This window comes from Silvibacterium bohemicum (assembly GCF_001006305.1).
Lineage (GTDB): Bacteria > Acidobacteriota > Terriglobia > Terriglobales > Acidobacteriaceae > Silvibacterium > Silvibacterium bohemicum.
This window is the reverse complement of record NZ_LBHJ01000012.1, coordinates 673,552-788,894: the sequence shown is the minus strand read 5'-3', so window position 1 is coordinate 788,894 and position 115,343 is coordinate 673,552. Positions and strand designations below refer to the sequence as shown.

90 protein-coding genes and 1 tRNA gene (2 of these 91 only partly in view) are annotated in these 115,343 nt (G+C 59.9%); 44 read left to right on the top strand and 47 right to left on the bottom strand.

Annotated elements, in window-relative coordinates; translation table 11 throughout:
* A protein-coding gene (locus tag XX99_RS19515; protein ID WP_050061025.1) for a HAMP domain-containing histidine kinase crosses the window boundary here: on the top strand, nucleotides 1-544 show its 3' end. The gene continues 1,844 nt to the left of window position 1, outside the view; 544 of the gene's 2,388 nt are visible here — the last part of the coding sequence; the start codon falls outside the window, past its left edge; it ends in the stop codon at nucleotides 542-544.
* Entirely contained in the window at nucleotides 541-1,896 is a 1,356-nt protein-coding gene (locus XX99_RS19510) for a sigma-54-dependent transcriptional regulator (protein WP_050061024.1), read from the top strand. The genes XX99_RS19515 and XX99_RS19510 overlap by 4 nt, the downstream gene beginning before the upstream one ends.
* 118 nt (nucleotides 1,897-2,014) lie before the next feature.
* Here XX99_RS19510 and era read toward each other — a convergent pair whose 3' ends face one another.
* The 5 genes from era to XX99_RS19485 form a co-directional block, all read right to left on the bottom strand.
* Nucleotides 2,015-3,199 (bottom strand): GTPase Era, encoded by a 1,185-nt coding sequence (era, locus tag XX99_RS19505; protein WP_050061023.1) that lies wholly within the window; start codon nucleotides 3,197-3,199, stop codon nucleotides 2,015-2,017.
* Nucleotides 3,200-4,480 (bottom strand): hemolysin family protein, encoded by a 1,281-nt coding sequence (locus tag XX99_RS19500; protein WP_050061022.1) that lies wholly within the window; start codon nucleotides 4,478-4,480, stop codon nucleotides 3,200-3,202.
* On the bottom strand, nucleotides 4,477-5,016 hold the full coding sequence (ybeY, locus tag XX99_RS19495) for an rRNA maturation RNase YbeY (RefSeq protein WP_082125726.1): 540 nt from the start codon (nucleotides 5,014-5,016) through the stop codon (nucleotides 4,477-4,479). The genes XX99_RS19500 and ybeY overlap by 4 nt, the downstream gene beginning before the upstream one ends.
* A 74-nt stretch (nucleotides 5,017-5,090) precedes the next feature.
* Nucleotides 5,091-6,101 carry a PhoH family protein gene (locus XX99_RS19490; RefSeq protein WP_050061021.1) on the bottom strand — a complete coding sequence of 337 codons (1,011 nt, stop codon included), beginning with the start codon at nucleotides 6,099-6,101 and terminating at the stop codon, nucleotides 5,091-5,093.
* A gap of 348 nt (nucleotides 6,102-6,449) precedes the next feature.
* Nucleotides 6,450-7,799, bottom strand: a complete 1,350-nt coding sequence (locus XX99_RS19485) for a D-arabinono-1,4-lactone oxidase (RefSeq protein ID WP_050061020.1) — start codon at nucleotides 7,797-7,799, stop codon at nucleotides 6,450-6,452.
* Nucleotides 7,800-7,993: 194 nt separating this feature from the next.
* On the opposite strand from XX99_RS19485, the gene XX99_RS19480 reads away from it, so the two are divergent.
* Nucleotides 7,994-10,129, top strand: coding sequence for a S53 family peptidase (locus XX99_RS19480; RefSeq protein ID WP_050061019.1), 2,136 nt, complete (start codon nucleotides 7,994-7,996; stop codon nucleotides 10,127-10,129).
* A gap of 106 nt (nucleotides 10,130-10,235) precedes the next feature.
* Here XX99_RS19480 and XX99_RS19475 read toward each other — a convergent pair whose 3' ends face one another.
* From XX99_RS19475 to XX99_RS19455, 5 genes are all read right to left on the bottom strand, one after another.
* Entirely contained in the window at nucleotides 10,236-12,917 is a 2,682-nt protein-coding gene (locus XX99_RS19475; RefSeq protein WP_050061018.1) for an ABC transporter permease, read from the bottom strand.
* A gap of 10 nt (nucleotides 12,918-12,927) precedes the next feature.
* Nucleotides 12,928-15,639 (bottom strand): ABC transporter permease, encoded by a 2,712-nt coding sequence (locus XX99_RS19470; RefSeq protein ID WP_050061017.1) that lies wholly within the window; start codon nucleotides 15,637-15,639, stop codon nucleotides 12,928-12,930.
* A 23-nt stretch (nucleotides 15,640-15,662) separates the two neighbouring features.
* On the bottom strand, nucleotides 15,663-16,004 hold the full coding sequence (locus XX99_RS19465; protein WP_050061016.1) for a PadR family transcriptional regulator: 342 nt from the start codon (nucleotides 16,002-16,004) through the stop codon (nucleotides 15,663-15,665).
* 134 nt (nucleotides 16,005-16,138) lie between these two features.
* Nucleotides 16,139-16,756, bottom strand: coding sequence for a hypothetical protein (locus XX99_RS27370; RefSeq protein WP_184085103.1), 618 nt, complete (start codon nucleotides 16,754-16,756; stop codon nucleotides 16,139-16,141).
* 300 nt (nucleotides 16,757-17,056) lie between these two features.
* Nucleotides 17,057-18,799, bottom strand: a complete 1,743-nt coding sequence (locus tag XX99_RS19455) for a lytic transglycosylase domain-containing protein (RefSeq protein WP_082125725.1) — start codon at nucleotides 18,797-18,799, stop codon at nucleotides 17,057-17,059.
* Between the two features lie 280 nt (nucleotides 18,800-19,079).
* Between XX99_RS19455 and lepA the strand changes: the two genes are divergently transcribed.
* Nucleotides 19,080-20,891 (top strand): translation elongation factor 4, encoded by a 1,812-nt coding sequence (gene lepA / locus XX99_RS19450; protein WP_050061015.1) that lies wholly within the window; start codon nucleotides 19,080-19,082, stop codon nucleotides 20,889-20,891.
* A 413-nt stretch (nucleotides 20,892-21,304) separates the two neighbouring features.
* Here lepA and XX99_RS19445 read toward each other — a convergent pair whose 3' ends face one another.
* The 3 genes from XX99_RS19445 to XX99_RS26840 all read right to left on the bottom strand — a co-directional run bounded on the left by XX99_RS19445 (nucleotide 21,305) and on the right by XX99_RS26840 (nucleotide 25,429).
* Entirely contained in the window at nucleotides 21,305-21,985 is a 681-nt protein-coding gene (locus tag XX99_RS19445) for an OmpH family outer membrane protein (protein ID WP_050061014.1), read from the bottom strand.
* 246 nt (nucleotides 21,986-22,231) lie between these two features.
* Complete coding sequence (bamA, locus tag XX99_RS19440) at nucleotides 22,232-25,048, bottom strand: outer membrane protein assembly factor BamA (protein WP_231581507.1); 2,817 nt, start codon at nucleotides 25,046-25,048, stop codon at nucleotides 22,232-22,234.
* 198 nt (nucleotides 25,049-25,246) lie between these two features.
* Nucleotides 25,247-25,429, bottom strand: coding sequence for a CPXCG motif-containing cysteine-rich protein (locus tag XX99_RS26840; RefSeq protein ID WP_082125723.1), 183 nt, complete (start codon nucleotides 25,427-25,429; stop codon nucleotides 25,247-25,249).
* 297 nt (nucleotides 25,430-25,726) lie between these two features.
* Here XX99_RS26840 and XX99_RS19430 point away from each other — a divergent pair, with 297 nt between their 5' ends.
* Complete coding sequence (locus XX99_RS19430; RefSeq protein WP_050061178.1) at nucleotides 25,727-26,191, top strand: YybH family protein; 465 nt, start codon at nucleotides 25,727-25,729, stop codon at nucleotides 26,189-26,191.
* Nucleotides 26,192-26,284: 93 nt separating this feature from the next.
* Here the strand turns inward: XX99_RS19430 and infC are convergent, their stop codons facing one another.
* Nucleotides 26,285-26,911: a translation initiation factor IF-3 gene (gene infC / locus XX99_RS19425; protein WP_082125722.1), complete on the bottom strand. Its 627-nt coding sequence runs from the start codon at nucleotides 26,909-26,911 to the stop codon at nucleotides 26,285-26,287.
* Between the two features lie 276 nt (nucleotides 26,912-27,187).
* On the opposite strand from infC, the gene XX99_RS19420 reads away from it, so the two are divergent.
* Complete coding sequence (locus XX99_RS19420; protein ID WP_050061012.1) at nucleotides 27,188-27,664, top strand: response regulator; 477 nt, start codon at nucleotides 27,188-27,190, stop codon at nucleotides 27,662-27,664.
* A gap of 98 nt (nucleotides 27,665-27,762) precedes the next feature.
* Here XX99_RS19420 and XX99_RS26835 read toward each other — a convergent pair whose 3' ends face one another.
* Both XX99_RS26835 and rpsU read right to left on the bottom strand, forming a co-directional pair.
* Complete coding sequence (locus tag XX99_RS26835) at nucleotides 27,763-28,050, bottom strand: zinc-ribbon domain containing protein (protein WP_082125721.1); 288 nt, start codon at nucleotides 28,048-28,050, stop codon at nucleotides 27,763-27,765.
* Between the two features lie 346 nt (nucleotides 28,051-28,396).
* Nucleotides 28,397-28,594 carry a 30S ribosomal protein S21 gene (rpsU, locus tag XX99_RS19415; protein ID WP_050061011.1) on the bottom strand — a complete coding sequence of 66 codons (198 nt, stop codon included), beginning with the start codon at nucleotides 28,592-28,594 and terminating at the stop codon, nucleotides 28,397-28,399.
* 184 nt (nucleotides 28,595-28,778) lie between these two features.
* On the opposite strand from rpsU, the gene XX99_RS19410 reads away from it, so the two are divergent.
* Both XX99_RS19410 and rpsT read left to right on the top strand, forming a co-directional pair.
* Entirely contained in the window at nucleotides 28,779-29,378 is a 600-nt protein-coding gene (locus XX99_RS19410; RefSeq protein WP_050061010.1) for an HAD family hydrolase, read from the top strand.
* A 135-nt stretch (nucleotides 29,379-29,513) separates the two neighbouring features.
* Nucleotides 29,514-29,792 (top strand): 30S ribosomal protein S20, encoded by a 279-nt coding sequence (rpsT, locus tag XX99_RS19405; RefSeq protein ID WP_050061009.1) that lies wholly within the window; start codon nucleotides 29,514-29,516, stop codon nucleotides 29,790-29,792.
* A 78-nt stretch (nucleotides 29,793-29,870) separates the two neighbouring features.
* On the opposite strand, the gene XX99_RS19400 is transcribed toward rpsT, so the two are convergent.
* The 3 genes from XX99_RS19400 to XX99_RS19390 form a co-directional block, all read right to left on the bottom strand.
* Nucleotides 29,871-32,075, bottom strand: a complete 2,205-nt coding sequence (locus tag XX99_RS19400) for a CocE/NonD family hydrolase (RefSeq protein ID WP_231581506.1) — start codon at nucleotides 32,073-32,075, stop codon at nucleotides 29,871-29,873.
* A gap of 71 nt (nucleotides 32,076-32,146) precedes the next feature.
* Nucleotides 32,147-33,970, bottom strand: a complete 1,824-nt coding sequence (locus XX99_RS19395) for a CRTAC1 family protein (RefSeq protein WP_050061176.1) — start codon at nucleotides 33,968-33,970, stop codon at nucleotides 32,147-32,149.
* A gap of 108 nt (nucleotides 33,971-34,078) precedes the next feature.
* Nucleotides 34,079-35,263, bottom strand: a complete 1,185-nt coding sequence (locus XX99_RS19390) for a glycoside hydrolase 5 family protein (protein ID WP_231581504.1) — start codon at nucleotides 35,261-35,263, stop codon at nucleotides 34,079-34,081.
* A gap of 240 nt (nucleotides 35,264-35,503) precedes the next feature.
* Here XX99_RS19390 and XX99_RS19385 point away from each other — a divergent pair, with 240 nt between their 5' ends.
* A complete protein-coding gene (locus tag XX99_RS19385; protein WP_050061007.1) occupies nucleotides 35,504-36,514 on the top strand; it encodes a LacI family DNA-binding transcriptional regulator in 1,011 nt (336 codons plus the stop codon).
* A 112-nt stretch (nucleotides 36,515-36,626) separates the two neighbouring features.
* Here XX99_RS19385 and ilvA read toward each other — a convergent pair whose 3' ends face one another.
* Both ilvA and XX99_RS19375 read right to left on the bottom strand, forming a co-directional pair.
* On the bottom strand, nucleotides 36,627-37,838 hold the full coding sequence (gene ilvA / locus XX99_RS19380) for a threonine ammonia-lyase (protein ID WP_050061006.1): 1,212 nt from the start codon (nucleotides 37,836-37,838) through the stop codon (nucleotides 36,627-36,629).
* Nucleotides 37,839-38,155: 317 nt separating this feature from the next.
* Nucleotides 38,156-38,596 (bottom strand): SRPBCC family protein, encoded by a 441-nt coding sequence (locus XX99_RS19375; RefSeq protein WP_050061005.1) that lies wholly within the window; start codon nucleotides 38,594-38,596, stop codon nucleotides 38,156-38,158.
* Nucleotides 38,597-38,643: 47 nt separating this feature from the next.
* On the opposite strand from XX99_RS19375, the gene XX99_RS19370 reads away from it, so the two are divergent.
* Nucleotides 38,644-39,492 (top strand): AraC family transcriptional regulator, encoded by an 849-nt coding sequence (locus XX99_RS19370; RefSeq protein ID WP_050061004.1) that lies wholly within the window; start codon nucleotides 38,644-38,646, stop codon nucleotides 39,490-39,492.
* Here XX99_RS19370 and hutI read toward each other — a convergent pair.
* Genes hutI through hutH form a run of 3 tightly spaced genes read right to left on the bottom strand, consistent with a single transcriptional unit; the run spans nucleotide 39,489 to nucleotide 43,947 of the window.
* Entirely contained in the window at nucleotides 39,489-40,745 is a 1,257-nt protein-coding gene (gene hutI, locus XX99_RS19365) for an imidazolonepropionase (protein ID WP_050061003.1), read from the bottom strand. The genes XX99_RS19370 and hutI overlap by 4 nt on opposite strands.
* Nucleotides 40,742-42,418 (bottom strand): urocanate hydratase, encoded by a 1,677-nt coding sequence (gene hutU, locus XX99_RS19360; protein WP_197081907.1) that lies wholly within the window; start codon nucleotides 42,416-42,418, stop codon nucleotides 40,742-40,744. Before hutU ends, hutI begins: the two co-directional genes overlap by 4 nt.
* A gap of 5 nt (nucleotides 42,419-42,423) precedes the next feature.
* Nucleotides 42,424-43,947 carry a histidine ammonia-lyase gene (gene hutH / locus XX99_RS19355; protein ID WP_050061002.1) on the bottom strand — a complete coding sequence of 508 codons (1,524 nt, stop codon included), beginning with the start codon at nucleotides 43,945-43,947 and terminating at the stop codon, nucleotides 42,424-42,426.
* A 95-nt stretch (nucleotides 43,948-44,042) separates the two neighbouring features.
* Here hutH and XX99_RS19350 point away from each other — a divergent pair, with 95 nt between their 5' ends.
* The gene (locus XX99_RS19350) at nucleotides 44,043-44,549 is read left to right on the top strand and encodes an Lrp/AsnC family transcriptional regulator (RefSeq protein WP_050061001.1); all 507 of its coding nucleotides are present in this window, start codon (nucleotides 44,043-44,045) and stop codon (nucleotides 44,547-44,549) included.
* A gap of 20 nt (nucleotides 44,550-44,569) precedes the next feature.
* Here the strand turns inward: XX99_RS19350 and XX99_RS19345 are convergent, their stop codons facing one another.
* Nucleotides 44,570-45,871 carry a sugar MFS transporter gene (locus XX99_RS19345; protein ID WP_050061000.1) on the bottom strand — a complete coding sequence of 434 codons (1,302 nt, stop codon included), beginning with the start codon at nucleotides 45,869-45,871 and terminating at the stop codon, nucleotides 44,570-44,572.
* A 322-nt stretch (nucleotides 45,872-46,193) separates the two neighbouring features.
* Here XX99_RS19345 and XX99_RS19340 point away from each other — a divergent pair, with 322 nt between their 5' ends.
* Together XX99_RS19340 and XX99_RS19335 are read left to right on the top strand one after the other, a co-directional pair.
* On the top strand, nucleotides 46,194-47,357 hold the full coding sequence (locus XX99_RS19340) for a pepsin/retropepsin-like aspartic protease family protein (protein ID WP_050060999.1): 1,164 nt from the start codon (nucleotides 46,194-46,196) through the stop codon (nucleotides 47,355-47,357).
* Nucleotides 47,358-47,496: 139 nt separating this feature from the next.
* The gene (locus XX99_RS19335; protein WP_050060998.1) at nucleotides 47,497-50,523 is read left to right on the top strand and encodes a TonB-dependent receptor; all 3,027 of its coding nucleotides are present in this window, start codon (nucleotides 47,497-47,499) and stop codon (nucleotides 50,521-50,523) included.
* 113 nt (nucleotides 50,524-50,636) lie between these two features.
* Here the strand turns inward: XX99_RS19335 and XX99_RS19330 are convergent, their stop codons facing one another.
* The gene (locus tag XX99_RS19330; protein ID WP_050060997.1) at nucleotides 50,637-51,596 is read right to left on the bottom strand and encodes a DUF5996 family protein; all 960 of its coding nucleotides are present in this window, start codon (nucleotides 51,594-51,596) and stop codon (nucleotides 50,637-50,639) included.
* A 281-nt stretch (nucleotides 51,597-51,877) separates the two neighbouring features.
* Between XX99_RS19330 and XX99_RS19325 the strand changes: the two genes are divergently transcribed.
* From XX99_RS19325 to XX99_RS19310, 4 genes are all read left to right on the top strand, one after another.
* A complete protein-coding gene (locus tag XX99_RS19325; RefSeq protein WP_050060996.1) occupies nucleotides 51,878-53,584 on the top strand; it encodes a nitrite/sulfite reductase in 1,707 nt (568 codons plus the stop codon).
* Nucleotides 53,585-53,810: 226 nt separating this feature from the next.
* Nucleotides 53,811-54,455: a precorrin-2 dehydrogenase/sirohydrochlorin ferrochelatase family protein gene (locus XX99_RS19320; protein WP_050060995.1), complete on the top strand. Its 645-nt coding sequence runs from the start codon at nucleotides 53,811-53,813 to the stop codon at nucleotides 54,453-54,455.
* Nucleotides 54,452-55,246: a uroporphyrinogen-III C-methyltransferase gene (gene cobA / locus XX99_RS19315; RefSeq protein WP_050060994.1), complete on the top strand. Its 795-nt coding sequence runs from the start codon at nucleotides 54,452-54,454 to the stop codon at nucleotides 55,244-55,246. The genes XX99_RS19320 and cobA overlap by 4 nt, the downstream gene beginning before the upstream one ends.
* Before the next feature lie 99 nt (nucleotides 55,247-55,345).
* A complete protein-coding gene (locus tag XX99_RS19310; protein WP_050060993.1) occupies nucleotides 55,346-56,032 on the top strand; it encodes a Rossmann-fold NAD(P)-binding domain-containing protein in 687 nt (228 codons plus the stop codon).
* 71 nt (nucleotides 56,033-56,103) lie between these two features.
* Here the strand turns inward: XX99_RS19310 and XX99_RS19305 are convergent, their stop codons facing one another.
* The 3 genes from XX99_RS19305 to XX99_RS19295 form a co-directional block, all read right to left on the bottom strand.
* Nucleotides 56,104-56,556, bottom strand: coding sequence for a YraN family protein (locus XX99_RS19305; protein WP_231581502.1), 453 nt, complete (start codon nucleotides 56,554-56,556; stop codon nucleotides 56,104-56,106).
* Nucleotides 56,557-56,678: 122 nt separating this feature from the next.
* Nucleotides 56,679-59,309, bottom strand: a complete 2,631-nt coding sequence (locus XX99_RS19300; RefSeq protein WP_050060991.1) for an AMP-binding protein — start codon at nucleotides 59,307-59,309, stop codon at nucleotides 56,679-56,681.
* 26 nt (nucleotides 59,310-59,335) lie between these two features.
* A complete protein-coding gene (locus XX99_RS19295) occupies nucleotides 59,336-60,808 on the bottom strand; it encodes an RNB domain-containing ribonuclease (protein WP_050060990.1) in 1,473 nt (490 codons plus the stop codon).
* Between the two features lie 79 nt (nucleotides 60,809-60,887).
* Between XX99_RS19295 and XX99_RS19290 the strand changes: the two genes are divergently transcribed.
* Nucleotides 60,888-61,700: a formate/nitrite transporter family protein gene (locus tag XX99_RS19290; protein WP_050060989.1), complete on the top strand. Its 813-nt coding sequence runs from the start codon at nucleotides 60,888-60,890 to the stop codon at nucleotides 61,698-61,700.
* Nucleotides 61,701-61,808: 108 nt separating this feature from the next.
* Here the strand turns inward: XX99_RS19290 and XX99_RS19285 are convergent, their stop codons facing one another.
* The 5 genes from XX99_RS19285 to XX99_RS19265 all read right to left on the bottom strand — a co-directional run bounded on the left by XX99_RS19285 (nucleotide 61,809) and on the right by XX99_RS19265 (nucleotide 66,243).
* Entirely contained in the window at nucleotides 61,809-62,477 is a 669-nt protein-coding gene (locus XX99_RS19285) for a PspA/IM30 family protein (protein WP_050060988.1), read from the bottom strand.
* Between the two features lie 73 nt (nucleotides 62,478-62,550).
* Complete coding sequence (locus tag XX99_RS19280) at nucleotides 62,551-63,978, bottom strand: flotillin family protein (RefSeq protein ID WP_050060987.1); 1,428 nt, start codon at nucleotides 63,976-63,978, stop codon at nucleotides 62,551-62,553.
* Between the two features lie 136 nt (nucleotides 63,979-64,114).
* Nucleotides 64,115-64,681, bottom strand: a complete 567-nt coding sequence (locus XX99_RS19275; RefSeq protein WP_050060986.1) for a hypothetical protein — start codon at nucleotides 64,679-64,681, stop codon at nucleotides 64,115-64,117.
* Nucleotides 64,678-65,202, bottom strand: coding sequence for a helix-turn-helix domain-containing protein (locus tag XX99_RS19270; protein ID WP_050060985.1), 525 nt, complete (start codon nucleotides 65,200-65,202; stop codon nucleotides 64,678-64,680). Before XX99_RS19270 ends, XX99_RS19275 begins: the two co-directional genes overlap by 4 nt.
* A gap of 117 nt (nucleotides 65,203-65,319) precedes the next feature.
* The gene (locus XX99_RS19265; RefSeq protein WP_050061173.1) at nucleotides 65,320-66,243 is read right to left on the bottom strand and encodes a DUF72 domain-containing protein; all 924 of its coding nucleotides are present in this window, start codon (nucleotides 66,241-66,243) and stop codon (nucleotides 65,320-65,322) included.
* 284 nt (nucleotides 66,244-66,527) lie between these two features.
* On the opposite strand from XX99_RS19265, the gene XX99_RS19260 reads away from it, so the two are divergent.
* The 5 genes from XX99_RS19260 to XX99_RS19240 all read left to right on the top strand — a co-directional run bounded on the left by XX99_RS19260 (nucleotide 66,528) and on the right by XX99_RS19240 (nucleotide 72,579).
* Nucleotides 66,528-66,914 (top strand): hypothetical protein, encoded by a 387-nt coding sequence (locus XX99_RS19260; RefSeq protein WP_050060984.1) that lies wholly within the window; start codon nucleotides 66,528-66,530, stop codon nucleotides 66,912-66,914.
* A 114-nt stretch (nucleotides 66,915-67,028) separates the two neighbouring features.
* On the top strand, nucleotides 67,029-70,145 hold the full coding sequence (locus XX99_RS19255; protein ID WP_050060983.1) for a sensor histidine kinase: 3,117 nt from the start codon (nucleotides 67,029-67,031) through the stop codon (nucleotides 70,143-70,145).
* Nucleotides 70,146-70,167: 22 nt separating this feature from the next.
* Nucleotides 70,168-70,794 carry a response regulator gene (locus tag XX99_RS19250; protein ID WP_050061172.1) on the top strand — a complete coding sequence of 209 codons (627 nt, stop codon included), beginning with the start codon at nucleotides 70,168-70,170 and terminating at the stop codon, nucleotides 70,792-70,794.
* Nucleotides 70,795-70,807: 13 nt separating this feature from the next.
* Entirely contained in the window at nucleotides 70,808-71,350 is a 543-nt protein-coding gene (locus tag XX99_RS19245; protein WP_231581501.1) for a hypothetical protein, read from the top strand.
* Between the two features lie 8 nt (nucleotides 71,351-71,358).
* A complete protein-coding gene (locus tag XX99_RS19240; RefSeq protein ID WP_050060982.1) occupies nucleotides 71,359-72,579 on the top strand; it encodes a VIT1/CCC1 transporter family protein in 1,221 nt (406 codons plus the stop codon).
* 9 nt (nucleotides 72,580-72,588) lie between these two features.
* Here XX99_RS19240 and XX99_RS19235 read toward each other — a convergent pair whose 3' ends face one another.
* The 3 genes from XX99_RS19235 to XX99_RS19225 form a co-directional block, all read right to left on the bottom strand.
* A complete protein-coding gene (locus XX99_RS19235) occupies nucleotides 72,589-74,208 on the bottom strand; it encodes a sialate O-acetylesterase (protein ID WP_050060981.1) in 1,620 nt (539 codons plus the stop codon).
* A gap of 83 nt (nucleotides 74,209-74,291) precedes the next feature.
* Nucleotides 74,292-75,086 carry a carotenoid biosynthesis protein gene (locus tag XX99_RS19230; protein WP_050060980.1) on the bottom strand — a complete coding sequence of 265 codons (795 nt, stop codon included), beginning with the start codon at nucleotides 75,084-75,086 and terminating at the stop codon, nucleotides 74,292-74,294.
* Between the two features lie 157 nt (nucleotides 75,087-75,243).
* The gene (locus tag XX99_RS19225; protein WP_050060979.1) at nucleotides 75,244-75,768 is read right to left on the bottom strand and encodes a bactofilin family protein; all 525 of its coding nucleotides are present in this window, start codon (nucleotides 75,766-75,768) and stop codon (nucleotides 75,244-75,246) included.
* Nucleotides 75,769-76,145: 377 nt separating this feature from the next.
* Between XX99_RS19225 and XX99_RS19220 the strand changes: the two genes are divergently transcribed.
* The 5 genes from XX99_RS19220 to XX99_RS19200 all read left to right on the top strand — a co-directional run bounded on the left by XX99_RS19220 (nucleotide 76,146) and on the right by XX99_RS19200 (nucleotide 82,416).
* Nucleotides 76,146-78,878 carry a ribonuclease R family protein gene (locus XX99_RS19220; RefSeq protein WP_050060978.1) on the top strand — a complete coding sequence of 911 codons (2,733 nt, stop codon included), beginning with the start codon at nucleotides 76,146-76,148 and terminating at the stop codon, nucleotides 78,876-78,878.
* A gap of 102 nt (nucleotides 78,879-78,980) precedes the next feature.
* Complete coding sequence (locus tag XX99_RS19215) at nucleotides 78,981-79,517, top strand: hypothetical protein (protein WP_050060977.1); 537 nt, start codon at nucleotides 78,981-78,983, stop codon at nucleotides 79,515-79,517.
* 25 nt (nucleotides 79,518-79,542) lie between these two features.
* Entirely contained in the window at nucleotides 79,543-80,520 is a 978-nt protein-coding gene (locus XX99_RS19210; RefSeq protein ID WP_050060976.1) for an isoaspartyl peptidase/L-asparaginase, read from the top strand.
* 14 nt (nucleotides 80,521-80,534) lie between these two features.
* Nucleotides 80,535-81,149, top strand: coding sequence for a Maf family protein (locus tag XX99_RS19205; RefSeq protein ID WP_050060975.1), 615 nt, complete (start codon nucleotides 80,535-80,537; stop codon nucleotides 81,147-81,149).
* 127 nt (nucleotides 81,150-81,276) lie between these two features.
* Nucleotides 81,277-82,416, top strand: a complete 1,140-nt coding sequence (locus tag XX99_RS19200; protein ID WP_231581500.1) for a DmpA family aminopeptidase — start codon at nucleotides 81,277-81,279, stop codon at nucleotides 82,414-82,416.
* Nucleotides 82,417-82,468: 52 nt separating this feature from the next.
* Here XX99_RS19200 and XX99_RS19195 read toward each other — a convergent pair whose 3' ends face one another.
* The 3 genes from XX99_RS19195 to XX99_RS19185 all read right to left on the bottom strand — a co-directional run bounded on the left by XX99_RS19195 (nucleotide 82,469) and on the right by XX99_RS19185 (nucleotide 86,676).
* Nucleotides 82,469-83,008 (bottom strand): hypothetical protein, encoded by a 540-nt coding sequence (locus XX99_RS19195; protein ID WP_050060973.1) that lies wholly within the window; start codon nucleotides 83,006-83,008, stop codon nucleotides 82,469-82,471.
* A gap of 403 nt (nucleotides 83,009-83,411) precedes the next feature.
* On the bottom strand, nucleotides 83,412-84,092 hold the full coding sequence (locus XX99_RS19190) for a Fe2+-dependent dioxygenase (protein WP_050060972.1): 681 nt from the start codon (nucleotides 84,090-84,092) through the stop codon (nucleotides 83,412-83,414).
* 109 nt (nucleotides 84,093-84,201) lie between these two features.
* Nucleotides 84,202-86,676: a TonB-dependent siderophore receptor gene (locus XX99_RS19185; RefSeq protein WP_184085100.1), complete on the bottom strand. Its 2,475-nt coding sequence runs from the start codon at nucleotides 86,674-86,676 to the stop codon at nucleotides 84,202-84,204.
* A gap of 397 nt (nucleotides 86,677-87,073) precedes the next feature.
* Between XX99_RS19185 and XX99_RS26830 the strand changes: the two genes are divergently transcribed.
* From XX99_RS26830 to XX99_RS19140, 9 genes are all read left to right on the top strand, one after another.
* Nucleotides 87,074-87,283, top strand: coding sequence for a hypothetical protein (locus XX99_RS26830; RefSeq protein WP_082125718.1), 210 nt, complete (start codon nucleotides 87,074-87,076; stop codon nucleotides 87,281-87,283).
* 69 nt (nucleotides 87,284-87,352) lie between these two features.
* Complete coding sequence (gene trpC / locus XX99_RS19175) at nucleotides 87,353-88,165, top strand: indole-3-glycerol phosphate synthase TrpC (RefSeq protein ID WP_050060970.1); 813 nt, start codon at nucleotides 87,353-87,355, stop codon at nucleotides 88,163-88,165.
* Between the two features lie 3 nt (nucleotides 88,166-88,168).
* Complete coding sequence (locus tag XX99_RS19170) at nucleotides 88,169-88,849, top strand: phosphoribosylanthranilate isomerase (RefSeq protein WP_050060969.1); 681 nt, start codon at nucleotides 88,169-88,171, stop codon at nucleotides 88,847-88,849.
* A 146-nt stretch (nucleotides 88,850-88,995) separates the two neighbouring features.
* Nucleotides 88,996-90,207 (top strand): tryptophan synthase subunit beta, encoded by a 1,212-nt coding sequence (gene trpB / locus XX99_RS19165; RefSeq protein ID WP_050060968.1) that lies wholly within the window; start codon nucleotides 88,996-88,998, stop codon nucleotides 90,205-90,207.
* 8 nt (nucleotides 90,208-90,215) lie between these two features.
* Nucleotides 90,216-91,010, top strand: coding sequence for a tryptophan synthase subunit alpha (gene trpA / locus XX99_RS19160; protein ID WP_050060967.1), 795 nt, complete (start codon nucleotides 90,216-90,218; stop codon nucleotides 91,008-91,010).
* Nucleotides 91,011-91,077: 67 nt separating this feature from the next.
* Entirely contained in the window at nucleotides 91,078-91,380 is a 303-nt protein-coding gene (locus XX99_RS19155; RefSeq protein WP_050060966.1) for a chorismate mutase, read from the top strand.
* A 36-nt stretch (nucleotides 91,381-91,416) separates the two neighbouring features.
* Nucleotides 91,417-92,478, top strand: a complete 1,062-nt coding sequence (aroF, locus tag XX99_RS19150; protein ID WP_050060965.1) for a 3-deoxy-7-phosphoheptulonate synthase — start codon at nucleotides 91,417-91,419, stop codon at nucleotides 92,476-92,478.
* A gap of 3 nt (nucleotides 92,479-92,481) precedes the next feature.
* The gene (locus tag XX99_RS19145; protein WP_050060964.1) at nucleotides 92,482-93,378 is read left to right on the top strand and encodes a prephenate dehydrogenase; all 897 of its coding nucleotides are present in this window, start codon (nucleotides 92,482-92,484) and stop codon (nucleotides 93,376-93,378) included.
* 234 nt (nucleotides 93,379-93,612) lie between these two features.
* Nucleotides 93,613-95,403 carry a glycoside hydrolase family 2 protein gene (locus XX99_RS19140; RefSeq protein ID WP_050061169.1) on the top strand — a complete coding sequence of 597 codons (1,791 nt, stop codon included), beginning with the start codon at nucleotides 93,613-93,615 and terminating at the stop codon, nucleotides 95,401-95,403.
* 384 nt (nucleotides 95,404-95,787) lie between these two features.
* On the opposite strand, the gene murJ is transcribed toward XX99_RS19140, so the two are convergent.
* Nucleotides 95,788-97,413 (bottom strand): murein biosynthesis integral membrane protein MurJ, encoded by a 1,626-nt coding sequence (gene murJ / locus XX99_RS19135; protein WP_050060963.1) that lies wholly within the window; start codon nucleotides 97,411-97,413, stop codon nucleotides 95,788-95,790.
* 151 nt (nucleotides 97,414-97,564) lie between these two features.
* Here murJ and XX99_RS19130 point away from each other — a divergent pair, with 151 nt between their 5' ends.
* Together XX99_RS19130 and XX99_RS19125 are read left to right on the top strand one after the other, a co-directional pair.
* Nucleotides 97,565-99,730 carry a prolyl oligopeptidase family serine peptidase gene (locus XX99_RS19130; RefSeq protein WP_050060962.1) on the top strand — a complete coding sequence of 722 codons (2,166 nt, stop codon included), beginning with the start codon at nucleotides 97,565-97,567 and terminating at the stop codon, nucleotides 99,728-99,730.
* Nucleotides 99,731-99,772: 42 nt separating this feature from the next.
* Nucleotides 99,773-100,270: a nuclear transport factor 2 family protein gene (locus tag XX99_RS19125; RefSeq protein ID WP_050060961.1), complete on the top strand. Its 498-nt coding sequence runs from the start codon at nucleotides 99,773-99,775 to the stop codon at nucleotides 100,268-100,270.
* 59 nt (nucleotides 100,271-100,329) lie between these two features.
* On the opposite strand, the gene XX99_RS19120 is transcribed toward XX99_RS19125, so the two are convergent.
* Nucleotides 100,330-103,869 (bottom strand): TonB-dependent receptor, encoded by a 3,540-nt coding sequence (locus XX99_RS19120; protein WP_050060960.1) that lies wholly within the window; start codon nucleotides 103,867-103,869, stop codon nucleotides 100,330-100,332.
* Nucleotides 103,870-104,278: 409 nt separating this feature from the next.
* Between XX99_RS19120 and XX99_RS19115 the strand changes: the two genes are divergently transcribed.
* Nucleotides 104,279-104,355, top strand: a tRNA-Ile gene (locus XX99_RS19115).
* 207 nt (nucleotides 104,356-104,562) lie between these two features.
* The gene (locus tag XX99_RS19110; RefSeq protein ID WP_050060959.1) at nucleotides 104,563-106,149 is read left to right on the top strand and encodes an alpha-N-arabinofuranosidase; all 1,587 of its coding nucleotides are present in this window, start codon (nucleotides 104,563-104,565) and stop codon (nucleotides 106,147-106,149) included.
* Between the two features lie 155 nt (nucleotides 106,150-106,304).
* On the opposite strand, the gene XX99_RS19105 is transcribed toward XX99_RS19110, so the two are convergent.
* The 4 genes from XX99_RS19105 to XX99_RS19090 all read right to left on the bottom strand — a co-directional run bounded on the left by XX99_RS19105 (nucleotide 106,305) and on the right by XX99_RS19090 (nucleotide 111,081).
* Nucleotides 106,305-107,606 (bottom strand): M23 family metallopeptidase, encoded by a 1,302-nt coding sequence (locus XX99_RS19105; RefSeq protein ID WP_050060958.1) that lies wholly within the window; start codon nucleotides 107,604-107,606, stop codon nucleotides 106,305-106,307.
* Nucleotides 107,607-107,707: 101 nt separating this feature from the next.
* Nucleotides 107,708-108,397 (bottom strand): class I SAM-dependent methyltransferase, encoded by a 690-nt coding sequence (locus XX99_RS19100; RefSeq protein WP_156186076.1) that lies wholly within the window; start codon nucleotides 108,395-108,397, stop codon nucleotides 107,708-107,710.
* The gene (locus XX99_RS19095) at nucleotides 108,375-109,664 is read right to left on the bottom strand and encodes an FG-GAP repeat domain-containing protein (protein ID WP_231581499.1); all 1,290 of its coding nucleotides are present in this window, start codon (nucleotides 109,662-109,664) and stop codon (nucleotides 108,375-108,377) included. Before XX99_RS19095 ends, XX99_RS19100 begins: the two co-directional genes overlap by 23 nt.
* 67 nt (nucleotides 109,665-109,731) lie before the next feature.
* Nucleotides 109,732-111,081, bottom strand: coding sequence for a Gfo/Idh/MocA family protein (locus tag XX99_RS19090; RefSeq protein ID WP_231581498.1), 1,350 nt, complete (start codon nucleotides 111,079-111,081; stop codon nucleotides 109,732-109,734).
* A 345-nt stretch (nucleotides 111,082-111,426) separates the two neighbouring features.
* On the opposite strand from XX99_RS19090, the gene XX99_RS19080 reads away from it, so the two are divergent.
* The 3 genes from XX99_RS19080 (at nucleotide 111,427) to XX99_RS19070 (ending at nucleotide 115,284) form a co-directional block, all read left to right on the top strand.
* The gene (locus XX99_RS19080) at nucleotides 111,427-112,875 is read left to right on the top strand and encodes an FAD/NAD(P)-binding protein (protein ID WP_050060955.1); all 1,449 of its coding nucleotides are present in this window, start codon (nucleotides 111,427-111,429) and stop codon (nucleotides 112,873-112,875) included.
* 26 nt (nucleotides 112,876-112,901) lie between these two features.
* Nucleotides 112,902-114,233, top strand: a complete 1,332-nt coding sequence (locus XX99_RS19075; RefSeq protein WP_184085098.1) for a chloride channel protein — start codon at nucleotides 112,902-112,904, stop codon at nucleotides 114,231-114,233.
* A gap of 109 nt (nucleotides 114,234-114,342) precedes the next feature.
* Complete coding sequence (locus tag XX99_RS19070) at nucleotides 114,343-115,284, top strand: LysR substrate-binding domain-containing protein (protein ID WP_050060953.1); 942 nt, start codon at nucleotides 114,343-114,345, stop codon at nucleotides 115,282-115,284.
* A 53-nt stretch (nucleotides 115,285-115,337) separates the two neighbouring features.
* Here XX99_RS19070 and fabF read toward each other — a convergent pair whose 3' ends face one another.
* A protein-coding gene (fabF, locus tag XX99_RS19065; protein WP_050060952.1) for a beta-ketoacyl-ACP synthase II crosses the window boundary here: on the bottom strand, nucleotides 115,338-115,343 show its final stretch. It continues 1,242 nt past the right edge of the window; the window shows 6 of its 1,248 coding nt (coding positions 1,243-1,248); its start codon lies beyond the right edge, outside the window; its stop codon occupies nucleotides 115,338-115,340.

The window sequence follows — 115,343 nt, the reverse complement described above, 5'->3', positions numbered from 1 at the left end:
CCGCATCGAGCAGCGCCTCGATCGCGCTCTGCCCCTGGTGATGGTCGACGCGCAGTCTCTGCAGCGCGCTCTTGCCAACCTGATCGACAACGCCGCCGAGGCCATGCAGGACAGCCTGCTGCGCGTGCTCTCCATCCAGACCTGTCTCAACGAGAGCCACGGCATGGCCGAGCTGGTGCTGGCCGATACCGGCCACGGGCTTACCGACGAAACCCGCGAGCGCCTCTTTCTGCCATACTTCTCGACCAAGCAGCGGGGCAGCGGCCTGGGGCTGGCTATCGCAGCAAAGATCATTCAGGAGCACCACGGAGCGATCCGGGCCGAGAATAACTCGCCCACCGGGGCACGCTTCATCATCGAGCTGCCGTTTGCTGAATCAAGTGTCACCGATCTGCCTCTCGCGGAGAAGCCGGCGCTCCGCAACGGGGCAAATGGAGCCTCCACCAACGGACAAACGGGCAACGGACATGCGACGAACGGTCACTCAGCAGATGGGCGCGCGTCGGGTAAAACCCTTGCAGAGCCAGCGGAAATCAAAGAATGAACCATATCCTCGTCGTCGATGACGAAAACGAAATTCGCGAATCGCTCGAAGAGATCCTTCGCGAGGAAGGCTACTCCGTCTCGAGCACCCCCAGCGGGGCCGAGGCTATTGTTCTGCTGCGCGACGCAACTTACGACGTCATGCTGCTCGACATCTGGCTGCCGGATCGCGACGGGCTCGATGTGCTGAGCGATGTGCGCTCGCTCGAAACCGAGAACAAGCCCGAGGTCATCGTCATCTCCGGCCACGCCACCATCGAGACGGCGGTGCGCGCCACCAAGCTTGGGGCATTCGATTTTTTGGAGAAGCCGCTCTCGCTCGAGCGCACGCTGATCGTGGTCAAGAACGCCATCGAATCCCGCCGGCTGCGCAACGAAAACCTCGAATTCCGCCGCCAGTTCGCTCTCGAAACCACCATCACCGGCGAAAGCATCCCGGCGAAGGCGCTGCGCCAGCAGATCAAGCTCATGGCCCCCACCAACGGCCGCGTGCTCATCTTCGGAGAATCCGGCTGCGGCAAGGAGCTTATCGCGCGCTCCATCCACGCGGAAAGCGCGCGCAAGGAGCGAGTCTTCATCGAGCTCAACTGCGCGGCCATTCCCGAGGACTTCATCGAGAGCGAGCTCTTCGGCTACCGCAATAGCGCCATCCCCGGCGGGCCGGCCGAAAAGCGTGGCACCTTCGAGCGAGCCAATGGGGGAACACTCTTCCTCGACGAGGTCGGCGACATGAGCCTGAAGACTCAGGCCAAAGTTCTGCGCGCCCTCGACGAGCAGAGCTTCGTGCCGGTAGGCGCGACTCAGCCCATCAGCGTTGACGTGCGCGTGATCGCGGCGACCAATAAGAATCTGGAAGAGGAGATTGCCAAGGGCAACTTCCGCGAAGATCTCTTCTACCGCCTCAACGTGATTCCGTTCTTCGTGCCGCCCCTGCGCGAGCGCAAGGAGGACATCCCTTCGCTCTCCCGCGAATTCCTGCGTAGCTTTGGACGCGAATACGGCAGGCCGCGCATCGAGATCGGCGACGACGCGCTCGACCTGCTCAAGCAATATCACTGGCCGGGAAACGTGCGCGAGCTCAAGAATATTCTCGAGCGCGTGCTCATCCTCAACCCGCAGACCAACCGCATCGAGCGCCGCCATCTGCCCATGCTGGTGCATCGCACCAGCAGCCGACGCAGCGAGGATTTCAGCACGCTGCAGCACGCCAGAGAAGCGTATGAACGTGAGTACATCCTGAAGAAGGTGGACGAGTGCCACGGCAACATGAGCCGTGCGGCCGAGTCATTGGGACTGGAGCGCAGTCATTTGTATCGGAAGATGAAGACGCTGGGGATTGTGGTTCGAGAATAGGACTGCGCGTTCAGCGAATCGCGCTTTCAGCGCCGCGATCCGCCCCGCCGGGTGCCCCACATCTCGCTTTTGAGATGTGGGATAACAGCCCAGGTGCTGGCGATGTACTAAAAAAAATCTACTTTTGTTCTTCCTCTTTCAAGGGCTCCACAGGGGTAAGCTCCTCCACCTGACGACGCCAGTCTAGCGACTCGACGAACCCCTGCGATTCCCGCCAGTTTTCTTTCACGATCACATGTAGCTCCAGAAAAACCCGCGTTCCCAGCAGCGATTCGATCTCTCTGCGCGCCGCCGTGCCGATCGCTTTCAGCTTGCTGCCGCCCTTGCCGATCAGGATCGCCTTCTGCCCCTGCCGCTCGCAGTAGATCGCAGCGGCAATCTTGGTCAGCGGAAGCTTTTCGTCAGGCTTCGGTTTCTTCGAGGGTGGCCGCGGCTCTTCGAAGCGCTCGATCACCACTGCCGATGCGTATGGAACCTCTTCACCGGTCTCGGTGAGGATCTTTTCGCGAATCAATTCCGCTACCAGAAACCGCTCGGGCTGGTCGGTGAACTGTTCCTTCGGAAAATATCGCTGCCCCTCGGGAAGCACCTCGACCAGCTTCTCCATCAACCGCTCCAGCCCGTCATGCTTTCGCGCCGAGATGGGAATCACTTCGGCAAACGAATGCAGCGAGGAAAGCTGCTGAATCAGCGGCAGCAGCTTGGCGCGCTCGATGAGGTCGATCTTGTTGATCAACAGGAAGACCGGGCAATCGAGCTTGCGCAGCAGGTCGAAGACAAACGCATCTTCACTTTCCGCTTTGGTGTCGCGTTTCTTCGATTGCTTCGCGGGCAGCACTAATGTCTCGGGCGTATCTGAGGCGGGCAAATCTCCTTCGGCCACATCTGCTTGGGACAAATCTTTATCGGAAGCATCTTTATCGGACGACTCTTTATCGGAAAAATGCGGGGAGGCTTCCGGCGCCTCTGCACTCGTTCCGGGCAGCTCCAGGCGACGGGTTGCATCGACCAGCAGCAGCACTGCGTCGCGTGTCTCCAGAGCGTCGTGGACCTCCTGCATCATCCGCTTGTCGAGGGTTGAATTGGGCTTGTGCACACCTGGCGTGTCGACGAAAACAATCTGCGCCCCCGGATGCTTGCCTTTGCGCGAAGGCACCTCGAGGATACCGTTGATGCGCGTGCGCGTGGTCTGCGGCTTGGCCGTTACGATGGCCACCTTCTCGCCCACCAGGGCATTCATCAGCGTCGACTTCCCCGCGTTCGGACGCCCGATAATCGATACAAATCCAGATCGAAACTTCATTTATCGCTCACTACTTTCTTCTAACCGTGAAACTCTCAGCCGCTCGATGCGGCGGTCTGTCGAGGCAAGGATCTCGAAGCGCAATCCATACTCCTCGACCACCTCGCCTGCCTGCGGAATACGCCCCGCTGTCTCGCTCACCAATCCTGCCACTGTAGTGGCCTCATAGTCTTCGGGCATTTCGGTCTCTCCGCCGAGCAGTTCTTCCAGCCGCTCGATCTCCAGATTACCCGGCACGGCCCACGAACCATCCGGCTCCCGGAGTACGCCGTCGGCGTCGTCATCGTGCTCATCGCGAATGGTGCCCACCAGCTCTTCGAGCAGATCTTCGATGGTCACCAGGCCGGCCACGCCGCCGTACTCGTCGATCACGATGCGCATGTGCTGCTTCTCGCGTTGCATCTCGCGCAGCAGCTCGTTCACTTTTTTCGTCTCGGGCACAAAGGTCGCCTGTCTCTGGATGCTGGAGACCATCTGCGTGCGCGCGTCAACGTCCCGGATGTGCAAGAGGTCGTGTGCGAAGGCGATGCCTGCGATCTGATCCAGCGTGCCTTCGAAGACCGGAACCCGCGAATAGACTTCGCTCCGCAGCAGGTGCAGAAACTCCTCGATGGTGGTGTTGCCGGGCACGGCGAAGATCTCCGGACGTGGCGTCATCACCTCACGCACCACCTTGTCGCCGAACTCCACTGCGGAGCGCACTAGCTCACGGTCGCTCTCCTCCAGGATGCCTTCTTCTTCGCCTGCCTCGAGCAGCGCTTCCACCGCCTCCGTCGTCGCCTCTTCCTCCTTTTTCGCAGGAGCCTCGGCCAGCGAAGCGACAGAAAGCAGAAAGCCCAGAAACAGCGTGATGGGCATCATGAGATAGAAGAGAAACTGCAGGAACCTGCGCCAGCGGATGATCCAAAGTCCCTGCGTCCGCGTGAAAAAGACGAAGGGCAGAAACTGGTTGAAGAGCAGGATCACCAGGATTACACCTAGCACCACCTGAGCGACTTCCGGAGCTGTCGGCCGGTCCGCAGGAGTGCGGTCGAAGAGCAGCATTCCGAAGAGCAGCGTCAGCCCGGCGAGCGCGAGCTGCGAGAGAATCGCCGCCGACAACGCAACATGATCGCGTTCCAGACGCAGCTTGGGCTCGACATGCTGCTCCCAGGCATCGATATTCTCCTGGAACTCCCGCGCCAGAAACTTGCCCATCTCCGAATACAGCCGGTCCACGTACGAGGCCAGCGTGAGGACAATGAGGAGAATGACGATAGGGATGGCGGCGGTCAGGGTCATCGCGTGCGCCCCCGTTTTGCTGCAGCCTTTAGCGGCACTTTCTTTGCAGCCTTCTTCGCTCGCGTCACACTCTTGACGCCGCTAGCGGCGGCTCTGGCAATCAGTCCTTGCGACAATCCCAGCTTGCGGCGCAGCGTCTCTTCCTTGCGCGCCATCTCTCCGGCATCGGTCTCGTGGTCGTAGCCGGCCAGATGCAGCACGCCATGCAGCACCAGCGTTTCAAGCTCGACCATCAGCTCGTGCCCCCGTGTTTTCGCTTCGCGCGCCGCCGTTTCAACGGAGATGGCCAGGTCGCCGGCTATCTTCGTCCTTCCGCCTATTTCCATGGCCGGAAAAGACAGCACGTCGGTGGATTTGTCTTTGTGGCGAAACTCGCGGTTGAGCCTGCGAATCTCTTCATCGCCGGTAAGCAGCACGGAAACCGAGCCCGATAGCGGAGCGGCCGTTCTGGCCGAGGCGAGAAATTGCGTCAGCCGCCTCTTGCTCAGAGTGGCGCGCCCGAATTGCTCCCCGATGGCAGCTTCGATCATGATCATGATTGAGATTGCGGTACAAAAACAAAGGAGGGCCGACGGCCCTCCTTTTGATCGTATCCCAAATACCGGCCTGATTACTGGGGTTTCGAAGCACCCTTGCCCTCGCTCTCACCCATGCGCAGTGGCAGTTCCGGCTGTTGGCGGCCGAAATTGTCGTAGGCCTGAATGATCCGCTGCACGAGCTGGTGCCGCACCACATCGCCGCTTTCGAAGTGAACAAAGCCGATGCCGTCCACTCCCTCCAGAACGGACATGGCCTCGATCAGCCCCGACTTGCGCGGATTGGGAAGATCGATCTGGGTCACGTCGCCCGTGATTACCGCCTTGGAGTTGTTGCCCAGCCGGGTCAGGAACATCTTCATCTGCTCGCTGGTGGTGTTCTGTGCTTCATCCATGATGACGAAAGCATCGTTCAGCGTGCGGCCGCGCATGAATGCCAGCGGGGCCACCTCGATGATGTTCTTTTCGAGCATCCGGTCGACCTTTTCCGGCTCGAGCAAGTCGTACAGCGCGTCATAGAGAGGCCGCAAGTAGGGATCGACCTTTTCCTGCAGACTACCCGGCAGAAACCCCAGCCGCTCGCCTGCTTCGACCGCCGGACGAACCAGAACGATGCGGCCAGCCTTCTTGGCCAGGAGCGCCGCAGCCGCCATGGCTACAGCCAGATAAGTCTTGCCTGTGCCCGCCGGCCCGATGCCGAAGACCATGTCCATCTGCTCGATGGCTTCGACATAACGCCGTTGATTGAGCGACCGCGGCTGCACCATCCGCTTGATGCCGGCCGAGCGCTGCTTGCCGCTCTCTGCCACCGACCGAAGCGAAACCGCAGGGTCGGCGACCACCAGCCGCAGCATTCCATTCAACTCGCCGTTTTGCGGGCAGCCGCCCGCCTTACGAAGCGCCTCATAATCCGCGAAGATTCGCTCCACCCGCGCGATATTCTGCGGCGAACCTTCCACCAAAACGGCATCTGACTGCAAATCGATGCGCACATGGAGCATGTCTTCCATGAGCCTGAGGTTTTCATCGCGGGTCCCGAAAAGGGGCTCAAGATTCGGCGTGATGTCCAGCGTTTTTTTGGTCAAACTGGGAATATACCTCCGGATAAAGCCCTCGCGGGCCATACCAAATTTGGATGCAGTTGAATGAGAGGGTAGCGGCACGTGACAGGAAAATCGGAAACCGGCCCGGAAAGGCTGGTCGCAGCGGGTGGCCTGCTGCGGTAGTGCTGAATCCCGTCGTTGCGCCGTAGGGTAACGATGGGCTCAGAGTAGTCCCGCCCCGGTCCGGCGTCAATGCCCAATCTGTGAAATATCCGTCAAGCCTGTATCCAATGGGGAACGCGGGTAATAACGGCAAGAAGATGGGCAGATATGCCCATCTTTCCTGGCTTCCTCGTGAAAAAGATTACGAAAGAGAGGTTCAGAGAAACTTCAAGCTCCAAACAAGTTCAAATCCAGAAACTCGTTCCGGAACTTCCCTGCCGGATCGTACTCCTTCATCAGCGCCTGGAACTCTGCCATCTCCGGATATAGCCCTTGAATCCTTGCCGGATCCATGGTGAAGACCTTGGCCCAGTGGGGACGCGCCCCGAACGGGGCCAGCTGCTTTTCGATCAGCGGCAGCACGGCGTGCACCGCTTCCGCCTCCGGCTTCCAGGTGAAGTGGATGGCCATCGACGGCCGCTGATAGGCCATGCTCATCCACAGATCATCGGCAGCGATGGTGCGCAGCTCGGTCACAAAGAGATGCGGCGTGATGCGGTCTTTCAGCTGCTCCACCGCCAGGATGGCCTCGTAGCCTTTGTCGCGCGGAACGAAGTACTCGGTCTGGATCTCGTTCCCGCTGCTTGGCGTGAATGCCATCTTGAAGTGCGGCAGCCGCTCGTACCATGGGCCCGGAATTCCCATCTGCTCGGTGCAGGGAGTTGCGTCGTGGCCGGTAATCGGATGCAGCTTCTCCGTTGCCCGCTTGGCGCCGAAGAACTCGCCGGGGCAGCCGCCTGCCGCGCCGCCCTCGACCTTGCGCTTGATCCACACCTGCGTCGCGCGATGATCTTGCCAGTCGGTGAAGAGGCTCACGCTATATCCAGCCGCGAAGATTTCTTCCAGATGCGTCTCCAGCCGGTCGAAGGAGAGGTCCTGATAGACCACCTGCGCGGCTTGAAATGTAGGCAGCAGGTCGAGGGTCACCTTGGTCTGCACGCCCAGCGCGCCGAGCCCGACGACCATCCCGTCAAACTTCGCTCCATCTTTCTTGCGCGAGAGCGAGACTAGCGATCCATCGGCCCTAACCAGCTCCATCCCTGCAACGGCTGTCGACAGATTGCCGTTCCTGCTCCCCGATCCATGTGTCGCCGTGGCGCACGCTCCGGCCACCGACACGTGCGGCAGCGAGGCCAGATTGTGCAGGGCAAATCCATGGCTGTCGAGGTAAGGAGCAAGCTGGCCATATTTCACGCCAGCGCCGACCGTCACCGTGCGCGCGGCCTGGTCGATCTCCATCGAATCGAGATGCACTGGAGAGATTTGCGCAGCCTTGCTGTCGGCGATCCGATTGAAGGAGTGCCGCGCGCCCAAAGCCTTGATCTTCGCGCAGGCCTTGACGTTCGCCTGCGTCTCCTCGACGGTCGCGGGCAGGTACAGGTGATCGGTGCTGTACTCGAGATTCCCCGCCCAATTGGTCCGATGCGCCGCCAGTGTAAGCTCCGCATTCAGAATACGTGAAAACATCGAACCGGCCGCAACCACTGCCGACGTCTTGATAAACTCCCGCTTATCCATAGGCCGACCATCGTCTCGCGATGCAGAGTATTCCGTCAACGGTCGGCCAAATCAAACCAGGCCAAGAGCGCGATCGAGATAAATATTTATTGCGATTTTAGGAATATGGATTAACAAGCCCTGTTAATTCATCGGAATGTTTCAGTTCCTGAGCTTTCCTCATTCGGCAAGAGTTGCAAGGAGAAGATACCCACGTGAGAAATTGGAAAACATTTCTGCTGCTGCTATCGTCAGTGCCGCTGGCGACAGCCTCAATGCTATTTGCCGCAACTGCGGCCAACGGTTCCATCCAACCCAGAGTGATTGCAGCGATTGATGAATCCAGCCGTGTTACTTTGGCCGGGAACATCCATCCGGCGGCGACTCCTGCACACGATATGGGCGAAGTACCGGACAGCCAGCCGCTCGAACATATGCAGCTGCTGCTAAAGCGATCGGAGGCTCAGGAAAAAGAGCTGAACGAGTATGCCGAGAGTGTGACTGACAAGCGTTCTCCGCACTACCACCAGTGGATGACACTCGAGGATTACGCATTGCATTATGGCGTAGCGGATGAAGACATCGAGAAGGTTTCAGGCTGGCTCGAATTGCATGGATTCAAAGTGAATTCAGTTGCGGCGAACCGGACGACGATCGACTTCTCCGGCACCGAAGCAAGCATCCGTGAAGCATTCCGATGTGAAATTCACTCTTACAAGGTGAAAGGAGTGATGCATATCGCGAACGCGAGCGACCCCAGCATTCCCGCCGCCCTGGAGCCAGTCGTGACCGGCGTGGTATCTATGCATGATTTCTTTCCTCAGCCAGCGAGCGTACCTAAAGCTGCCTTCACCTTCGGCCCTGCAGGCAGCACGACGGAGGCAGTAACACCAGGAGATCTGGCTGAGATCTATAACCTGAACCCGCTGTTTTCCGAGGGCATTACTGGGACAGGCCAGGTTATCGCGATCCTTCAAGACTCCGATGTTTTCTCGACGAAGGACATCTCCACCTTCCGGTCAACATTTGGGCTTTCGAAATTCACCTCGGGCAGCTTCACCCAGGTACACCCGACTCCGGGATCGGGAACGAATAACTGCATCGATCCTGGCGCGACCGGAGACGATGGAGAAGCGACCTTGGACGTGGAGTATGCCAGCGCGGCAGCGCCCAATGCGACCATCGAACTCGTTTCCTGCCAGAATAGCTCGACGTCCTCCGGCACGATGCTTGCACTTCAAAACCTGCTCGATAGGACTTCCACCCGTCCGGCAATCGCAAGCCTCAGCTTTCAAATATGCGAAGCGAATATCGGCGCGGCGGGCAATGCTGCGATCAGCAGCCTTTTTCGCCAGGCAGCCATCGAGGGGGTCTCACTCTTCGTGGCCGCGGGTGATGCGGCGGGAGTGACCTGCGATCTCGGCAGCTCTGCGGCTACGCACGGTATTGCGGTGAACGGCCTGGCGTCGACTCCGTTTAACGTCGCTGTGGGCGGGACGGACTTCGGCGATCTCTTCGCAAACGATGTCAGCACTTTCTGGAACACCACCAACTCATCCACCTTCGAATCGGCGAAGTCCTACGTTCCTGAAATTCCCTGGAACGACTCCTGCGCCGGCCAGTTGTTCACGACGTTTGCCGGGTTCTCCGTGCCCTTCGGTTCCAGCGGATTTTGCAATAGCTCTACCGGCGAGGGCTTTCTCTCGATAACGGGCGGCGGGGGCGGCCCGAGCGGATGCGCAACCGGCACCGCGAGCACTCCCGGCGTGGTGAGCGGCACGTGCAAAGGCTATGCCAAGCCCTCCTGGCAGTCGTTGCTCGGCGTTCCATCCGATGGAGTGCGCGACCTTCCGGATGTCTCTCTCTTCGCCGGCAACGGGTTTTCGTCCCATCTCTACATCTTCTGCTTTAGCGATACGGCTCACGGCGGCACGCCTTGCGTGGGCAATCCGAGCGGCTGGACGGGCGAGGGCGGGACCAGCTTTTCTTCGCCGATCATGGCCGGCATCCAGGCTCTGGTCGATGAGCAACACGGACGCCAAGGAAATCCCGACTCGATTTATTACAAGATTGCCCAATCGGAATATGGAGCGAAGGGCAGCTCTGCGTGCAATTCCACGCTGGGGAACAAGGTGAACGCGGGCTGCATTTTCTACGATGTGACCCGGGGCGATATGTCAGTCAATTGCAAGGGAACGCATAACTGCTTCGATCCGTCTGGAACGAACGGTGTGGTCTCCGTCTCCGACGCCAGCGACCAGCCGGCGTTCAAGGCGGTAACCGGTTGGGATTTCGCTACCGGCATCGGAACCGTCAACGCAACCAACCTGGTGTCAAGCAGCGACTGGTAGTCGTCTGCCAGACAAAAAACGATCAGGCGAGTTGATGCCGGCTCGCCTGATTCAATTTGGGGTGGAGAGAACGAGGCAGAAACCACTTCGCGCCTTCATCATTTTCCTATTCCATTCGTAGAGCCCGCATCGGATCGATCCTCGTCGCCCTCCACGCGGGAACGCAGCAGGCGGCGATGGCTACCAGCAACAGCAGCGCCGTCACCACGCCCATCGTCCAGGGATCGTAGGCGCTCACGCCGTAGAGCAGCGAAGAGTGGGCCATCACTTGAGTCAACGCCAGGGCTGCGGCCAATCCGGCGCACGCGCCCAGGATTGCCAGTCTTCCACCCTGTTCGATCACCCAGCGCAACACCCGGCTCCGGTCGGCACCCAGAGCCATGCGAACGCCGATCTCCTGCGTGCGCTGGCTCACCACGTAGGAGATGACTCCATACATGCCGACGCTCGCCAGCAGGAGCGCCGTCGCAGCAAACACGCTCAACAGGATCATGGAAAAGCGGCGCGAGGCCAGCAAATCCGCGATCATTGCGTCCATAGTCTCAGGGTTGTAGGCAACTTGCTCCCGGCTCATGCGAGCCAAAGATGATTGAATGGCCCGGAAGGTGGAAGCACCATCGGTGCTTGAACGCACGAAGACCTGCATCCCCAGCGGAACCAAACTCAATTGAACCGGCGGCAGCTGCAGTATGGGCTGGTACGTCTCAGCGCGCAGGGAGTTGGTCGCATCGAGGTCGAGTCCCCACTGGTTTACGTGCCCTACAACGCCGACGATCACTGCCGGGGCGTCGAAGTTATCCAAATGAATGCGCTTTCCGATCGGATCTTCGTTGCCGAAGAACTTGTGCGCGAAGACGTCGTCGACGACCACCACGCGCGGCGAATGTTGATCGTCGGCATCCGCGAGAAAGCGCCCGCGCAGCAGCGGCACACCCATGGCCTTGAGATATCCCGACCCGACGATGTAGCGGATCGACCAGTGCATCGCGTTTTCGCTGGTTGGCTTCGGCTCTCCATCGAGCCAGAAAAGAGTTTCATCATCGGATCCCATGGGCACCGCACCCCACGAAAGCGATACGGCTTGCACTCCAGGTGTGGCGGCGATCGTTCGTTCCACTTCGCGCAGGTAAGCGCGCACGCGGTCTTCGCTGCTGCCCACCGAAGGCGGCGCCTGCACACCGAGCGTCAGGACTCCTTCGGGCCGGAAGCCCGGATTGATTTCGGAGAGCTTCATCATGCTGCGGATGACCAGCCCGGCGCCGGCCAGCAGCACCAACGCCAATGCCATCTGCACGATCACCAGTGTGTCCTGCACTCGATGACGACTGCCGCTGGTCCCTCGTCCGCCTTCACGCAGGGTGTCGACCAGATTCTGCCGAAATGTGTTGAGCGCCGGAGCGAGCCCAAAAAAAATCCCCGAAGCCAGCGAGACAAAGAGGGTGAAGCAGAGAACACCTGCGCTGATGTGAATGTCGCCGGCGCGTGGAAGGTCCTGGGGCACCAGCTTCAATGCGGCCTTGGTGCCGAAACCGGCAATCAACAGACCCAGAGCGCCTCCTGCCAGCGAAAGCATTGCGCTCTCCGTCAGCAGCTGCCGGATCAGCCGGCCGCGTCCGGCACCGAGCGCTGAGCGAACTGCGAACTCCGCTGTACGAACGCTGGATCTTGCCAGGAGAAGATTGGCCACATTGACGCAGGCGATCAATAGAACGAATCCCACCGCCCCGAACAGGATGAGCAACAGCGGCTGCACATTGCGCACCATTGCATACCGGAAGGGTACAAGCCTGGCGCGAATCCCCCCATCGTCCTGGGGAAATTCCTTTTCCAACCGCTCGGATAGACGCGCCATATCTTCCTGCGCCTGCTCCAGCGTTACTCCTGACCTCAGCCGGGCGATGCCGTGAATCCCCAATCCGGCAGCACGATCCTTGAGCGCGGGATTCTGAAACTGGCCGATAGGAACGTACAGATCCGTGGGCCGGAAGTTGTTGATGGTGAGATTGAAGCTCTCCGGCAACACGCCCACGATGGTGTAGTCGCGTCCATCGAGGGTCAGCGCCCTGCCCAGAACCTCAGGCCGCGAGCCGAACTTGCGCTTCCATAAACCGGCGCTCAGCAGTACTACTGGCCCACGGCCGATCTCGTCTTCTTTCGGAGCGAATAGCCTGCCGAGCGCCGGCTTGACTCCGAGAAGAGGAAAGAAATCCGAGGACACCAGATCCGCGGCAACCTCTTCTGCGTCTCCCTGGCCGGTCATGTTGTAGCCTGTGGGCCGCGCCACGGCGAGAGCAGACAGCGTCTTGTTATCGCGCTGCCAGTCGCGAAAGTTGAGATAGGAGATCGATCCCTCGCTGAAGTTCTGCTTGCTCTCATGCACTGTCACCAACTCTTCCGGATGCGGATAAGGAAGCGGATTGAGCAGCACGCCGTTCACCACCGAGAAGAGCGCGGTGTTGGCTCCGATCCCCAGCGCCAGGGTGAGCACCGCGACGAGGGTGAATCCGGGATTCTTGAGCAGCATGCGGGCGCCGTAGCCGACATCCTGAACGAGCTTTTCGAGCACTGGAAGCCCGCGACGCTCGCGGTAAGCCTGTTGGGTCTGCGCAATGCCTCCCATCTGGATGAGCACGCGGCGTCGCGCCTCCTCGCGGCTCAGGCCGATGCGGACTCCATCCTCGATGCGCATCGCGATGTCGTTCTCCAGCTCAGTCGCAAACTCTGCTTCGCCGTCATGCGCGCCGAACATCCCCAACAGCCGAAACCATAACGCTCGCAGCTTTCGCATCCTCGTTCTCCTATTCCATCCGTAAAGTGGTCATGGGATCGACCGAAGCCGCGCGCCGGGCAGGCACATACGCGGCCAACGCTGAAACCGCGCTGAGAAAAGCCGCAGCCAGAAGATAAACCAGCGGATCGGTCGAACTCACGCGCAGCAGCTTTGCTCCCGCACCCATCGCCGAGTTGGTGAAGGACACGGCGGCAAGACTGCGCGTCACTCCGAGCGCCACCACAGCGCCAGCCAGCAGCCCGGCCACGGTCAGCCGCATCCCCTGTCTCACCACCAGACTAAGGACATCGACCGGCCGCGCTCCCAATGCCATGCGGATGCCGATCTCCGGCGTACGCTGCGCCACCGAGTAAGCCATGACGCTATACAGTCCGATGGCCGCGAGCAGAACCGAAAGGCCTCCGAGCACCGTAAGCAGGCTTGCCGCCACACGCTGCGGATAGAGCGAGGCTCCGATGAACTCCGACATGGGCACAGCATCGAAGACAGTCACGCTGGGATCGAGTTGCCGCACGCTGGACCGCAGCGCCGCCAGTACGATGCCCGGATCGCCTTGAGAGCGTACGTAAAATGCCAGGTTCATATCTGCGCGATAGATCTGGCGAAACGGAACATAGATATACGGCACAAACGACTCGGCGAGGTAGTGATACTTGCTGTCCTTCACGACGCCGACCACGGTGAACCACTCGCCCCATCCGTGAATGCGTCGCCCGATGGGGTTGCGCCCGGCGAAGAACCGGCGCGCGAAGGTCTGGTTGACGATCATCACCGGCTGCGACTTTTCGTCGTCGTGTTCGGTGAACTGCCGGCCATCCATCATCGGTATTTTGAGAAGCGAGAGATACCCAGGCGAGATTACATTGCGAAACATCTTCATGTTCTCGCCCGCGGATGGAACATATCCCTCGATCTGTAAGTCTTCCCACCAGCTCGGTTCAAAGCCCAGAGGCACACCGTCGGAATACGCCACGTCGACAACGCCGGGCGCAGAGCTCATCTTGTCGGCCAGGCGGCGGCAGAACTCCTTCCGCTGTTCCAGGTCGTAGCCATTCGTCGCCAGAGAGAACTGCGACAGGAGAACGCCGCGCGCATCGAAGCCGGGGTCGATCTGCCGCGTCTGCTCAAAGCTCCGCGCAAACAGACCCGCGCAGACCAGAGCAACCAGCGCCAGAGCTACCTCTGCGGCCACCAGCGCGGAGCCCAGCCGATGCCGTCTGCGGCCGGCAGCTCCACTGCGTCCACCTTCGTTCATCCTTGCACTGAGTTCAGTCCTGCCCGATTGCAGAGCCGGAACGACTCCCGCGGCAACGGTCGCGAGAACGCAGATTCCGGCCGTGAAGAGCACCACGCGCAGATGCAGCCCGGTATCGAGCACCAGCGAAAGTTGCACCGGCGGCATGAAGAGCCGCAATGCGTGGGTCATCCAGTGCGCTGCTACGGCTCCCAGCGTCGCACCCATTGCGGAGAGCAGCAGGCTTTCGGTCAGCACCTGCCGCACCAGTCTCCACCGTCCTGATCCCAACGCAAGGCGCGTGCTGAACTCTTTTTCCCGCACCGTGGCACGCGCCAGCAGCAGATTCGCGACATTCACGCAGACAATCGCCAGCAACAGGACACAGACGCCCATCAAAATCTGCAGCGGTCCGGCCAGCAATCCCTGCGGCCCGTGCGGCGATTTGGATAGCGGCAGCAGCGTGGCGCTCATGCCTTCGTTGGTGTCGGCATCGGCTTTGGCCATGCGCGCGGCCAGCAACGCCAGCTCCTCGCGGGCCTGTTCCACGCTCACGCCTCGCTTCAGCCGGGCAATGCCCAGCACGGCGCGGTCCTGCCGATTCCGGATCATCCACGGCTCGACGCCCTCCAGCACCGGCCGCTGCATATACGGCACCCAAAGATCGAAGGCCAGGGCGGCCATCGATCCATGAAACGCCGGATCGGCTACCCCCGCCACCGTCAGCTCATGCTGATCGACGCGGATGGTCTTTCCGACAATGGAAGGATCGGCTCCGAAGTGAGAGCGCCAGTATCGGTCGCTGATGACGGCGACGGGAAACGCGCCCGGCTTGTCGCCATACTCGTCAGGAGCGAACATGCGCCCGACTTCCGGCTTCACTCCGAGCACGGCAAAGAAGTTCCCCGAGACATACTCGCCCGACACACGCTCGGCATGGTCCTTCTGCCCGATGCTGAACGCCGCGGGACGAGTCACCGCAATGCCGTCGAGCAAGGTGAGATGATCGCGAAAATCCCGGTAGTCGGGATAAGAGTTAGGTACGAAATCGCCGCCCGGGGTCACCGATTCCAGAGCTACTAGCCGTCCCGGATCGCTCACCCCGCGCAAAGGACGAAGCAGCACGTTATCTATCCACGTAAAAGCCGTCGTGCTGGTGCCAATGCCGAGTGCGAGGGTCAGGACGGCAACAGCGGTGAAGGAAGGATTGCGGCTCATCATGCGCAGGCCGTGCTTCACATCGTGCAAAAAATCTTCGAGCACCGGCAGTCCGCGCCGCTCGCGATACGCCTGCCGAGTCTGCTCGATACCGCCCATCTGGATCAGCACGCGGCGTCGCGCCTCCTCGCGGCTCAGACCGATTCGCATTCCATCCTCGATCCGCAGATCGATGTCGTTCTCCAGCTCGGCGGCGAAGTCCGCTTCATCACTGTCCACGCCGAACATCCCCAGCAACCGAAACCATAACGCCCGCAGCTTTCGCATCGCGCTTCTCCTTATGCGTCCCCTTACGCTTCCTCTGCCGGCGAAAGAAAGCGCGCCAGGATGGCAGTCGTCTGCTCCCAGTCAGCGGTCTCTTTCTTTACCTGCTTCTGTCCCGCCCGCGTCAGCTCGTAGAACTTTGCCTTGCGATTGTTCTCGGAGACGCCCCAGCGCGAAGCGATGTAGCCCTCCTGCTCTAGCTTGAGCAGCGCGGGGTAGAGCGTTCCGTAGTTCAGCGAGAGCAGGTCGCCGCTGGTCTGCTCGATGCGCCGCGCGATCCCGTAGCCATGCTGAGGCCCCATCGTCTCCAGGGTCTTGAGCACCATCAGCGCCAGGGTTCCCTGCCAGACATCTTTCTTATCGCCCATGACCCATCTCCTATTGGTTAACCATAGGATCATGGCATGGGCTGATATGGGAAAGCAATAGGAATCGTCCAGACGCAAAAAAGCCCGGCTTTATGCCGGGCTCTTTTGCTTGCCTCTTTACTGCGGGTTAAAAGTTACTTGGTTGCCTTTTTGGTTGCCTTTTTTGCTGCCTTCTTCACGGCCTTCTTTGCAGGGGCCTTCTTTGCTGCCTTCTTGGCCGGAGCCTTCTTTGCTGCCTTTTTTGCTGCTTTCTTGACTGCCAAAGGAATACCTCGTCTAGTTGATTTTTTACTGCTGGCGCTCTTGTTGCCGGCTGTGGATTTCTTCACAGCCTTCCTGCCGCTAGCGCCCTTAGTGCTCTTTTTCGCGGCAGATTTCTTTGCGGCCTTCTTCGCCGGAGCTTTTTTCGCAACCGGCTTCTTGGCGACAGCCTTCTTCGCTGCTTTCTTCGCTGGAGCTTTCTTAGCAGGAGCTTTCTTGGCTGCCTTCTTGACCGAACTTTTCTTTGCCGGAGCCGCCTTCTTGGCGACAGCCGGGGGAGCCGGCTTCGCAGCCGCCTCGCTCGCGATTTCATCCTTGTGCTCTTCGTCGTCGTCTTCGATGTCGTCGTCGTCGGAGGATACCGAGACTAAGATCTCTTCTTCTTCATCGTCATCTTCGCCGAAGCCATCTTCTATCTCCTCGGGAAATTCGTCCGTCTCTGGTTCGTAATCACCGTCGCTGTGTGCGTAAAGCTTACGATCTTCCTGCATCGAATTGGCCCTCCGGCCTTCGGCCCTGACTGTGCGTTTCCAAACTAACTTGCCGCGGCAACGAACAAGTCCCGCGCCGCGAATTATAGCAACAGGATGCAACGCCTTGCGATGGAACGCAAGCGCTTACTTCAGCATGAACCAAATTTCTATCGTCCACTTCACGTATTCTCTCGCACAACGGCCATGTAATACGTCGAACATCTCATGTAAAGAGAGTCGATGTACATCGATTCTCTATCGGCTAAGACGCGAAGAGGTTCCAATCGTCACCGTCGCTGCACACAATCGAGACAAGGCTTAGGATTTTCGCGCGCGATGCTGGGCAGGCTTGGCTTGCGATGCTCGGGCTTTTGCGTTGCCCGTGCTCTTCACGGCATGTCGCGAAGCTTTGCCTGAGGTGCGCGTGGTTGCTCTGCGAGCCGCGCCCGTCGATGCTCTCCCGCGGCTGGAGCGTGAAACCGACGAGGAGATATTCGCCGGCTCAGCCACATAGAGGCCGCGGCCGACTGGCACTGCTTTCGTCTTCAAACGGTTCCAACGCTTCAACTGATCGACTGTCACTCCGAATCGATCCGCCACGGTGACCAGACTGTCGCCGCGTCGCGCGTGATAAAGAGCAGTCCGCAGCGCTGGAGCTGTCGCCGGGGCCACGGGAATCACCAGAGCCTCGAGGTTGGAAACGTCGTCCGTCGAAGTCAATTGATTGGCAGTTGCGATCTCCGCTGCCGAGACATGATAAGCACGCGCCACCTCTTCCAGCGTTTCGCCGGAGGCAAGCTTGTGGAAGCGCCAGTAGCGCCGCTTGTCTTCCGGGATCTCCGCAATCTCTTTCTGGAAGAGATCCAGGGTGCCTGCGGGCAGATGCAGGTCATAGCTCTCATCCGGAGGAGTGGCCATGCGCAGGAGGCTTGGATTCAGACCCGTAATCTCCTGCACCGGCGCGCCGGTGATGTCGGCTACCAGGCGTAGATCGACGCTGTAGTCGGTCTTCACCGTATCCATCAGCAGCGGAGGATCGGGTTGGATGTCTTCCAATCCATACTGCTTCGGGTTCTTGGCGATGAGCGCGACGGCGATGATTTCGGGAACGTAGTTCTTAGTCTGGGCGGGCAGGTTGTTGCGCCGGTATAGCTCCCAGAAATCGGCGTAGCCGGTGCGCTGCACCGCGCGCTGCACCGCGCCGGCCCCCCAGTTATAGGCGGCAATCGCCAGATACCAGTCACCCAGTTGCGCGTAGTTGGCCTTGATCAGCCGCGCATAAGCGCGCGTCGCTTTCTCCGGATCGAAACGCTCGTCATACCAGCCCGTCCGGGAAAGCCCATAGACTCCAAACGGCATGAACTGCCACATGCCGCCGGCGCCCGACCCTGCATTCAACGCCTGCGGACGGAAGCTCGATTCCGCAAAAGCAAGGTAGATGAGATCCTGCGGCAGGCCCTCTTCCTTGAGCACCTTTTCGATCATCTCCCTGTAGCGCCCGGCACGCTGAAGGGAAGCCACAATCGTTCCGTGTCCCACGCGGCTCTTCGTGTAGAAGGTGATAAAGCTGGCGACGTAATCGTTCAGCACAAGGGGGAGATCCGATTGTGTGGTCTTCAGTGCTTCCTGCGCCTGGGCAACTACGGCGGGATCTACGCTGAAGGTCGCCTGCTCGGCTGCCTCGGCCGGGGTTGGTTCTGCGGTCCCGGCGAAGCCATTCCCCTGCTTCAGTGAATCCATCTCCAGCGTGTTCACCGCGTCCACGATGCGGTCGAACTCCGCGCTCAGGTCGGCATCGCTCTTGATAGGAATACCGCTGGTGAGCATCTGGTCTACGGCGTAGTCGAAGTTCGATTTGGCCGCGGACAGATGGCCGTCACGATAGTTGGCGACGCCGTTCTCGTAAGCCTTCTCTACATTCTGGATCAGCTGCTGAACACGCTGATGCTGCGCAGGGTTGCTCTGCGAAGCGGCGGAAGTAGCCTGAGCATGCCCGAGGGGGATCGATGGCAGGAGGACAATGGCAGCGGCGATGGCGACAAAGGATCGAGAAAGAACCATGCGTAGTTATGAGACGAAGGATCGATCAAGTTCTCTCAACCGGCCCCGTTCCAGAGCTATTGTATGGGACGCGACAAAAAGATTAATGGAGAAGAGTGCTCTCGCAAGTGCGTTCACCAACAGAGTGAGTCACAGATGCGCGAAGCGCATCCGCGTGGACGGCAAGTCCAAGCGCGTCCGCGTGGGCGGCGAGTCCCGCAGGATAATCCGTCCCCTGATAAACTCAACCTTTAGGAAAGTTTCTTCCGCGTGCGGTCATCTGGCACGCCTCCTCTTATTCATGGACAGTAAGCACATCCGCAATTTCGCCATCATCGCGCACATCGATCATGGCAAATCCACCCTCTCCGATCGCCTCCTGGAGCTCACCGGCTCGCTCACCGCGCGTGAGATGCAGGCGCAGGTTCTCGATGCCATGGATCTGGAGCGCGAGCGCGGCATCACCATCAAAGCGCACTCCGTCCGCATGAGCTATCCGGCGAAAGACGGACAGATCTATCAGCTAAACCTGATCGACACGCCTGGCCACGTCGACTTCTCCTATGAGGTCTCGCGCTCGCTGGCCTCGTGCGAAGGCGCGCTGCTGGTCGTCGACGCCTCGCAGGGGGTCGAAGCGCAGACTCTGGCCAACGCCTATCTCGCAATCAGCAACGGGCTCGAGATCATCCCTGTCATCAACAAGATCGATCTGCCGAGCGCCGACATTGGACGCACCCAGGAGATGATCGAGCAGGCCGTCGGCATCGACGCCACGGATGCTCTGGCTGTCAGCGCCAAAACCGGCCTGGGCGTGCCGGACATCCTCGAGGCGGTCGTCAATCGCCTGCCGCCGCCGGCCGGAGATATCGACGCTCCGCTGCAAGCTCTCATCTTCGATTCCTGGTTCGACGCGTACCGCGGCGTCATCGTTCTCGCCCGCATCATTCACGGACGTCTGCGCAAGGGCATGAAGATCCGCCTCATGTCGAATGGCAGGGTCTTCGACGTCGAATCCATGGGCGTGCTCACACCCAAGCCCGTCGAGATCGAAGAATTGACTGCCGGCGAAGTAGGCTTCTTCGTGGCGACCATCAAGAACGTGGCTGATACGAAGATCGGCGACACGGTCACCGATGACGCTCGTCCCGCCGCTGAGCCGCTACCCGGCTTTGAAGACATCAAGTCCATGGTTTTCGCCGGACTGTACACGGTCGACTCGCATGAGCACACGCTGCTTCGCGAAGCCCTGGAGAAGCTCCGTCTCAATGACTCTTCGTTCTTCTTCGAACCGGAAAGCTCCGCGGCTCTCGGCTTCGGCTTCCGCTGCGGCTTCCTAGGCCTCCTGCATATGGAGATCATCCAGGAGCGGCTGGAGCGCGAGTTCGATCTGGATCTGATCACAACTGCTCCGGGCGTGCGCTACAAGATCACGATGACCGACGGAACGCTGCTCGAGGTCGACAATCCCTCGCGCTGGCCGGATGTAACCGGCATCGAGAAGATCGAAGAGCCGATCATTACCGCGACCATCCTCACCAACGAGGAATATGTCGGCGGGATTCTCGAGCTGGTGGAAGAAAAGCGCGGGCGTCAGAAAAATTTCGAGTACGTCACACCCACCCGCGTGATGCTCACCTATGAACTTCCGCTGAACGAGATCGTTCTTGATTTCTACGACCGGCTCAAGTCCGTCTCCCGCGGCTATGCGTCGCTCGACTACCACCTGTCGGGAACCTGGGAGTCGCCGATGCAGAAGCTGGACATTTTGGTTTCCGGCGAGCCGGTCGACGCCCTCTCGATCATCGTCCACCGCGACTTTGCCTATGATCGCGGCCGCATGCTCGTCTCCAAGATGCGCGAGCTTATCCCCCGGCAGATGTTCGAGGTGGCTATCCAGGCCGCCATCGGAGCCAAGATCATCGCCCGTGAGACGGTGACCGCGATCCGCAAGAACGTCATCGCGAAATGCTACGGCGGCGACATTTCCCGTAAGCGCAAGCTGCTGGAAAAGCAAAAAGAAGGCAAAAAGCGGATGAAGCGCATCGGCAAAGTGGATATACCGCAGGAAGCCTTCCTCGCAGTGCTGAAAATCGGCGAAGACAGCTCCCGTTGAGTTCGCAAAATTTGCGATTCCAGCGCAGGGCGCGCTCAGTGTTTTGGGGCCCAGTCAGGATGCTGGAATTGGTTGTTCGAGAGGAGCTTTGACGGTCTGATTCAAGCCATGAGTCATCAGCCTGTAATCTGTATTGTGGAAAGCTCTTTCGGCTGCAAAAATAATTTGAGCCACCGAACTTTGGGTTACTTCCCGATATTACCGACTTAACCATCCTGTAATCAGAGGATTGCGAGCTTCCATCCGCAAATGCTTAAAAAAGTGGATCCCTGCGGGCGATTGCCTGATGGGAAGGGCAAAACCTTCCACATTTTTTTCCACAGGGGAAGCGGATACAGTAATGTTCCCAAAATAAGTTGTTGATCAGCGAAAGGACCTCGAAAATTCGAGGCCCTTTCGCTTGGGACAAAAGCCTATTTAGGCGATGCAGTGTGGGGTGCGGTGGTGGGGTGCGCAGCGGGCGCTGAAGGCGCTCCGGCGGCTGGGGCAGGAACGCCCGACTTGGTGTTATAGGCCTGAACGACGGCCATGGTGATGTCCGTGCCCTGGCCGGCCCAAAGTACGGTGGGCGCCTGCTGCTGGGATGCGGACGCGTCCAGAACAACTCCAAATCCGTTGTCTGTGGCGTAGGTGTTCAGGCTGCCGTAAACCTTCTCCGCCAGCTGCTGATAGGTCGAGGCCATTTCCTGCTGGAAGTCGTTCTGCGCGTCCTCGCCAGTGCGCTGGTAGCTCTTTTCCCGTTCGTCGATGGTCTTCAGACGAGTCTGGCGCTCGGCATCGCTGAGCTTATCGCCGGAGGTCTGAAGCTGCTTCTTGAGCCCATCGATTTCATCAGCCTCGGTCTTGAGTTGCGTCTGCTTCGGCTCGAACTTCTTCCGTAGCTCGGCAAAATTGCGCTGACCTTCGTTGGTCTGCATGACGGCAGCCTGGAAGTTGATAACGGCGATCTTGGTCGAGCCGGTGGGAGCGGCTGCAGTGGCATTCGCGGCGGCGGGAGCGGCAGGGGTTGTTCCTGCCTGGGCTAGGGCGCTCAGCCCCAGGCCTGAGACGAGCACGCAAGTGAGTGGCAAAGAACGCGAAATAACACGTTTCATGGAAATCAAAAATTCCTCCGTTTTGAGTGAGATCGCCCGCACGTGCGGAAGCGAACTTCGCTTCCTGATCTACCTGCTGCTTAGTTCGTAGAGGCAGATTCCAGATCATTAGACGATCGGAATGCTATGACGAGACACGGCCAGAAGACATTCTCAGGAACTGAGCCGAATTATAGGTTCCGGCATAGGCAAGGTCAAACCGGCAAATGGGCAAAATTCGGTCAATTCTGCCCATTCCCGTGGTTTTTAGAACGTCGTGCTTACCGTCAGCCTGAAGGTTTTGCGCGGCTCGCGAAGCTGGAGCAGTGCCCCATAGGCCTCTTCGGCCTCGGCAAAGCTGAAGTCGCCGGCCCCACCGGCCGGGAACATGGCACGGGTAATCAGGTTGGTCTGGAAGAAGTTCTTCTCCAGGCGTAACGGGTTGAAGGCATAGTAGATACGGAAAGGCGCGTTGATGATCGGCGCCATGATGTCCAGTTCGCCGCCCAGCGAATCGCGCGGAATGTAGTTGGTCCCGTTGATCGGATTGATGGTTCGGCTGAACGAGATCGGCACACCGCCCTGGCAGGCCCCATTGGAGTAGTTGGGGCAACCATAGAGCGGAGAATTCAGGATGGCCTGGCCTTCGGGACTTTGCCGCAGTTGGCTGTTGTTGGTCGCCATATTGATCCCCAGGTCGTTGAAGATCACGAAGGCGACCGTGCGCGCATAAATGGGGATGGTGTACTGCATGTTGCTGACGAAGTTGAGATCGCCGCCGATCGAAGCAATACCGTAGACCGGAAGCGGAACCTGAATCGCGCCCAGGGACGGATTGGTTGGATCGCGAGGTACGGTGCTTCCGTCCGGATTGGTCAGGTTGAAGTTAACTTTCGTGGGGACGAAGCCATAAGGCGTCGCCGAGCGAATGTCGAAGCCGCGCAGTTCGGCCTCACCGCCGGAGTAGAAGCGGTTGAAGGGCGGTGCCACATCGCCGCTGATGCCTCGAATGTACGAACCCTGCAGCCGGAGGCCGAAGACGTTGCGGCCTTCCTTGTTAAACCTGAGCCCCTTGACGGGGTGGAAGCTGCGGTATTCGATCACCGGGCTGATGTAGCGGACGTTGCCGAAGAGACCGGCCACCTGGAATAGAGCGGAGATCTCATGGCCGTTATGCGGTTGATAGGTCGCGTCCAGCTTGTTCTCCTGGAAGCTGAAGGAGGCCATGCTGCTCACGATGCCGTCCAGCGCATTCTGTCCCTGGATGCCGCTGCGGAAGGCCAGCGTCTGGAAGAAGCTGGAGGAGGCCGCGCTGAAGGTGCTGATCGAAGAACGATCCAGAGTATAGGTGACACCCAGCCGCTTGAAGCTGTGGCGAATGGGATAGCTGCCTGAAACCGAGAAGCCGGTCGATGCCTGGTTGTACTTCTGCAACAGCGACGATGTGGCGGTGGACAAATTGTTCGGATTTCCGCCAGCGAGCTTGTAGTTCTTGCTCGCGTTGTAGTCGTACTTCGTATTGAAGATCTGGAATCCCAGGTTTAGAGGCCGATTGTGCACGTAAGGCTCGTTGAAGCCAAAGCGCACGTTGCGCTGGACCTCGCCGACATTCGCCGCCAGGCTCAGGGTCTCGCCCAGACCGAGGAAGTTGTTGGTCTGGTAATTGAGGCCGAGGAACGAACCGCCCAGTCCGCTGACGCCGCCGTTCAGTCCGATCGAGTTCTTGCCCTTTTCCTTCACTTTCAACAGCAGATCGACGGTGCCGGCTTCGGCGTTCTGGTGGGTTTCGGAATCCTGGTCTACCTTCAACGGATCGAAGTAGTCCAGCTGATTCAGGCGCAGAATGCTGACTTCCCAAAGACGGCTGTTGTAGATCTGGCCTTCTTCGAGAGCCAGCTCGCGGCGAATCACGAAGTCGCGCGTGGTGGTGTTGCCCTGAAACTCGATCCGGGAGACGTAGAAGGGCTTGCCTTCATCGATGTCGATATTCCACGAAACAACCTTGGTTGCTTCATCCACGGTCGGAGTCGGAATGCCGACAAAGTTGATATAACCGAGCTGGCCGTAGGCCTTTTGCAGGTTCTGCAATCCTTTGCCGAAGACGGTGGCGTTGAACCAGTCGCCTTCTTTCTCTGCAAACTGTCCGCGCAATGCCTTGACGTTAGTGACCGCCTTGTTACCCGAGAAGGTGATCTTGCCCAGCCGATAGCGGCCGCCTTCTTCCACCGGCATCACGATATCGATGCGCTTGCCCTGCCTAGGCCGGAAGGTCAGCAGCGAAAGTCCTGTCTCGTTGCGCAGGTGAGTTTTGGGATCGCCGACGCTGGCGCGGAAGTAGCCGCGGTCGCGATAAGCCTGACGGACGCGCTCGGAATCTTCTTCGAGCTTGGAGGCGTCATAGGTCCGGGCAAAGATATTTTCGAGGAAGATCGACTTGGGAATACCGACGGGGCGGAGATTCTTCATCGACTCGCGCAGTACGCGGGCGCTGACGTGCTCATTCCCCGTGAACTCGATCTTGCCGACCTTGACCTTCGGCCCTTCCTTGATGATGAAGTTGACCTGCACCGAGGCGGGAGGAATTCTCTTGATATCGGCCTTGATGGTCGCGAACTGATGGCCGTGCTCGCCGAGCAGCTCCTTGAGCACAGCAATGGCCTGGGCGACCCTCGTCGGGTCGTATTTGCTCTCGACCGAGAAGGGGACCTTTTCCTTCTTGAAACGGTCCAGCACATCGGACTGGGTAACCGAGTTCAGACCCTTGTAATTGATTTCGCGGATCGTGGGCTTTTCGGTCACATACACGTCGAGGACTACGCCCTTGGGGGTGTCTTCCTTCTCGATGTACACGTTCTCGAAATAGCCTGTGTTCCATAGTGAGTTGAAGTCGCGCTCGACCGTCAGCGGGTCGTAGGTGTCATTCACCCGGCTGAACATGCGCGCCAGAACTGTTTCCTTGGGAATCTGGCGGTTGCCGATGACCCGGATCTGACTCACGACAGACTGCTGCGCCCACGCCGAAAGCGTCAAGAGACAGCAAAAGAGCGGAAGAAACTGCAGCGTGCGGCGAATGGTACGGCGCAAACTCTTACTTTGTTGGATTGAGGAGCTTATGCCCCCACGTTCGACGGGAAAAATATGCACACCCTCACTGCAGAAAATCAGGCCAATCTTGAGGAAAAGGCGATTATATGTGACGGAAGGGACAGAACCCAACTCCGCAATGCTCTCCGGAACCCGGTTCTTCATCAGACGATAGCCGAACGCCGCTGGCGGAAGCGGTCAACTTTCCAATTCTGCGAGGATGAGGTATCCCGTGCCGTCCCAATTGATCGCAAGTACATTGGGCTTGCAACAGACCTGACAGTCCTCGACGTAGGACTGCCTGCTGCCGCCTGACTCATCCACAACAGTTTCATTCCACTCTCCACAGCCAGCGCATTGGAACCCAGCCTCTACAGGCATGGCTACCTCTGTCGAAACTCAAATCCGCTCTTAGTCTATCGGAAGGCGCGAGACTTCGCTTCCCTTTAGCCGACTCCTGACGCTGTCTTCCGGTTGGACGTTTCAAGAGAGTTTCCGCACCTCGACCAGAGCGGAATAATACGCGGCGCCCCGGGCAGGCCCGGCGAACCGGATTTGCCGGATGAAATCGCCGGCCGGCGGAAAGACAGCAGGCCGGCATTCGACGAGGCAAAGACGATCTCCGTGGCTTTTCTCCGTGCTCCCTGTGTACCCTGTGGTGAATTCTCTGGAGGAACTGTGCGCCAAAACCGAATCTCCGGCTTGCTGAGTGTCTTTCTCTGCCTCGCCCTATCCACACTCGCCCGGCCGCTCGCGCTGGCGCAAATCAATGAAAAAGCCGCCATCGAGCAGGTGCTGCGCGGCCAGCAGGAGGCGTGGAACAAGGGTGACATCCAGACTTTCATGCGCGGGTATAAAGATTCGCCGGACACGACATTCATCGGCAAGAGCATCGCACACGGCTATCAGCCGATCCTGAAGCGCTATCTCACCGGATATTCGACTCCCGACGCCATGGGCCATCTCGACTTCAGCGAACTGGATACCCGCATGCTTGGACCCGACCACGCGGTCGTCGTCGGCAAGTTCCACCTCACCCGCAACGCGGCGGGAGGCGGCGACGCCAGCGGCATCTACTCTCTGATCTTGGAGCGCGAACCGGAGGGCTGGCGGATCATCCTCGATCACACCAGCACAAATTGAGCGCCCAAGCCGCAAAGCTCTGAGACAAGAAGCCCCATCCGAGCAAAGGATGGGGCGTTTCTTCGAGAATTTTGCCGGCGAAGGCTTTGCAGGTTACTGGACGGTCTGGCTCTGTCCGGCGGGAATGGGCGCGGGAGGCTTCGGAGCGACAGGCTTCTTCGGCGCTTCTTTCTTGCCAGGCGCGAGGATGGCGTGGAGCGTGGTGCCTTCCATGCGCGGCATGAACTCTACGGAGCCGGCATCGCCGATGTCCTGGATCAGTCGATTGATGATGGCATAGCCAAGTTCGCGGTGAGCCATCTGCCGCCCCTTGAAGCGCAGCGAAGCCTTGACCTTATCGCCCTCGGTGAGAAAGCGGACGGCCTGGTTCTTCTTGGTCTGATAATCGTGCTCGTCGACGGTGACCGAGAACTTCACTTCCTTGACTACGATGACCTTTTGTTTCTTGCGCGCGGCCCGCTCGCTCTTGTCCTTCTCGTAGAGGAACTTGCCGTAATCCTGAATGCGGCAAACCGGCGGAACGGCGTTGGGAGAAACCTCAACCAGGTCCAATCCGCGTTCGCGGGCAATCTTCAGCGCTTCAAATGGGGGGAGAATGCCGAGTTGGTTTCCGGCGTCGTCGATCACGCGCACTTCGCGCGCGCGGATCCTTTCGTTAATGCGGATAAACTGCTTGGCCGAACGCTTATCGATGGGTGTCCTCCAAAATTTGCGTGGCACACTGCCACGTAGCTACTCAGTATATCGTGCTTCCTGAGGTTAGATGCCAGCAGAAATAGAAAAGCAGCGCGTGATCCAATCCAAAGTAAGGCCCACCTGCTTCACCCCGTCTCCGTTCCCCAGTAACCGCATTCGACGGGTCCGGCGTGGTATTCTGCCTCGTTGCTTGGTTGCCGAACAGAGAGCTCTTCCTGGCATGAAATCCAGGCTACTCGACTCCACCCGCAGAACTGAATCTATCCTGCCCATTTTCTATGCTGAAGGACGAAAATCATTATGAAACGCCGTATTCTCCTGGTAGACGACGAATTAGCCATCCTGCTCACGCTGAAAGCGGTTCTTGAAATCAGCGGCTTCGACGTCGAGACTGCTGCTTCTGCACGAGAGGCAAAGCTGAAGATCCGCTCGGGGCAATACCACATGATCATTACCGATATGCGAATGGAAAGCGACTACTCCGGCAATGAGGTGGTTCAGGCGGCCAGAAAGGCTCCCTACCAGCCGGCAGTGGCCATGCTCACCGCCTTCCCCATGGCCGATCGGGGTCCGGATACGCCCAATCCCGACAAGATGCTGGTCAAGCCCATGAACACCGACGATCTTCTGCGTCAGCTCGAAGCCATGCTGGTAACCCATGAGGACAAGAAGCGGAAGGAAGAAAACAGCTTCCTCCCCGCCGCCTCGTTGGCGGCCAAAGCACCTGTCGCGGCGAAGAAAAAGTCTTCAGCGAAGAAGTTAGCTACCGCGCGGTAGCCGGGCCTGCGGCGAAGGCGCTGGGAGAGGGGCTGCGACCATGCCAGAACACACGAATTTTTACGGGGAAAGCATGGCAGGCGGTCTTCGCGGCGATTTCAGCTGGCCTGAGGGGTTCGCTTCTGCTGGAAGCACTGCCGGCATAGAACCGGGCGTCCCTGGGTTGGCTTAAACGGAACCGTGGTCTCCGTTCCACATTCGGAACAGACCGTTCGCGTTTCGGAGCGCACCCCTCCGGGTCCCGATACACGCTTGGCTTTGCAGTTTTTACATCGTTTTGGGTCGTTTTTGAACTGTTTATCGTGAAAAAAAAGCTGTTCACCGGCCGTAAAAACGAAATCGCCCGCACAATCCACGCACTTTAGAGTTCTATCTACGAAGTCCATCCCGCGTCCTTGCCCCACCGCATCTAGCGTGGTGAATGGCTCCGATCCATCACGGATCGGTATTGCTCACGGCTTCTTAACCTTTCCTCAGATAGCGCTGCGTGGAAGATGGGCCGGTCCCAGCCGACAATTGCTGCGATTGTGCAACCGCCACACTGCAGTACTCGAGAAACGTTGTGAAAATGGCCCGATGCCGCGGATGCGGCGAAGCTTCGAATGGGATTTGCGCTCGAAGCGGCTAAGCATTATGTCGCCAAACTCGAAACTTCCGATTCTGGATGCTTAGCAGGCCGGTCTGTCCGGAAAACGTGGGTGAATTGGGACAGACCGGCGTGATTACAAAAAACTAGTCCTGCTCTTTACGAGCTTTCTTGCGATTCCGCTTGCGTGCGAGTGCTTCCTTCACGCGCTTCTTCTCGCCCGGTTTCAAATAGAAGGAGTGACGTTTTACTTCCTTGATGATGTCCTCCTGCTGAACCTTGCGCTTGAAGCGACGTAATGCATTTTCAAGCGGCTCGCCTTCTTGCACACGAACCTCTGCCAAGAAACTACACCTCCAAACCGTCCCGATAAGGGCCTATATAGAGTACAGGAAATCTTGCCCCCTCTACTACAAATCCCGCGTCATTCCTGCACAATCTCTGCCAGACGGCAGCTAGAAACACTCGTTTGCGCATGGCTTCGTTCAACAAAAAATTATGGCCGCGGCGGGATGCGAAGATAGAAAGATGAAACTGGATATCCCGGCCGGTCCCTTTCAGGCCTATCTCTTCGATTGCGACGGCACGATTGCCGATTCCATGCCTTTGCACTACGTGGCGTGGAACCAGACGCTCAGCGAATGGAACTGCGAATTTCCGGAACGCACCTTTTACGCCTGGGGCGGCTACCCCGTGGTGAAGATCATCTCTCTGCTCAACGAGCAGCAGGGCCTCGCTATGCCGGTTGATGCTGTGGCGGAACGGAAGGAAGCGCTCTACTACGAGATTCTGCACCAGCTCAAGGCGGTGCCTGAGGTGCTGGAGCAGATCGAGGAGCAGCATGGGCGGATCCCTTTCGCGGTCGTCTCGGGCAGCACCCGGAAGAGCGTGACCGCATCTCTGGAGACACTGAATCTTCTGGACAAGTTCGACGTGCTGGTCTGCGCCGGAGACTACAAAAACGGCAAACCCGATCCGGAAGCTTTTTTGATGGCCGCCGCCAAGCTGGGCGTTCCACCGGAAGCCTGCCTGGTCTTCGAGGACACGGAGATGGGGATACAGGCTGCCACCGCCGCCGGCATGGCCTCGGTCAAGATCCTCCAACCCTGGGAGCGCCCCGGAGCGTAGAAAAAAGGCTCGTGAGGGCTTGACCTTGGCCGCTTCCACCATTGACCAAAGCCAGTCGATCCCATAAACTTAAGGATTGCAGGGGATGCCACATTGCCTGCATCCCATTTTCAGGAAAAGAGTTCAGGAACTACCATGGCAAACCACGTCTCCGCGCTCAAGCGCGTCCGTCAGACCGAAACCAAGACCGCGGTGAACCGCGCCAACCGAAGCCGCGTCCGCGGCAGCCTGCGCGCCCTCCGTGAGGCCATCCAGAAGGGCGATGTGAAGGCCGCCGGCGAGCAGTACCGCGCTACCGCCTCCGCGCTCGACAAGAGCGTCCAGAAGGGCATTCTGCACAAGAACACCGCCTCCCGCTACAAGAGCCGCCTCAACGCCCGCGTCAAGGCTCTGTCGACTAAGACGGCCGCCTAGCTTTCAGGCTTCAACTGCACGAGAAAAGGCCGGACTCGAGTCCGGCCTTTTCTCGTGCCTGCGCACCCGCGCAACAATCTACCGCTCGGCCACCGGCAGCACCAAGTGCGAGTTCGCGTAGATATGCTGCTCGGCTGCCTTGTAGTCCTCGGGCTTGGCCGTCATGATGTTGGGCACGAAGGTCTGCGGGTTCCGGTCGTAGAGCGGAAACCATGAGCTCTGCACCTGCACCAGGATGCGGTGCCCCTTCAGGAAGACGTGGTCGGCCCCATGCAGGCTGAACTTGTATTCCTCGGACTGCCCTGCAAGAATCGCCTCCGGGCGCGCATAGCTCTCGCGGTAGCGTCCACGGAAGATCTCCTCGGCAACCATCAGTTCATAGCCATCCTTGTCCGCCTTCACGCCGGTGCACGGCTCCGGGCAATTCGTGACTTGCGGATATTGATCGATGAGCTTCACCACCCAATCGCTGTCGGTGCCGGAGGTAGAGGCAAAGATATCGGCGAGCACATCGCCGGTAATCGTCACATCGTGATCGAGAACCGCAGTCCTCCAGCCAGCCACATCCTTGCGGCCATCGTAGGGGCGCTGATCCTCTGCCAGCCAGGTGTACCAGTGCGACCCTGTGGGAGCATACGTGGCCTCGATCGGCCGTTTGCGGTAGTTCACCGGAGCTGCGGGATCTGAAATGTACTGGGCAAACTCCTGAGCCGAAGCCGGCTTTTCGAAGCTGAGAGAACCATCCCGCTCGAGATAGAGATCTCGCTGAGCAATCCCTTCCTTCGGAGGCCATGAACTATAGCGCATCCAGCGATCCGTTCCTGTCTGGAAGGATGCTGTGTCCTGCAAATCGAAGCCCGGCTGATCTTTCAGATAATGCGCGAAGAACGGCGCCTCGATCTGGCGGCGAAACTGGTCGCCAGTGGCTGCACCGAAATCGACTTCTCCAAGATGCCGCGTCGTTGCCACCCACTGCCCGTGGTTCCATGGGCCGAGCGCGAGGAAGACCTCATGCTTCGCGTCATGCGGCTTCAATGCGGCATACTCGGCCTGCGGACCCCACATATCTTCCTGGTCCCACCAGCCGCCGACCTCCAGGGTGGCCACATGCACCTCGTTCAGGTGCGCCTGCACCGCTCGCGCCTGCCAGAATTCGTCGTAGCTCGGATGATGGAGAAACGATTGCGCCGACGGCAGGTCGTCGACACCAGACTTGGCGCCTGCCGCGTAGTAAGAACCCGCGTTCAGGAAGTAGGTATAGGCATCCTCATCCAATTTGCCGAAGGCGTTTTCTTTGCCCGACTCCATGCCCAGGACGTAGTCGTATCCATATGTCTGGCGAAACGCTCCGTTATGAAAGAAGTCATCGCCGATCCACACATCCGTCATGGGAGCCTGCGGGGAGATGGCCTTCACCGCGGGATTGGGATCGATGCCTGCCTCAGCTGCCAGAAACCCGTCATATGAGATACCGGTCACGCCGACCCGGCCATTGTTCTGCGGTACATTCTTGAGCAGCCACGCGACTGTGTCGTAGGTGTCGGTGCTTTCGTCGATTCCATTCGGATCGGCGGAGGCGGGATCGTGATGCGCCGCAATCGGCCGCATCATCACAAACTGTCCCTGCGACTCATACCGTCCGCGAATGTCCTCCATTACGAAGATGTATCCGCTCTGCGCCATCTCCGTGTACTCGCCATTTATGAAATTGGAGTCGCAATCACCCACGCCGTAGGGCGTTCTCTCCATCAGAAAAGGGAGCGTCTCATGCGTGTCCGTCGGACGCAGGATAATGGCGCGCAGCTTGATCCCATCCCGCATGGGAATCATGACCTCCTGGCGGCTGTAAGGCCGGAAGCGGTTGTGCACAGGCGGACCGTCGATGCGTGCGGCTACGATCTCCTCATCGTTGCCTCTTCTGCTGGATATCCATTTCAGGGAAGCGACTTTGCCGGCAGAATCTTTCACGAACGTATATTTCAGCTTGCCGCCCTCTGCCACAAAAACGTCGGACGAGGCAGTATTCGCTGAAGCAAGTGCTGTACGCGCTATACGCGCGCTCTCGATGGTCAGGTGATCGCCTTCGCGGAAGACCGAGAACACGCTGTCCGGCTCCTTCAGCTCGCGATACTGGCCGGCATAGCTGTCGAGTTGCGAGGCATTGCCGTGCTTACCGAAAGCCAGCATCGAAGCCGGCGCGAGAAACGCCACCACAGCAGCAAGAATTGCAGTTTTACAACATGGCGAACATCGAAAACGCGAGAAGGCGGCCGATCTGTGCATGAAGAAAAACGCTCCTGGAGAAAAGTACAGTCTACCCGTTCTCCGGCGCGTTCCATGAGGCGCCCACGTTCCTATTTAACCTTCGCCCCTGCAGCCGATCCCGCCTTGCATGCCGTACACAGCTCACCGGTAACGCCTTTGCCCTCCTGCACGGTGAAGATGCGATCCACATTCGGCAGCTTGATCTTCTCGATCGCTCCGCCCGGCCAGTGGATCTCAACATCACTCACCACTGTGGCATCGCCCAGGCCAAAGTGCACGCGCTGATCGTTCGAGGAGATATAGCTGCCTCCGCTCATCACGTCTTCGCGCTGCTTCATCCCGTTTGCGGCCAGATAGACGGTCGCGCCTACCGCGTCGCGAGGATTCTTCGCCCCGCCCACCAGCTTCAACTCGACCCAATGATGGTTGTCCGCATTCACGTTGCGCAGCAGCACCGGCGTTGTGTCGAGCGAGTTGATCACCACATCGATCTTGCCATCGTTGAAGAGATCGCCGAAGGCCGCGCCGCGGCCCGGAGTCACCACCGCGAGCCCCGTATTCTTCACGGGCGGCACCAGCTGAAATTTCTTCCCTTCCAGATTGCGAAAGAGCAGCGGCCGCTCGGCGAACGTGGTCCCCCAGTCGTATTTGTCGACGGTGGGATAGACGTGGCCGTTGATCATCATCAGATCCTTCCAGCCGTCGTTGTCGTAGTCGATGAACTCCGTGCCCCAGCCCAGGAAAGGAATCGTGTCCTGCGCGATCCCCGTGTGGTAGCTCACGTCCGTGTAGTTGGCGTCGCCATCATCGTGATACAGCACCTTGTAATCATCGGAGAAGGTGGTCACCAGCAGGTCGTTGAGGCCGTTATTCTCGTAGTCTCCGACCGCCAGGCCCATCGAAGCCACTTCGCGCCCATCCTGATTCAGCGCGAACCCGGACGCATAGCTGTCATCGTCGAAGGTGCCATTGCCCTTGTTGATGTAGAGATAATTCGGCGTCGAGTCATCGGCCACGACGAGATCCACCTTGCCGTCGTTGTTCAAATCGACAAAGACGCTGGTGAATCCGTAATACTTATTCGGATCGTTCACGCCTGCTTTGACGCTGACGTCGGTGAAGGTTCCATCGCCGTTGTTATGGAAGAGATGATCCGGTTCGCCAACCAGGCCGCGCGGTCCGCACATCACGCCAACCCCGCGAAAATTGCAGTAGTTATAGGAAACCGCCTTGGTCCCCGGCGCCGGCAAGTCGCCGCGGTCGAAGTGAACATAGCCGGCGACGAACAGGTCCAGTCTTCCATCGCCGTCGTAGTCGCCGAAGGTCGCGCCCGTCGACCAGTTGCCCAGCGTGATGCCCGCCTTCTCGCCTACATCGGTGAATGTTCCATTGTGATTGTTGTGGTACAGGCGGTTCTTGCCGTAGTTCGCGACGAAGATATCCGGCCAGCCGTCGTTGTCGTAATCGCCGATGGCCACGCCGAAGCCCCAGCGGTCGTTGGTCACACCCGCCTTTGCCGCAACGTCGGTAAATGTCCCGTCATGATTGTTGTGGAAGAGCGCCGCATGCGGCGACTCGGCTTTGCCATCGAGCGCGTCGTAGGTGGAACCGTTCACCAGATAGATGTCGAGCCAGCCGTCGTTGTCGTAATCGATCAGGCCTACGCCCGAGCCGTTGGCCTCTATGATAAAACGCTTCTCCGGCGTGCCCATGGTGTGATGCCATGAGGCCAGCCCCGACTTCTTCGTGATGTCCTCGAAGACTACCGGACCGGAGTCGACGAATCCGCCGGCGGTGATGGGGCGATTTTCCGCATCGTGGACCGCGGCATGTACGCCGCCCGTCGAGTTTCCTCCTCCGGCCTGCGCATCAGGAGGAGCAGTTTGCCCCCACGCAGAAACCGAAGCCAGCACACACACCCCTGAAAAAAAAACAGCAAATCGAAAAAAGGCTGAGAGCAACCTGCAACTCCTGATGCTTTTTGATCTTCTTTATCGATACGCCGAGAGCATAGCAGACCGCTAAGAATGTAGACCTGCGCCGCTCCCGTTCGTCTCCGTGGTCAGCCGCCGAATCAGGTCCGTCTCGTGGCTTCGATAGGGCGATCCATCAGGATGAAACACCTCGTGAAACCAGATCGCTGGTGCCTGCAGCGTATAGGGACGAGTCCACGAATCCCAGGGCAGGTAGGTCTGCGTCTTGCCCGCTACGAAACCCCAGTTGATGGCTGCTACATGATGCTTCTGCGCGATGGGGAGAACCGTATCGAAGGTGCTTCCTGCGCCGCGAGCCATATATTCCGTGCAGATCAGCGGGCGATGAAACTGTTCCAGCATCTCGACGTGGCGCTCGAAATCCTCGGGCCAGCCGTAGTTGTGGAACGAAATCACATCCGAATACTCGATCTCCACTCGCGCCATCGGACTCATGGCGCCGAGCGAGGACCAGTCCCCCTGCCACAGCCCGCTGGTCAGCGGCTGCGTGGGATGCTCCTCTCTCGCCCACGTGTAAACCTGCGGGAGCAGGGCGAGCACGAGCTCGGCCTTTCCCTTCGGCTCTTCGCTGTCGTAGTTGCCGCCGCCGTTGTTATCGGGCTCGTTCCATAGATCCCAGGCCAGAATTCGATCATCCTTGGCGAAAGCGCCTACCACTCCCTGCACGTACGTTTTCAACCGCGGATACTCCGCCGAATCCTGCAATGCTTTCGTGCCAGGACTCTGCACCCAGCCGGAATTGTGGACGCCGGGGATGGGCGGATGCTGCGGCCCCAGCTTCGGATTGGGATCCCAGCAGGAATCGAAGAGCACAAACACCGGCCGGATGTGATGCTTCGCCGCAATGGCCAGAAAAGTATCGATGCGCTGTTTGAATCCTTGCGGGTCCTGCTTCCAGAGAAGGTCATGAAGGAAGACGCGCATGGTGTTCATGCCAATGCCTTGCGCCCAGCCTAGCTCCTTGTCAATCTCCTGCGCGTCGAAGGTGTCGGCCTGCCACATCTCCAGCTCGTTGATGGCATTTGACGGAATGTAGTCACTGCCCACCAGCCACGGCTGCCGGGCATACCAGGAGCTCGCCTGCTCTTCCGACCAGCGCCCGGTTTTCGTTTGCGCAGAGGCCAGCAATGTCGATGCCAGCAGAAAGACGGTAAGAAATCGCAAAGTCGTGGCAAAGCTATTGCAGGGCTGGAAGGCTTGTGTTTCGCCCACACCATTAATTCTGACTTTCCGCTTCGTCGATCGCTCAATCATCCGGGAATCATACGTGGAGACATCCAGACCCGACAAAGCTCTTCGCAAGTTGACGAGACGAGCGCATTTAAGATTGGCGAGACTGAAATCGGTTCCAATTCGTCTGTTAATTCGGTATAACCTTGCCAGCGTTTTGGCTAAATGAGCTACAGCTCTTTCCGTGTTCCCCGCGCGCGAAAGGCTCCGGCGCCACCAACTATGAATATCAAAGAGGTCGCACGACTCGCCAAGGTCTCAACCGCCACCGTTTCGCGCACCATCAACGGATCGGATAAAGTCACGGCCAAAACAGCGGAGCGTGTGCGCCGCGCCATCGAGACGCTGAAGTTTTATCCCAACACCAACGCCCGAGCCCTAGGCTCGGGACGCAGCAGTCTCTACGGCCTCATCATCTCGGACATCACCAACCCCTTCTTTCCCGAACTGGTGAAAAGCTTCGAGGACATCGCAGTGCAATTCGGCCAGGAGGTGCTGATCGCCAACACCAACTACGACCCGCATCGCATGGAAGTCTGCGTGAGCCGCATGCTGCAGCGCAAGGTCGACGGCGTCGCCATTATGACCTCGGAGATGGACGAGCGGTTGATCGACGAGCTCAACAGCCGCAGCATTCGCATGGTCTTTCTCGATACCGGCAAGCCGCAAAAGGGCATCAGCAACATCGCTATCGATTACGCCTCGGGCATCGACGCTGCTGTAGAACACCTGTCCGCGCTGGGCCACACCTCGATCGGCTTCATCTGCGGACCCATGCAGCTAACCTCCGCCCGCACCCGTCGCCGCGCCTTCATCCAGAGCCTCAAGCGTAAGGGATTGCTTCTCGACAATCAGCTGATCGAGGAGGGCAATCACCGCATGGACGGCGGCCATGAAGCCATGCTTCGGCTGCTGGGGAAAAATCCGCGCCCGACCGCCGTGCTCACCTCGAATGACATGATGGCTATCGGCGCCATCGGCGCGCTCGGCGAGCATGGGCTCAAGGTGCCCCGCGACATCTCCATCATCGGATTCGACGACATCGAGCTTGGCGCGTTCACTCAACCCGCATTGACCACGGTCCGGCTCTCGCGGCCTGAGATCGCCAAAGTTGCGTTCCGCGCTCTCTACGACGCCAAGGACGACGCCACTGCCATGGGCGCTGAATTCACCATCCAGCCCACGCTCATCGAACGCAAGTCCACTGGCCCCGCTCCCAAACATCGCGCCTGACAGCAGTGGAGTCCCACATCTCAGAGTCGAGATGTGGTCACCCGGTGATTATTCTGAGCAACGCGAAGAATGCAACGGTTTCGCGCGAAGCGCGCTCCGCCCTGACGGCAAATCAGTCGATGCGTTCGTGGCGATAGCCGCCCTGGGAGAGCATCTGCGCGATTTCTGCGATGTGCTCGCCTCCCCGCGTCTCGAGCGTTACATCGATCACGGTGTCGCCAAGGTTTACGCCATAGTGCGCCCGGTCATACGAGGTCTGCACGATATTTGCCCGCGCGTCGGCGATGATCCGCGTGAGTTGATGCAGAGATCCCGGCCGATCGGTGAGATGAATGCGCAGCCGAGTCCGCCGGCCATCCTTGACCAAGCCCCGCTCGATCATCTTGGCCAGCAGGCTGACATCGATATTGCCGCCACAGACCAGAACCGCGGTCCGCTGCCCTTCGAGCGAGGTCTTGTGCTGCAGCAGACTGGCCAACGCCACCGCGCCCGCGCCCTCGGCAAGGGTCTTTTCCCGCTCCAGCAGCACCAGGATGGCCTTGGCGATTTCCTCCTCTTCGACCGTAACAATCTCGTCCACGTAGCGCTGCACGAGCGGGAGCGTCCGCTCGCCTGCGCGCCGCACTGCGATGCCGTCGGCAATGGTTGCCTCGGCGGGAATCGTCACCGGCGCGCCGGCCTCGACGGCACGCAGCATCGAGGGCAGACGCTCGGTCTGAACGCCAATCACCCGCACCTTGGGGTTCGACTCCTTGATCGCGCAAGCCACTCCGCCGATCAATCCGCCGCCGCCGATGGGAACCACAACGGCCTCCAGCCCCGCCACCTGATCGAGCAATTCGAGGCCGATCGTGCCCTGGCCGGCGATCACCGCGTCGTCGTCGAAGGGATGCAGAAAGGTCATGCCCTCCGCTTCGCCGAGACGCACCGCCTCTGCGTAGGCCTCATCATAATTCGCTCCGTGTAAGACTACTTCCGCGCCGAAATTCGCTGTCGAGGAGACCTTTACCAGCGGAGTCATGAGGGGCATCACGATACGCGCGCGGATGCCCCGCTGCGTCGCATGATAAGCAACAGCCTGGGCATGATTGCCGGCGCTCGCCGCGATCACACCCCGCCGCTTTTCGTCATCGGAAAGGGTGAGGACCTTGTTCAGCGCGCCGCGCTCCTTGAACGCGCCCGTACGCTGCAGGTTGTCCATCTTGAGAAAAACCTGTTGGCCAGTCATGCCCGAGAGCGCGTGAGAATGCGGCGCCGGCGAGAGGTAAATGAAGTCTTGAATGCGTCGTTTCGCCTCTTGAACATGGTGCAGAGTAACCGCCATCGATCTTTCTCCCGAAATGAAAAGCCACCATCCGCATGGTGCGGATGGTGGCTGATTGGAATCTTTGCGCTTTCGCTGAACTCGCTCGCCGTCCGCTGACTAGAAGGGAATGATCCCGATCATTCGGCCGGCGATAATTCGCGTATCGATGCGAACGAGCATCGAGGTGCGGAGGCCGAAGCTGGTCATTACGGAATACATGCGAATGTCAGCATCACAACAGACTGCAAGAAGTTAGTCAAATCGTTGAGCGCCGCACCCTTCACGGCATCGTCATGAGGATGGAACGAATACATGACGCGGGAGTGGATCTTGCTCTAGTCCTGGGCCTCTGCCACCTTCTTGATCGCCACCATCAGATGATCGTCGCCCGCCATCACATCTTCGTATCTCTTCTGCCCATTCGCAACGATTGAAAAATCTCCCTGCGAAATCTCCAGAACCGTTCCTCCGTCCTCTTCCTTTAGATCGTAGGTCATCTTCAGGTAGTTCTCTGGGATGTCTGCAATGTCGGAGTTGGGATCGATCACCGTGTACTCCAGACGCCGCGGAGCATCAATGGCTACCACATGCCCCTTCACATAGAGCTTCTGGTCGGCTGCGCCCTTCCACAAGAGGGGCGAGCCTGGCTTCCAGTCAGTCTCGGCCACGCAACCGAACATATACTGCGGGATAAACTCGTTGTCTGTGAGCACCTTCCACAGAGTGGCCAGCGGAGCTTCGACCTTCACCGTTTTGCGAATCACAAGTTCTGCCATAGGAACCCATTTCTCCTCACCCGCAATGTAAATAGAATTGCGGCACCATGCTTGGAAAAACGCGACCGGACGCCAGGCCCGAATACGAAGAGCGCTATGACGCCATTGTCGGCAAGGCGCGCGGCGTGCTCCAGCAGCCGGCGTCGGCCGGGAAATTCAGGCATCTGCGCATGAGCGCGCCGGCCGAGCTCTCGCCGTGGGTCGCGCACTTCTGGATGACCGGCTGGCAGCTCGAAGGACTCGAACCGCACCTCGTCGAAACGCTACCCCATCCCAACTTCCATCTTGTTTTCGAAAGCGGTGCGTGGATAGTCTCCGGCATTCACACAGGAAAATTCACGCGCACGCTCGAAGGCAACGCATTCGCCTTCGGGATCAAATTCACTCCCGCCGGCTTTCATGCATTTTTCAATCAGCCTGCCGCGTCGCTGGCCAACAAAATGGTTTCGGCGAAAGGCATCTTCGGGCCTTGCATTGAGAAGCTCCAGCTCGACGCGAATGCCGAAGACGAGATGGTCCCGCAGTCGTCGGCATTTCTGTTGTCGCGACATCCCGCTCCAGACCCGCTGGTCACGCAGGTGAATCAAATCGTCAAAGGCATTCTGCACAATCCTGAGATCTCCACGGTCGACCAACTCGCCGCATTCACGGGCATGAACAAGCGCTCACTGCAGAGGCTCTTCCACCAATATGTGGGCGCGACGCCAAAGTGGGTGATCCGCCGCTATCGGCTGCACGAACTGGTCGAGCGCTGCCACTCCGGAGAGCAACTGGATTTCGCGCAGGTGGCCGTCGACCTCGGCTACTTCGATCAGGCGCATTTGATCAACGACTTTCGCTCCATCGTCGGCTACTCGCCGGTGCAGTATCGAAAGATGGCCAAGCGCGGCGACTAAGCCGAAAACGAAATACCGTTCGTGAATACCATCGCGGCCCGCGAATCACCGAAGAAATACGGCAGCTCGCGATAGTCCTCCGCGTCATGCACAACGAAGTCGGCAACTTTGCCGGTTTCGAGCGAGCCGATCTCGTGGCCGCGATTCAGGCTGTACGCAGCATTCACGGTCGCGGCCACCAGCGTCTCCGCCGGAGTCATCTTCATCTGCGTGCAGGCCAGAGACATCACCATCCGCATGGAGGAAACCGGCGACGAGCCTGGATTGAAGTCCGTAGCCAGCACCACCGCCAGCCCTGCGTCGATCATCGCCCGCGCCGCGGGATACTTCTGCGATCCGATGGCATACACCGATCCGGGCAGAAGCACCGGCTGCACGCCTGCCTGCATGAGCTTCTCCATCGATGCGGCGCTCGTCTGCTCAAGGTGATCGCAGGTCTTCGCACCCATCTCCGCCGCCAGTTCCGACGCGCCAAACGCAGTGAACTGATCTGCGTGCATGCGCAGGCCGAGGCCATGCTGGTTTGCGGCAGTAAACACACGCCGCGCCTGATCGAGATTAAAGACCTTGGCCTCGCAGAAGATGTCGCAGAACTCCGCCAGCTTCTCCCGGGCTACCAGCGGCAGCATCTCGTCGACGATTAGCCCGACGTAATCATCCGCACGTCCGGCATACTCCGAAGGAATTTCGTGCGCGCCAAGAAAGGTCGGAACCGTGCGCAGAGCGGTTGTCATTCCCACCTGGCGAATCACACGCAGGATCTTCAGCTCGTCTTCGACCGTGAGCCCGTAGCCCGACTTTGCCTCGACGGTTGTCGTTCCGCTCTCGAGAAACCATCGCGCATAGCGTGTGGCGGCGGCATTCAGATCCTCTTCGCTGGCCGCGCGCGTCTTGCGCACCGTCGAACGGATGCCTCCGCCTTGCGCTGCAATTTCCTGGTAGGTCGCACCTGCACAGCGCATCTCGAACTCGTCCGCGCGATTCCCGGCGAAGACCAGATGCGTATGCGCATCGACGAAACCCGGCGTGACAAGCCGGCCACCGGCGTTAATAGTCAAAACGCTTTTTCTGGTTTTTTCGGCCAGCGGCTCGATATCCGCGCGCGAACCAACCGCCGCAATGCGTCCATCGCGCACCAGCATCGCGCCGTCGGCAATCGCAGCAACCTCACGCAGTTCATGGCTCACGCGAGGGCGCGCCGGCCCGGCCAGCGTCGCCAGCTGCGAGCAGTTCGTAATCAAGAGCTGGCTCACGCGGGATCTTCCATCATCGGCACCCGCACTCCCGAGGCCTTCGCGAACTCAATCGCCTCCTCGTAACCCGCATCTACATGCCGCAGCACGCCCGTACCCGGATCGGTGGTCAGCACGCGCTGCAACCGCTGCGCTGCGAGATCCGATCCATCGGCCACTACCACCATTCCGGCATGATGGGAATAGCCGATGCCCACGCCGCCGCCATTGTGAATGCTCACCCACGAAGCGCCGGCCGCGGTGTTCACCAGCGCGTTCAAGAGCGGCCAGTCGGCGACCGCGTCCGATCCATCCTTCATCGCTTCGGTCTCGCGATGCGGAGACGCAACCGATCCTGCATCGAGGTGGTCGCGTCCGATCACGATGGGAGCTGAAATTTCTCCGCGGCGCACCAGCTCGTTGATCGCGACACCCAGCTTGGCGCGCTCGCCATAACCCAGCCAGCAGATGCGCGCCGGCAGTCCCTGAAAATGTATCCGCTGCTGTGCCAAATTGATCCAACGCCGCAGGCTCGCGTCTTCGGGGAACATCTCCAGGACTAAACGATCGGTCCGATAGATGTCTTCGGGATCGCCCGACAGGGCAACCCAGCGGAACGGCCCTTTGCCCACGCAGAACAGCGGACGAATGTACTCGGGCACAAAACCCGGGATATCGAAGGCGTCGTTCACGCCGGCTAGCTTGGCCTGCGTGCGCAGATTGTTGCCATAGTCGAAGGTCACAGCGCCGCGCCGCTTCAGCTCGAGCATCGCCTCGACGTGCCGCCCCATCGTCTCCATCGAGCGCCTTGTGTATTCCTCAGGATCGCTTTCACGCAGGCGCAGCGCGTCTTCGAGAGACATGCCATTCGGCACATATCCATGCAGGGGATCGTGCGCGCTGGTCTGGTCGGTCAGCACATCGGGAACAACTCCGCGCGCGATCAACTCAGGCAGCACGTCGGCACAGTTGCCCACCAGCCCAACGGAGATCGCCTTGCCGTCCCTGCGTGCGTCATCAAGAATCCGCAGCGCCTCATCGAGACTCCGGGCAATCGCGTCGCAGTATCCGCTCTTCAACCGCTTCTCGATGCGCGCAGCATCCACATCGATGCCGAGAAAGCGTGCGCCGTTCATGGTCGCCGCCAGCGGCTGCGCTCCGCCCATGCCGCCTATGCCGCCCGACACCACCAGCTTGCCCTCAAGGCTTCCGCCGAAATGCTGCCGTCCCGCCTCGGCGAAGGTTTCGTATGTCCCTTGCACGATGCCCTGGCTGCCGATGTAGATCCACGAGCCAGCCGTCATCTGCCCGTACATCATCAGGCCCTTGCGTTCGAGCTCGTGAAAGTGCTCCCAGTTCGACCAGCGGCCGACGAGATTCGAATTTGCGATCAATACGCGCGGTGCAGCCTCATGCGTTTTCAATACGCCAACTGGTTTTCCTGATTGGATCAGCAGGGTTTCGTCGTCGGCCAGCGTCTTCAGTGTGCGCACGATCGCCTCGAACGACTCCCAGTTGCGCGCAGCCTTTCCGGTGCCGCCATAGACAACGAGGTCATCCGGCCGCTCCGCCACTTCGGGATCGAGGTTGTTCATCAGCATGCGCAGCGCCGCCTCCTGCTGCCATCCGCGAGTATTCAGCTTTGATCCGCGCGGCGCGCGAACCACGCGCGCTTCTACTGCCATATCAGCCATGGTTACTATCCTCTCCACTCGTCGAATTTACCCGCGCGCACCGCCTGCGCCAGCTTTTCTATCTCACTCGCAAGCACGCGATCTTCTTTCAACGCAGGGCTGATGGTGCGCACAACCTCTGCCGCGCGACCCACCGCTTGCGCCGGCCGCAGAGGCAGCCTGTATTCCAACCCCTGTGCCGCCGCCATCAACTCCATGGCCAGCACGTACTCCGCATTCTGCACCACCTGCCGCAGCTTCAGCGCACCGGTCATGCCCATCGATACGTGATCCTCTTTGCCGCCCGATGTCGGCACCGAATCGACGCTCGAAGGATGCGACAGCACCTTGGCTTCGTTCAACAACGCGGCGGCCGCCACGTGCGCGATCATCAACCCCGAGGAAACGCCGGCATCGGGAGAAAGAAATGCCGGGAGGCCTTCGTTGATGTCCGGATTGATGAGCCGGTCAATGCGACGCTCGCTGATGCTCATCAGATCGGTCAGCGCAATCGCCGCATAGTCCAAGGCTAACGCCAGCGGCGCTCCGTGGAAGTTTCCGCCGGAAAGAATTTCTCCGCTCTCTTCCAGCGCGAAGATCAAAGGGTTGTCCGTGGCCGATCCCGTTTCGACCTCGATCACCTCGCGCACATGGGTTAACGCGCCACGCGCGGCTCCATGCACCTGCGGCATGCAGCGCAGGCAATAGGCATCCTGCACGCGGGGATCGTCGTGACGGTGCGACTCGCGTATTTCGCTCTCCGCAAGCAGCCCGCGCAGATGCGCTGCCGCGGCGATCTGTCCCGCATGCGGTCTCGCCTCATGGATGCGCGCGTCGAAAGCTGCGGGTGTTCCGCGCAGCGCCTCAAGCGACATCGCGCCGGCCAGATCGAAGAGCTCGACCACGCGCAACGCGCGAGCGAGGGCCAGCCCACCCACGCCGGCCATGGCCTGCGTGCCGTTTAGCAGCGCGAGTCCTTCTTTTGCAGCCAATGTCAGCGGTGTGATTCCGGCTAGCTCGAAGGAACGAGCCGCGCTCATGCGATGGCCGCCGTAAAACACCTCGCCCTCGCCGATCAACGCCAGCGCGAGATGCGCCAAGGGAGCCAGGTCGCCGCTCGCGCCGACCGAGCCGCGCGCAGGAATTACCGGATGGACACTGGCATTCAGCATGGCCACCAGCGTTTCCAAGACGACGGGCCGCACTCCGCTCAATCCCTTGGCCAGCACGTTTGCGCGCAACAGCAGCATGGCGCGGACTTCATCCTGAGGCAGCGGCTCGCCGATCCCGCAGGCGTGGCTGCGCACCAGATTACGCTGCAAAGCCTCCAACTGGTCCGGACCAATACGCACGTCGCTCAACTTGCCGAAGCCGGTGTTGATGCCATACGCGGTTTCTCCCCGGGCTACCACGCCCTCGACCACCGCGCGCGACGCCTTTATGCGCGGATACGCGTCCTCCGCAATTGCGACCGCCCGGCCATCCAGTGCGACCGCCGCGATCTCTTCGACCGGCAACGATCGGCCATCAAGCTTCAAAGGTTTTTTCATTGCAGGAGATGCTAAGGATTGGGAATCCGGGTGTACACCCACATTCCACGGTAAACATGTCACAATCTAAGAGAAATCTCAGGGAAATAGACGCTATGACGGCAGAAACCGCCGAAATACTCGATGAATACGCCCGAAACCTTCTCGCGGAGCTTGCTACCAACGCGCGAGCCTCTTATGCCGATCTCGGCCGCCGCGTGGGACTCTCCCCTTCCGCTGTTGCCGAGCGCATGCGCCGCATGGAAGAAGACGGCGTCATCAAGGGTTATGGCATCGAGATCGATCCCGCCATTCTGGGTCTGCCTGTGCTCGCCGTCATCCGCATGACCTGCGACGGAACGCACTATCATCCGTTCCTGAAATTTGTGAAGACGCTTAATGAGGTTCGTCTCTGCCACCACGTCACCGGAGCCGATGCCTTCTATCTTGAAATCGCGACATCGTCGCTGGTCGATCTCGAACGCCTCATTGAGCGTCTGCTGCCCTACGGCATTCCCACCACCAGCCTGGTCTTCTCGTCGCCGGTCGTGCGACGCGGCCCCGACCTTACGCGCTTGAATCCACCCAAAGAAAACAGGCGGCCCAAAGGCCGCCCGCGCTGATTTTGTCGGTGAATCGATCTCTACGATGGCTGGATGATGCGCGATCCTCTCCATCCGTAATAGGCGATGAAGACATAGCAGATCACCGGCACGATAAACGCGTGATGGATGCCGATCTTGTCCGCGAGCACTCCCTGAATCTCGGGAATGATCGCGCCACCCACGATGGCCGTCACCAGCAGCCCTGAGGCCTCGCCGGTCAGCGGTCCCATCTCGGCGACGCCGAGGGTGAAGATCGAGGGGAACATGATCGAGTTGAAGAAGCCGACCGCCAGGATGCTCCATGCCGCGGCGTGACCCGAGGTCATCATGGATATAAGCACGAGCAGCCCCGCCACGATGGCGCAGAAGGTGAGCAGATGTCCGGTCTTCACTTTTTGCAGCACGGCCGAACCCAGGAAGCGCCCTACCATGGCGCCGCCCCAGTAAAACGGCACCAGATTCGCCGCGGCCAGCGCGGTCAGCCCGAGAATGTAGGACTGATTGAAGTAGTTGATGAGGAAGCTGCCGATCGAGACCTCGGCCCCCACGTAGACAAAGATAGCGACTGCACCCAGCACCACGTGGGGGTAACGCCACATCGACGCACCCTTGTCGGCGGCCTTGGTCGGACGATAATCCTTCGTGGTGTCGAGCCGTGGAAATTTATAGAACGCAATCGCCAGCGCTAGCACGACCAATGCCAGCGTGATCGCCAGGTAAGGAAATTTCACCGTCGCCGCCTGCTGAATGCGATAGGCATGCAGCGCGGCCTTGGACATCGTATCGGTGTTCTCGACCGTCTTCTCGGCGCCTTTCAGGATCAGCCATCCGCCCAGCGGAGGCCCGATGGTCGTGCCCAGTGAGTTGAAAGCCTGGGTCAGATTGAGGCGGCTCGAAGCGGTCTGCGGGGATCCCAGCACCGTGACATAAGGATTCGCCGCGACCTGCAGCGCGGTAATGCCCGCGGCCAGCACGATGAGGGCTGTCAGGAAGAGCGGGAACGACGGCATGTTGGCGGCGGGAACAAACAGTATTGCGCCCACTCCCATGGTCAGCAGGCCGGCGACCATGGTGCGCTGGTAGCCGATCCACTCCACGATTTTGCCCGAGATAAGGCCGAAAGCCGCGTACGCCGAAAAAAAGGCGAACTGAATCAGCAGAGCCCCGGCATAGTTAAGGTCGAAGATCGCCTTCAGATGCGGAATCAGAATGTCGTTGAGCGAAGTCAGGAATCCCCACACGAAAAACAGCGTGGTGACCATCGCGAATGCGCTCTTATAACTGTTGCCGCCCGGAGCGGCGGTGATTCGGGTCGAACTTCCTGCGTTGCTGATGGCCATCGGATCCTAGAGTATTCCTTGTGGAGTATTCCTTGTGTTTTTTAGCATCCTACCGATAGACCGCTGGCTTGGTCGCGGCCCGTGGGGATTTGTGCCTGCCGAGAATCATACCTGCTTCAAGGATTTCTCTTCAGCGCGCTGCACTGCCACCTTTTAGAACCTACACCCTGTTCGCTCTCAACAAAGTGCCGGTTTTTTCCGTTTAAACTGAACGTATGTTGCACGATTCATGAAACTTTTGAACGAGTAATACGTCATTCTGAGCACCAATGCCCGAAGGGGAGAGCGCCGGGTCGCGGCGCAGCAGAGGAAAAGGTTTTCGATGGGCAGAAGAAGCATCGCATTCTCACTTATGATGTTCGGCGGTTTCGGCAGCATTCTCGTCCATCCGACTGCAGCACAACTGCCGGCCGCCCAGCAGACGAGTGCGAACCGGCTGGTGGGCGCGATCACAGCGATCGACGGCAAATCCCTCACCATCAAGCCGGACACAGGCTCACCCACCACTGTGATTCTCAGCGAGACGGCGCACGTCCTGCGCACCGCACCGGGAGCCAAGACCCTGGCCGGAGCCACTCCCATCGCGATCACCGACCTTGTAATCGGCGACCGCGTACTGGTCGCTATTCATCCCGCGGCCGACGGCTCTGCACCGACCGCCACGACCGTCATCGCCATGAAGCAGACAGACATTGCCCAGCAGCAGCAGGCCGATCAGGCTGATTGGCAGCGCCGCGGCGTGGGCGGGCTGGTCAAATCGGTCGACACCGCGGCGGGAACAGTCACTGTTGCCGCCGGCGCCAAGACCTGGATCATCCATACAACGCCAAAAACCGTTGTCCGCCGCTACGATCCGGAATCGATCAAGTTCTCCGACGCCAAGCCATCGACGCTTGACCAGATCCACACCGGAGATCAGATTCGTGCGCGCGGCGAACACAATGCCGACAACAGCGAAGTCGCGGCGGACGAAGTCATCGCAGGCTCGTTCCGTAACATCTCGGGAACGGTAGTCTCCGTCGATGCCTCCGCCAATAGCGTGACCGTGACTGACCTCGCAACCAAGAAGCCCGTCGTCATCCGCGTTAGCGCGGATTCGCAACTGCACAAGCTGCCGCCGATGATGGCCCAGGCGCTGGCCGCTCGATTCAAGAATGGCGGCGCGACGCATACCGAGAGCACGGCGCAGGCGCCAGCTGCAAACCCGCCGTCCGAAAACGGACAACGTCCCGGCGGTGGACAGCGCAACGGCGACCTCTCGCAATTTCTGCAACGCACGCCTGCTCTACAGCTTTCCGATCTTCACAAGGGCGACGCGGTCATGATCGTCGCCACGCAAGGAACACCTGACGCCGCAACCGCTGTGACCCTGCTCGCCGGCGTTGAGCCCATCCTCACCGCATCGCCCTCCGCCAGCCGGGATATGTTCTCGGCCTCCTGGAACCTGGGCGGAGGCGGCGCGGGAGCGGGTGAAGGAACACAGTAAGAGAAATTTGCGTCTTTATAGCAGAGCACCATTCAGGCGGGCATGAAGGAAATGCCTGCTCACATAGTTTTGCCTCCGCCGCACAGGCCATGCGGCGTACTGCGTCATCCATATAACTTCTCTTTGTTTCGGGAGTACTGTGACTTACAAGCTCATCCTTCGCTCTTTGTGTCTCTGCCTGGCTATGTTTCTTCTCGCGCTCGCCCCGACCCTGTGGGCGCAGGCCGGAAATGGCATCCTTCGCGGTACGGTCACCGATCCCAGCGGCGCGGTAATTCCCAATGCCACGGTGAGCATCACCACGCCCGACGGCCACACCATCGCGACTGCGACATCAGATTCCTCGGGCGCCTATCAGACCAAGGGATTGCCTGCCGGAACCTACATCGTCCTTGCGGGAGCGCAGGGTTTCGCACAGTCGAGTTCGAAGGCCGTCGTTCTAGCCTCCGGACAGAGCAAGCAATTCGACATCGCCCTGCAAATCGAGGTCGAGAAGCAGCAGGTGGTGGTCAACGAAGACACGCCGACGGTCAGCGTCGATCCCACCAGCAATGCCAACAGCCTGGTCATCAAAGGCAAAGATCTCGATGCGCTCTCCGACGATCCCGATGAGCTGCAGAACGAACTGAGTGCGCTCGCCGGCCCTGGAGCGGGTCCAAATGGCGGGCAAATTTATATCGACGGCTTTACCGCCGGACAGCTTCCGCCGAAATCCGCCATCCGTGAAATTCGCATCAACCAGAATCCCTTCTCCGCCGAATACGACAAGCTAGGCTACGGACGCATTGAGATCCTCACCAAGCCCGGCACAGACAAGCTGCACGGTCAGTTCTTCATTCAGGGCGATCCCTCGCAGCTGAATACCGGCAATCCCTTTTCAAAAAACATCCCGGACTACTACAGCTATCAATACAACGGCACGGTGAACGGGCCGATAAGCAAAAACGCGTCGTTCTTCGTCAGCGCCGAACATCGCATTATTCAAGACGACGCCATCGTCAGCGCGTTTCGCCTGGCCGGCGAGGTGAACGGCGATTTCGCCAACGGCATCTTCACCAATCCAGCCGACTACGGCACTGTAGGCTTCAACGATGCGCTGGTCGCGCCCCGCACCCGCACCAACATCAGCCCGCGCATCGATCTGGCCATCGGCGCGAAGAACACGTTAAGTGTCCGGTACCAGTATTACGACAACGGCGAGCAGAACCAGGGTGTTGGCCAGTTTTCACTGCGCGATCAGGCCTACAAGCAGGACTCCACCGAGCACACCGTCCAGATCAGCGACACCCAGATCATCAGCGACAAGGTCATCAACGAAACCCGCTTTCAGTTCCTGCGCGATTTCTCCAGCGAAACTCCGTCGACCCTCACTCCGCAGGTGCAGGTTTCCGGCCTGGAAACCTTCGGCGGCAACAGCGACCAGATCATCAAAGACCACTCACTCCACTACGAGCTGCAGAACCTGACCGAGATCGCGCTCAAGACCCACTCCATCAATGTCGGCGGCCGTCTGCGCTTCGCACGCGACGCCAATACCGCGAACTCCAGCTTCAACGGCCTCTTCACCTTCGGCGGCAACAGGTGCAGCGCAGGAGAGACCGGCTGCGTCTCCTCTTCGCCCGCTCAGGCCTACGGCAGCACCATCCAGGGACTCGGCACCGGCCAGAGCTGGGCGCAGATTCACGCCGCCGGCGGCGGTCCCAGCCAATTGAATCTCGTCTACGGCAATCCCTCCACCAAAGTGGGCCTCACCGATGTCGGCCTCTTCTACCAGGATGACTGGCGCGCCCGCCAGAATCTGACCCTCAGCTATGGCGTGCGCTGGGAGTCGCAGACCAGCATCAGCGATAAGAACGACTGGGCTCCGCGCTTCAGCTTTGCCTGGGGTGTGGGCAAGGGCGGCAAGCAGCCCAAGACCGTCATCCGCGGCGGATACGGATTTTTCTATGATCGCTTCGCTATCTCCAATCTCCTGCAGGAGAGGCGCCTCAACGCCAACGCAAATTCGCCGCAGGCTGAGGCTGTCATTCAGAATCCAACCTGCTACTCGGCCACCGGTATCACCCAAAATGATCTGACATCCTGCTCCCAGGCAGGCAGTAGCAGCAGCAAGACGGCCGTCTACCAAATCGCACCCAACCTCCACGCGCCCGTCACGCAGCAGGCCGCGATCGGAGTCGAGCGCCAGCTGTCTAAGACATCGACCATCTCACTCACCTACCTAAACTCGCTCGGCAATCATCAATTCATCACCCGCAATGCCAACGCACCGCAAGTGTTGGGCTACGATCCGGCTGCTCCGAATATCTATCAGTACTACTCCGAAGCGGTTTTCAAGCAGAACCAGCTGATCGCCAACTTCAATGCCCGCATCAGCCCCAGCCTCTCTCTCTTCGGCTTCTATACGGCGAGCTGGGCCAACAGCGACAGCGGCGGCATCAACAGCAATCCCAGCAACTCCGCCGATCTGAAGCTGGATTACGGCCGCGCCTCCTTTGATGTGCGCAACCAGATGTTCCTGGTCGGCAGCTGGTCTACGCGCTGGGGACTGCGCTTTAGCCCCTTTGTTGTGGTCGCGTCCGGAAAACCCTTCAACGTCACCTTGCCTGAGGATCAGAACGGAGATTCGTTTTTCAACGACCGCCCATCCTTCGCCAAGGCCGGTGACACCAACACCATCTCGACAGCCTACGGCAATTTCAACCTCACTCCGGCTGCAGGCGAGACTCCCATCCCTGTCAATATAGGGAACGGGCCTACACTCTTTACCTTCAATCTGCGCGCCAGCAAAAGCATTCCCTTCGGACCCAAAGTTGCCGGCGGTCCTGCGGGAGGCGGCGGCTTCGGAGGTGGAGGAGGCGGTGGTGGCCGTGGCGGCGGTGGCGGTGGGCTCGGCGGCGGCTTAGGCCCTGGCGGCCTCAGCGGCAATCGGGGAGGTCCGGGGGGACCGGGCGGGGGCCGAAACGGCCAGCAGGCCCTGAATCGCAAATACAATCTGACCTTCAACGCGCAGGCGCTGAACCTCTTCAACGACATCAACCTTGCGCCGCCCACGGGAACTCTCGGCTCGCCCGAGTTCGGCAAATCGAATGCTCTGGCCGGACAGATCTTCTCCTCGGGATCGGCCAGCCGCCGCATCTTTGTCCAGGCCGTCTTCAGCTTCTAAAAGAGCCGCTTATCTTCACGAACAGGTAGGCCCGCGTCCGCGACGCGGGCCTACCTGCGTAAAGGGCTTCCACCGGAATACACGAGAGCGCTCGCGCTCTTCATCGAAGAGTTTCAGGAGCTACGTCCGGCAGCCGTTTCTAACGCCGTCCGATCCCACCCCGCACAGTTCGCCGCTGCTTCATATGTCTTCTGCAGAAACTGCAGCAGCACCGAATCCGGATCAGCGGACCGGCGCACTTCTTCGTACGGCAGCACGAACTCACCCATCGTCGCATCGAACGCCCCCGACGCTGGCGCGATGGGGTACTCCCGATAGCCGGGCGGCTCCGGGTAGGCATAGCTGTAAAAGAACGGTTCGATTCCCGGCGCACCGGGCCAGAAACCGCAGCTGCTGACTTCGTGCGAATACGCGTCGCGGGTTACGCGATCCGGCAATCCCGCCATGCTCGGATGCTCCGGCGCAGTACGGCCTGAGAAGCGGCTGCAAGCCAGGTCCAATGCGCCCCAGAAAAGATGGATCGGGCTCACCTTACCGATGAAGCGCGCACGGAAAACAGTGAAGACACGGTTGGTTTGCAGCAAAATCCGCCAAAACCGCTGCGCATATTCAGGATCGTAGGCCTTGTGCGTTTCATCCTGCTCGAAGGGGATGGGCTTTGCAATCTCCACCGGCACCGGCCACACGTGCACCGGAGTGCCCAGCTCGGCCAACGCGGCTACCACGTCCCCGTAGAATGCAGCCACCGTCATCGGCCGGAGCGCGATCCGGCGCACGCCGCCATCGCTGGTCTGCAGGAGGAGCGCGTGCTCCAGGAAATCGAAGTCTATCTGCAGAATGCGCGTGCCATGGGCCATCGGCGAAGTGGTAACGCCGCGCACCGTGGGATACAGGGTCACGTTCCACGTATGGTTAATCGGCGGCGTGAGCGCCAGCCTGACCTTGCCCACAATCTGCATCCAGAGCTGCAAAGTAGCGCAGGTCTCGCTCCAGGCCGATTGCGGTAAAGCCGGCCAGACCGGGCCGGAATCGATGGACGATGAAATGGGCGTAGAGGAAGGAGTCGGCTGCATAGCGCCTCGCAGCAATCATCATAAGCCGGCATTCTCAAAAGCCCACTGAAATCTAGCCGCTGCAAAACCCATGAAACTCACCTGTGGCCCTAGCTTGCCCCCGACCGGCTCACCGTTTATCCTGTTGGGAGTGCGGATTTATTCCACTCCGGCAGTTTGCTGTCCAGCATGTTGTCCCATGCTGAGCCGGACGTGCGCGTAGCAGAACCCTAATCGCACACACCGTCCCGCTCAGCCCACCATCGCCGGTGGGTTTTTTACTTTCCAAATTCAGAGAAGAGATGACTCAGATCATAGCCCCACCCAAAGAAGCCGCCAAGGAAACCAAAGCCCAGCGCATCGAACGCCTCAAGCGCGAGAAGAACCCGTGGGAAGTCTTCGATGAGGTCCGCGCCTTTGCCCGCGAGGGCCGCAGCAGCGTCGTGCCGGAATGGGCCAACGCCTACTTCAAGTGGTGGGGTATCTACACCCAGGGCGATGGAATCGGCGCCGTGGGCGGCAAGGGCGGCGAAGGTCTCGCCACCGAATACTTCATGATGCGCATCGGCCTGCCCAACGGCCTGCTCACATCGCATCAGCTGCGCACCATCGCGGACATCACCGAAAGGCATGCCCGCAATGTCGCCGACATCACCACCCGGCAGAACATCCAGCTTCATTGGCTGACTATCGAAGACATTCCCGAGATCGTCGACGAGCTGACCAAGATCGGCCTCTCTCCCAAGGGAGCCTGCGGCGACGTTGTGCGCAACGTCACCGGCTGCCCGCTGGCCGGCATCGACCACGAAGAGATTGCCGATGCTTCGTCGCTCGCTGTCGAGCTGGCTCACGCCCTGGTCGCCAACCCCGAGTTCTATAACCTGCCGCGCAAGTTCAAGATCTCCGCTACCGGCTGCCCCGTCTGGTGCAGCTACCCCGAGATCAACGACGTCGCTTTCACTGCCATCAAGAACAACAGCGGCGAGGTGGGCTATACCGTCCGCGTCGGTGGAGGCCTTTCCAACGAGCCGCACCTTGCTGTGAAATTGGATGCGTTCGTCCGTCCCAATCAGGCTGTCGATGTGGCTCGCGCCATCACCGCCATCTTCCGCGATCAGGAAGTGCTGCGTGAAAGCCGCGATCGCGCCCGCATCAAGTACCTCTTCATGAAGGAGAACTGGACCGCGGAGAGCTTCCTCGCGGAAGTAGAACGCCGTCTCGGTTACAAATTCGAGCCCGGCGCGCCCGAGAAGCTTCCCGAAGACGTTCTTCGCGACCACGTCGGCATTCACAAGCAGAAACAGCCCGGCCTCAGCTACGTCGGCGCTTCAGTCCTGCGCGGCCGCCTTACCGGCGACCAGCTCGCCGCAGCGGCCGACCTCGCCGAACGCTTTGGCAACGGCCAGCTCCGCACCACCATCATGCAGAACCTGATCTTCGTGAACATCGATACCGCTCGCGCAGGCGAGCTGGCCAAGGAGCTGCAGCACATCGGTCTGCATGTCGACGGCACACCCTTCTGGCGCGGCGCTATTGCCTGCACAGGAACAGAATTCTGCAAGCTGGCCATCAGCGAGACCAAGGGCTTCACCCGCTGGCTGGTCGACGAGCTGCAGGAGAGCCTGCCGCAATTCGATCAGCAGCTCAAGCTCCACGTCACGGGATGCCCCAACAGCTGCGGCCAGCACTGGATCGCCGACATCGGCCTCGAAGGCAAAAAGATCAAGCACGAAGGCAAGATGGTCGACGCCTACTATTTCTGCGTAGGTGGTGCGGTCGGCGCGCACGCCGCGATCGCCCGGCCGGTCGGCTATCGCGCTCCCGCAACCGAAGTGCCGGCAGCGCTCACCCGCCTGCTTGGCGCATATCTCAACGAACGCACGCCCGGCGAAAACCTGCGCAACTACTTTGGCCGCCACGACGCTGGGGCTATCCGCGCCCGGCTGGCTGGAGAATCTCTCGAAGCCGTAGAGCGCGACCTGGCAACGAGAGCAATGGACGGCGACTGAGGATAGATATGAATAGTGCGAATTCAGCGACTAAAAATGTCGTCGTTTTGACGACCAGCGGGAAAAGGAATCTCGACGCTTCCCTCCGCGCGACTGTCGCATTCGCTAAACCAATACAGGATTCCCCACGTCTCGCACTTGAGACGTGGGATTCAGACCAAGGCCGTCGTTCTGAGCAAGGCGAGGGACCTGTGATCCATCTTCACCTCACCGGAGGAACACAACCATGAGCCTTTTACCCATTTTCCTGAAGCTAGCACGCCGCCCTTGCCTGCTGGTCGGTGCGGGTGAAATCGCGCTCCAGAAGATTCCTTCGCTGCTGAGCGCCGAAGCCCGGCTTCGCGTGATCGCGCCGCGAGTCCATCCGGAGATCGCGGCACTCGCCCGGCAGGGCCACATCGAGCTCGATCAACGCAGATTCACTCCATCCGATCTTGATCGCACCTTCCTGGTCATCGCCGCAACTGACGATCCTGAAGTGAACGCGGCAATCTACGAAGAGGCGGTCGATCGCAACATCCTCTGCAACTCGGTCGACGACCCGCCGCACTGCGACTTCTATTTTGGATCGGTGGTGAGCCGCGGCGATCTGCAGGTCGCCATCTCTACTGCCGGCGAAAGCCCCGCGCTCGCCCAGCATCTTCGCCGCGAGATCGACGCGCAGCTTCCGACCGACCTCGGCCCCTGGCTGCACGATCTCGGCCAGGTGCGGCGCGACATTCTTACCGCCTACGAACCGGGCGAAGACCGCAAGCTGCTGCTCCATCAGCTTGCGCAGCGTCACGTCTGCGATCCAAGGGCATGCCCGGCGCAACATCTCGCCATCGAGGCCCGGCACGAGACCACGCATGTCAAGGAAGCTCTGGCATGACGACTGGCGAATCTCCGTCCGGCGCCAGGAAAGGCGTAGTTTATCTAGTCGGAGCCGGCCCCGGCGATCCCGATCTGCTCACCGTAAAGGCCCTGCGACTTCTTGGATCCGCGGACATCGTTCTGAATGATGATCTGGTGCCACCCGCTATTCTTGCCCTCGCCGGTCCGCGCTGCCTCACCGTCAACGTCGGCAAGCGTTGCGGCACGAAGAAAATTACGCAGGCCGAGATCAACCAGCTCATGGTCGAAAAAGCGGCACAGGGATTCTCGGTTGTACGCCTCAAGGCCGGCGACCCGCTGGTCTTCGGCCGCGCCGCCGAAGAGATGGATGCCCTCCGCGCCGCCGGCATTCCCTTCGAAATTGTTCCCGGGATCACCACAGCCTTCGCCGCCGCTGCCGCGCTCGAGTGCTCGCTCACCGACCGCCGCGCCTCTTCGAGCATCGTCTTCAGCTCCGGCCACCACGCCTCCGAAGCTCCGGAGGCGCTCAAGCCCAATGAGCCTACGCGCATCGTCTATATGCCCGGCCGCGACTTCACCACACTCGCCGCCGAGTGGACCGCCAGCGGCCTGCCCCCAAGCTTCCCCTGCATCGCCATCTCGCGCGTAGCCCAGCCCGATCAGCAGATCACTATCGCCACGCTCGGCGCACTCAGCAACACCGACCCTGGCCCCGCGCCGGTTCTGCTCCTCGCCGGATGGGTCTTCCAAAACGTTCAGGTAGGCACTCCGGAGTTCGACGCCATCCTCGAAAACCTCGCCGAAGACCGCCCCGCCATCGAAAGCTAGAATTGACTCCGGATAGACCGGATATCACGTCCAGACTTCCCATATGTCGTCTTCGAGATGTGTGATTCTGTCTAATCTGGAAATCAGATACGAGGCCAGATGAAAGTCGTTCTCTTCGGAACTACCGGCATGGTCGGTCAGGGTGTTCTGCGCGAATGCCTGCTCGATCCTGAAATCGAGACCATCGTCTCCGTCGTCCGCTCCCCCAGCGGGCAACACCACGAGAAGCTGCGCGAGATCGTCCATCAAAATTTCTACGACTTCTCCAGCATCGAGGCCCAGCTTACCGGCCTCGACGCCTGCTTCTTCACCCTGGGAGTTAGTTCGGCAGGCATGAGCGAAGAGCAATATCGGCGGATTGCTTATGACATTACGCTCGCGGCGGCCAATGCGCTCGTCCGGCCGAATCCGGCGATGGTCTTCACCTATGTCTCGGGCCAAGGAACGGACAGCTCCGCCAAAGGCCGCAGCATGTGGGCACGCGTCAAAGGAGAGACCGAAAACGCGCTGCTCGCTTTGCCTTTCCAGGCTGCCTACATGTTTCGCCCGGGATTGATCGTGCCGCGGCGCGGCATCCGGTCGAAGACGCGTGCGTATCGAATCCTGTATGTGCTTACCGCGCCCATTTTGCCGCTGCTCGAACCCACACTGCCAAGATATGTAACCAGCACTGATAAATTAGGCCGCGCCATGATCTACGCCGCGCGATATGGAGCGCCTGAGGCCGTCCTCGAAACCGCCGACATCGATCAGCTGGTGAGGAAGGACGCGGCGTTGCGTTCTTGAGCCTGATTCAATCTGCCGGTTGCCCCATATCTCGCTTATAAGATGTGGGATTGATTCCGCATCATGCGAGATCAATCCCATCCAAAGGCTCCGCAAAACAACTCGAACTCCGCGCGTTTCCCTGCCTCGAAGTAGACGGAAAGAATATCGAAGCGAACCGGAACATTTTCTACCGGCAATTGCCGCAGATAGTGTCGCGCCAGCCGCATCAGGATCTTCTGCTTGTCTTCATCCACGGCAGCCTCGGCCGGAGCAACCGCGCGCGTGGTGCGCGTCTTCACTTCAACGAAGCAAATCGTCTCATCCTCCCACGCCACCAGGTCCAGATCGCCGCGCGCCAGGTCCGACCGCCATCCCCGCGCAGTGATCACGAACCCATTCCTTCGTAGATAGAAGAACGCCGCACGCTCGCCGCGCTGGCCGGTTGCAAGATGCGCAGGCAGCCGCGAAGATGGAGCCGATCGCCGCAACGCGGTCTTGCCACAACACTCGACGACTGATTCGAAGAGAGAGAGGAAAAGCACAGCGTTATTGTCCTGCGCATCATCGGATGCGCCAAGACACTTTGGTCACAAGCAAAACATCGGCGTCACGAGCGGGCTTCGTCGGTGTCCGCGCCTCGCACCCAAGGCCGGGGTTTTTCACATTAACTCGATCCAGCCGAGCCGTTCTCATCTAATGACATCAGACGAGCTATTTCCGCGCGCAGCTGATCCGTAATTTCCTCCGCGCTCGTATTCGCGACGAACGACATCGGAGAACCCACAACCACGCGCAGCCTGCCCGAGCGAAACCAGCGATATTTGCCCAGCTTCGCTCCGCCCAATCCCACCAGCGCAACGGGAAGCACCTGTGTCTTCGACTGCTCCACCAGCAGCCCGATGCCCGAGCGAAACCGCTGCAACTGTCCGTCCCCGGAACGGCGGCCCTCCGGAAAAACCAGCACATTGTATCCCCGATCCAACGCATCGCCTGCATGCTGAAAGCTGCGCCGAAATCCAGCGCTGCGCGGCAGAGGAAAGACATTAAAGATGCCGGTGACCAAAAGATAAGTGAAGGGTCCCAGCGCATTCAGAAACCACGAGCCCTGATTTCGCTGCTTGCGCCAATCTTCCAGCATATTCGCGGCCATCGCAGCCGCCACATGCCTCCGCATCGAGCCCGGCAAGGCATACAGAACCAGCGGAACATCGAAGGTGCTCACATGATTGGCAATAAGCAACAACGGTTGTTGCAGATTCAAGCCGGACGCCGCGCGTCTCGTACCTGAAACGTGGGAGGAGAACTGCCACCGGACCTGCGGTGCCGCCAACAGCCATACCAGCGGCCGCAACACACACTCGAGGAACGCCACCCTGGCCATCTGCACCGGCCACGACCAGCTCCAGCGCGGGTAAATGTCATCGCGCTCGCCGTCTGCCGCGATGGCATGGCCGCTTGGCGCGGCTTCCGAAGCTGTCGCATCGTCCGTCGTCATGGCGACGCCGAGCCCCAGCAGACGCCGCAAACATCCCAGAGTAGTTATTTGCTCCAAGGTCGCGTCGCTCAGCGTAAGCCCGAACTTCTGCTCGAGCGCCGATTGCAACTGCACGCGCCCCAGGCTGTCGAGTTGCAAATCTTCCTCGAGGCGCGCGGAGTCATCCTGCCTGCCGGGGCTCGCTCCAGTGATCGACAGAATCAGAGCGAGCAATGCATCGTTCGTCGCAGCCGCCGCTCCCTCACTGTTCTTCGCATTGACCCACTCGGCAACCTTGCGCCGCTGAATCTTTCCCGTCGACGTGCGCGGCAGGTCCAGCTCCGGCCATATCTGCCATCGCCGCACCTTCTGGAAATCGGCCAACTGCGCGTTCGCCGCGATTACCGCTCGCTCTACTTCTTCCCTCGCGCCGCGAAACAGCAGCACGGCCACGGGCTCCGGACCTCGCGGCGTCTCCAGCGCGACTACCGTCGATGCTTCGATTCCCTTTTGCGCATTCAGCGCCGCCTCCACATCTTCGGGATGCAGATTGAGTCCCGATGAAGTCACGATGACTTGATTCTTGCGGCCCAGAAAACGAAGTTGTCCGGCTTCGTCCCGAGCAGCCAGATCACCAGTCGCGAGCCATGGCGAATCGTTTTGCCGGATCGCGCCGTCGCGCCACGTGGCCGTGGACACCATATCGCCGCGAACCAGAATCTCGCCGTCCTCGCGAATTTCCACGTCGCGACCCGGCAGCACCTTGCCAATCGTTCCCTTGCCCACCTTGAAGGGATGATTCAGCGTGATGAGCGCCGCTGTCTCGGTCATGCCGTAGCCCTGGACCAACGCAAATCCCAGGGTGTTCCAGAAATTTTCAAGATCGGCCGGCAGCGAAGCGCCTCCGCAGACAAAGGCCCAGAATTTGTAACCCAGGCTGTGATGAATTCGACGGAAGCGCCACCAGCGCATCCAAACCTTCTCGCCCTTCGCTGCTTCTATGTCACTCGGCAGCCCGGGATGCTCCGCTAACAGCGCATCGCGCAATAGTTCGAGCACGCGCGGCACAGCAGCCAGCACGGAGATGCGTTCCCGCCGCGCAGTCTCAATCAATCGCGGAGCCTGGAGGCGCGACTCGAAATGCACCTCCGCTCCCAGCAACGGTGGAATCCAAAGCCCCATGAACTGCCCGAAGACATGGCTCAGCGGAAGCGTGTGCAGAAAGCGCAGCGGATGCACCCAGCGCTCATATTTTAGATACTTCTGCATCTCGCGCTCAATTGGAGCAACGCTTGACGCTACATTGCGGTGCGTGTGGACGATGCCCTTGGGCTCCGCTGTCGTTCCCGAAGTAAACAGGATTTGCAGTGGAGAATCGAGGCTCAGGGACTCATCCGGAGTCTCCGGAGCAGTAGTCTGCGCAAGCATATCCGAGAAATTCTCGAAGGCCAGCCGTGCGGTATCCGCATCAAGTTGCGCCAGCAGCGTCGCGTCGCCAACTACCAGCCTTGGCCTGGTTTCCGAGATGACGCGTCTCGCGAAATCCGCACTGCCCGCCACATCCAGCGGAACCGCAATCACGCCGCGCAATACGCATCCGAAGAACGCGCCCACCCACTCGACCGAGTTCTGCCCCCACAGCACGACTCGCTCGCCTGCGAGAATCTCGCGGCGCCTCAGCTCCGCGGAAAAACGGTCGGCAAGCCGGGCCAGCTCGCGATAGGTTGAACCGATGCGCCGGTTACCGCGATACGTAACAATGGCTGTGCCATTTTCATGTTTTCTGAAATCTTCGACCAGCGTCGCCAGATGAGACCGCATGTCTCCGTCATTGCCTCTTGGAAAATTTACGCGCGCGCAAAGTCGATAAAGCCGCGATTCGGGTCGGTGCGCACCAGCCGCACATTCAGCTTATCGCCAACGTCGACACCATGCTGCCCTTGCACCAGCATGCCATCCACACGCGGCGCCAGCGTGCGCACAAAGCTGCCATGCTCATTGACTCCGGTCACAATCGCGCGGAACTTCTCGCCGATCCTGTTTGCGAGCGCCACTGCTGCGATGCGCTTCTGCATCTCGCGCTCCAGCTTGCGTTCCGCGGCGGCCTTGGCGGTGCAGTTCGCCGCGATCGCCGCCAATTCGTCGTCCGAATAGGGAGAAGGCCGGCCCGCGATCATCGCCTTCAGCAACCTCTGCGTAACCAGATCCGCGTAGCGGCGGTTGGGGGCTGTAGAGTGCGTGTAATCCTCCACTGCCAGCCCGAAATGACCTTCCGATGGTGCGCCCGGCCGCTCCAGCACATATTCTCCGGGCCCCAGCAATTTCACAATCGCCAGCGACAGATCGGGAAAATGATCGGGATCGTTCTCTTTCCGCTCGCACAGAAAATCATTCAGCGCCGTTGAATCGGGAGCCACTGGCAATTTTGCTCCCAAACTCGCGGCAAGTTCCACGATCCTGTCCCAGCGCTTCGGAGTTCTCACGATGCGGCGAATCGACGCGATCTTTTTCGCCTCCAGAGCTCGCGCCACCACACCATTGGCAGCGATCATGAAATCCTCGATCAACTCGGTCGCGGAATTCTTTTCCTCATTGCCGAGCTTGATGCCACTTGCCTCTACCTGGTCATGCGTCTCGGCAGTATCGATATTCAACGCCCCATGCCGATAGCGCTCCAGCCGCAGCCTCTGCGCAATCTCGTTCTGCAATTTGAGCTGCGTCTGCAGTTCGCTCGACGCAGCTACTTTCGGTGGGGCGGCCGCCTTGCCATCCAGCCACGCTCCGACGCCAGGATAGGCAAGCTGTGCGTGGTTGCGCACCAGCGCCAGATAGATACGGCTCTCCGCAACGCAGCTCTCCGTGGCGCATACGTTGGCGTCCAACACAAACTCTGTCACTACGACGGCGCGATCTTCTCCTTCGAGAAGAGAAGTGAGGCCGGTGGACAGCGCTTCCGGCAACATGGAGAAATTTTTCACGCCGGTGTACAGCGTGGCTGTCTCGTTGGCCGCATAGCGATCGATCGCCGACCCTTTGGGTACGTATGCGTCCACGTCGGCGATGCCGATCTGCACCCGCATTCTTCCGTCAGGCAGCGTGTCCGCATACTCGATCTGGTCGAGATCCCGCGAGGTGTCGTTGTCGATCGAAGACCACAGAAGATGCCGCAGATCTTCCGCGCCTTCAGGAAGAAGCGGCGGATGCGCTTCGAGAGCTGCTACTTGTTGCTGCACCTCTGGAGGGTAGTCCGGCTGAAATCCATGTTCCTTCACCGCTTCACGAGCGGCTGCAACGAGATCGAACGGCGGATGCGAGCTCATAGACCTCCTGCGCCGCGGCCACGGCACGAAACTCCACCCTAGCACGCGGCGCGGAGATCGCGCATCCAAGCACTCATCCATGCGTCCGTTAAAAAATCTGCCAGAAGCCGATACCTCGCAATCCATTCAGCAAGACCTCGACCGCCCCACCGCCGTTCAGATCTATCAGCAGGTTTCACGCATCGCCAAGGGCGAGCTCTCTCGCACGAAGAAGGCGCTCGCGCTCTCCGGCGTGGTTGGCGGACTTACCATGGGCCTCACCGGGTTGGGGGTCTCGACCGTCGCTGCGGCCATAGGACACGGACGCGGCGCGGCGTTTCTGCCTTTTTTTCTCTATCCGCTCGGATTCATGGCCGTGATCTTGGGCCGCGCCCAGCTCTTCACCGAGAACACGCTCTATCCCGTTGCTCTCATTCTCGCCGAGCGCCGTCACTTCCTCGGCACGCTGCGGCTTTGGTCCATCGTGTTTCCATCGAACATCGCCGGAGCCCTGCTCTTCGCGCTGCTCTGCGCACGCACGGGAGCGCTGCAGCCAGCGATCCTCGCCGCCATGGTCAAATTCGGCACCGATGCGGCGAGCGTTCCATGGTCTCACGTCTTCTGGAGCGGCGTGGTCGGAGGCTGGATCATCGCCATGGTCGCGTGGCTGGTCAGCGGCAGCCACTCCATCACCGGCTCGGTCGCCGTCATCTGGAGTCTCACCTTCATCGTCGGCCTGGGCCACTTCGCCCACTGCGTTGCCACGAGTGGGGAGATCCTTGCCGCGATGCTCAGCCATCAGCTCTCAGCGCTGGATTACCTTAAGTGGCTGCTTCCTGCCACATGCGGCAACGTCATGGGAGGCGTGCTGCTCGTGACGCTGCTCGAATACGGACAAGCCAAGCTTGACTGAAATTCTACCCGCCCACGTCCCGGCATTGAGCCCAGGAAATCCTGGCCAAGATAAGAATGAGCAACCCACAATCAGGCGCCCAAGCGCGATCACCTGGACGGCCCGTCGTCAAGCGCGAGGCGCGTGCAGCTCCTTGAGATCTTTCAGCAGCGCATCGATCTGCTCTTCGCGCTCCAACACCGCGAACTTGTCTTCCAGCGATTCCCCGCTCATCAACTCGCTGGTCGCCGCGTTGGCAGCCTCCGCGCCCACAATGCGGCCGCGCATCTTGGTGAGGCTCGCTGCGTGATCCTTGCGCTCCACCGCCTGCTGTGCATTATGCGCGTTGCCCACTACGCGCGCACGGCGATGCTGGGCAATCATCATCTCGCAGCGTGATCGCGTCTCCTGTAGCTTTTGCTCCAGCTTGCGCAGCGCATTCTTCAGCGTCTCGGCTTCAGCCTTCTGATCTTCGAGCTGTTGCGCGAATCCCTTCGCCATCTGCTCGCTGCTCAGCGAGCGCTCCAGCGCGCCGCGCGCCAGATCGTCCGCCGACTTCTTCACCGCCAGCTCCGCCTTGCGCTTCCACTCCGCGACAGCGTCTTCGTGCTCCTTGCGCTTCTTGTCCAGCACATGCTGATCGGCGATGGCGATGGCCACCTGAGTCTTCACCTGCATCAGCTGATTTTCCATATCCAGAACCAGCTGCTTCAACAGCTTCTCCGGATCTTCGGCCTTCTCGATCAGGTCGTTTAAATTGGCGCGTAACAACGTTCCCACACGTTCGAGCAGTGCCATGACATTTCCTCCTCGCTGACTCATGCTTTCCGAAACAAACAGGCGGAGAGCTTGCGCTCTCCGCCTTCCCGACTTACTGCTTGCCCTCGACCGTCCCGCTCCCATTCGGTCGCGAGCGCATCGTCTTCACATTCGACATCAGCTCGCTCATGTTCATTCCCGAGAGAGCCTCGAAGAGCGCCGGAACCTGCGCAGCGATCTTGGTGAAATCGCCAGTCAGCTTGTTCACGCCCGATGCACCATCCGCACCAGTAGACACAATCGTGATCTTGTCCACCTTCGAGAGCGGCTCGGCCATGGCCCGCACCACATCGGCCATGTTGGTAATCAGCCGATCGACGACGGCGGCCTGGTTCCAATCCTGATAAGCCTCGGCCTTCACGTTCATGGCCTTGGCCTCGGCCTCGCCCTTCTGGAAGATCACCGCCGCCTCGGCTTCGCCTTGCGTGCGGATCGCCGACGAGCGTCCTTCCGCCTCCGTTGCCAGCCGCATCTTCTCCGCCGCCGCCAGTGTCTCGATTCGCTGGCGCTCGATCTCCGCGCCTTTCAGTACGGTCGAGATCAATTCTTTCTCGTGGCGCAGGATTTCCGCCTCCTGCACCTTGATCTGCTGCTCTTTCTCGATCTGCTGGATCTTCACCTGCTCCGCTGTCACTTGCTGCTGCATGATGTTGGTCTGGATCTCATAAGCTTTATCCGCCTGCGCCTCCTGACGGCGGCTCTGTTCTGTGAATTGGGCTTTTTGAATGTCGAGATCGCGTTGCGCCTCGGCCTGCTTGGCCAGTGACAAGGTCTCTGCCAGCACCCGCTCCTGGTCGGCAGCGGCTTTTGCTACCGCCGATTCCCGCAGCGCGTTCGCGCGGCGAATCGCCGTGTCGCGCTCGGCTTCTGCAGCGGCCACGTCGGCATCGCGCTTGATGCGCACAATGTCCGGCCGGCCCATGTTGGTGATGTACTCATTCTTGTCGCGCACCTCCTTGATGGTGAACGAAACAACTTCAAGCCCCATCTTGCTGATGTCGTCTGCACAGGTCGCGCGCATGCGGTCGCCCACCATCTCCGGTTCTTTGACGATCTGCTCTACAGTCAACTGACCGATGATGCCGCGCAGATGACCCTCCATCACCAACCGGATCAGTCCTTCGCGCTGCTGCGGAGACTTGCTCAGGAACTGCTCGGCCGCCGTAAGGATCGACTCCTGATCACTCCGAACTTTGATCTGCGCCACAGCCTCCACAGTTACCGCTACACCCTGCTTGGTATAGAGATCCTGCTGCGGAGCCACATCGAAGGACATCAGCTCCAGCGACAGCTCCCGGCACGTTTCCACCATGGGAAAGATCACCGTGCCATGCCCCTTGATCACGCGCGGACCGCGAAAACCATAGACAATCAGCGCCTCATTCGGACCGGCCTTGCGAAACATCTTGGCCAGCATGCCCATCAGCAAAATCAGCGCCAACAGGCCTAATCCCACCACCACAATCACTGTGTTCGTCATAATCGCCTCCTGATCCTTTCCATCAGGAAAACTGCGTTTCCAACCTCAGCTACAACAAACTTTGTTATCAGGAGCGCCGGGTGCCCCACGTCTCGACGTCGAGACGTGGAATTTCTCAAATTTGTCCGCCAAACGACTAGCCCTCAGACAATTCGTCCCATCGCCGCACCCAAGCGACCCCTTGTTCGTAGCGCATCACTACAACCTCCACCTCGCGCGGAATCGCTACGCCTGCTTCACTCCGCGCCACCGCAAAACGGCGCACGCCGCTCTGCGAAAACTGGATCTCGCCCACACCCCCTTCGCGGATCGTGCCGCTCACCCGGCCCAGCACGCCTACTATGTCGGTGTCTGCCGCGGTCAGCTCACGCTCGTGCGGCAGCAGCACCTTCGCCATGAACCAGAAGAGCAGCGACGCCCCAGCCAAACCGGCAACCATCGCCGCGCCCAGCACCACAGGCGTCAGCAGCCCTCCATACCGGTTCAGCAGATAACCACAGCCGCCAAACCAGCAGAGGAAACCCGCCAGCGTGAATCCATTGATCGGGCTTACTCCCACTCGCCCATGGGCGCCGGCATGTCCATGGGCCGCATGGATATGCACATGGCCGAAATGCAGATGCGAGAACATGCCCAGCAGGGACAAGCCCGTCAGAGACAGCCCCAGCGCAAAACAGATCAGGTAAAACGCCTCCCAGCTCATTGCTCCTCCTTTCTCGTCCGGCTTTTTTCCAGCGCATGCTTCTTCTCCGCGGCGTAGCCGGGCCGCAATACTTCGAGCAGACGCTCTACCAGGCCCGGAGTCTCGATCACGGCCTCCAGCAGCACCAGGCACTCGCGCGTGTCCTTATGTTTAGCCAGGGCCAGGAGCGCTCGCCGCAGAGGCGCATCGCGACGAAAGCGCTCCGCTCCGCTCACCAGCCACAGGTCGAGCTTGTCTTCGAGTCCCCGGGCGTCGCTCAACAATTCGGAGTGATAGCCCTCCGGGTCGTCGACCAGATATCCCGGATGCACCTTGAAGAACCTGGCCAGCAGCTGGCGTGTGGTGTTGGTCAGATGTGGCCGCGCCCCGCTCTCGATCTGCGACAGATAGCTCTGGCTCATCGAGGTCTTCAGCTCCGCCTTGATGGCCCGCACCAGCTCCTGCTGTGTCATCGCCCGGTCCAGCCCGCGCAGATTGCCTTCGACCTCTCGCAGGTATCGAAGTTTTTCGCCCAGCTTCATCTCAACCTCGTATTGCAAAACGCGATAATAATATCGCGATTTGCAATAGATGCAAGCAAACCTTGGTAACCAGGAGCAAAGGCAAGCAATTCGACTGAGTTGCAGTCTCTTCCCGAGCTAAATTCGCGCCGCGAACCCGGTCGAACGGCCTGCGGAACCTGTCAGCTTCTCGACTCGCCGTATCAGCCCCTGAGCATCCACCGGAGCCCGCACTTTCGCATCGTTATCGAAATAGACATAAACATCGCGCCCGGCGGCACCCCGCGGAGCCGGCGTCGCACTCGCATGTTCTCCCTCCGCCTCGCCGCCGCTCGCCCAGTCGGCGACTCGCGTCGCCCAACGATCCAGCGCCTTCGGGCCATACCCGCTCACATAGAGCTGCGCCGATCCATGCAGGCGGCAATAGATGAAATCGGCAGTCACATCCATTAAACGGGGCCACTCCACCGTATCCGCGCACACCAGCGCCACTCGGTGCTTGCGCAGCAGCGCGATGAATTCCTCGCAGACGAAGCTGGGATGCCGGATCTCCATCGCGTGACGAATCTTGCCGCGCGACGCCGGCTCCACAAAGGCTCGATCCTTCGCCGGAAGATCGTGGCCGCTCGCCAGCACTCCTGCTTCGTCCATATTTTTGGGCAAGATCTTGAAAAAGCTCTCGATTCGTTCAGGCTGAAAAGAAAACTGCGGAGGAAACTGCCACAGGATCGGCCCAAGCTTCGGCCCTAATGCCAGCAAACCCGATGCGAAGAAGTTTGCCAGCGCCTTCTCCGCATTGCGCAGCTTGAGCATATGGGTGATGAACCGTGACCCTTTCACGGCGAAGACGAAATCGTCCGGCGTCTCGTCCCGCCATCGCTGATAGCTGGTTGGCCGCTGCAGCGAATAGAAGCTGCCATTGATCTCGATGCTGGAAAAGGCCCGCGAGCTGTAGCTCAGCTCCTGCTTCTGCGGAAGCTTCGGAGGATAGAAGACTCCGCGCCAGGGCGCATAGGTCCATCCCGAGATTCCAATGCGTACCTTGCCATGTTTGCGATCCACGGGTTTCCTCACTTGCTCTCCCCACAGTGGATCGCGCCGGCAGGCGAAGAGGTTGCTCCAGCCTGTCAAGCCCACTCTCAGACAGAAGGCCGCTAACCGCCATGAGCCCAGACAGATGGCGTGCCGGATATGTGGCGGAGTATTTCTTCGGACTCGATAAAATTGAGCTATAGGGAAATTTCAAAAGGGCATGGCTCCGGCCGTGCCCTTTTCTTTTGGGCTGCGCGCCGCAACGGGCGCGGCCGCTGCCCCTTTTTCTCTAAATCCGCCGCAAAAGGAAGAGTATGACCAATATCTTCAAGAAACTGGGCATCGGCATCGTGGATTTCGGCAAGTGGTTCGCTGGAGCCATCGAGGACACGGTTCACCTGTCCGCCAAAATCGAGCAGATCTTGAAAGCTGCCAGGCCGCTCGAAACGCCGTTCGTCGTCGGGCTGGCCTCGGTGGTCGCCGATGTCGAGGCGCTTATCGCCGCCTCCAGCACCGCAGTCACCGCCGAAGGCCTCAACCTGGCGGCCGACACGCAGGCCTACCAGCAGTTCCTCACCCTGATCGCCGACTTCAAGCGCCTCGCCCCGGTCGTCTCCCAGGCGATACAAATACTCGAAGGCAAATCCCCGACGACAACGGCGACGGCCACAGCAGCAACCACGGCTCCGCCGACCAGGTAATTCCTTCTGGTGCATAACCGGGGAAATACGCTCCGAATACAATTGGGGCGAAACCCTCCACCGTTTGATGGATACTGCATTCCATCGTCAGGTGTGTAGTATTCCGAGCAGGACGTGAATGCTCTGCGACAACTCAACCGGCGGCGCAGCTGGACGACGGCTCTCCTTGGAATATGGCTGTTCTGCTCCGCTGCCAGTTGCCTCGCGCTCGATCCTCATCAAGGGTTGAGGCAATACGGCTATCAATCCTGGCAGACCGACAGCGGCCTTCCCCAGAACACGGTTCACGCCGTGCTGCAGACTCGAGATGGCTTTCTGTGGATTGGAACCGAAGCTGGGCTGGTCCGCTTCGACTCGACCCAGTTTCGCGTCTTCACCCGCGCCGACACGCCTCAACTGGGCAGCGACCTGATCGAGAGCCTGATGGAAGACCGCTCCGGCACGCTCTGGATCGGCACGTCAAGTGGAGTCGCGCGCTACAAGAACCACACCTTCGAAACCTTTCCCGAGACATCACACAACGGTGCCGTCTGGTCCTTTCACGAGGATCGCAGCGGGAATGTCTGGCTCCTTAGCGCCGATGGTCTTGCGGTCTTCGACGGCAGGCAGTTCGTCCCGATCGCCGGTCTTCCTCCTTTGGACGAGGAGAGCGCCATGGCTGAAGGAGCCGATGGCTCTCTCTGGCTTGGCACCATGGAAGGCTTACGTCGCACAGCTGCGGGTCCGCGTCAGTTTCAACCGGCCGGCCCGCGGGTTTCCATCCAGGCATTGGCGGTCGATCACAATGGCAACGCGTGGGCCGGAACCGCCAGCGGCATTGAAGTCTGCCATCCCAACACTGCTTGCACTTCAGTGGATGAGACGGGGACTGCAGCGGAGAAGAACATCCACGCGCTGACCTTCGATGGCCGGGGACAACTATGGATTGGCACCGATGCGGGCCTGCTCTCCTATGACGGTAAGCAGTTTTCGCATTGGTCGACGACTGACGGCCTGCCTTCGAACCGCGTCAATCTGCTCATGAGCGATCGCGAGGGCGCGCTGTGGGTCGGAACTGCCGGCGGCATCGCCAGGTTCTTCGCCGGCAAGATCGAAGCCCTCACGCCGCGGACCGGCTTCTCCAGCAATCTTGTGCTTGCCCTTTATGAGGATCGCGAGGGGAGCCTATGGCTGGGAACCGAATCCGGCGGCCTGGACATTCTGCGCGACCGTAAGTTCACCACCTACACCGCGGAGGATGGCATCTCCGACGACCACATTCGCGCGGTGTATCAGGATCGCTCGGGCACGGTCTGGCTGGGAACCAGCGGCGGCGGTCTTGACCGCCGCGACAAGAATGGCTTTACCGCTCTGAGCACGGCCAATGGCCTCTCCAGCAATGTGGTGCTTTCGATCGCGGCCGCGCCAAATGGCGATCTTCTGCTGGGCACGCCGGATGGATTGAACCGCATTCACGATGGCAAGGTGAGCACTTTCACCTCTGCCGACGGTCTCGCAGACGATTTCGTGCGCTCCATCTATTTCGACAACCAGGGCACGGGATGGATCGGAACCCGGCGCGGGCTTTCCGAGTGGAAGGATGACAAATTCACCACCTACACCGCGCTCGACGGACTGGGCAGCGACCTCGTCGGCGCAATCCTCCAAGCACACGACGGCTCGCTGTGGATCGGCACGTTGGGCGGCCTCACCCACTGGAGTCATGGCGCATTCCAGAACTACACCGAGAAAGACGGCCTCTCCGATCGCGTCATCACCGCGCTGCATGAGGACTCCGAAGGAACGCTGTGGATTGGAAGCAATGGCGGCGGGCTCAATCGTTACCGCGCCGGAAAAATTCAGCCGGTCACGCAACAGAATGCCGGCCTTCCCGCCAATCTCTACAGCATTCTCGAGGATGACGATGGCAATCTCTGGCTGAGCTCCAGCGACGGCGTGGTTCGCGTCAATCGCGGCGCGCTCAATCACTCTCTCGACGAAGGAAGCCGAGACCCGGTTTCCGTCGCGACCTTCGGCGTGGCCGACGGCATGAAGATCAGCGAAGCCAGCAGTGGAGGACATCCCGCGGCGTGGCGTTTGCAGGATGGAAGCCTGTGGTTCGCAACGCTCAAAGGCGTGGCTACCGTCGATCCCGCGCATCTGGCAATGAATCGCGTGCCGCCGCTGGTGAGCATCGAGCAGCTCAGCGTGGATGACGTCAGCATGAACGGCAAGCCACAAAAAGGATCAGCTACGGTTACAATTCCACCCGGTTCCCACCGCTTGGCCTTCGAATATGCGGCTCTGTCGTTTGTCGCTCCACAGAAAGTTCGATTCCAGTACAAGCTGGAAGGCTTCGATCGCGACTGGGTCGATGCCGGCGCCCGACGCGCGGCCTACTATACGAACCTGCCGCCTGGCCATTACACCTTTCGAGTGAAAGCCTGCAACAACGACGGCGTCTGGGGCCAGGAGTCCGCGGCCCTAGCGCTGCGCCTGCAGCCATACTTCCATCAGACGGTCTGGTTTTATCTCCTTCTTGTTCTCACCATCGCACTTCTTGGATATGGAATTTATCTCTGGCGTCTTCGCCTGGTCGAGTCGCGCTTTCAGGTCGTGTTGACAGAACGCAATCGCATCGCTCGCGAAATTCACGACACGCTGGCGCAGGGATTTGTTGCCGTCTCCGTGCAATTGCAGGTCGCGTCGCGTCTTCTCACGAACGCGCCTGACACAGCCCAGCGGCACCTGACCCAGGCCCAGGAACTGGTGCGAAGCGGGCTCGAAGATGCGCGGCGTGCGATCTGGGAGCTTCGTTCGCAGGGCGTTCAGGAAAGCGATTTCGCCAGCCAGCTGATCCACATGGCAAATCGCGTCACCGCATCGAGCACAATTAAAACCGAAGTGCATGTCTCCGGAACTTATCGTCCGCTACCAAGCCAGACCGAAGACCAGCTGCTGCGCATCGCGCAGGAAGCAGTGACCAATGCGGTTCGCCATGCACAGCCCGGCCGCGTCGAAATCGAGCTTCGCTACGCAGAAAACCGGATCGCAGTGACGGTGGAAGACGACGGCCGCGGATTCTCCGGCGATGCGCCGTCAATACGCGAGGGCCACTATGGCCTCACAGGAATGAAAGAACGCGCCGAACAGATGGGCGGAAGCCTGACGGTGAGCAGCAAAGCAGGACAGGGCACGCGCGTGCAGGTGGAAATTCCGCAAAATACGCCGCGAACGAAAGACAATGAGTGAAAATCCCATGAGCGAAAAGCAAATGACCGAACCAATCCGAATCCTAGTAGTGGACGATCATAACGTCGTGCGGCAGGGCCTGGTGGCGCTGCTCAACACGGTTTCCGACCTGCAAGTAGTAGCCGAAGCCTCTGACGGCCCGGAGGCCATCGAGACCTTCCGCAAGCACAAGCCGGACATCACGCTGATGGATCTTCGCCTGCCAAAAATCGGCGGCGCAGATGCCATCACCCGCATCCGCGAAGAAAGCCCTTCGGCCCGCATCATCGTCCTCACCACTTTCGATGGTGACGAAGATATCTTTCGCGCGCTGCAGGCAGGGGCCAAAGGCTACCTCCTCAAGGGGATGGATATCGACGAACTGACCGAGGCCATTCGCGCGGTGCACGCCGGCAAATCGAAGATCCCCGGCTTTGTCGCGGAGAAGCTGGCCGAGCGCATGGGCGGTCCGGCGTTGACCACGCGCGAGACTGAGGTTCTCAAGCGCATCGTCGCCGGTCGCAGCAACAAGGAGATCGCAAGCGACCTCTTCATCTCCGAAGCTACGGTGAAGACGCACGTCAACAGCATTCTCGGCAAGCTGGGCGTGACCGATCGTACCCAGGCCGCGACGACTGCCCTGCAGCGTGGAATCGTTCACCTGGACTGACGCGGAGAGACCGATGTTCCAATTTAGATTTTTGAGCTCGAAGGTTTTCGCCGCCGTAATGCTCTTCTGCTGCGGACTCACCTTTGCTGCGCAACCCGCTTCCCGCTCTGAACAGGGCTGGCGAATTGCCACCGCCGCCGAGCTTAGCTCATTGCTGCCGGCTCGCGCGCCCGTGCAGCAGGAGCGTATTGAGACGGAGATGCGAACCGCATCGGGCATCACCAACGGCCAGGGGAAATTCGTCGCCGGTGTCGTACTCATCACCGCAGGCTATTCGGCTGACGGAAAGTATTCGCACTTCTTCTTGACGCAGGTACCGATGAAGATCGGCAACTTTTCACTGCCTCCGGGCGCCTACGTTATCGGCTGGGAGCATATCGAAAGCGGTCTGCAGGTAAAGTTTTATGAAGCAGCCTCGGGCAAGCCCATGGGTTCGATCGCCGCCGAGTTGAATCCGGCCAGCACTCGGGTAGAATCATTTCGGATCTGGCCGCCCGCTGAACATCCGCTTATGCAGATCGGGCGCTTCACCTTTGCATACCGGATCGGAGACTAGAATCACTGATGTCCGACGCGAATTCGGGAAATAAGAACCGCTCGTCCAGACTTCGCAAGCTCCTGTCTGCCCTTGAAGGCAACTGGCAGACAGAGATGAGCGGTTACTACACCTATCGAACGCTGGCTGAACGCGACAGCGATCCCATCCGCAAGAAAACTCTCCAGCACATGGCCGACGCCGAGGCCGAGCACGCCGCTCTCTGGGGCAGGCGCATCGAAGAGCTCGGCGGCACCATTCCCCGCTACCGCGGCAAGCAGACAGGCGATGTGGATACCCTCGCCAATCGTCTCGGCGGCCAGCGCATGGCGTTGCGGCGGCTGGAAATCGACGAGAGCCGGGCCATCGCCATGTATGGCCAGCAGCTCAAAGATCTCGATGACGAACCCAGCATCGCTCTGCTGCGCCAGGTCATTGAGGAGGAGCGGGAACATTACACCGAACTCGGAAGCCTGATCCGCGATCGTTATCCGCGACGCGCCGCGGAGACCAGTTTCACTTCACCGCAGGAGCTGCTCACCGAACTGCTATCCAAACGCAGCGGCTCAGGAAGACAGAGGGCAGGCTGGATCGGCGACGCCATCTATGGAGTCAATGACGGCCTGGGCGCTATCTTCGGCATCGTCTCCGGCGTCTCCGGCGCGACCCTGGGCAACAGCAAGTACGTGCTGCTCGCGGGCATCGCCGGCATGATCGCCAGCGCTCTCTCCATGGGCTCGGGTGCGTATCTGGCGGCGAAGAGCGAGCGTGAGATTTACGAGGCGGAGGTCGCGCGCGAGCGCGAGGCCATCGAGATGAACGCTCCGGAATCGCGCGAGCTGCTTTCGCTCTACTACCAGGTCAAAGGACTGCCCGAAGACGACGCCGACCATGTCGTCGAGCACATCGCCAAAGATAAAGACCAGTTTCTACGCGCGCTGGCCTCCGAGCGGCTCAACTCAACCGAAGACGCGTTGCGCAATCCGCTGACCTCGGCAATCTCCGGCGCGCTCTCGACGGCCGTCGGCGCCTTCGTCCCTATCATCCCGTTCTTCTTCCTGCGCGGATACGACGCCATCATTCTCTCCGCCATCATCTCGCTGGCCGCGCACTTCGCGGTGGGCGCGGCCAAGTCGCTCATCACCGTGCGCAGCTGGTGGGCCAGCGGCATGGAGATGACGCTGGTAGGCGCAGTCGAAGGCATCGTCACCTACATCATCGGAATCGGACTGGGCCGAGCCGGCGCGTAGCCATGCCGGTTAATTCGTTGGGTATCGCGGGTCGGGCTTGGGGATTTCTTTTTCCGATGTAAATGGCGATGCGGGAAGTCCAGCGCCGTTAAAGAGATTCACGACGGGGGCATTCTGCCAGCCGTAACGAACGTATTTCGGATTCGTCACCGTCGCGCTGGAGACCACGACGCGATCGACTCCTGCTTTGCTTTCGATGCGAGCGTCAGCTTTGACAAACTTGTGATCGTCGCCTGCGATGTCGAATCCTGTAAGCGAGCCCCCCTTAGCTGTTAGACCCGCAGCGTGATCGAACCAGACGTTGATCGAGCTACCCTCGATGCTGGTCTGGCGATAAAGCGGTCCGGAGTCTTCCACCTGCTCGCCGTAGGCGATATCGCGCGCTTCGAGAGCCAGCCGGGCGGCGACATCCTGCTTGTCGGAGGGATGCACGTTGTCGGGATTGCCGATGTCGATGGTGACAGCCATCCTGGTGTTGACCAATCCCAAGGTACGGCGCTGAGCCTCGCGAATGATCGGCCAGTTCTCTCCCTCATTCGACCGGAAGCTGGAAATCTGCACGAAGAGGAAGGGGAAATCGCCCTCATTCCACTGCTTGCGCCAGTCCTGAATCAGCGCGGGAAAGAGGCGCTCGTAGGTCGAGGCGCGGCGCACATCACTGTTGGACTCGCCCTGGTACCAGATCACTCCCTTGATGGGAAAGTTGACTGCCGGTGCGACCATGGCGTTGTACAGCCATGCCGGGTCCCACGAGGCCAGATTGGGATGCCAGGAATGCTTGGGAGCGGGCTGACCCGCTGCCTTCGCTGCGTCATCCTCGCGCTTTTCGGCTTCGAGCTGTTTGGGGACGTCGGCCTGATCCTTCGATTTCTCGGCCCACTGCGCGAAGACCGGCATCAGCGAAGCGTCAGAGGAAATTCCGTCCAGGCTGACCCAGGCTTCGGCCGGCGTCCCACCCCAGCTGGAGTCGATGAGTCCGATGGGCACATGCTCTTTGTTGGATATCTCGCGGCCGAAGAAATAAGCAATTGCGGAGAAGGTGGCCGCTGTCTCGGGTGTGCAGGCGGTCCAGGAATTCGTCGGAGGAGGATTCCGTTCCGCCGGGTTCGGAGGGTCAGCGTTCACGTCCTGCAGCGGATAGGGTGAAGCCTTGGTGCGGATGTGAAGCAGGCGCAGGTTCGGCTGGTTCGCGTTGCGAATCTCCTCGGGACCGTTCTGCAGCTCCGCGCTGCCGGGAAAGCCCATGAGCGGCAGCTCCATGTTGGATTGTCCCGAGGCAAACCAGACATCGCCGACCAGCACATCGTCGAGCACGATGCGATTGGTGCCGGCGATGGTGATCTGATAGGGGCCGCCTGCTTTTTCCGGAGGCAGGTAAAGGCTCCAGTGGCCGAGACCGTCCGCGGCTGCCGTCGCGGTTGCGCTGTTCATGGTCGCCGTTATCTTTTCGCCGGGATCGCTCCATCCCCAGAGATGAATGGGACGATTCCGCTGCACCACCATGTGGCTGCTGAGCAGGTTGGGGAGCGTCACTTCGCTCTGCGCCTGGAAGGGCGCGATGACCAGTACGGATAACAGGCAAACCACGATAGGAACGAACAGGAGCGGGAGGAGGCGGAAATTTTTCATGGTCTCTTCGGCGTGAGATTCAGCTGCCGGACCATTCTACGATGCCCACCTTCAAGAAGAATTCGTCACGCGGCGCGGACGAATTAAGCCGCTGTGGCCGCACGCCGGTTGAGGAATGTCTGAATCAGCGCCAGCAGCGCCGGTGTGCCCATGGAAAAGAGCGCCACCAGCCGCAGCTCGGGAAATCTGCTGTTAGCGAGCACGTATCGAAGGGCGAAGAAGGCGTACACGAGGATGGGAAGTGCTGCGAATGTCCGCTGCGCCGCACTGGCAGAGACCACACTCTTCCATAGGCGGCCAACAAGGAAATAGACGAGAAAGGTGGTGAGCAGCCATCCGAAGTAGTTGTGCAGGGGCACACCGAAGTACGCGCCACCCTGCACCCATATCCAGTTCCCTGCGGCGGACATGCCGGGGTCCATCACCATATCCCAGCCAGTCATAACGATGGCGGCAACTGCGGAGATGGAGAGAAGTCCCGCGAAGGTATCGATCGCGATGCCCGCGACGATGGCCCGGGCCACCATCCAGGAGGGATAGATCATCATGAACCAGGCTAGCGGGATCAGGACAGGCACGTGGCCCAGCTTGGCTCCGAGCATATCGCCGTAGTGATACGGGCCGAAGATAAGGCCGGTACGCACGCCAGCCTCTTCCATCAGAAAAGAGACAACAGCGGAGAGAAAAAAGAAGATGCCCGTCCGGCGCGCCCCTTCGAGCGCCGTGCAATGCAGGAGAGCGAAGAGAACGAAGACGAGGGTAAAACCGATATTGCCTAATCCCGGTAATTGCAGCCACGGAGCGACTGCCTCGACCAGGATGAGGTACATGATGGCGGCGAAGAAGAACCAGGAAGCTGCACGAATCGACCTGTGCATCGCGTTTTCCTCGATAGGCTTTGGAGTTTTTGCCCTCTCAAGATACCAGGGGGGCGATAACGGGGATGCGGCGGGTGCTTACCAAAATATGGCGGATGTGCTTCAACGACAAAGCCCCGGCGATAACCGGGGCTTTGCAAGAACGATGCGGATGGAATTAAGCCTGAACGGCGACGGGCTTGGCAGCCTCGGCGTTGGCCGCCGCATTCGAGCTCTTGGCTTCGTTGCCGGGCTTGCGGATATCGATGCCGCCCTTGAAGAATGCGCCGTCTTCGATGGAGATGCGCTGTGCGGCGACGTCGCCGGTCAGCGAACCTTCGCTGCGGATATCGACGCGGTCGCTGGCGGTCATGTTGCCGCGAACTTTGCCAAGAACGACGATCTCACGCGCGGTGATGTTGGCGGAAACCTGTCCGTTGCGGCCGACGGTGACGCGATTGCCGGGCAGATTGATGGCGCCTTCCACCTTGCCGTCGATGTACAGCGATTCCGATCCGGTGACTTCGCCCTTGACCACGAGGCTCTTGCCGATGGTGGCCTGGTCGGCGGAAGTTGCTGTCGATGCATTGGCGGTCGACGTGCGCACGGGCGGATCGTAGCTGGGCACCGCGGGCGTTGCTGGACGTGCGGGCTCGTTGGATGGAGTCTGCGAAGAGTTACCTGACTGATTTGGTTTCCACATGATTTCGTTTGTCCTCTCTTATTTTCTTGCCCATCCGGACCCTGGTGACTGCGGGAAGCTTTCGCCCGTCATGAAACCGCTTCGTCCGGGAGCGTATCTGTCCAGGAGCACATCGATCGACCCCTCGTTTGCACCATAAGCAAACCCGCGCAATCCGCGCTGTGCTTCGATCTTATACACGCGTAGCGGAAAATTACACCTGTCCACGCATCTTTTCGAGAGAGAGCTATCCAGCCAGTTACATTTGAGGAACCTGAGCCCGTCGTGATGCTTCTAAGAATGAAAACTCTACGCAGCGCGCGCAGTTTTTACTCTGTATTCATCTCTCTGACCGAACCGAGCAGAGCATCTCTGCTGTGCCGTACCATTCATTCAAGATGACGGACCGCGAACTTTTACGGCAGATCGAGCGCTCGGCCGGGCAGCGCGCCGGCTACAAACAGTTGGTGCGGGAGTTTTCGCTGGGCGGAGGACGCGAGCGGCGTTTGCTGCTTGAGCATCTGGCGCGGCTGACGGCTGCCGGACACCTGACCAAGATCGATCGCGATACCTGGGCGATCGCCAAGGCCGCGGCCACTCGCGACAACCTGATCGCCGGTAAGCTCGACCTGCATCGCGACGGCTTCGGATTTGTGCGTCCGAATGAGCGCCAGCGCGGCGGGGACGATGACATTTTCATTCCTCCGAACGAGATTCACGGCGCGATGCAAGGCGACCAGGTGCTGGTGGAGCTGGCTCCGCCCCGCGGCGACGGACGCCGTCTGGGCCGCATCGTGCGGGTGCTGACACGACGAAATCCAACCGTGGTGGGGATCTTTCACTACGCAAAAAGCGATCGTGCAAATGGAAATTATGTAACTCCCTTCGACGAGCGCATGTCGCAGCCGGTTATCATTCCGTTCGACGCGGAGATGCCGGAAATCGCAGCCGCCGTTGCGACGCCGCATCGCGTGCTGGGCGAAGAAGCCACAGCGGTCGCGCGAGATTTCAACGCCGAGAATCTAGAGGGCCTGGTCGTCGACGTGGAAATCACCGACTGGCCCACGCCTTCGCGTCCGGCACGCGGGCGGGTGATGGAAATCCTGGGGCATGAGGATGACTTCGGAGTCGACGTGGAGATGGTCATCCGCAAGCACCAGCTGCCGCGGATCTTTCCCGAGAACGTGCTCGAAGAAGCGCGCAGTGTCGCACATCTGGATGCAGAGGTTGTCTCGGAGCGAAGGGACTTTCGCGATCTGCCCATTGTGACTATCGACGGCGAGACGGCGCGCGACTTCGACGACGCCGTGTTGGTGGAACACGACGAGGCGACGGGACACTGGCACCTGCAGGTGCATATCGCGGACGTGGCGCACTATGTGACGCCGGGCACGGCGCTCGATCTCGAGGCGCGGCTGCGCGGCAACTCGGTGTATTTTCCGGACCGCGCGATTCCCATGCTGCCGCAGGAGCTGTCGACGAATATCTGCAGCCTGCGCCCGAACGAAGACCGGCTGGTGCTGTCTTGCCTGATGAACATCGACCCCAGCGGCAATGTTGTCGATTACGAGGTGACGGAGGGCGTGATCCGCTCGGCGCGGCGGATGACTTACACGCAGGTCCACAGAATTCTCGACGGCGACGAGGCGGTGCGCGCGGAATTTGCCGATCTGGTTCCGGCCTTCGAGCGGATGAAGCAGCTGGCGGAGATTCTCAATCACAAGCGCGACCGGCGCGGGTCCATTGATTTTGATCTGCCGGAGCCGATCATCGAGTTCGACGAGTTCGGCGCGATGAAGTCGGTCACGCGCTCGGAGCGCAACTGGGCGCATCGGCTGATCGAGGAGTTCATGCTGTCGGCGAACGAGTCGGTGGCCTCGTGGATCGAGAATCTGGGCGTGCCATCGATCTATCGCATCCACGAAAAGCCGGAGCCGCGGCGAGTGGTGGAGTTCGAAGAGATCGCAGCTTCGTTCGGCTATTCGCTGGGGCTGGGTAATCTGCCGGTGAAGAAATTTCAGACCCGCGGCGAACGGCGCGACAATCGTGGATCGGGACGGAATCCCCGGCAGCATGAGGTGCCGGAGGATATTCCGGTGACGCCGCGGATGTATCAGAAGCTCACGGCGAAGATTGCGGGAAAGCCCGAGGAGCGGATTGTCGCCTACCTGATGCTGCGTTCGCTCAGGCAGGCCCGTTACAGCGAAAAGAATGAGGGCCATTTCGCCCTGGCCGCTCCCTGCTATACGCATTTCACCTCGCCGATCCGGCGCTATCCGGACCTGATCGTGCACCGGATTGCGAAGGCGCTGCTCGATGCTGGCGTGAGCGGGCATGGAAAGCAGGGTTTAGGGCATAGGGTCCTGGGTTTAGAAAACCGAGGTGCCAGGCGAAAAACTCGGGGATCGGAACCGCATCCTGCGGATGCTTCTTTCTTTGCTCAGGAATTTGACGCGGGACATGAGGTCGCGGAGATCATTCCCGAGGACGATCTGGCTCTTGTGGCCACCGAATCCAGCGAGAACGAGCGCCGCGCCTCCAACGCGGAACGCGAGCTGGTGGAGTGGAAGAAGCTGAAGTTCATGCGCGAACGGGTGGGCGAGGATTTCAGCGCCATGGTTCTCAGTGCGACCAAGTACGGGCTGTTCGTCGAGCTGGACGACCTTTTTGTCGAAGGACTGGTGCCTCTGCAGAGCCTGGGCGCGCTGGACAACGACTACTACACCTATCGCGAAAATACCCGGGAGATCCTTGGTGAGCGCTGGGGACGGCGCTTCCGGGTAGGCCAGCGGGTGAGGGTGTTGCTGGAGCGAGTGGACGCGCCGGCAAAACGGCTGCAGTTTTCGGTTCTACTAGATGAACAGGACGAGCAATCCGGAGAGCACCAGACTCGAGAACGCCAGGGCCGGGAACGCCAGACTTCGGGCTCCGGCAAAGCGAAGTCGTCGAAAGACGGCAAGTCGAAAAAGAAGAAAGAGATAGCGTCTTCGGTTCCGGCCTTTGCCGCCAACGTGGCCGGTCCGGGAAAAAAGAAATTTAAGGGCAAGCGCGGGAAGACGAGCATGCAGCGGCAAGGCGCGAAGCCCCATCCGTTTCCCAAAAAGATCAAAAAATCCAAGCGGCGGAAATAACTTCGGCAGCCGGGAAAAATTCTCGTCGGATATGGCCTGGATGCTCTAAGCTTTTGTGCGATGACTGCAAGTTTGGAAATCGAGGAGATCCCGTACGGGTTATTGATCCGTTCCGTGCGCCGGGGGTCGGTTGTCTATGCCCTGCTCAGCGCAGTTTTAGCCGCCCTCACTGTTTTTCTGCTGGGGCGGATGTACTTTCACCGGCCGGCGCTGATTGTCCTCACCATCGTGGCGGCAATTTGGGGTTCGGCACGCTGGTGGCGAGCGGTGAAGGTCGAACTGAAAGTCAGCGATTACGAAATTCAGGTGATCGGCCATTTCCGATCCGGTTCCAACTTGAACCGGCACATTCCTCTAAGCGTGATTCGGCGTCTTGAGTATCGTCCCGATCGCAGCGAGGGCAAATCCAGCTTGCCGGGCGGGCTGTACGTTCAGCAGCGATGGCAGGCCGACTGTGTTTTGCCTCACCTGGACGAAGCCCAGACGCAAAAGGCGATCGAGGCCATCTATCGGCGGTTTCCCACCATTCCGAATCTCCCCAATCTTCCCGATCAGAAGGCACGCGACTCCGTAAGCCGCACCACCGTCACCCTCGATCTCGGCTCGCCCAAGCAAGCCGACGCTACCACGAAGCTCTGATCGCCGCTGCCTGTAACCTGTATCTATGGCACGATCACCTATTCTTCTGGTTCACGGCGGTGCGTGGGCCATTCCCGACGATATGCTCGAGGCCCATGAACAGGGCGTTTTCGATGCTCTGCAGGCAGGATATTCTCTGCTCGAGCGGGGCGCGTCGGCAGTAGACGCGGTCGAGGCCGCGGTCACCAAGCTCGAGGACGATGCGACCTTTGACGCCGGACGCGGCAGTTTCCTGACCCGCGACGGCCGGGTGCAACTGGACGCATTGCTGATGGACGGCGCGACACTGCGGGCCGGCGGCGTGGCCTGCGTGGAGCGGCTGCGCAATCCGATCCAGGCCGCGCGGCTGGTGCTGGACGAAAGCCCGCACGTCTATTTTGTCGGCAGGGGTGCGGAGGAGTTTGCCGCGGCTCACGGCATGCCGCTCATCGAGAACTCCGAGCTGGTGCTGGAGCGGGAGCGCGTGCGTCTGGCCGAGGCTCAGGAAAAAGAGCGGGCCGGACTGCCCGATCTCACCTTTGCGGGAGAAAAATTCCGGGACGACAAGTCACCGGAGACGGCAGTGCCCCTCGACCCCGGATCGCTAGGGGATTCTCATGATACGGTCGGTGCGGTGGCTCTGGACGCAGCCGGCAATATCGCCGCAGCGACCTCGACCGGTGGCACGCTGAACAAGGCTCCGGGGCGGGTGGGTGATTCTTCTCTGATCGGCTGCGGCTGCTATGCGGACAATCAGAGCGCCGCGGTCTCCTTGACCGGCTGGGGCGAGCCCATCATGAAGCTGGTGCTGGGCAAGTGGGCCGTCGATCGCGTGCAGCTTGGACAATCCCCGGAGCAGGTGGCTCCCGAGGCAATCTCCTACCTGCACAAGCGGCTGGGCGGCCATGGCGGCATCATCCTGCTCGACGCGCAGGGGCGCTACGGCTTCGCGCACAACACGCCGCGCATGGCGTGGGGACTGCACACGGCGGATGGCCCACGCACCGGCCTGCGTGTCGAATAGGACATAATTTACCTATGCTCGTACTTGCTTCTGCTTCACCCCGTCGCCGGGAGCTGCTGGCTCTCGGCGGCTTCACATTTACGGTTGCACCGGCCGCGATCCCTGAGGAGCTGGGCGCGGGCGAATCCGCCATCGGATACGTCACGCGGCTGGCCCGCGAAAAGGCGGAGGCGGTGTGGGCGCGACATTCTCCGCAGGATGGGGAGGGCGATGCTCTCCTGGTGCTCGGCGCCGACACCACGGTAGTGGCCCCCGATGGACAGATTCTGGAGAAGCCTGCGGATGCGGCGGACGCGGCGAGGATGCTTCGCCAGCTCTCCGGCACAACGCATCAGGTGATTACCGGCGTGGCCCTGGTCTCCGCTACCGGCGTTGAGGTCGCGGCCGAGGTCACCTATGTAAGCATGCTTACGCTGTCGGATGAGGAGATTGCCGCGTACGTGGCGGCCGGTGAGTCGATGGACAAGGCCGGCGCTTATGGGATTCAGGGGCGCGCCGCGCGGTGGATTCCGCGAGTTCACGGATGCTATTTCAACGTGATGGGACTGCCTTTGGCGCTGGTATCCACCATGATCGAAGGCGCGGTTGCGCGCCATGCGAAGCCGAAGGGCGTTGCCGCTTCGGTTTGAAGCGCGGTTGAGTTCGCATTCGCGGTATCGCTGTCGAATGCAGGTTCCCCGGCTCGCTGCGCTCGCTCGGAATGACAATTGCTACCGTTGCGGCGTGCGCTGATTTACTGTGGCTGGCATGCGATGGATGACTCTGCTGGTTGCGGCTCTGGCCGCCTTTTCAGCTTCCGGGCAGCGGGCCCGCGATCTCGGTGTGCCTTTCGAGGGAACTCCCGGTCCTCTCGATGCGATTACCGATGTGCGAGGCGTGGAGGTGGGCGACACCACGCTGATCTCGGGTAACGGCCCGCTGAAGGTGGGCGTGGGGCCGATCCGCACTGGTGTAACGGCGGTCTTCCCGCGCGGCAAGGCCGATCACGATCCGGTCTATGCGGGGTGGTTCTCGCAGAACGGCAACGGCGAAATGACCGGGACGACCTGGGTCGAGGAGTCGGGCTTTCTGGAAACCCCGGTAGCCATCACCAATACCCATAGCGTGGGCGTGGTGCGCGACGCGATGATCGCATGGAGCGTCCAGCACGCAACCATGAAGCAGGATTGGTCGCTGCCGGTCGTTGCCGAAACCTGGGACGGCTTCCTGAACGACATCAACGGCTTTCATGTGAAGCCGGAGAATGTCTTCGCCGCTCTGGACAGCGCGCATGGCGGCCCTGTCGATGAGGGCGCGGTGGGCGGCGGCACGGGGATGGTCTGCTACGGATTCAAGGGCGGCATCGGCACGGCATCGCGCGTGTTAACGAAAGAACAGGGTGGATACACCGTCGGAGTGCTGGTGCAGTGCAATTGCGGACGGCGTCCTCAGCTTACGATTGCCGGAGTTCCGGTTGGGAAGCTGATACCGCAGGATGTCCCTTACTCGATGTACAAGGACGGAACCGGCGGAGATCGCGGGGGCGATGTCGGATCGATCATCATTGTCGTCGCGACCGACGCTCCGCTTCTTCCGCATCAGCTCAAACGAATCGCACGACGCGCGACGATGGGGCTGGCGCGGACCGGTTCGACCTCAGGGAATGGCTCGGGGGATATTTTTATTGCCTTCTCCACTGCGAATCCTCATGCTGATGCCGAGCCGGGACCGAATCCGGTTTTAACCGTTTCGAACGAGCGTATCAGCCCGTTGTTTCAGGCCACCGTCGAAGCTACCGAAGAGGCCATTGTGAATGCGATGGTGGGGGCGAAGACGATGATTGGTATCGATGGGCACACCGTGATTGGCTTGCCACATGAGGAGTTGCAGAAGGCGCTGAAGGAGTATAAGCGGTAGCGGCCTAGCGACTGATGGGAAGTACGACGTTCGCACCGGATGCTCTGCGCGCTCAGGCTACTTCCAGCTCTTCGTTCTCAGCGGCGATCGGTTCGGGGCGGATGCGAGCCATGAGCGACTGGAGGGGTTCGGTGACGAAGCTGGCAACCAGCTGCGGCATCCGCTTCATATCATCGATGAAGGGACGGCTCTCGCTTCCCACCAGCAGAGCTCCGTTGCGCATGACGTGCCAATGGAACATGGCGGAGACAACGGTGACGATGAGGGCTCCGATACCGAGAGCGCGCATGTTGCCGTGGTCCAGCCAGAGATGAAGGCCGGCATCGGCGGCGAGTGAGCCGAGCGGGATAGCGAGGACGGTGATGGACCAGGCAAGCTGGCGGGGCTTCACATCCAAAGCCTGCTGTTGCCAGGCGGAGAAGACGCCCGCGGTCAGCAGAACATAGGCTGCCTCAACCGCGCCGAAGTGTTCGCGGGCATAAAGCGGGCTGTGCCAGAGTGCAGCCATGCAGGCTGCGGCGCGGCAGATGGCGGTGATCAGCGCTGCCTTCCAGTTCCAATGAGTCAGAGGGAACAGCCATGCGTTTCGCATCCTGATGCCATTAAGCCTCAAATACTTTCGGATACATTCAAAATCCGATTATATTTTCGGCAAATTCCACGAATGGGTCATCGCGATGGCACGTTGGACGCGGATATTTCATCAGCTTTTCATTCCGGCATTGATTCGAGCCTGTTATCCCCCTTTTGGGCAGTTGCCGTTGCGAGCGAAAAGCGTTCCAGACGAGACGGAGCCCGAAGGCTGTGGCGGGCCCACCGTCGAGGGCGACAACGAAGTATGGACCGCTTTGCGCCGCAACCCGAAGGGCCGGGGACAATTTCCCGGCTTCGTTGTCACTCGTCGCTCGAAGATTCCCGATATTCGTCGCTCCTCGCTCCTAGAATCCAGAAAAATTGGCTCCCGGCGACGACAGCCCAAAGGGGCATAACAGGCTCTATACCTCGGCCCAGTGGCGCAGCAGGTTGTGATAAATGCCGATCAGCTTGACCGCGTTGGGGGAGTTGGGGTCGGCGACGCCGACGCTCTGAGCCACACTATCCAGATCGAAGAGGAGGGTCCGGGCGCTGTCCGCCCGCACCATGCTCTGAATCCAGAAGAAGGAGCAGACGCGCGCGCCACGGGTCACCGGCCTCACGTTGTGCAGGCTCGATGAGGGGTAGAGGACCATGTGTCCTGCCGGCAGCTTCGCCGTATGGATGCCGTAGGTGTCTTCGATGACAAGCTCGCCGCCATCGTATTCCTCGGGGTCGCTGAAGAAGAGCGTGGCGGAGAGATCGCTGCGCACGCGGTGCGAGGTGCCCTTCAAGTGGCGGATGGCGTTGTCCACGTGCGTGCCGAAGGCGTGGCCTCCGCTATAGCGATTGAAGAGCGGCGGAAAGACCTTCATAGGCAGCGCGGCGGAGACGAAGAGGGGATTCTGGCCGAGCGCCTGGAGTATCCATTCGCCGATTTCCTGCGCGACCGGATGGCCTTCGGGGATCTGAAGATTGTTTTTGGCCAGTGCAGACTGGTGGCCGGCGGTGACGCGGCCGTCGACCCAGTCGGCGGCATCCAGCTTCTGTCGTGCGACGGCGACCTGCTCGCGAGTCAGCACATCGGGGATGGTTAACAGCATGGTTGTTCCCTTTTCTAAATATTTTTTTGCACCCGTGCGCTCCTAATTCATTGAGCGCACGAGGTTTTCCTTGCTTTCTATGGGGGAGGGGAAACTGTCTCGCCGCCTCTCAGAATTTGAACTTCGCCCCGAAGAGCGCCGAGGTTCCAGCGCCGGGAATGACGTGGCCGGGGTGCAGCTCATCGAGGAAGAAGCGGTCGAGGAGGTTGTTGATGTTGGCCTGGAGCGCAATCCGCTCGGTGACGTCGTACTTCACCATGGCGTTGAAGGTCCAGTATTCCGGCGCCTTCTCGATGGCGGTGGTGGGTGAGGTCAGCGTCGTCGAGTTGGCATCGCGCGCGCCGACGAAGTTGCTGCCGGCTCCGACCTCAAAGCCGCGCGGCAGACGATACTCCGTCCACAGATTGAAGAGGTTCTGCGGCACATTCTGAAGCGGCAAACCGATGGACAGCGGGTAGAAGTTCGACGACACCACCTCGCTGTGCATGAAGGTGTAGCTGGTGAGCAGCTCCCAGCGGTCGGTGAGGCGTCCCTGGATCACGCCCTCTGCGCCATCCACGCGCTGATTGCCGGCGAGTACGTCGACCGACGAATCGGTCGGATCGGGCTCGAGAACATTTTCGCGATTGGTGCGGAAGAGCGCGCCGCGCGCGGTGAGGCGGCCGCCGTTCAGATCCCATTTACTGCCGAGTTCGTAGGTCTCGTTCTCCTCGGGAGGCACAGCTGCGTTGGCCGCAGAGAGGGAAAGAGTCTCGGCGGAGGGATCGAATGAAGTGCCGTAGTCGAAGTAGATGCTGCCATTCGGACGCGGCTTGTAGACCAGCGCGGCTCGCCAGCTGCCCTTGTTGAGGTCTTGTTCGTATTTCGGATAGGCGACGGTATCGCCACCGGTGGTTGCCGAAAAGGTGTTGGTGATGGCGCGGTAGTTGGCGTCGAAGTGGTCGAAGCGGATACCGCCGCTCAGCTCCCATTGCCGTCCCAGCTCGAAGGTGTCGAGCATATACGCGGCGGCGCTGAAGGCGGTGGTATGTACAGTCGTGTTGGGGTAGACCGTTCCGGAAAAGGGCTGGTAAGGATCGGGATGAAGCAGGCTGGTAAGCGGGACGGTATTGATTCCTGCGGGGTTGGTGAAGCGCACGCGAATGGGATCGGAGCTCTCGCGACCGCCTTCGGCGCCCAGCACCGCGGTCTGCCGGATGCCCAGCAACTTGCCCGAGACCATCGTCTCGGCCTGGTCCCATAGCTGGGCCTCGTCGCTGTTGCCGGCGATCTGATTGCGGTTGACCATGACCTGGCTGAGCGGGGTGGCCGGCGTGATGGCGCCGGCGCTGGCATTGTTTACTTGCGGCTCGGTGATCTGCCACTTGCGCTCGTAGTGGGCATAGCGAGTGACATTGCGCAGCAGGCCGAGGCTGCCGAGGTCGTGTTCGACGCGTAGATTGGCGACATCGACATTGGTGCGCAGGAAATTGTGATCGGCGAAACCATAGTAGTTGTGGCGCGGCACCGGAGCTCCGTGGCCGAAGTACCAGGGAATGCCGTAGTCGGGGATGTCGTCCGCCTGGGAGTGGAGTTCGCTGGCGACGAGGCGCGTCGGCGTGTTGAGTCCCAGCGCGAAGGTCGGCGCGACGCCAAAACGGCGACTCTCGGTGACATCACGCTGTGCGACTCCGGAGTCGTGAACCATGAAATTCAAGCGGGCGGCAGCGCCGGCTGCGATGCCGGGCAGGGGCTGGTTGATGTCGCCGGTGAAGCGCCGGGTCATGTCGGTGCCCAATCCGCCATCAAAGCGCATGAAAGGATGAAGCTGCGGGACCTTGCTCTCCTGGTTGATGACGCCGCCGGTAGAGCCGCGCCCGAACTCCACGCCGGCCGGACCTTCGAGCACATCCACCTTCTCGTAGTTGAAGGGATCGCGGTAATAGCTGCCGAAATCGCGGACACCATCGAGGAAGATGTCGTCCTGAGCGGAGAAGCCGCGGATAGTCAGATTGTCGCCCTGCAAAGCGCCCTCGCCGGCTGCCAGGCTGATGCCGGGCGAATTGCGCAAGGTGTCGCGCAGGGTGGAGACCCCCTGGTCGGCAAGAAGCTGCGCGGGAATGGTGTTGATGGCTTGCGGCGTGTCGATCAGCGGAGCGGGAAACTTGGACAACCCGATGCTGTCGAAACTGCTGGCGGTGACCTGCACCGACTCGGCATTCTTCACACCGATGCTGACGGCATCCTGCCCCTGAAGGGTGAAGTCCAGACCCGTTCCAGCCAGCAGCTGCCGGAGCGCCTGCGCGTCGGAGTAGAGGCCGGAGACTCCGTGAGATTTGAAGCCGGGGATAGTTTCGGCGGGCACGGTGTAGGCGACCTTGATGCCGCTGGCTTTCGAAAACTGCGCCAGAGCGAGATCGAGCGGGCCGGCTGAAATATCGTAGCGGCGGACTGTGAGCTGTGCCTGGTTCCCAGACTGGCTTTTGGAATTCTTTGCGTAGGCGATGGTGGCTTTGCTGGGGCCGGCCGCGGCGTAGGCGGCAATGGTGCCCATGGCTAGCCAGGCGCGATGGCCTGTCAGATATCGGCGCTTTTTTTGCTTCACACTCGCTCCTAAAATGGCCAGGGCTTCACGCGTTCCGGGGACGACCGGCGGGTGCCTGGAAGTTGAAGGGTAAGAAGGCGGTCCGGTGTGAAGGATCCGCGGTCTATCCGGCTGTAATGGACGAGGCGTCTGCGCTTCTCCGCCAAGAGTCATGCGCAGGGCTCGTTGTAGCTATATGCGACCTTGCTGGTCGGAGTTCGTACTCGCTCAATATACGACAGCAATGGTCGCATTACAAGACGTTCATCTTTAATTCATCTTGGTTGGGAATTTTTGGGAATTCTCGAAATGGGCCGGGAAACTTTATTCGAATCTATGACTCACAGACAACGAAGGCTTGATTTCCTGGCAACCGGGATTATTATTCCGGAGTCTGAGCAAACAGGAGGAAATTGCCATGATCGCTTTGCACGACGGACAATGCGGACTCTGTAACCATTTCGGTGAGGATCACAAGGCTTCCGAGAAGTTGACCCAGATCCACTCCACCATGCGCGCTCCAGAAGATTTCCTGGATGATTGCGGGCATCCGAAGCATTCTTCGCTGCATTTGAAGGTCACGGCGCTGAGCGGGTGCGATGGTTTTCAGCCGGTAGCACAGGCTTAGTACCCTTCCGACATTTGGCCGGGCACCGGCGACTATACTAGTGACTACGATAGTCACTTAGGAGTCGCTGTGCATCTGGATCGCATTCTCGATAAGACTCGCGCTACCGTAGCCGAACGCAAACATCACGTAGCTGCGAATGTATTGGATCGACGAGCGGCAGAGCACACGCCCAGAGGGTTTGCGCGTTCTCTTCGCGTCGCGTCGGAGTCAGGGCCCGCCATCCTGGCGGAATTGAAGAAGGCTTCACCCTCAAAAGGGCTGATCCGGCCGGAGTTCGATCCCCGCGTACTTGCGCAATCCCTGCAAAGCGGCGGAGCCGCAGCGCTCTCGGTGCTAACGGATGAGCCCTTCTTTCAAGGAAGCCTTCATAATCTCGAAGTTGCCTCCGATGTAACTGGCCTTCCCTGCCTGCGCAAAGATTTCATCGTCGATGAGTACCAGATCGTCGAAGCCCGCGCTCATAATGCGGATGCAATCCTGCTGATTGTCGCGGCTCTCAGCGACGAAGAGCTGGTTTCCTTCACCAAAGCCGCTCATTGCTATGAACTCGACGTTCTCTGCGAGGTTCACACGGCGGAAGAGCTGGATCGGGCGACCGGTCTGGGCTGCGATGCTTACGGCATCAACAATCGCGATCTCAAGACCTTCGAAGTCCGCCTGGAGACATCCCTGTCGTTGGTCGATCGACTGCCCGCGGGCGTGGTGCGTGTCGCGGAGAGTGGAATCCATACCTCCGAACATCTGGCACAGTTGCGCAATGCCGGCTTCGATGCCTTCCTGATTGGGGAGTCGCTGATGCGGCATGCCGATCCGGGCGAGGCTCTGAAGAATTTAGTAGCAGGCGCAAAGGCGCTGGAAGCCGTCGCGGAGCGGGTGTAACGCATGTGGGTGAAGATCTGCGCCAACACGAATCTGGACGATGCCCTCCTGGCTGCGGATGCCGGAGCGGATGCCGTCGGTTTCGTGTTTGCCGAGAGTGCGCGGCGTGTAACCGCAGATCAAGTCGCGGCGATTACCGCCCGACTGCCGAAGAAGCTTGAGAAAGTCGGAGTCTTCGGCGACGCGAGGTTCGATGAGCTGGTTCACTCAATCGAGTATGGCGGCCTCACTGGCGTGCAGCTGCACTCGGCAGGCGATACAGAGTTAGCCGCACGGCTACGTTCGCATTTTCGTAATGACCTGCGGATTTTGCAGGTCATTCATTATCGACAGGGGCTGGAGGCGCAGCTGCGCGCCGCGCAAGAGAACTCCGCGACCGATGGCGTGCTAATCGATTCACGCACGGCGACGCTGCTGGGTGGTACGGGACAGAGCTATGACTGGAAGGCGGCGAGCCGGCGGGTTGCGGAGTCGGCATCGGGACTGCGGTTGATCGTTGCCGGAGGGTTGAATCCCGAGAACGTGGGCGAGGCGATTGCCACGATGCGTCCGTGGGGCGTGGATGTGGCCACCGGCGTCGAGATATCTCCGGGAAAGAAAGATCCGGCGAAGGTGAGAGCCTTCATAGAGAACGCGCGAATTGCGGCGCACCGGGCGAAGATGGAGTCGCCGGTTGAAGTTTAGTTTCCTGTAGTGAACCCACGTCTCAAATTCGAGACGTGGGGCATCCGAGACTTTGGTGGAAAAGCATTCCAGAGCTTTACTTCGTTCGCTGGGAATAAGAAGTTGATTTTAGGGTTTAGAGAATTTAGGGACTCGAGGATTTCGCTGTGAGCACCGTTACCGAGATTGCTGCAAAGACCGTTTCTGGACGCTTCGGCGCCTACGGTGGACGCTATGTGCCTGAGACGCTGGTTGCCGCTCTCGACGAGCTGGACCATGCCTATGCCGAGGCACAGGCCGATCCGGAGTTTCATGCGCGGCTGGATTCGCTGCTGCGCGATTATGCGGGCCGTCCAACGCCGCTCTACTTTGCAGCGCGCCTGACCGAGTCGCTGGGCGGGGCGAAGATTTATCTTAAGCGCGAAGACCTGCTGCACACCGGCGCGCACAAGATCAACAACTGCATTGGCCAGGGCCTGCTGGCGCAGCGCATGGGCAAGCGCCGCATTATCGCGGAGACCGGCGCGGGCCAACACGGCGTGGCCACTGCGACCGTCTGCGCGCTGCTGGGCATGGAGTGCGTGGTCTACATGGGCGAAGAGGACATGCGGCGGCAGGAGCTGAACGTCTACCGCATGCGGCTGCTGGGCGCAGAGGTGCGCGGCGTCAGCTCGGGATCGAAGACGCTGAAGGATGCTATCAACGAAGCCATGCGCGACTGGGTGACGAATGTCCGCACCACGCATTACCTTCTCGGCAGCGTTCTGGGCGCGCATCCCTATCCGGCCATGGTGAGGGATTTCCAACGCGTGATCAGCCAGGAGGCGCGGGCGCAGATTCTGGAAAAGGAAGGCCGGTTGCCCAGCGCGATTATCGCCTGCGTGGGCGGCGGCTCGAACGCGATCGGCGCATTCTATGAGTTTATTCCGGATGCCTCGGTGCGCCTCATCGGAGTCGAGGCCGGCGGCCGCGGCACGGGCCTGGGCGACCATGCTGCCCGCTTTAGCGGCGGTACGCCGGGCGTTCTGCAAGGCACGTATTCCTACGTCCTTCAGGATGAGAACGGACAGGTTTCGCTGACGCATTCGGTTTCGGCCGGCCTGGACTATGCCTCCGTCGGACCCGAGCATGCTGCACTGCACGATTCAGGGCGCGCAGAATATATATCGGCGAGCGACCAGGCGGCACTGGACGCAACGGTTCGCCTGGCGCGGACTGAAGGCATTTTGCCGGCACTGGAGAGCGCGCACGCGGTGGCGGAATGCCTCCGCCTCGCTCCGACGCTGTCCCGGCATGACATACTGGTAGTCAACCTTTCTGGCCGCGGCGACAAGGATATGGGTATTCTTTCGCGCGAACTGAATCTTAAGGGAGCATAAGTCGTTCGATGCCAATTCGATTTGCCGGCAAGCCGGGCTTGGTGGCCTACCTCACTGCTGGTGATCCCGACCTAAAGACCACACACCAGATCGCCTTAGCCGCCATCGATGCCGGCGCCGACGTGATCGAGCTGGGCGTTCCTTTCAGCGATCCCCTGGCCGATGGTCCGGTGATTCAACGCGCCAGCGAACGAGCTTTGCTGAACGGGCCTTCCAAGCCTGCGACCCGGCTGGTCGATGTGCTGGGGCTGGCTGCGGAGCTACGCAAAGAGCGCCCCGACGCCGGACTGGTCATCTTTTCCTACTACAATCCGGTCCTGCGATTCGGCCTGGAGCGTTTTTGCGCCGAGGCGGAAGCCGCGGGCGTGGACGGCGTATTGGTGACGGACCTGATCGTGGAAGAGGCAGGCGAATATCTCGCTCTGCTGGAGCGCCACCACCTGGCGCCGATCTTCCTCGCCGCTCCCACCAGCCCCGATGCCCGGCTGGAGCGGATTGGCGCAGTGTCGAAGGGGTTCGTCTACGCTATCTCCCGGCTTGGAATTACAGGCATACGGACCACGCTGGCAAGCGATGCAAAGCAGCTCGTGGACCGGCTGCGCCGTTATACGCCGCTTCCGATTGCCGTGGGCTTTGGCGTCTCCAACGCCGAGCACTTTGCGGCAGTGGGCGAATTTGCCGACGCTGCAGTGATCGGCAGCGCCATCGTGCAGCTGATCGAAGAGTCCACTCCGGAAGAAGCTCCGAGCTCGATCGCGCGATTTATTCGGGGTCTGCGTACGCCGGTACTGCAGGCCCGTTAATTCCTAGAGTTCGTAGAGAGCAGAGAGATCGCAAGCGCCGTTATGGGTGCTGCATGAGGGGGATGGCATGGATATCGAAGACTGGCGTAAAAAGATCGATGTGCTCGACCGGCAGATTGTGGATTTGTTAAGTGAGCGTGCGTCCGCGGCCCAGGCCATCGGCAAGCTCAAGCGTTCCACCGCCCTGCCCGTCTACGAACCGAATCGAGAGCGCGTGATCTTCGAGAATGTACGCGCAGCCAACCGGGGACCGCTTCCGGACATTGAGCTGGTACATATCTACGAACGCATCATCGACGTGATGCGCGCGCTCCAGCGGGAGGAGCTGGCCTCGCAAAAGGCCGCACCCGCCACCGGAGTGAAGGAGTAACAGGCGCGGAGACCGCGCAGGACAGGAATTGTAACCATGATAGTTGCAATGCAAACCAATGCCACCGATGAGCAGATCCAGAGCGTTGTAGCGCGGATGGTCGAAATCGGATTCAACGTGCATCGCACCACGGGTACGGTGCAGACCATTCTGGCAGGCGTGGGAACGCCGGGGCAGTTCGATCATAAGGATTTCGAGCTCTTCGCCGGAGTGGCGGAAGTCGTACGCATCTCTTCACCTTATAAATTAGCGGGACGCAGCTTCCGTCCCGAAGGAACCGTCGTCACGTTTCCGAACGGCGTAAAGGTCGGCGGCGATGAGGTTGTGGTCATGGCCGGGCCGTGCTCAGTGGAGAGCCGTGAACAGATTTTTACCGCGGCTTCGCAGGTAAAGGCCGCAGGCGCAAAGTTTCTGCGCGGAGGCGCGTTCAAGCCGCGCAGCTCGCCGTATTCGTTTCAAGGCATGGGGCTGGACGGACTGAAGCTGCTGCGTGAGGTGGGCGATACGACGGGCCTGCTGATCATCAGTGAAGTGATGGAGATTTCGCAGATCGAAGTGATGCTGCCTTATGTCGACTGCTTCCAACTGGGCGCGCGCAACATGCAGAACTTCAACCTGTTGCGCGAAGTCGGCCTGGTGCGCAAGCCGGTGCTGCTCAAGCGCGGCATTGCGGCGACGATCGAGGAGCTGCTGCTTTCCGCAGAGTACGTTCTCTCCGGCGGCAACTACGATGTAATGCTCTGCGAGCGCGGCATCCGCACCTACGAGACGTACACGCGCAACACCATGGATATTTCCGCTATCCCGGTCATCAAGCATCTCTCGCATCTGCCGATTCTCGGCGATCCATCGCACGGCACTGGACGGCGCGATATGGTCCCGGCGATGGCGCGGGCCTCAGTGGCCGCAGGCGCAGATGGCTTGCTCATCGAAGTGCATCCCAATCCGGATAAGGCGGTCTCCGACGGCGCACAATCGCTCTTTCCGCAGCAGTTCTCGAAGCTGATGGACGAGCTGCGCATCATTGCTCCCGCAGTCGGCCGGACGATAGCGACGGCAACTCCGCAATCACAGCCAGCCACGGTCTCCGTCGGCTGACCGATGCCCATCGAGCGCATCGTCATCCTTGGAACGGGGCTCATTGGAGCCTCGGCCGGGCTGGCGCTGCGCGCACATGGTTTCTCCGGACAAATTACAGGCTGGGATCCGAATCCCGCAGAGTTGGCAGATGCGGAGCGCCTGGGCGCGATCGATTCCGCATCTCCATCGACAATCGACGGAGCCGTTCTTGCCGCTCGCAGCAGCCAGGTAGTCCTGCTCAGCGGACCGGTCTTCACCATTCTGGAATGGCTGGACAGGCTGGCTCCGGTGCTGCAGTCGGGACAGCTGGTCACGGACGTGGGATCGGTGAAGAACGCGCTCTGCCAGCACGCGCGGGACAGCTATAACCTGGTCCACACGGCTGGTTTTCTGGCCGGGCATCCAATGGCCGGCAAAGAGGTGAGCGGTGCGGCAAATGCCGAGGCCGCATTGTTCGACGGCGCGGCATGGCTCTTTACCGAGACGCCGGAGTCGCGGTCGATGCACAAGGCCTCTCGCGCGATTGCCGACGAGTGGCGGGCGTGGCCGGCTAAATTTGGATGCAGGGTGCTCGATCTCGAACCGGAGCGGCACGACGTGTTGTGCGCATGGGTCAGCCATCTCCCGCAGTATCTTTCGACCGCTTTGAGCGCATTGCTCGAAGACGAATTTCCCGACAAAGATGAGATTCTGGCCATCGGCGGCCGCGCCTTGCGCGAGATGACGCGCCTGGGCGCGAGTCCCTACTCCATGTGGCGCGATGTAGCCCATACCAATACTGAAGCCGTCGCCGCTTCACTGCTGGCGCTGGAGCAGCGGCTCACGCATTTGCGCGAGAATCTGCGCACTCCCGAGCTTCGTGACGAATTCGACCGCGCCAACCGCTTTCGGGAGCAGATGCGGGCGGGGAAGAAGTAACGGGCTTCTTCGCTTTTCGTACCCTGTCGGGTAAGTGACGTCGCTGTGAGCCTTCGTTCAGGATGAGTACCGCGGGAGCGCAGTTTTGTGGTCTCCCACCCTTCACGAGAATGCTGTGAACGATGGGGCACCCGCGCTACCTCTTTGCCGTCCCCTTCCCGTCGATTGCGAAAATCCGACGGCGTGTGGCTTTGAAGGGCTAAGTGATCCAACAGATGTTCTAGTATGTTGGGCATGCGCAAAGCTGCTGTTTTTCTCGCTCTGTTGTTCTCCACGCTTCTCGCCGCTGCCGAACCGCACTCCACCTCATTGGCCGATGTCGATCACCGGCCGTCCGTGAGTCTCGATGGGCCGTGGCATTCCATCGTCGACCCTTACAAGGGTGGATGGGGATCGAACACGGATGAGCCGGGTCCGCGTGGATATGCGGCGAACCTGCATTACACGCCCGGCGAGGCGCTGCTGGAGTACGACTTTGCCAAATCGCCGGTGCTGCAGGTGCCGGGCGATTGGAACACGCAGCGTGAGGATCTCTTCTATTACGAAGGACTGCTCTGGTATCAGCGCGACTTTACTTATCATCCGAAACCGCACACGCGCGCTTTTCTGCACATCGGCGCTGCGAATTACTCGTCTCATGTTTTCGTGAACGATGTTCTGGTTTGCGGACACGAGGGGGGATTCACTCCTTTCGATTGCGAGATCTCGAGCGCGGTAAAAGATGGAGCGAACTTTGTCGTGATCGCCGTCGATGACCGTCGCGAAAAGGAGAGAGTGCCGACGCTCAAGACCGATTGGTACAACTACGGCGGGCTGACGCGGAGTGTCTCCATCGTCGAGGTGCCGGAGACTTTCATCGACGATGCCTGGCTGCATCTCACGCCGGCAGGTGAGATCGAAGGCTCGGTGCATGTGACTGGCGCTGCGGCCGGAGCAAAGGTCGCTGTCCACATTCCAGAGCTGAGTGTCGATCAGAGTGCTGTAACCGACGAAGCGGGGTTGGCGAAGTTTGCCTTTCATCCCAGCAGTCTCGAAGCCTGGTCGCCGGAGCATCCGCGGCTTTATAAGGTCGAGTACACGGCTGGCTCCGACCGCCTGCAAGATGATGTGGGTTTTCGCACCATCGAGGTAAAAGGCGACGAGATTCTTCTCAATGGGAAGCCGGTCTTCCTGCGTGGCATTAATATTCATGCCGAGGCTCCCGTCCGCGGCGGCCGCGCCTGGTCGGAAGAAGACGCGAAGACGCTGCTGAGCTGGGCCAAAGAGTTGAATTGCAATTTCGTGCGCCTGGCGCATTATCCGCACGACGAACACATGACCCGGCTTGCCGACAAGATGGGCCTGCTGGTGTGGTCGGAGATTCCGGTGTACTGGTCGATCGACTGGACAAATCCGCATACGCTCGATGTGGCGAAGCAGCAGTTGCATGAGATGATCCAGCGCGATCACGACAAGGCTTCGGTCATTCTCTGGTCCATGTCGAATGAAACGCCCGTCAGCGCGGATCGCACCGCTTTCATCCGGAAGCTGATCGCGCAAGCTCGTGAGGAAGACTCGTCGCGTCTCATCACCTCGGCTCTGCTGACTTCCTTCCACGGCAAGACCGCTGTTCTCGACGATCCTCTCGGAGCCGATCTGGACGTGCTGGGATACAACGAATACATCGGGTGGTACATGGACAAGCCGGATGCTACGCCCGAGTATAAGTGGGAAGATCCGATGCACAAGCCGGTGGTGATCAGTGAATTCGGCGGGGGCGCGAAGGCTGGGCTGCATGGACCGGTAACGCAGCGCTTCACCGAGGAGTATCAGGCCGAGATCTATAAGAAACAGTTCGAGATGTTCAAGGATATGCCGTTCCTGCAAGGGATTATCCCGTGGGTAGTGATGGATTTCCGTTCGCCGACGCGGCAGCTGCCGGATATTCAGGATGGCTACAATCGCAAGGGATTGGTTTCTAACAAGGGCGTGAAGAAGCAGGCATTTTCTGTGCTGCAAGACTATTACGCTAAAAAGAAGCAGTAACTCTCATTGCGCTTTAGGGATGCAAGACTCTCTTTCGAGGCTAAGTTGGCTTACAAGATCGCCGCAGAATCTTTTTGCCGTTCGTACTCATGTTCGGTTCTTCTCTCGTCCTTTGTGCTGTTGCCCAGGAACGGGCAGCGGCTCCGAAGCCTACATGTTCGAGAACGGCACCGATGTCGGGCGCAAGTATGAATCGTAGACCCTGGCGCAGGCCAGAGCGAAGATTCTCTACTTCCACGCGGACGGCAAGCTCTCTCTCGAAGAGCCTCGAGAGGATGAAGGATCGGATTCGCATGTAAGCGATCCCGCGCACCCGGCAGCGTTCGCCGGATATGTAACCAACCCGTTGCCACAACGGCACAGGGTGAGAGACAACAGCGTCGCTTACGCTGCTGCGTCCGGCCTGGTTTTGCGGAATCGCGATAACAGCTGATCGGGTAATGCCGATCCCGTGATCTCCAGCGCCAGCGCCGAAATCCCAATCCAGACGAACGTTGCGAGCACAAGCACGCCCAGCTCAAACAGTCGCCCCGGCGAGTGGGGTAGAAAATGCTGCAACGCCATCAGCCCAGCGTAGCCGACGATGCCAGCGAAGAGAGAGCGCAGAAGCTCCATGTATTCCAGGCCGCTCATCGGCACCATGCGATTTCTGTGAAGCAGCACGGCGAGCGTGATTGTCTGGATCAGAATGCCGATATCGGAGGCGATCGCGAGTCCGGCCGGGCCGGTGGAGCGATAAAACACCCAATACACGGGCAGCGAAACCACCGTCACGATCGTTCCCGCAATCATGGGGGTAAGCGTGTTGCCTGCCGCATAAAATGCCCGCGCGTAGATAGCCTGCGCTGACCACAGGCAGAGCGAGAGAGAGAAGATTCCGAAGTAAACGGCCATCGTTCCTGAGTCAGCGCGATGAAAGGCGCCACCGCGCAGGAGAACGTCGACCATGGGGAGCGCCATGGCAATCATGAACGCGCTCAACAGAATCGAAAACGCTAGTATCCGCGAGACCGAAGCATTCACTGCTCGTGCAAACGGAGCGCCATTTCCTTCGGATCGCCCCTTGCCGTACAACGAAGCCAAAAACGGCAACGATGCCGCACCGGCCGCTTGACCGAGAGCTACCGGAGCCGTGAACAGCTGCTTGGCATAGGTCAGCAGCGAAACCGCGCCTCCCGTGTGCGAAGCGAACTTGCTGATGATCCAGCTATCGGCGGACACCAGCGACACGCCCAGCATGAGCGGGATCGACATTCGCACCCACTCGTGCAGCCCGCGATCCGACCAATCCAGAATAGGCCGATAGCGCATGCCCACGCGATGCGCCCATATCGCGTTCAACAGGAAAGGGCCAAGGAATGCCCCTGCAACCGCGCCCACCGCCAGCCCCGAAGAGCCGAGATGGCGGTAGAGCAGCACGCCGCCAAAGATGATGCCGCAGTTATAGACCAGCGGAGTTATTGCCTGCACCCCGAACTGCTTCCGCACCAGCAGCACCGCAGCAAATACTCCGCCAGCAAGAAAGAACAGCTGCGCGGGCAGCAGAATGCGCGTGAGATGCGCGCACAGGGCGGCTTTCGCCGGATCGCTCTCGAAGCCATCGAGCATCAGCCGAACATAAAGCGGAGCCAGGAATTCAGCCGCCACAATCGCCAGCCCCAACACCAGCGTCATGGTGGTCAGGATGACCGACATCGAGCGCTCGCCCTCAGCCTCGCGCCCCGCGTCGCGATACCGGGTCAGCATGGTGACGAAGGTGATCGAGGCTGCGCCGCCTACCAGGAAATACGCGATCATGTCAGGCAGCATGAACGCGGCGTTGAAGGCATCCGCTGCAGCCGTCTTGCCTAACAGGTAAGCGATGTACTTGGTCTTCACCAGCCCGATGACGCGTGAGGCCATCGCCGATCCCATGAGCAGCAGGGTTGCGGTAAAAGCCGTGTGGCGGTGCGAAGGGCGAAGAATGGCCAGGGCTCGCTGCCACCGCGGAGTAATGGGAGTTGTCGACATGTTGCTCTAGCGTCGATTTTACCCGCCGGGCTTTCCAGACTGGTGACAGATTATATTCTCGGCATTCCCTGCGTTCGCTTTGCCAAACTCATTTGCGCTTCGGCGCTTCTTTCGTTTCCTGAATCCCGCAGGAAGCCATTACACTTCCGCCATGCCCAAGACACGCAGCGGAGCCGTACGCATTTCGCCCCGGAAGCAATGCGCCATTGTTCTCAGCATCGCCTTTCTGGCGACCATCGGAGTTTCAGCCCAGCAGACGCAGACAATCCATGGCGCCAATGGGATTACTCTGCCACCACCGCCGGTAGCAACCGTGCAGCCCGTCACCGACGACTACAACGGCACGAGGATCGTCGATAACTATCGCTGGCTCGAGGATGCCAAGAGTCCGGCAACCCGCGCCTGGATTACAGAAGAGAATAAATACACACATCAGTATCTTTCGCAGATTTCGAGCCGTCCCGGGATCGTCCAGCGCCTCACCCAGCTGGAGCGCATCGATGATTATTCCGCGCCCACAGTACGGAGCGGAAAATACTTCTTCGAGAAACGGCTCGCTGACGAAAACCAATCTTCTATTTATGTGCGTGACGGCTGGAAAGGCCAGGACCAGCGCCTCATCGACACCACCAAGCTCAGCGCCGACGGGAACACTTCCGTCAGCATCAACGCCATCTCCGATGACGGCCATTTGCTGGTCTATGGAGTCCGCCAGGGCGGAGCCGACGAAGAGTCGATTCACTTCCTCGACGTAAGCTCGCACAAAGAGCTGGCCGATGTGCTGCCTTCCGCCCGCTACTTCGGAGTCAGTCTCAGCGCTGACGAAAAGGGCCTCTACTACGCACGCTTCGAGCACTCGGGAACCACCGTCTGGCTGCACAAAATCGGCGAGGACGCGGCAAAGGACGAGAAGATCTTTGGCGGCGAGTATCGCGGGGAAAAACTCGGCGAGCTGGCACTGATCACCGTTCACCTCACTGACGACCGCCATTACCTGGTGATCACCATTGCACACGGCGTGCCTGCGACGCGCGACGATGTCCTGATCAAAGATTTGCGCAAGTCCGGGAGTGAGCTGGCTCCACTGGTCTACGGCGTCGACGCCCACACCAGCATGGAAGAAGCCAACGACCGCTTCTTTCTGATGACCGACTATCAGGCGTCCAACGGCCGTATCGCGGAGGTCGCGCCCGGCGATCAGCCTGCGCAGTGGAAGACCCTCATCCCCAATGGCAAAGACGTGATCGATAGCTTCAGCATCGTCGGCGGCAAGCTGTTCGTCACGCGGCTTCATGACGTCAAGACGGAGACTGCCATCTATAACCTCGACGGCGCGAAGACCGGCGAGCTCACCTATCCTGGAGTTGGTTCGGGCACTGTGGTCTTTGGACGCACCACGCAGACCGAGGGCTTTTACATCTTCGAGTCCTTCATCACTCCGCCCACCATCTACCGCTATGACACGAAGACCGGCCACACTGACGTATTCGCCGCTCCCAACGTGCCTTTCGACTCTTCCAGGTTCGAGGTCACGCAGGTCTTCTACACCTCGAAAGATGGGACTCGCGTGCCCATGTTCATCGCAGGCAAGAAGGGCCTGGCTCGCGACGGCAAGGCACGCCTGCTGACGACCGGATACGGCGGTTTCGATGTTCCGGAAACTCCCGAGTGGGACGCCGAATATGCCTGGTGGATGGAGCAGGGCGGCTTCTTCGCGCTGCCCAACCTGCGCGGGGGCAACGAATACGGGGAGCCGTGGCACAAGGCAGCCATGTTCGAGCAGAAGCAGAACGTATTCGACGACTGGTTTGCAGCCGCCGAATACCTCATCAAGAATCAATACACGTCGCCGGACCATTTTGCCATTCGCGGCCGCTCCAATGGCGGCCTGCTCATGGGCGCGGCCATGACCCAGCGTCCGGATCTCTTTGGAGCCATCTGGTGCGGCTATCCTCTGCTCGACATGCTTCGCTACCAGAAGTTCGAGTTCGGACGCCTCTGGACCACCGAGTACGGCAACGCAGAAGAGGCGAAAGACTTCCCTTATCTCGTCAAATATTCGCCTTACCAGAACGTGAAGGCAGGAACGAAGTATCCGGCCATCATGTTCTTTACCGGCGATAGCGACACCCGCGTCGATCCTCTCCACGCACGCAAGATGGCAGCGTTGATGCAGGCATCGAGCGGCAGCGATCGGCCCATTCTGCTGCACTACTCCCTCAAAGGAGGCCACAGCTCGGGGGTTTCGATCTCGCAGCTCGTGGAAGACCAGGCCGACGAACTGGGCTTCCTTTGGAATGAGACGGCAGGCAAATAACCGGTTCCTCGCGCTGAGGCTATCCGCACCTGCTAGCATGCCATGATGAAAAAGCTGGCAGGTGCTATTCTCCTCTTCGTGTCAGTCACAGGTTTTGCACAAACACATTCGGAAGAGGCGGAGATTCGCACGCTCCGTGTGGACTCCAACAGCGCGATCGCGAAGGGCGATATTACCGCCTTCGCCAGCAGCCTCTCTGATGACTTCGTGATGGTTCGGGGCAGCGGGGCATTCTCCACGCGCGCAGCGTATATCGAAGCCTTCGCGGCGGACTTTAAAAATCCAACAGCGGTTCGCTACGAACGCTTCACGGACAGCGTCGAAATTTCCTCGGCTGCGCCTCTCGCGGCCGAACATGGGCATTGGATCGGAAAGTTTTCCGATGGAAGAGCTGCTTATGGGGGCACCTACCTGGCTATGTGGAGGCACTCGACTGGAGGCTGGAAGATTCGCTCCGAGCTCTTTGTGCTTCTTTCATGCGACGACCCCGCAGTGTGCGATGCCTATCGGAAGACGGCGGAAGCATCCACGGCAAAGTAGATCGGAAAAGCAAACGGAGTGGCCTGGGCCACTCCGTTTGCTTTAGAGCTGAGAAGCGGCTAGAACTCCAGCCGCATCGATACCTGTCCGGTACGGCTGCCGCCGAAGTCGGAGCCGCGTGCCGCCGTAATGTTGCCGAACTGCGGGCTCGAGACGTCCAGTACGGGATCGCCGAGGTTGGTGTGGTTGAGCACGTTGGTGAAGGTTCCCTCCGCGCGCAGCCGGATACCCTCGGTGATCGCGAAGCTCTTGCTCAAACCGCTCGAAAGGTTAACCGTTCCGGGTCCAGTGATGGAACCGATCTGGGCGTTTCCGAAGCGACCGATAGGCGCCAGATCGCCAGCCTGTCCCGCACCTGTGGTGCAAGCCGTTCCTTGCTGCCACGCAGGGTTGCCGGGGCAGACGAAGGCAGCTTTGTTGATCCAGTTGGTGCGGTTCTGGCCGTGGGGCGCAGGCGAACCGATGCGATCCGGCTTTTGCGCCCGGTGACCAAGATCGCCGAACTCACCGCTGTCCAGTCCGGAGCCGGTTCCCGAAGGATCGCCTTGACCGTCAGGGAAGTACGCGGAAAGGTGAGGACCGCTCTGCCACAGGAAGATGTTGCTTAGCTGCCATCCGCCCACCACTGCGTCTTCGAGCCGGTTCATGCTGTTCCCGAAGTGCCGTCCGCGGCCCACCGGAAGTTCATAGACCATCGTCGTGCTCCAGCGATTGCGGCGGGTGCCGTAGACTTCACCGAAATCCACGGTGCGATCGCGGGCGTAAGAGGCGCGTGCGCCGCCCACTTCACCGGAGAAGCCAGTGTTGTCGGGTCCCTGGTTATCGGCGAGGTTTTTGGCAAAGGTGTAGCTGGAATCGAAGGTGAGGCCGTGCGAATAGCGATGGTTGGCATCGAGCTGCAGAGACTGATAGCTGGCGTTCGCACCCGTCGAGCGGGTGTTGATGCGTCCCCAGTTGGGGAAGGGGCGCGCGCTGAGCGGCTGCACAAAAGCAGACGTGGTATTCGAGTAGGCTAGATCGTTGAGGTTGGGAGCCCAGACCAGGTCATGCGTCTCGAGTCCGATGTAAGAGACGCGTGTACCGTAGCCGCCATTGAACTCATGGTCGACCGAGAGCGAATACTGCTCGGAGTACGCGTCTTTCCAGTTGATGTCGTTGGCTGTGCCGAAGTACGCCGTGCCCGGCGCACCCGCGGCCGAGCTCGTACCTGCACCGGCAAAAATTGTCGGCCATGCGTAAGCAGGACCGGTTGCCGTTTCGCTATTGGCGTACTCACTGGTCGCCGCCTGCAGTGTGCCGGTAAGCGAATAGAAGCTCGCTCCCAGCGCGGTGATGTTGTACATGCCGAAACCACCGCGAATGGCCGTCTTGTCATCGTTGAAGGGGCGGAAGGCAAAGCCGAAGCGCGGCATGAATCGCTTGGTCGGCACGTTCTTCAAACTGCTCGGCAGGCCAGCCTGGCTGTTCGAGAGCACCGGGGTGCAAGGTGCGCCGTTCTCCGCAGGACCGGTGGTAGTTCCCACCCCGCAGGCATTGAAGCTGGAGAGGAAGCCCGCATTCAGGTTGGCGGCCGCACCGTCTGGATAAACGGCTTCTCCGGAAAGAGGAACCGAGGGATCGAAGTTTCCAATGTTGCCGCCCGGATCGTGGTAGCCGGGATGATACTCGTAGCGCAGGCCGTAGCTGAGGGTGAGCCGCGAATTCACCTTCCACTGATCCTGCGCGTAGAAGTTGTAGTGCAGGGTGATGCCATCGTTGTCTGAAGTCACCACGTCGTAAGCAGTGCCCTGCGGGGTGCCGATCAGGAAGTCTGCGAACTCTTGTCCGGGCGTCACGCCTAGTCCGGTGAAATTGTGTCCCGTGTTGTAGGCGAAGGTGCCGTAGTTATCCGCACCGAAGAAGCTGAGCGGTGTGATCGCCTCGATGTGCCGGATATCGAGGCCAAACTTCATATCGTGCGAGCCCTTCGACCAGGTAACGCCGTCGAGATACTGGAAAGTTCGCGATTTGGTGGTGTTGTTGAGGCGATCGGCGTTAAGCGAGGTGAGGTAGGTGAAGTCGAGTTCGGAGACGCCGTCGTAAAAGAGGTTCTGCAGACCCTGCAGTCCACTCGCTTGAGCGAAGCCGGGGCCATTGAAACCGTTAGTCGTTCCGAGTGTGCTCAGCGTAAATCCAAAGCGGAACTCATTGATCAACCGCGGAGTGAAGTTGTAATTGCCGGCCACCACCAAGATTCGCTCCTGGTCGCTGTTCGAGCCAGGGTTTACCAGCAGCGGCTCCGGATTCGCGGTTGTGGTGTTCTTCCAGGTGAACCGCCCGTAGACCAATGCCTTTTGTCCGATGTACTGATCGCCGCGAATATCGAACTGGTTCGAGGTCAGAGACGTGTCGTGGTTGGTAATGTAGTTGATCGCACCCGGCGTATATGTGTTCGTATTGCCTACATTCGGATCGGGGAAGAACTGAAGAAATTTCTGCGAGACGGTGTTGATCGGAACGGTGAAGTTGGGGTAGGGAGCGCCGGTAAACGGATTGATGAGCGGCTGGACGCCCACGACGCCGCTGAAATTGCCCTGCTTCATTGCCGCGGTCGGCACGCTGGCCTGATAGGGCTGGCTACCCGGACGGCGGAAACCTTCGTAGGCTCCGAAGAAGAAGCTGCGGTCGTGGCCGTTGTAGAAATGCGGGATGAAGACCGGGCCGCCCAGCGTGCCGCCGAAGTCATTGCCGACCAGTTTGGGCTTGGTGGTTGCGCCGAAGGGGATGGAGTCGAACGCGGAGTTTTGAAAGTACCAGAAAGCCGCGCCATGAAGCTGATTGGTGCCGCTCTTCGAGATTGTCGTAATCTCGCCCGGCTGCCCAAACTCCGCGTTATTCAGCACGCCATCCACACGGATCTCAGCGATTGATTCTCCGGACGGAAAAGCATTCGCGATGGGTGTGTTGCTGGTCGTGTTCTGCGCGGTGATGCCGTCCACGGTCACGTCGGCCTGCGAGGGCAGACCACCCTGAATCGAGAACTGCGGAGGCGAGGAAGCGGTGGGAGAGTTCGCCGCCGTATCGGCCTGCACGCCGGGCAGCGTCTGGATCAAATTCAGCGGGCTGGTGCCGCTCTGATTGGCGCGATAATTTGCGGGCAGGTTCTGCACATCGACCGCGCTATAGCTGGCGGCGATGGAAGGCGTTTCGGTTTCGATGGCTCCAGCTGCGGCGGCATTCACCGTGACGTCCTGGCTCGCTGCTCCGACCTTGAGAGCGGCATCGGCACGAAGCTGCTGCCGGGCACCGAGGTTCAGGTTGTCGATCGTCTCCTCATTGAAGCCCGACGCAGCAATCTGGACCTTATATCTGCCGGCGGTCAGTTCCAGGAACTGATAGTTTCCTGCGGTGCTGGTGGTCGCGGTGCGCTTGATTCCCGCATCGAGATCGGTGAGTGTCACGGCTGCGCCCGAAACAACAGCTCCCGAAGCATCCTTGATGGTGCCCAGGATCGTGCCTTGTGTGGATTGGGCAAAAGAAGAGGATTGGAAAAGCAGCAGGGCGAAAATCGCGAGGAAAGAAATCCTGCAGAGCCGATGAAAGCGGCTGGAAAAATCCATAAGTATAAGGTCTCCGAATAAAGAAGCCTGCAAAATGAACAGGCGCATTTTCATTTATGTGACTGCTTAAGTGCACTTACACAAGGATCGAAGCCGCAACGGAAAGGAAGGCTCCGATGACCAAGCGGCTGACGCAGGTGTCAGACCAGTTGAATCACTTTGGAAAATCGATAGAGATCGATCGCTACCGTAATCCGCGAAACTGAGGCAAAACTAAAGAGAATCTAGCAGCCGTTAATGAAAGCACGTTGAATCGCGCCGACTCTTGATTGGCATTGACCACAATTCCACGGCATATTTTCTATTAGACGCATCGCGACGATTTTCACGCGGCTTGGGTGTCAGGGTCGCCGTGAATTAAGATCGGGAGAGCCGCCGGTCGCACATTCACCCCGCGAAAGCCGCCAAAGGGCCTATAGCTCAATCGGTTAGAGCAGCGGACTCATAATCCGTTGGTTCCAGGTTCAAGTCCTGGTGGGCCCACCAAACGAAACGTCAATCAAAATCTTTCTCGGTGGGGTCTGCGAGCTCCTCTACTAAAGCGATTTATTTTTCTTGCTGATCCTCGGGGCGCCTATATATGGTTTATGGGTGAGATACGAGAGAACGTTTTCTCATCGCATATAACTGGGCTCAAGCAGCTCACTACAAGAGCTTTATCGATACATAACCATTTTTCTTTGGATACCCCGAATGAAGATCATCAAGTTCCCGGCTGTCTTTCGCAATTGCCTTCTCCTTCTGCTCCCCATCGTGCCGGCAGCGGCTCAGGACCAAGCTCACCTCTCCATCGACGCGGCAAAAAGCGGCGCAAAAATCGACCGCAACCTATTCGGCCAATTTGCGGAGAACCTTGGGCGTGGCCTTTATGGCGGAATCTGGGTTGGGCCGGACTCCTCGATTCCCAACACACGCGGGATTCGCAATGACGTCGTTGGCGCGCTGCGGGAGCTCAAGGTTCCGGACGTCCGTTGGCCCGGCGGCTGCTTCGCGGACCAGTACCACTGGCGCAACGGGATCGGCCCTGCCGACAAGCGTCCGGCCACAGTGAACTCCGCCTGGGGCGATGTTGTCGATAGCAATGCCTTCGGGACTGACGAGTTCATGGACTTTGTCCATCAGATAGGCAGCAATGCATACGTGTCGCTCAACCTTGGCTCGGGAACACCGCAGGAGGCGGCCGAATGGGTTGAATACATGACAGCTGCCGAGCCCACGGCGCTGGCCAAGGAGCGCGCTGCCAACGGCCATCCCGCGCCTTACAAAATTGCGATGCTGGGCCTGGGCAATGAAAGCTGGGACTGCGGGGGAGCGATGAGCCCCGATTACTATGTCAGCCTGATGAAGATTTACAGCCGCTTCGTCCCTAACATGAATCCCGCGCAACGCGATAAAGACCAGATGCTGCGCATTGCTGTCGGACCTGGCACTCCCACGACCGAGTGGACCGAAGCGGTCATGAAAGCCTGGCAGCACCACACCTGGAGCTGGGATATCAACGGGCTGTCGCTTCACTGGTACACCGTTCCCACCGGCTGGCCGCCCTCCGCACCCTCCATCAATTTCGGCGTCGAAGACTACGCGAAGACCATCAAGTCCACCCTGTTCATGGACGAATTTCTGCGAAAGCAGGAAGCGGTCATGGACAAGTACGATCCGGAGAAAAAGGTCGCGCTCGTGGTTGACGAGTGGGGCGAGTGGTTTGCTCCGCTGCCCGGAACCAATAAATCATTTCTCGAACAGCAGAACAGCATGCGCGATGCGGTTTTGGCTGCGTTAAACCTGAATATCTTCGCCCGGCATGCCGATCGCGTTCGCATGGCCAATATCGCGCAGATGATCAACGTGCTTCAGGCGATGATCCTCACCGACCGGGAGAAGATGGTTCTCACCCCAACCTATTACATCTACAAAATGTATGTGCCCTTCCAGGACGCGACCTTTGTTCCGGTGGCTTTCGATGCCGGAACCTACGTCCATGGCGACGTAACACTACCGCGGCTGGATGCGATCGCTGCCCGGGATGCCACAGGGAAGCTTTGGCTGGCGCTCACGAACCTCGATCCCGAGAAACCTCTTCAGATTGAAGCCGACATCAACGGCATGAAGACAGCGGCTGCAAGCGGAGAGACACTGACAGCTCCGGCGGTGGATAGCATCAACACCTTCGATTCGCCTCGTACTGTTGTACCCAAGCCTGCGGCGGTGAAGACCCGTGACGGCAAACTGACGGTGACACTTGACCCTAAATCGGTGACTGTCATCTCGATCACCCCATAGCTTGCCGCTACGCTTGATACCCGGAATAGGCTTAAAGCAAAGCCTGGAAGAACAACAAAGCTTCTGTACTTCAGGCTCTATCCTCACGATAAATCCGCCAACGCAGAAAAAATCGCAGTCTGCGTTGGCGAATTCTTGCGCATCCGAAACAGAGGCTATTTACCGAAGCCGGGCAGATCGACGCGGCGGGCGATGTGGTCGTGAATCCAGTGCGCGTCCCACCACTCTTTGGGATCGATCTGGACTCCGTCGAGCTGCATGGCGAAATGGACGTGATCGCCTCCGGCCATGCCGGTCATGCCGCTGAGCCCCATGATCTGGCTGCGCTTGACCATGTCTCCGACATGCACATCGATCCGGCTCATGTGGCCGTAGATGGTCTGCAATCCATAGCCGTGGTCGACGACGACGCAGTTGCCGTAGATGCCGAGAGGAGCGGCCCATACGATACGGCCGTCATTGGACGCCTCGACGCCTACATGCTGGGTGACGGCAAGATCGTAGCCCAGGTGCACCTGCTGGTCGATCTTCTTGCCGTGATAGATATAGCTGCGCACATCGGCAAAGGTGGCCTCGGCCTGAGAGTGCGATTGTCGCGTGAAGGGCTGGGACCAGAGAAAATGATCCGCGGTCTTGAAGCGCAGGTCTGACAGAGTCTGGTTGTTCGCCTTGCGCATCTCGGTGTTGATCCTGACGAAGCGCGCGACGGGATCGCCGGCGCCATTCGGATCGAGCTCGCCCAGGACCTTCTGCATAAATTGGTCGGTGACCTGAATCTCGTGCTGGGTATAGACGGGCTGCTCTCTCTTGGGAAAGACGACGGTGAGCGGCGTGGTCACGTCATTGCCTGCGCCATTGGAGGCGAAGACCAGGGGCGCGGTGCCCTGAGGCATGTTCCAGGCAAAGGCGAACAGGGAGATGAGGCCGGGTTTGCCGCCGGGCATGGGCCACGCGCGAAAGGTCTGGTCCCCGACGCGAACGCCCGCCGACGTATAGGAGCCGGTGACATTCAGCGTGGCGAGGTCGGCCATGCCGAGGTACAGATAGTGCTGGTCGGAGTCCGCGCTGACGACGGGCGGCTCGGTGACCACGTTGACGTCGCCTTCCCAGCGAGCGCGGCTGTGGAACAGACCGCCGGAGATGGCTTCGATAATCAGGTGGGCCTTCCCGTCGCGCAGTTGGGGAGTAGTTTTGACGCCCACATTGAAGTTGAATGTGGTGTCAGCGCTTTTGGAGGCAGCGCTACTCTGCCAGGCCTGGTACTGGGCTCCGTTCTGAGTCACGCTGACGGTGAGCTTGCTAACCCCGTGAGTATCGTGGACCTGGACGGTGACGGGTGTCGCCTGGCCTATGGTGGTCAGCGAAGCTGGCACAATCAAGGAAGGCTTGCTGCAGCCGGCGAGAGCCAGAAACAGCGGTAACGAAAGGAAGCTTGCAGCGATGACGGGGATTCGCACGAGTCAATTCTAGCCTAGAGCCTGCGCTCATCCGCTCTGAGAGTGAGCGCCTTAGGGACAGGCGAATCAACAGAGGAATCTCTCTGTAGTTGGATGCGATGTCATCGCCGTTTTCGCAGCACCCACGTGGTCATGCAGCGATAATCCTGAACGATGGTCGTCTTCAACGGGTCAACGAGAACAGCGTTCATTTCCTCCACCAGTTCCAGGAGCATTTCCTCATCCACCAGGAACCACTCCGAACCATCGGCTATCGCATACCGGTTCCCCTCGATATGCTCGAAGTCCATCCCGATCCTCGAGCCCAGGCGGCAGAAGAGCATTCCGGCAGGCTTCAAGACCCGCCATAGCTCGGACAGCATCGCTCTGAAGTGATCTTCATCCCGCGCGAAATGAAGCACCGAGTTGCAGATCACAACATCGGCCATCGCATCCCGGAATGGCATTTGCTCAATCAGCCCCACGCGAAAGTTCTCTGCAGGGAGGCCGGTTTTCAGGACAGCCGATAGCTGACGGACGTGCTCGACTCCCTCGCGATCTGCGTCCAATGCGAAGATCTCGCACCCTTCTCGTAGAAGGTGGACCAAATTGCGACCGTACCCGCATCCGGCATCGAGCACACGCATTCCGGAAGTGATATTTCCGCGAAGGATTTGATCGAACACGTAAATGTCGATCTGTCCAAACTGCTCCTGAACATTGAGTGGCATATACCCTGAGCTTACTGACTTAATTGCTGAAGCGAATGTGCGATCGATGACTGTGGGCTTATTTCTGCGGCGCAGGGCCATCTTCCTGTTTCACGATCACGCCTTCGCCCGGGAAGGGCCAGTTCTTATCCAGCAGAAGATCGTTCTCGCGAGTCGCTTTCGGCACGAGATTGACTTTTAGGTTTTCGAAGAAGTGAACGCCGGTCTTCCCTGCTGTGGCCAGGTCTATGTCACCATCTCCGTCCAGATCCTCCGCGATGAACTGCGTACCGGCTCCCGCAGTCCCATTCACTGAGATCGAATAGCGGGTGAATTGGCCGGTCTTGCGATCGATCTTGTAGTAGTACACCACCAGCGGATCGTACGAGCCGGGATCGTTGCCCGAGTGGCCGCGATAACGCTTGCCGGTCAGCAGCTCAGGCACGCCGTCGCCGTCGATATCGATCACCTTGAGTGCATGAATCTGCGAATACGATTCGTCGATGATGTGCTTGACCCAATGCCGGCCTGTTCCCTCGCCCTGCTGTTCGAGCCAGTAAAGACCGTAGCTATGCCCCTGGCCGTAGATGATGTCGGTCTTGCCGTCGTCGTTGACGTCGTATCCGATGATGGGAAATCCGGCGTCTTCAAGCTGCCAGTCGCCATGCCATTCCCACTGATCGTGATCGGCATCGATGTTCTTGAACCATCCGTAAGGAGTCAGGATGTCGGCCTTGCCATCGCCATCCACATCGGCGACGCCGATGCCGTGTCCATCCTGCTCTTTGCCGCCGACGTGATGCACCTTGGGTTCCGGTCCGGAGAAGTCGACCCAAATAATTCCAGAGTGGTTGTAGTGCGCGAGTGCGAGATCGGGCTTGCCATCGCCATTGATGTCGCCCGTCGCTCCGCCCTCGGTGTCGTAGCTGTCGGCGATGAAGTGCTTCTCCCACATCACGTCGGGCTTTTGGGGATTCTCATACCACCAGAGGCCGTTGACCATCCAGCCGGTCGTCACTACATCGGGAGCACCATCGTGATTGACGTCGAAGGTCCACTCGCCGCAGTCGGAGACGAACTCATTGAGCATGCCGACGGTCCGGTACTGATGACGCTTCCATTCGCCACCCTCGGGTCCCGGATTCTCGTACCAGTAGGCTCCGCTCACCAGGTCAGGACGCCCATCGCCGTTCATGTCCAATGTCGTGATGCCTTCAGCGTGATCGGTGCCCAGGCGATGCACACGAAAGGTCACTTCCGGAACACCGTATGGACCATCGCCAGGAGTGGTCTTGCGTTTGTCCTGCGCACCAGCGATCAAGCCAGATGCTGCATAGATCGATACAAGCGCGAGGGCTGTGAGTTTCATGCGTTTCAACAACTTCATTCTCCGGTCGTGCATTGGTCGAGCGGGTGGCAACAGGGAGCGATATATTTCACGCGAGCTTCATCGCGTCGGGATCCCACTTCACTATGGCGTCGCGCTCCATGCTGAGATTGCCGAGCAGCGCCGCTCCCGCCGCGCGATAACCGAAGACCGCATCTTCGACCACTGGCTGACGGGAGCGCACGGCGGCGAAGAAGTTTTTGAAGTGATCGTAACTGTCACTGTATCCAGCGGGAGCTACATATTTGTCGTACGCTACCTGGGGCTCACCCGCCGGATGATCGAGCGGATACTTTTGCCGATATTCCTCGAGGATGCGCTTTTGCATGGCCTCGGTATAGGTGCCGATGACGTAGCCTGGCTCCTTTGGCCGCGGCACACGGCCTACGCTGACCGAATTACCGGCGATCTCCATCGTGCCGTCGGAGCCGGTAAAGATCAGCCCCTCGCTCTCTTCGCCGCCATCCACAAAATTGACGCGCAGACTGAGGTTGAATCCCTCGCGATAATCGAAGAGCCCCAGCATCACGTCCGGAACATCTCTTCCATCCTTCCAGAAACGCAGACCGCCGGTGGCCATGGCGCGTGTCGGGCCGTTGGAGCCGGTGATGAAGTGCGTGCCGCTGAAAAGATGCACGAAGAGATCGCCGGCCACTCCGCTGCCGTAGGCCTTCCACTTGCGCCATTGAAAGAAGTGCTCGGCGTTGAAGGGAATCTTCGGTGCGGTACCGAGAAAGCGCGGCCAATCGCAGGTCTCCGTCGATGCATCGAGCGGAACGGTGTAGTTCCATGCGCCCATCGAGGAGTTCCGATCCCAGCGCGCGGTGACCATGTTCAGCTGGCCAATGGCGCCGGAGGCAAGCAGCTCTTTGGCCTTGGCGTAAATCATGGAGCTGACGCGCTGGCTTCCGATCTGGATGATCCGCTTGGTCGCGCGTGCAGTCTCGATCATCTCCGGACCGTCTGTATAGAGATGGATCATGGGCTTCTCGCAATAGACGTCTTTCCCTGCCTTCATCGCATCGACCGCGGCCTGCTTATGCCAGTGATCGGGCGTGGCGATGATTACGGCATCGATATCTTTCCGCGCAAGAATCTCGGCGTAGTTTCGAGTCGTGAAAATGTCGCTGCCCCAAAGCTCCTTGCTGTGCTCGAGCCTGCCATCGTAGCAATCGGCGACTGCGACCAGCTTCACGCCCGGCACCTGGACCGCCGTCTTGGTATCGCCCTGCCCCTGAATACCCGCTCCAATCAACGCGAACTGGATATGATCGTTGGCTGCGACCGGCTTCTCCGGCTCGCTCATTGCGGTCAGCGCATGGACCTTGGCTCCGAACAGCGTTTGCGCGCCCGCCGTTCCCGCCGCCTTCAGAAAACTCCTGCGATTCAATTCGTGCACCCTAGCCCTCATCTCGAAAGTTGCCCGTCGCCTGACATCATAAGCGTTCGAAGCGGTCTTCGCTCAAGCGCAGCGAAGTGAGGGCCTGCTTATCGGAGATAAAGATTTCTACTTGGACACGCTCCCCTGCGCAGTCGCAGACTGGAACCAGATGAGATGGACTTTCGTGGAACAGCGGCACACCGGATCGAATTCGTCCGCAATTGACAATCTCGAAATATGTTCGAGCCATGACGGCATGGCGAGGTATGTTTCCGTCCTAATACATTGGCTGTATTTGCGCTGCTTATGCGGCATAACAATTTGTAATACTTCAAAGCGGCTCGGCCGCATTACGGTGAAATCATGAACACGGAGAAAACAATTGCCATCGTCGGCGCCGGAGTCAGCGGTGCGCTGACTGCTTATCACCTGCTTCGCAAGCAGGCGCAGGCGAGGGCTATTGTGATCGATCCTCGCAGCGAGTTAGGGCTGGGACTGGCCTACTCCACTCCGAGCCTGGAGCACCTGCTGAATGTGCCGGCCGGCAAGATCAGCGCGATACCCGACCAGCCCGACCACTTTCTCCTGTGGCTACAGAAGAACTACGACGCGAAGGCAACGGCATCCTACTTCGCTCCCCGCGCGGTTTTCGGCCGCTACATTCAGTCGCTGCTTCAGGCCGTTTCCGGCATCGAGCATCTGCGGACCTCGGTGCAGAGCTGCCGCATCGTGAGCGATCAGGTTGTCTTAAACCTGGCCGACGGAACGGAGTTGATTGCCGACACGGTGGTCTTCGCCATCGGCAACTTCGATCCTGCGCCGCTGCCTGGGGTCGCGGAAGAGACCATCGCCAACGGCGTTTACTGCCACTCCGCGTGGGCGAATGCGACCTATGCAGGCCTGCCTGCCGATGCTCCAGTCGCTCTGATCGGTTCCGGACTCACTACTGTCGACGTGCTGCTCAGGCTCAGAGAAACGGGCCATCGCGGACAGATAACGGCGATCTCCCGGCACGGCATCTTCCCTTACCGTCATGCCCCGTATGATCCTTTGAGCCAATCGGTCATCGATGGTGAAGCGCCGGTGAAGGCGCGCGATCTTCTTCATCGAGTGCACCAGGCCATCAAGCAGGGCGGCGACTGGCGAGCGGTTGTCGATTGTCTCCGCACTCGCACCAATGAATTGTGGCTGGCACTCCCTGTTGTCGAGCAGAAGCGCTTCCGCCGCCACCTGCAGCGCCGTTGGGATGTGGTGAGACATCGCATGGCGCCCTCCATCGCCGATCGCATCGAAGCGGAGCTCGAGGTGGGAACACTCGCACTGCATCGTGGAAGCCTGCATGCCGTGCTGCCCTCTCCGGATGGAGCGCGGGTTCAGTTTCGGACGGCCGATGGCGACGTCAAAGAGCTCGCCGCGACGCGCGTCATCAATTGCACCGGTCCGAACATGAACTATCGCCGCGTTGGCTCTTCCCTGCTGGACAGCCTCTTTGCCCAAGGGCTGGCCGTTGCCGGGCCGCTCGGTTCCGGCCTGTGGACCGACTCAAACGGCGCTTTGCGCAACCAGGACGAGTTGTTCTCGGATATTCTCTTCCATGTCGGCCCGGGACGGCAGGGCACGCTGCTCGAATCGATTGCCGTGCCCGAACTGCGGTGCCAGGCAGCGGCCATGGCTACGCTGCTCGTCGACCGCTCCCAGACGCCGGCACATGCTGAGCAAGATGAAGCCGCCGGGCAAATCTCCGACAGCGATGAGACGAAACGGATGCGGTCTATCCGAATCTCTGCAATCGACGCTATGGCCAGTCTATGACCGCGCCTCCTGAGTACGCTCCGGGCATGAAGCGACGATCGTACCTTGAGAATCTGCTCTGGAACCTGCACGGAGCGGCTGCCATCGGCATCGCCAGCGGGTTAGCCTGCGTCGTCGTCCGGCTTTTCTTTCGGCTCCTGCAGTGGCTGCTCACCGGCCATGCCGGATTGCTGGCCGATGCGGCGCATAGCCTGCCCTCATGGCGCAGAGTCGTCACCCCGGCCATCGGTGCGCTATGCGCCATGGCGGTGACCTGGATAGCGAAGCGCTTCGTACGGGCTGGGGCCTTCGAAGAATATGTGGAGGCGGTGCGACTGCACGGCGGACGCATTCCCTTTGTCCCCACTCTGGGGAGAACCATCTCTTCCGCTTTTTCGGTAGCCTCCGGCGCAGCCATCGGGCGCGAGGGCTCGATGATTCAATTCGCCTCCGCGGCTACCTCGCTGCTTGGCCGGCGCGCGAAGATCTCTCTGCTGCCGCTGGCCACCCAGGTTGCGTGCGGCGCAGCTGCGGCGGTCGCAACGGTCTACCAGGCGCCCATCGCGGGCATGTTCTTCGCGGCAGAGATCGTCATCGGAAAAATTGCTCTCGCCGATTGCCCTCTACTGTTAGTCGCAGCTTTCGCCGGAAGCCTCACCGGACGTTTCATCCTGGGCGGCGGACCGCTCTTCGCGGTGCACGCGCGCCTGGGCGCTGACCTCCCACATATCCTGCTGGCGGTAATTGCAGCAGCATTGATCGGAGTTCTCGGCCCAGCGTATCAATGGGTCGTTCGCAGCCTGCGCTTCAGCTCCAGATTGCCTCTGCCGCTGCTGTGGAGCGGTCTGCTGGTGGGCGCTCTCTCGCTGAGCAGCGCGCAGGTGTGGGGGAACGGCGATGCCGCACTGCTCAGCATGATGCAGTCCACGCCTGCTCTCTCCGCTCTGCTCTCGATTTTCCTGCTACGGCTTTGCGCCACTACTTTTTGCGTGGGAACCGGAACCGTCGGAGGAGTCTTCACTCCGACGCTTTTCGCAGGCAGCGCTATCGGCTTGATCGGGATACATCTGATCCATGGTTCGAATCCTTTGCTCTTCGCTATCGTGGGCATGGGGTGCCTGCTTGCCGCAGTCACGCACGCCCCGCTGATGGCTACGCTGATGGCAGTCGAGTTGACCGGCCAGTGGAGGCTTTTGCCGCTGATCCTGGTCTGCAATCTGATTGCGTGGGGCGTGGCGCGCAGCCTCTCTTCGCGAGCGCTGTACGGGATCGCTACATCGGAGCCCGGAGGTGAGCTGCCGCGAGAGAGCAGACCCTCGATGCTCGCTGACGAACAGACGGTTAGCCCGAAAGCAGCCCCATCTTTGAAAACCACCTAACCGGAAATATTCTTTAACAGTGGAAGATTGTCTGCCCCAAGAGAATCAGCAGTCTGAGCGATCAAGAGTCGCGGCGTAGCCACTGCAGATCGATGTACAGTGAAGCAACGTGGAGAATTTTCGTCTTAAAGTCTTTCGGGTCGTGGCGACGCACCTCAACTTCAGCCGTGCAGCCGAAGAACTTCTGCTGACGCAGCCCGCCGTCACCCAGCAGATCAAGGCACTCGAAGATGAATACGGCGTCCCGCTCTTCGACCGCAGCGGAGGCCGCATTACTCTCACGCCGGGGGGACAGGCCCTGTTGCCTTTCGCGCAACGCATGAAAGCGCTCTCCGATGAAGCGTCGGAGGCGGTCGCCAATGCGGTTGGGAAACAGGGTGGCCAGCTTGCGGTCGGAGCTTCGCAGACCATCGGCGTCTATCTGCTGCCCAGGCTCGTCGCCGGCTTCCTCGCGGAGAATCCACGCGTCTCGATGACCGCGGTGAGCGGCAACACCGACGCCATGCTCGAAGAGCTCATCGCGCACCGCATTCATCTCGCCTTGATCGAGGGGCCGGCGCTGCGCAAAGACATCCACATCGAGCCCTTCATGGAAGATCAGATGGTGCTGGTGGTCGCAGCCAGCCACGAGTGGGCCGACCATGAAATCGATATTGCGATGCTCAAAGAAGCACCGCTGCTGATAAGGGAATTCGGCTCCGGCTCGCGCCGCGTGGTAGAGAACGCGCTGGCCCATGCCGGCCTGAAGACCAAGGACCTCAACACGCGCATGGAACTGGACTCGACCGAAGGTCTGCTCACAGCCGTTGAAGCAGGGCTTGGCGTAACCTTCGCCTCACGCTGGGCCGTGCGTAATCAATTGGCGCTCGGCACGCTGAAGCTGGCACGCGTTCGTGGGCTCAAATTGTCGCGAATGTTTTCTCTTGCCTATCCTGCAGGACCGGAACCGACTGGGAATGCCGGGGCATTTCGCTCTTTCCTGCTGAGCCGGCCAATGGACCCCACTCCTCAGACGAAGAATCGGGCAGCAAAGAAAACTGCCTCTCCGTGAGACATGAAGGAGAGGCAGTTCGTGAGAAGCCGTTTTACGACGCTCGCTAGTCTTTATTC

Excerpts from the sequence above, each read along its gene's own strand:
- XX99_RS19510 (WP_050061024.1), top strand. The coding sequence starts at position 541 with ATGAACCATATCCTCGTCGTCGATGACGAAAACGAAATTCGCGAATCG.
- era (WP_050061023.1), bottom strand. The coding sequence starts at position 3,199 with ATGAAGTTTCGATCTGGATTTGTATCGATTATCGGGCGTCCGAACGCG.
- XX99_RS19500 (WP_050061022.1), bottom strand. The coding sequence starts at position 4,480 with ATGACCCTGACCGCCGCCATCCCTATCGTCATTCTCCTCATTGTCCTC.
- ybeY (WP_082125726.1), bottom strand. The coding sequence starts at position 5,016 with ATGATCATGATCGAAGCTGCCATCGGGGAGCAATTCGGGCGCGCCACT.
- XX99_RS19485 (WP_050061020.1), bottom strand. The coding sequence starts at position 7,799 with ATGGATAAGCGGGAGTTTATCAAGACGTCGGCAGTGGTTGCGGCCGGT.
- XX99_RS19475 (WP_050061018.1), bottom strand. The coding sequence starts at position 12,917 with ATGCGAAAGCTGCGAGCGTTATGGTTTCGGCTGTTGGGGATGTTCGGC.
- XX99_RS19470 (WP_050061017.1), bottom strand. The coding sequence starts at position 15,639 with ATGCGAAAGCTGCGGGCGTTATGGTTTCGGTTGCTGGGGATGTTCGGC.
- XX99_RS19465 (WP_050061016.1), bottom strand. The coding sequence starts at position 16,004 with ATGGGCGATAAGAAAGATGTCTGGCAGGGAACCCTGGCGCTGATGGTG.
- XX99_RS27370 (WP_184085103.1), bottom strand. The coding sequence starts at position 16,756 with ATGCAGGAAGATCGTAAGCTTTACGCACACAGCGACGGTGATTACGAA.
- XX99_RS19455 (WP_082125725.1), bottom strand. The coding sequence starts at position 18,799 with ATGGTTCTTTCTCGATCCTTTGTCGCCATCGCCGCTGCCATTGTCCTC.
- lepA (WP_050061015.1), top strand. The coding sequence starts at position 19,080 with ATGGACAGTAAGCACATCCGCAATTTCGCCATCATCGCGCACATCGAT.
- XX99_RS19445 (WP_050061014.1), bottom strand. The coding sequence starts at position 21,985 with ATGAAACGTGTTATTTCGCGTTCTTTGCCACTCACTTGCGTGCTCGTC.
- XX99_RS26840 (WP_082125723.1), bottom strand. The coding sequence starts at position 25,429 with ATGCCTGTAGAGGCTGGGTTCCAATGCGCTGGCTGTGGAGAGTGGAAT.
- XX99_RS19420 (WP_050061012.1), top strand. The coding sequence starts at position 27,188 with ATGAAACGCCGTATTCTCCTGGTAGACGACGAATTAGCCATCCTGCTC.
- XX99_RS26835 (WP_082125721.1), bottom strand. The coding sequence starts at position 28,050 with ATGGACTTCGTAGATAGAACTCTAAAGTGCGTGGATTGTGCGGGCGAT.
- XX99_RS19410 (WP_050061010.1), top strand. The coding sequence starts at position 28,779 with ATGAAACTGGATATCCCGGCCGGTCCCTTTCAGGCCTATCTCTTCGAT.
- rpsT (WP_050061009.1), top strand. The coding sequence starts at position 29,514 with ATGGCAAACCACGTCTCCGCGCTCAAGCGCGTCCGTCAGACCGAAACC.
- XX99_RS19400 (WP_231581506.1), bottom strand. The coding sequence starts at position 32,075 with ATGCACAGATCGGCCGCCTTCTCGCGTTTTCGATGTTCGCCATGTTGT.
- XX99_RS19385 (WP_050061007.1), top strand. The coding sequence starts at position 35,504 with ATGAATATCAAAGAGGTCGCACGACTCGCCAAGGTCTCAACCGCCACC.
- ilvA (WP_050061006.1), bottom strand. The coding sequence starts at position 37,838 with ATGGCGGTTACTCTGCACCATGTTCAAGAGGCGAAACGACGCATTCAA.
- XX99_RS19375 (WP_050061005.1), bottom strand. The coding sequence starts at position 38,596 with ATGGCAGAACTTGTGATTCGCAAAACGGTGAAGGTCGAAGCTCCGCTG.
- XX99_RS19370 (WP_050061004.1), top strand. The coding sequence starts at position 38,644 with ATGCTTGGAAAAACGCGACCGGACGCCAGGCCCGAATACGAAGAGCGC.
- hutU (WP_197081907.1), bottom strand. The coding sequence starts at position 42,418 with ATGGCTGATATGGCAGTAGAAGCGCGCGTGGTTCGCGCGCCGCGCGGA.
- hutH (WP_050061002.1), bottom strand. The coding sequence starts at position 43,947 with ATGAAAAAACCTTTGAAGCTTGATGGCCGATCGTTGCCGGTCGAAGAG.
- XX99_RS19350 (WP_050061001.1), top strand. The coding sequence starts at position 44,043 with ATGACGGCAGAAACCGCCGAAATACTCGATGAATACGCCCGAAACCTT.
- XX99_RS19345 (WP_050061000.1), bottom strand. The coding sequence starts at position 45,871 with ATGGCCATCAGCAACGCAGGAAGTTCGACCCGAATCACCGCCGCTCCG.
- XX99_RS19340 (WP_050060999.1), top strand. The coding sequence starts at position 46,194 with ATGGGCAGAAGAAGCATCGCATTCTCACTTATGATGTTCGGCGGTTTC.
- XX99_RS19330 (WP_050060997.1), bottom strand. The coding sequence starts at position 51,596 with ATGCAGCCGACTCCTTCCTCTACGCCCATTTCATCGTCCATCGATTCC.
- XX99_RS19325 (WP_050060996.1), top strand. The coding sequence starts at position 51,878 with ATGACTCAGATCATAGCCCCACCCAAAGAAGCCGCCAAGGAAACCAAA.
- XX99_RS19320 (WP_050060995.1), top strand. The coding sequence starts at position 53,811 with ATGAGCCTTTTACCCATTTTCCTGAAGCTAGCACGCCGCCCTTGCCTG.
- cobA (WP_050060994.1), top strand. The coding sequence starts at position 54,452 with ATGACGACTGGCGAATCTCCGTCCGGCGCCAGGAAAGGCGTAGTTTAT.
- XX99_RS19310 (WP_050060993.1), top strand. The coding sequence starts at position 55,346 with ATGAAAGTCGTTCTCTTCGGAACTACCGGCATGGTCGGTCAGGGTGTT.
- XX99_RS19300 (WP_050060991.1), bottom strand. The coding sequence starts at position 59,309 with ATGCGGTCTCATCTGGCGACGCTGGTCGAAGATTTCAGAAAACATGAA.
- XX99_RS19295 (WP_050060990.1), bottom strand. The coding sequence starts at position 60,808 with ATGAGCTCGCATCCGCCGTTCGATCTCGTTGCAGCCGCTCGTGAAGCG.
- XX99_RS19290 (WP_050060989.1), top strand. The coding sequence starts at position 60,888 with ATGCGTCCGTTAAAAAATCTGCCAGAAGCCGATACCTCGCAATCCATT.
- XX99_RS19285 (WP_050060988.1), bottom strand. The coding sequence starts at position 62,477 with ATGGCACTGCTCGAACGTGTGGGAACGTTGTTACGCGCCAATTTAAAC.
- XX99_RS19280 (WP_050060987.1), bottom strand. The coding sequence starts at position 63,978 with ATGACGAACACAGTGATTGTGGTGGTGGGATTAGGCCTGTTGGCGCTG.
- XX99_RS19275 (WP_050060986.1), bottom strand. The coding sequence starts at position 64,681 with ATGAGCTGGGAGGCGTTTTACCTGATCTGTTTTGCGCTGGGGCTGTCT.
- XX99_RS19270 (WP_050060985.1), bottom strand. The coding sequence starts at position 65,202 with ATGAAGCTGGGCGAAAAACTTCGATACCTGCGAGAGGTCGAAGGCAAT.
- XX99_RS19260 (WP_050060984.1), top strand. The coding sequence starts at position 66,528 with ATGACCAATATCTTCAAGAAACTGGGCATCGGCATCGTGGATTTCGGC.
- XX99_RS19250 (WP_050061172.1), top strand. The coding sequence starts at position 70,168 with ATGACCGAACCAATCCGAATCCTAGTAGTGGACGATCATAACGTCGTG.
- XX99_RS19245 (WP_231581501.1), top strand. The coding sequence starts at position 70,808 with ATGTTCCAATTTAGATTTTTGAGCTCGAAGGTTTTCGCCGCCGTAATG.
- XX99_RS19240 (WP_050060982.1), top strand. The coding sequence starts at position 71,359 with ATGTCCGACGCGAATTCGGGAAATAAGAACCGCTCGTCCAGACTTCGC.
- XX99_RS19235 (WP_050060981.1), bottom strand. The coding sequence starts at position 74,208 with ATGAAAAATTTCCGCCTCCTCCCGCTCCTGTTCGTTCCTATCGTGGTT.
- XX99_RS19230 (WP_050060980.1), bottom strand. The coding sequence starts at position 75,086 with ATGCACAGGTCGATTCGTGCAGCTTCCTGGTTCTTCTTCGCCGCCATC.
- XX99_RS19225 (WP_050060979.1), bottom strand. The coding sequence starts at position 75,768 with ATGTGGAAACCAAATCAGTCAGGTAACTCTTCGCAGACTCCATCCAAC.
- XX99_RS19220 (WP_050060978.1), top strand. The coding sequence starts at position 76,146 with ATGACGGACCGCGAACTTTTACGGCAGATCGAGCGCTCGGCCGGGCAG.
- XX99_RS19210 (WP_050060976.1), top strand. The coding sequence starts at position 79,543 with ATGGCACGATCACCTATTCTTCTGGTTCACGGCGGTGCGTGGGCCATT.
- XX99_RS19205 (WP_050060975.1), top strand. The coding sequence starts at position 80,535 with ATGCTCGTACTTGCTTCTGCTTCACCCCGTCGCCGGGAGCTGCTGGCT.
- XX99_RS19200 (WP_231581500.1), top strand. The coding sequence starts at position 81,277 with ATGACTCTGCTGGTTGCGGCTCTGGCCGCCTTTTCAGCTTCCGGGCAG.
- XX99_RS19195 (WP_050060973.1), bottom strand. The coding sequence starts at position 83,008 with ATGCGAAACGCATGGCTGTTCCCTCTGACTCATTGGAACTGGAAGGCA.
- XX99_RS19190 (WP_050060972.1), bottom strand. The coding sequence starts at position 84,092 with ATGCTGTTAACCATCCCCGATGTGCTGACTCGCGAGCAGGTCGCCGTC.
- XX99_RS26830 (WP_082125718.1), top strand. The coding sequence starts at position 87,074 with ATGATCGCTTTGCACGACGGACAATGCGGACTCTGTAACCATTTCGGT.
- XX99_RS19170 (WP_050060969.1), top strand. The coding sequence starts at position 88,169 with ATGTGGGTGAAGATCTGCGCCAACACGAATCTGGACGATGCCCTCCTG.
- trpA (WP_050060967.1), top strand. The coding sequence starts at position 90,216 with ATGCCAATTCGATTTGCCGGCAAGCCGGGCTTGGTGGCCTACCTCACT.
- XX99_RS19155 (WP_050060966.1), top strand. The coding sequence starts at position 91,078 with ATGGATATCGAAGACTGGCGTAAAAAGATCGATGTGCTCGACCGGCAG.
- aroF (WP_050060965.1), top strand. The coding sequence starts at position 91,417 with ATGATAGTTGCAATGCAAACCAATGCCACCGATGAGCAGATCCAGAGC.
- XX99_RS19145 (WP_050060964.1), top strand. The coding sequence starts at position 92,482 with ATGCCCATCGAGCGCATCGTCATCCTTGGAACGGGGCTCATTGGAGCC.
- XX99_RS19140 (WP_050061169.1), top strand. The coding sequence starts at position 93,613 with ATGCGCAAAGCTGCTGTTTTTCTCGCTCTGTTGTTCTCCACGCTTCTC.
- murJ (WP_050060963.1), bottom strand. The coding sequence starts at position 97,413 with ATGTCGACAACTCCCATTACTCCGCGGTGGCAGCGAGCCCTGGCCATT.
- XX99_RS19130 (WP_050060962.1), top strand. The coding sequence starts at position 97,565 with ATGCCCAAGACACGCAGCGGAGCCGTACGCATTTCGCCCCGGAAGCAA.
- XX99_RS19125 (WP_050060961.1), top strand. The coding sequence starts at position 99,773 with ATGATGAAAAAGCTGGCAGGTGCTATTCTCCTCTTCGTGTCAGTCACA.
- XX99_RS19120 (WP_050060960.1), bottom strand. The coding sequence starts at position 103,869 with ATGGATTTTTCCAGCCGCTTTCATCGGCTCTGCAGGATTTCTTTCCTC.
- XX99_RS19110 (WP_050060959.1), top strand. The coding sequence starts at position 104,563 with ATGAAGATCATCAAGTTCCCGGCTGTCTTTCGCAATTGCCTTCTCCTT.
- XX99_RS19100 (WP_156186076.1), bottom strand. The coding sequence starts at position 108,397 with ATGGCCCTGCGCCGCAGAAATAAGCCCACAGTCATCGATCGCACATTC.
- XX99_RS19095 (WP_231581499.1), bottom strand. The coding sequence starts at position 109,664 with ATGAAACTCACAGCCCTCGCGCTTGTATCGATCTATGCAGCATCTGGC.
- XX99_RS19080 (WP_050060955.1), top strand. The coding sequence starts at position 111,427 with ATGAACACGGAGAAAACAATTGCCATCGTCGGCGCCGGAGTCAGCGGT.
- XX99_RS19075 (WP_184085098.1), top strand. The coding sequence starts at position 112,902 with ATGAAGCGACGATCGTACCTTGAGAATCTGCTCTGGAACCTGCACGGA.